We start from the raw sequence: 115343 nt of genomic DNA, 5'->3' as shown, positions 1-115343 counted from the left end.
TGTTTGCCAATGCCGGGGTATCGCAATTGCGCGGCGACGCGCGCCGCAGCCCGCTCACGCAGCGCGCCACCAACTACGGCGTCTTGGTCGGCGTGGCGTACCGCTGCTGCCGTTGAGAGCGGTTTTCTATGGCTCAGGCGGTTGTCGGCGCCAGCGTTGATAGATTGAGCAGCGCGGCCTCGATGGCCGCTGCCGTGGTCCGCGGCTGCTCCATCGGGAATAAATGCGTGCCGTCGAGCATCATGATCCGCCCGCCGGTCACGCGCTGCGTCAGCGCCATGCCCACCTGGCGCATCTCTACCGAAGCGCGTCCGCCAATAAAACTGGCTGGACAGCGCAGCGGGTGCTGGCGCAGCAGGGCGTCCAAGTTGTGCGGCAGCGTGTTGTAGATGGCGGTTTCGACGGCGCGGTCAAAGCGCAGTACGCGCCGTCCCTCTTCATCGTGCAGGCCGTGCGTCACGTAGTCGCGCAGCATCTGCGCATCCCAGCGGGCAAAAGCCTTCTTTTTGCGAAAATGTTCCAGCGCCTCTTCCGTGCTGGCCCAGCTGATGCGGCGCTGGCGGCTCACGCGTCCGGGTGAGACGGCACTGACGATGCGCGTGCTTTTGGCCATGCCCACCGTGGTGGCACGCCAGCCGCTGACCAGCGGCGAGTCCAGCATCAGCACGCCGCGTACCCCTTGTGGGTGCTGCGCCGCCGCCATCACGCTCAAAATACCGCCCAACGAATGGCCCACCAGAAACACTGGCTCCCCGGTCTCTTGCACCTGCTGGCGGGTGAAGTCAGCCAACTGCTGCACCAGATGCGGCCAGTTGCTGGTCACCGGGTACTGCGGATCGTGGCCAAAGCGATCGACCGCGCTGACCGTAAAGCCGCGCTGGTGCAAATGCTCAAACAACACGCTGTAGGTGGCGCCAGGAAAGCTGTTGCCATGTGCGAAAACAATTTTGGTCATGAAAAACGGGAGGCCTGCAGCTACCGGTCTGCTGGCGCGTGCCTTTTGCAAAGGCGCAAGTATGTACGCCCCGCCGGGTGCCGGCCTGCTCCTGCGCGACAGGCTGGCGCAGCCGCATATTCTTACTATCATTGCGCTTCTCATTGGAGGTACCTGTGGTGCGCAATTTTTCATCTCACTGTGCTCGTCTGACAGGCGTGGCGATACTGGTTTTTTCTTTGGCGGCCTGCGGCGGTGGCGATAAAGCGCAGGACAGCAGCGGTAATGCTGGCAACGATGGTGGTGGCAATACGCCCGTACAGCCGTCCGATCCAAATAGCCAGGGCACGCTGCAGGCGGCGACCCTGCTGGGCACCATTGCGCAAGCCGACATCAGTGCTGCCGTGGCAGATAAGGAGTCGCTCGTGCAAGGTCTGCAGCCGCGCTACGCCGTCACTTCGTACCGGCTGGAATACCTCACCATTGGTGCGCAGGGGCAAGCGGTGCGCGCCTCGGGGCTGGTTAGCGTGCCTGTGAAGCCCGCTGGCGCCAAAAGCCCGCTGCTGTCCTACCAGCACGGCACTATCTTTCGCGATGCCGAAACTCCCAGCAACAACGCTGTGGCCTCTGAAGTAGCCGTAGTGATGGCCTCGCTGGGCTACATCGTGCTGGCGCCCGATTACGTCGGTTATGGCGTCAGCAAGGGCACACCACATCCCTACCTGCAGTCAGCACCCATGGCGGCGTCGGTCGTAGACTTTCTGACGGCCGCCAAAACCTGGCGCAGCCAAGAGGGAGTGGTCGATAACCAGCAGCTGTTTCTGACCGGCTACTCCGAAGGCGGCTACGCCACCATGGCAGCGCACCGTGCCCTGCAGATGAACAACTCGGTGCACTTGCAGCAACTGCGTGCCGCAGTCCCCGGTGCTGGCCCCTATAACGTGCAAGTCACGCTCGACAGCCTGATTAATATTGTGCGCAAAGAAAATTCCTTGGTGGGAGCGCTCATCAACCCGGGTTTTCTGCGCTATCTGGGCGGCAGCGCACAACGCGAAGTGCGCCGTGCACTGCTCAGGGAGCTCCTGCCGGACGATGCCGATACCGTGATCGATCCGCTGTTTCTGGACAATTTTCTGGCGGATAACGTGGCCGCCACCGCCCGCATCAGCAATGTGCACGACTGGCGCCCGCAGGCGCCAGTGTACCTCTACCACGGCCGGGACGACCGCACCGTGCCCTACGCCAGTTCCACCAGTACCCTGGCTGCCATGCAGGCACAAGGCGCAGGAGAGCTGGTCAGCCTGACCGACTGCCCTGCCACGCCGTCAAGCCACATCGGCTGTGTGGCGCCGTTCATTGGTTTCATGCTGGGTAAGCTGGCGCCGATAGCGCAGGATTTGTAGTCTTTTTTGATAGCTGCTCGCGCTTGCTGGTACAGCGCTTGCGGCTTTTTAGGCATTCAAGGTCCGGTCAAAAAGCCGGCCAGTCGCGCACTGAGTACGTAAAAGGACGGCAAGGCATGGTGCTGGCGCGCCACGAAATCCTGGCGCAAGCCCACCGCCATCTCATAGGGTGGCGTGGGCTCAGGTAGCGCAGCTGTACCGCGCGCCAGCGCTGCCAGTGTGGCCTGCGCCAGCAACTCGCCTCGCTGCTCGGGAGCCTGTAGTAACACCAGGTCAGCGCCCAGTTCCAGGCTTTCAAGTCGGGAGGCCAGAATTGGGTTCGGTGTGGATCGCCGCAGTGCCTGCAACAGGCCTGTTTGGGGTTTGTCCTGTGTGTCCTTGTGTTGTGCCCCCAGTTGTGCCCCCAGCGTGCGGCCGACGAACACCATGTCCGGTGCAGCCAGGCGGACAGCATTCGCCAGTACACGGGGCTCTAAAACCACTGCCTGCCCCAAAGACTGGATGCGCAAACCCACTCTTCGGGCGGCATCCCCCAGTAAGCGGTATTCCAGCTGCCCTTCCTGGTCGTCCCCAGGCAGCGCCAGCAGCAGGCCGCCTGGGGGGGCGATGTCCGCCAAGACCTTGGCCCACGCGGCCACATAACTGCCCTGATCGATCCTCAAAGAGGGTGTCTCCGGCATCGACACCACGATGGGCTGTGCTTGCGCGGTTTGGCTATCAAGACATTGGCGCGCCTTCAGCCCTTCGGCGATCACTGCGTCAGGATCAAAAGCCCGTAGTTGATCCAGCACGCGGTGGCACACCCCAAGGTCAAAGCCCAGATATTGCTGGCGCAGTTTGAGGTGAGAGACTTGTCCCAACATGGAGCCCACCCCTTGGCCAAAGGCGCGCACTGCCGCACTGTCGGCTGCGCCCTCGTGCAAGACCAAAATCCGGCGGCTGTTCATATTGGTCACCACCGCCCCCATCGCCAGCAGCAAAAACAGCGCGACCCAGGCCCAACGCAGGGTGCGGCTCATTGCAAATACCCCAAGTGATACCAGTAGGGAATCGATACCACCAAGGCCAAAAGGCGACAGACTTGAATGCGGGCGTTGCTGCGCAGCATCCCAGCACTCTGGCTCTGCGGCATATTCAGGGATTCGCGAAACAGGATGTAGTCTGTACTCTGGTGCGGAAAAAACCATATTTCACTGGCGGTCAGCACTACAAATCCGACCACCAGCGGGTTCATGCCATGGGTATCCGCCAAAGGCAGCAACACCGCACACAGTGTGGTGATGCACACCAGCGCCGGCAACACCAGCCGCAACAGCACCACCGCGATAGCCAGCAGCAGTAGAAAGGCCACCTGCGCTTCACGCATCAGCTGCTCTAGCAGTCCCATATTTCCGGCGATCCATTCCTGTATGCCCATATGGGAAAAGCTGCGTGCAAAACCTACGGTACACAGCAAATAAATCAGAATCGGCCAATGGATATCCTTGTGCAACCGGTCGACAGAAAGCACACCTGTCGCCAGTAGCAACAGCAGCACGAAGAGCGCCAACCAAGCCGTTTCAATGTGGTGAACGTTGCCCAGCGCTACACCCAGCGTGAGGCAGGCCAATGCCACGGCCGTGATGGCTTCGGCGGAAGAGAAGCGTGGCAGGACGGTGGGCTTCCATGCGCCGGCACCGGTATCTTGGGGGCGTTGACCCGCTCGGCCCACCAGTCCCAACGCCAAACAAACCCCCATCACCAGCGTGTACACAGCGGCACACTGGAACCAAGTGAGCCAGTTGACATGCGGCTGCCAGTGCTCTGGCAGGATGCCCAGCACGATGAAATTGGCCGGATTGCCCAGCAAAAATGCGGTGGAAAACAAGGTGCTGCCCGACAAAGCGGCAAAGGCCAGCACCGCGCTGTTGCCGGGGTGCGCCAGCACCTTGACCATCGGCGCTACCAGTTGTAATCGCCCAGCAGTGCTCGGAATGAACAAGGTCATCACCGCGCCCACCAGCACCAGACATGCTTGCAACATCCGCGTAGTGTGCGAAAAACGCCGTAGCAGCACACTCAAAAGGCGCTCCATTAGTCCGCTGTGCTGCACCGCAGAACTGATACCAAACATGCCAAGCAGCAAGAAAAAGCTACCGCTGCCAAACCCTGCCAGCGCCTGCGCAGGCGGCAAGTGGCTGACCGCCATCATCAACAGCAGCGCCAGCAGGGCACCAACAAACGGCGGTGCCAAGCCCAGCACCCACACGCACAAGCCGGCGCTGATGGCCGACAAAAATAGCAACCACTGTGCCAGCGTGTCGCCGCGCCCGCCAAGTAGCAGCATGGCCAAGACCGGCAACCCCAAGGCCAGCAGCCAGCCCCAGACTTCGCGTGCCGACAGGGCAAGGGCGCTGGCGGTCATTTCAGCGGGTGCTGGCGCGCACTCTAGGTACGCACGGCAAGCCTCCTGATCCTGTAGCAGCACCCGCAGGGGATCGCTGGGAATCAGCCACCCTGAGCCGGCTCCGGCGGGCAGTAGCGGCGGCGCAGTCCACTCCAGTTGCAGCGCTGCCACCAAGGTGAGGGCTTGTCCGTCGCGCGTCCAGCCCAACACCACGCTGTCTTGCGCCATGCGTGCCAGCTCGGATGTGTCCTGCCAGACCACGGCCCGCGCCATCGTTTCCAGTAAATAACCGCTGGAGCGGTCGATGTGCCGCCATAAAGGATGCTCGCGCAGTGGCAGAGTCATGGCGTGCCGCTGCCGATCAAACGGCCAGAAATACGTGCGTAGTAGGTATCCATGGCACCCAAGGAGAGATGGCGCCGTTGCATTTGCTGCGGATTCAAAATCAGCGCGAAGTCTTGCGTCAGCAGGTGTTTCTGGTGCTCTGGCAGCGCCGCAGGAGAGGCACCTTCTCGGGAGATATGCAGCGCCATTTGGGCTGCTACCTCGCCTTGCTCGATGGGCGATGGCAGGATGCCCATCGGTATGCCGTCAGACACGGCATAGGCCGACAACGCCGTCATCGGCAGCTGTAGGCGCGCCAACACCGTGTTGGCCAACAGCTGTCTCCACGCAGCGCGGGACAAACCCTCGGGCCCGGCAAGGTTGCGATAGTCACCAATAACCACCACATCGGCCTGCTGGGCAATTTCATCCAGCGCTTGCTGCCATTGTTCTAAGGTGGTGCAGCGCCACGCTCCGACAGGTTGCGCCGCCTGCCAAACATGCGCGGCGAAGCCTCTGGCCTCTTCTTCTGCCGCTGAACCGGTGTCCGAGAGCAGCGCAATGCGTTGAGGCTTAAACGGGCCCGAACTGGCTGCCTGCACGCTGCTGAGTTCTGCGAGCTGCAACAGAGTGCGCTCAACAATCGGCCAAGGCGTGCGCTCGGCAATTCCTCGAACCTGGGGCATGGCACTGTGTGACAGTGTTCGCTCTTGGTCTTCGATACCGCTATAAACAATCTGCGGCGTGCCTTTGGCCAGATAAGCAGCGCCCACTTGCGCTTGCGCGAGATCATCTACCGCCAAGATCACATCGGGCCGCCAGCGGGCAATGAAGCGGCGGACTTCGGTCATCTGCGTGACCGCCTGCTCTTGGTTATGCGCAGAGAAATAAATGCGTTGCAGGCGGATGCCACTGTTTTGGTCAATGACACGGTCAATCCCGGCATCCACGCCCCGAGTCCACGGAATCCGCTCGCTCTGGCTGTGCAATACCAAAATCGCCGGACGTCGCATCCCCGTCCACGCCAGCGCCGCAACCATCGCCACGACCCCCATGGCCACCCAAAAACGGCGCTTGCGCTGCATCCCAAGGTGTACCGTCACCATCCATACCACCCTGCCCAAGCATAGTACGCAGCGCATGTTCCCCACGTCACAGGGCGGCGCAGAGTGTTCCAAGCCAGTTGCCAGCGTGTGACCGCCGAGCCAGCGGTGTTGCGACAGAACATGAAATCAACCAGATGGAACGCCACCAGCACCGACAGGGCGGTATTGAGCAGATCGTGTCCATGAGTGGACGACCAAGACACGGCCAGCACCAGCGCGGCCACGATCGTCACCCCTGGTGGCAGCACCATGCGCAGAAAAAATAAAAAAGGCAATGCTAAAAATGTACCGCCGGCATCCAGGCTCCAGGCTGGCAGGGCCGCCGCAAAACTAGCGATCAACCCCGGCAGCACTGTCGCGATAACGAACAGTTGCCAGTCCACCCCCCGGTGGTAGCTCTGAGGGGGCAGAATCTTCAAAGCAAACAGCGCCACCATGGCCAACAGCGATACGAGACCGGGCGCGAATCCATGAAATGGCTGCAGCGCCACCATCAGCACTAAAACCACGGCAATGGCACCGGTGCATTGCATGGCAAAGCGGTCTTCTTGCGGCACTGGCACAAGCTCTGGCACCGGGGGTGCAAAGTCTGGCGCAAGCGGTGCCCGCCACTGTGCATAGGTGGCATAGACCAGCGCCAGCAGTAGTAAAGGCCAAGTGCTCAACACCCAATGGGCTGGGACAAACCGGTCTAGTCCGCCCATCGGCAGCAGTGCCAAAAGCATTAGGTTGACCGGATGGGCGGGTAGCCATGCCAGCCGTGCCGCCAGCTGCGCCGCACTGACCACATCACGCGAGACAGCGGGTGATGCGCACCACGGCGCTAGACAAAAACTACGTGTCCAGCGGCTGGCCTGCATGGGCGATGGCAACAAAGAAAAAACCATTGTCAGCCACAGCACGGCGGGTGGGCGCAGCCCTTGAACACCCGGCGTCTGTAGGCTGCGCAGCGCGTAGGCCCACAAAACGCCCAGTAATCCACACTGCTGCGCCGCTACGCACACAGCAAAGGAACCCAGCCACCACAGCGCCACATCACTGACCGCGCCGGTCAGTAGCAGGGCAGTAGAAGCAAGGTCAAACAGGCGCATGGCCAGCAAGGCCAACAAGATCGAAAAAATCCGTGGTAAGGACGGAATCATCCACAGCCCCAGCAGCAGGGCCATGGTCAGCCAGATGCCAGCCTGCCGACTACTAGCACCCAGCAGCACGGGCAGGAGCGGCTCCCATTGATAAATGAGCGCGCCGAGCAAGGCAGCCGCAGCGCACAAAACCCAAGCGGCAGGATGTGAAAAACCATCAGGCCACCGGCCCTGCCGGGTGGTCTGGGGGCGCTGCTGCACCCGCACGCTCATACCACTTCGACGATCTGCATCATTCCCATATCTTCGTGCGCGAGGATGTGGCAGTGCATCACATAAGCCCCTGAAAAATCGGTAAAGCGGGTGCGAAATGTCACTGATGTTGGCGCCTCGGGCGTACCGTTGCGCGGCAGTCCGATGGTGTCTGACCAAAAAGGCTTGACCGGCAAGCCATTGATTTTCACCACCTCAAAGGGGTTGATGTGGATGTGAAACGGATGCTGCACCTGATTCATGTTGTAGACAGTCCACTCCTCCACGCTATTGAGCGCTACGGTTTGGCAGACAGCGCGGTGCGACTGGAACGGTGCCAAGCGTTGCGGCATGGGCGGATGGGTAGATGCCGACTTGCCACCCGCACCCATGGTGAAGGCGGTGTCGGACAGAAAAGTGGCATCGGTTTGATACTGCCACTGGCCCAGTTCACCGGGCGGCAAGTCGAGGGCATCGATCGCCGGTGCTTCTGTCAGCGGTGCGCCGCTATTGTTAAAGACCGAGCGCAATACGATGTTGCGGCGCAGCCCACCGTGGGCAGCCAGCTCTTCGTCACTGATCGATTTCAGCGCCGCCGGCACCGGCAAGGGGCTGGCGGGCAGCGCCATCATTAGCGGCACACCCTCGACAACGATATCGGCCAAGATGTCTTCGGCCAGCAGTGCGGGGAAACCCATGTCATAAGACTTGGTGGACAGCACATAGCGCCCCGGTGCACCGGCTTGGATCAGGATGTCGGCCCGGTTGCCGGGGGCCAGCACCAGTCCTTCAGCCGTATCGGGCGAAAAAACTTGAGGCTGCGCGCGCGGGCAAGAATCCAGCGCAATCAAGTGCAGAGAATGCTTCTCCAATGCCAGATTGAGGTAGTTGGCAATGCCGGCATTGATCAAGCGCCAGCGCTCGACCTGGCCCGGACGCAAAACCAAGGTGGGACGGCGCACGCCGTTGATCAGAAAGGCTGGCTCGGCATCCGGGTTAGCCACCTGCGAGAAGCTTTCCAGCTTACCTTGGGCGTCAAAGATGGGTGCTTGGAACATCATCACGCGATCGCGCGCAGCGGCGATTTCGGGCACGTCGTCCAGCGGGCCGGTGATCACAATGGCACCGGCCATGCCACTGCCCACTTGCACTGCGGTAGCGCCATGCAAATGCGGGTGGTACCAAGACGTACCGGCTGGATGGTCGGCCACGATGGCGTATTGATGCTGGCGTGACTGTCCGGGCTGTACCGCAGACTCGGAGCTATCCACTACGTAGTCGCCATACAGGTTCTCGCCGACCAAGCCAGGTGCCACATGCAGGCCATGGGTGTGCAAATTGGCGCTGTTCATGTAGCGCAAATGCTCTGCGGGCTCGGTGCTTTGCGGATTAGGCGGCAGGTCATTGACCACGCGGATGCGCAAGGTCTCACCGGCGCGCACCTGCAAGGTAGGCGCTGGCACCATGGCGTTGTAGGTGCGCAAGTGCACCGGCTTGCCATTGAGGTGCAGGTCTGCATAGACCATGCGCAAGGTGTAGTCGAGCACGCCATCGCGCGCCACTAAGCGCAGCGGCTCCACAAAAGTTTCGGGTGTTCCCGGCTCGCCCGAGGTATTGCTGCCGCCGCAAGCGACCAGTGCAGCGGGCAAAACAGCGCCGGCACCGAGCTTCCAAGAGACGTTCAAAAAATCACGGCGTGTGTAGGCTTGGCTCATGTGGTGCTTTCTTGTTTTGTTGTTACGGGAGAGGCTGTATCGTTAAGCTGGCCGGGCTTCGCCCGGTACGCTGCCATCTGGCCCAGTTGGCCGTTGCGGTTGTCTCCCCATGCCCATACCTGCCAGCCGTCGCTGACAAGCACATGGCCTTGGCCGGCGCTGATTTTTTTCAGCGCCGGCAAATGCTTCACGGTTTGCACGCCCGATAAAGCTTCGGTGTGGCCTTGTCCCAGCTGGCCCCGGGCGTTCCAGCCCCAAGCGTACAAACGGCCAGAGCGCCCCAGCGCATACGACACATACTGGCCTGCCGCCACGTGGGTCACCGCTTCAGGCAAGGACACTTGGTGCGGCGCAGTGCGGTAGGGCGCGCTGCCGTCGCCCAGCTGCCCGTGCTGGTTACTGCCCCACGCCCAAGCTTGGCCCCGGGCATCAATGGCCAGACTGTGGCTGGCCCCCGCTGCCAGCGCGACGATCTTGCGCGGCATAGGCACCAGCGCTGGCGCGCTGTAGTCCTGCAAGTGGCCCGCGCCCAATTGGCCGGCAGCATTGGCGCCCCAAGCCCATACGCGGTGCAGGCCGTCGAGCAACAACGCATGGCCGGCGCCGGCACAGCAGTCAGTGATGGCGGGCACAGCTGCAACCCGCACAGGCGCCACATTGCGCGCCTGCGCGGAACCCGGCGTCAGCCCCCAGTGGTACAGGCGGCCATCGCGGGCACGGGCGAGGGTAAAAAATTCGCTCCCACTGAGTTGCGCCAAGGCTGGCAGACCCAGCAACCGCCGGGGCTGCTGCGCCATGATGGAGGAAAGCCGGCCACCCAAACCCGCGCGGTTGGCTCCCCAAACATACGCGGCACCCTGCACATCGAGCGCCAGACTGATGCCGGCACTGGCCGTAATTTGCTGCAACTGCACGTCAGTCGGCACATACACGGCTCTATTGTCAGACGGTGGCGCAGAGCACACGCCCTCCGGCGCAGGAAAGCGCCCGGTGCCGTCACCGCCCCAGCCAACCAGCCGCTGACCGGCCCGCAGGACCAGGCTGTGGTCTCGACCCGCCGCCAGAGCAAGCACCTGCGCGGTCATGGTCTAACGCTTCTTGGTAACGACCAGCAAACCACGCGCCTTGCCGCTGACGCTGTCAGGGTCTTGGGCCGCCTGCAACAGGTCTGCCAGCGGCACCCACACCGGCGGGTATTTGTAGCGCGCCACGTCCATCAGCAGCACCGAATCGCTGGCCTCATGGTAGGCCGCCAACGGCGACCAGTGGCCACCACCGACCTCGCCAATAAAACGGCGGTTGAAGTTGAACAGCACAAAACGATCCTGCTCGCGTAAATGCTTCTTCAGCAGCTCGCGCAACTGGGGCGCATCCAGCGCGTCCCCAGAAATTTTCTCGACATCCACCGGAAACTGCACCAAGACCGTCGCCAATTGGTCTAGCGTCATGCCTTCCTTGGATACCACCTCCGGATTGGCGATGCGCCGATCGACATTGGCAAAGAAGTCTTGTTGTGTGAAAAAGGGGAAGTCTGGGTACAACGCTGTCACGGGACGGGGCAAGCCCAAGGCGTTGAGTGCAATCACCGAGGTAGCTACGGAGCAATAGGCTTGGTTGCGCTGGGTCTCAAAGTAAGTAGCCAGCGGCCAATAGGCTTGGCGGTAGTCGCTTTGCAACAAGCGCTGCTGCCCAATAGGGTGTGACAGCACAAACAGACTGTTGGGTATCTGCAGCGGCTGCGCGACGACTGTGGTCGCCGCAACCGGTGCGGCCACCTCGCGCGCCATGGACGCTGGGGGCAGGGCAAGCAGAGAGGCTGTGAACAGACCAGCGAGCAAGGTATGGGCGACCCACGAGCGCGGGCGCTGAAGCAGAGATGCAGAATTTTTCATACTTTTTTGCGTGCCTGCATCAATGCGGCCAAAGCGTTATCAATGGATTTGGGGTCGGTAAAAACCGACAGCGTAAAGAATTTAATGCCCACAATCGGCTCGCCATAGGTGGTGTCGCGGTAACGGTTGGTCTGCACAAAAACCGGACTTTCACCAGACTCAGCGGCTTCGCGCGTACTCATGTAGACCGCTTTGTTGAACTCATTGTGTTCAAGCAAGGTGGTGCGCTGGGCGGCGTTGCTTCTCTCAGCTTGGTAGGCGCTGTCGGCATCCACCCCGTCCGGATAGACGCGGATCACGACCACAGCACCATGGTTGTCTTCGTTCAGTACCGTCAACCATGGCAGGCCGCGCGCCTTATCACGCAGCAAGTGCGACATCTGCAAGCAATGGCTCAATAAACCCCGAAAACCATCTTTGCCCAGCAGCATCAGGTTCGACAGCGCCGCCAGCACCGGGCCGCCAGAACGCGAACACTCCAAGGTGTAGATACCGGGGTCGTATTCACCAAACTGGAACAAATACGGCATAGCCACTTTGTCGCGGCGCACCGGGTTGAGCAGCTGGGCATCGCCCGCCAAGAACAGACTCGATGCGTACGGGGTGTAGCCGCTCTTGTGGAAGTCAATGCCCAGCGAATCGGCCAGCGACAGGTGCTGGATACGCTCACGCACCGTCTTGAGCGAATGCAGGGCTTCGGCAGGAATACCCAGCGGATTGGCGTCGAACTCGTAGTCATTGAACACCGAATAGGCCCAGCCAATCACCGCATCGGCATGGAGGTAGGGCAGGTAATCAAGCCGATACTCTTTGGCCAGACGCTGGCGCAGCGCGTTGACGGCCACGATGTCATCGACACCAAACGCATCCGTGCTGCCCATCGTCACCACAATCGCCGCAATGCGTTCCCCTTTTTCAATGCACGCACGCAAGGCTTTTTCTAGCGCCACCACGTCCATGGCGTTGTCTTCACCGGTTGCCACTGAAATAGCCGCCTGACTGCCCAAGCCCAGCCACGCGCAGGCACTGAGCTTGGCGTAGTGCGCCATATCCGAGCCAAACACGCGCAGCGGCTGTCGTATGCCGTCGGTGAACAAGCCGGGCTGCGCCCGCTCCGCACCCAGTTTGATGCCGTAGAGCGTGGTGCCGGTGCCGCCAAAGGTGAACAACCCCAGCGCCTTTTCAGGGTCGTAGCCGACCAAGGCAGCGCACATGGCAGAGACACGCACCTCGGCTTCTGCGCCCTTGTGCGACAGGTCGTCCCACACCGTATTGGGGTCTGCCAGCGAGCCATACAACTGCCCAATGATGGACACCGAGGTGGACGAGCCATGCAGACGGTGCACATCCGGATGACTCCAAGTGAACTGGCCTTCTAGGTAGCGTGCCGTCTCGCGGATGGTGCTGCGCATCTCGCCCATGTCTTTGTTGACGCGCGCTTTACGGGCGCCGGCATAGTCCAATGCGTTGCGCTTACCCAAGAAAGTGCGGTGCGATTTCAGCTTTTCATACTCTAGCAAGGCATAGGCCATGAGTCGGGAAAAGCGGCTGTCAGCGGATGTCGAGTGCGTAGGCGAAGGAAAGGCATCACGAATGGAGCGAACGATGCGTTTGTAGCCTTCCGTTCCGACCGTGGCATCGGATTGGTGCGCCTTGACAGCGGCTTTAGCGCGCATAGGTAACGTGGCCACCATCGAGGCAAGGGCTGAGGCTTGGAGCCAAGAGCGTCTGAGCATGTGATATCTCCAGATAAATCAGGCAACAGGGTTGAAGCGGCCAGCAACAAGGTCTTTGTGCAGCAAGGGCAAGGCACGCAATCCCAGCGCGACAGCAGTCAAGGTTGGGGCGTTGATCGGCATCGTCGGAAAATTAGCCGTTCCGACGACGAACAGATTGGCGTGGTCATGGCTGCGGCACCACGGATCAACCACCGACTGCCCGGCATCCGTCCCCATGCGAGCGGTGCCGGCAATGATGGCCGTCGCCACCGAAGGCTCGTCGCTGATGATGTCGGTACACCCCAGTGCTTTGGTGATGTCATCATGGCGCTGGCGTGCTTTATCTATGGCGCGCAGACTGTAATCATCGACCGTGAAACTCACCCGAGGGCGCGGCATACCACTGCTATCGCGCAGTTCGGGATCGGGCTGGATGCGGTTACTGGCCACCGGCAGTATTTCGACCGAGCTGTTGATGGCTAACTCACGGGCGCATTGATCGTTCAGCGCCGCCGCCAATGCGCTGCCGCGCAGCCCCCCTTTGATCAGATGCGCCGAGCGCTGCATCGGCCCCAGCCCAGTGCGCCAGCCACGGTTCAGAAACGAGGTGCCGATGGCGGCGTGTTCTTTGCGCACCGGGCCGTCGCGCAGCTCCAGAATGCCGCCCGTGGTGGTGGGTGCCCGATAGGTATAGAGCAGATCGCGGGTCAGTGCGCGGGTGTCTAAATCGACTTGGCCCATCAAATAGCGCCCGACCGCATCGCTGCGGTTGGCCACACCCAAAGGCGCATTCGGTTGGGCCGAGCGCAGTAGCAGATTGGGCGTTTCGATGGCATGCGCCGCCAGCACATACAGCTTGGCACGGGCCATGGTGTGGCTGCCATCTGGGTGACGGATGCGAAGACCTTGGATCAGGGAATCGCTCCCTACCTCGATGTGTTCCACCAGCGCCTGCGGCAGCAGCTGTACGCCCGCCGCCTCGGCTTTGGCGACATGCACACTGGCATCGTACTTGGCGCCCACCGGGCAAATCGGCACGCAACTGGCACTGCCGCAGCAAGGCGGACGTCCGTCAAACGGCTCGGAGTTGCGTGCATGGCTGAAGGGGCCGACCGAATAGCCGAGTGGCGCCAAGGCGTCACGGATCAGCTTGTCGGCATAGGTCATGGGTACCGGCGGCAACGGAAATGATTTGCCGTGGCGTGGCCCACCCTGATCAAAGTCGTTGTCCCCTGCCGTACCCCATTCGCGCTCGATGAACAGGTAGTGGTCTAGCAAATCTTCGTAGGCCAGCGGCCAGTCCTCGCCGACGCCATACAAGGTTTTGGTCTTGAAGTCGTCGGGCCGAAAGCGTGTGGCAAACCCCGTCCAGTGCCAAGTGGTGCCACCCACCGCACGCAGAAAGCTGCCACCAAAGACTTGGGGCCCGGCCTGCACCATGTAGTCGTGCGCGTGCATGGGATGCGGCGCATAGACCTCGCTGGGGTAGGGCGAGTTGGGGCCCTTGACCGCAGAGTCGTAGAAATGGCCCACGGCGGTGGCACGGTCGATGCGCGGCCCGGCTTCGATCATCAATACCTTGGCGCCTTGGCTGGCCAATTGCCAAGCCATGAAGCTGCCGACAGCGCCAGCGCCGATTACGATCACATCGGCCGATAAAACTTCATTCTGGGGTTTCTGAGGGGTCATGGGTGTGGGTCTCACAGGAGAGCGCCTGCGGTCCGGGCATGCCCGGGTCGAAAACGAGATGAAATTGGGGGGCGTGCTTCAGATCGGCGCGTTAGCCCAATAGCCAAAGGCGCCGCCACACACGCCCGGGGGCTTGGTAAACGGGAGGGTTGACCACACCGGCGCTTCGACGTAGGCCAGCACACGATCGTTGCCGACCATGCCGCTCATCCACAGTTGCAGGGCAAACTCGACCACTTCCCGCAAAGGTTTGCGTAGCGAGGCGGCGCCTTCGGTGCCCGCAGGCAGCTTCGCCAATGCCAGCAAGGCATGGATCTGCGAGGGCTCCAGATGCTCGACCAGCACGGCCAGATATTGGCGTGCCAAGGGGGTATTGGAGATGGCGGTACCGGCCAGGGTATTGCACACCGCCATGAACGCCTGCACCTGGCTGGCGGGAAGGGTAGCGACGTCAGCGCTCGCAAAGGCGTGCGAATGGGCTGGCGAGACCATGCCTGCTACGCAGCCCGAGAGGGTCAGCAAAAATTGGCGACGTGAAGCCCGACCAAGCAAAGACATCCGGTATTCCTCGGGAAAATTGAATCGACAACCTCTTGGCGGTTTTGCAAAAAACAGACCGAATTACCATGAGAAATATCAATTCTTATTGTAATTTAAATACGGAATAAGTAACTATCGCAATTACTTATTGCTTTTTCATCAGAAAAAAATTTATTGGCGCTGCTGTGTCCCGCGTGGGCGCACAGCAAGATATGCGCGGGAGCAGGCATTGGAGCCCTTGGACGACAGGCTTTAGCAAACTATGGTGCGCACCAACGAGATCTCCAGCCCGTGTCATGGGTGCAAATGAGGGCGCCTCAACTCCTCGGCCATGCGCAAGACTTGGATTTGTCTGCGCCCAGTGGCTGGCCTCCTATGCAGGCCAGCGAAGCCAGGGCTTGAAGAGAGAATAAATTGAAAGGAAGGCGTTCTCAGTGCGGCAGCACCGAGCGGATGGTCTTGGCCAGGTCTTCAGCGACAAACTTGGCGACGTAGGCATCGGCACCAACGCTGCGCACATGGTCTTCATTGGCCGAGCCGGAGAGGGAGGAATGGATGACCACGGGCAGCTTGCTAAAGCGCGGGCTTTGCTTGATGTTGCGGGTCAGGGTGAAACCATCCATTTCGGGCATTTCCAGATCGGTCAGCACCAGACACACCTTGTCCAGGATGGTTTTGCCCTCGGCTTCGGCTTCGTCGGCGATGGCGTTGAGCCGATCCCAGGCTTCCTTGCCGGATTTGGTCATTTCAAACGGCGCATGCATGGCTTTGAGGCCGCGCTCGATCAGCGAGCGGGCGACAAAAGAATCATCCGCCGCCAAAATGAGGGTGCCGGGTTTGAGCTTGAGTTCGGGCCCTATTTTTCTCTCATCATCCATTTCCGGCGTAGCGGACGGCGATACCATTTGCAAAATCGCCTCGACGTCCAGCACCTGCGCCAGACGCGTGCCATCGGCATTGCCGTCCAGCCGGGCAATGCTGGTGACCATGTTGCGTCCGGCGCCGCTGCTGTCGGCCGACAGTACCTGCTTCCAGTCCAGCCGCACGATGTCTTCCACCGACTCGACCGCGAAGGCCTGCGTGGTGCGGGCGTACTCGGTGACCAGCATGATGTTCAGCCCCGTCTTGGGAGTGCAGCCGACGATGGCAGGCAGGTCAAACACCGGAATTACCTGGCCGCGCAAATTGACGATGCCCAGCGAATGCGGCGTGGCGCCGACGATGGGCGTGATGCTGGGCATGGCCACGATCTCGCGGATCTTGAACACGTTGATGCCAAACAGCTCTGACTGGCCCAGAGCGCTGTCAGCGCCCAGACGAAACAACAAGAGCTCGAACTTGTTCGAGTTGGTGAGGTTGGTGCGCTCGTCGATTTCGTGCTGGACATTGGTCATGCTGTTACTCTTTGACGCAGAAATTGCGTTCTTGGATTTTAGAAGCAGAAGGACTCTGCCGGCGAACTGTTTGCGGGTACGCGGCGTGCGGCTTCTGCCGGTGCCGCTTCAGAGGCCCCTCTGCGCCAATTTTTTCAGCTGATACAGCGCGTCCAGCGCCTCGCGCGGGCTCAGGGTGTCAGGCTGCAGGACGGCCAGCGCGGCTTGTAATGGGCTGGTGCCGGCAGACTCGGGCGCTGGCGGCTCGACAAACAAATCGATCTGCACGTCCCCGGCGCTGGCGCGTTCTTCCAGCGCCGCCAGCGCATGGCGGGCGTGGTGCAGCACGGCGGCCGGCACGCCGGCTAATTTCGCCACCTGAATGCCGTAACTGCGGCTGGCCGGGCCGGGCTGGATTTCGTGCAGAAACACAATGTCCGCGCCCGATTCTGCCGCCGCCACGTGCAGGTTGACGGCATGGCGCGCCGTGGCCGGCAACTCAGTCAGCTCAAAGTAGTGCGTGGCAAACAGCGTGAAGGCCTTGGTTTTGTCGTGCAGGTGCATGGCAATGCCGCTGGCCAGCGCCAGCCCGTCAAAGGTGCTGGTGCCGCGGCCAATCTCGTCCATCAGCACCAGGCTGTGCGCAGTGGCGGAATGCAAAATTTGCGCCGCTTCGGTCATCTCCAGCATGAAGGTCGATTGCGCATTGGCCAGGTCGTCCGCTGCGCCAATACGGGTGTGGATGGCGTCAATCGGCCCCAAGCGGCAGGCGCTGGCCGGCACATGGCTGCCAATGCTGGCCAGCAACACGATCAGCGCGACTTGGCGCATATAGGTCGATTTGCCGCCCATGTTCGGCCCGGTGATGATTTGCAACCGCGTGTTGGTGTTCAGCCGGGTGTGGTTGGCGATGAAGGCGCCACTCGATGTTTCGGCCAAGCGCGCCTCCACCACCGGGTGGCGACCGCCGTCGATGTCGATGCACGGCTCGGCTACAAACTGCGGCGCGCACCAGTTCAAGGTCAGCGAGCGCTCGGCAAAGCAGGCCAGCACGTCCAACGCCGCCAGCGCCTGCGCCAAGCGGGTCAACGCCGGAACGTGCGGTTGCAGCTCGTCCAGCACTTGTTCGTACAGCCACTTCTCCCGCGCCAGCGCGCGCTCGTTGGCCGACAGGGCTTGGTCTTCAAAGGCTTTCAGCTCGGGCGTGGTGAAGCGCTCGGCATTTTTCAGCGTCTGGCGGCGGCGGTAGTCGTCGGGCACCTTGCTGGCCTGGCCCTGCGTCACTTCAATATAGAAGCCGTGCACCTTGTTGAACTGCACGCGCAGGTTGCTGATACCGGTGCGGGCTTTTTCGCGCGTCTCTAAGTCGAGCAAAAAGCTATCGCAGTCGGTTTGGATGGCGCGCAGCGTATCCAGCTCGGCATCGAAGCCGGGCGCAATCACACCGCCGTCGCGCACCAAAGCCGCCGGTTCGGGGTCGATGGCGCCTTGCAGCAGCGCCGCGCACGCGGTCGGCGGCTGCAAATCGGTAAAAATTTGAGTCAAATAGGCCTCTAGCCCTTGTGGGGCGTGCGCTATTAGCTCTGTTTTTTGTAGTGTTTGCGCCAGCGCTACCAGCTCGCGCGGGCGCACCTGGCGCAGTGCGATACGGGCCGTGATGCGTTCCACATCGGCCACCCCCTTGAGCGCGCCGCGCAGCGCCTGCCACGGCCCGCCGCTGCCGGCGCCGCGCAGTGCGGTGGTGGCCGACAGGCGCGCGCGCGCGGCTGTGCGGTCGCGCTGCGGTGTCAGTAGCCAGCTTTTCAGCAGCCGGCTGCCCATGCCGGTCATGCAGGTGTCGAGCAGCGCAAACAGCGTCGGCGCCTCCTCGCCGCGCAGGGTTTTGATCAGCTCCAAGTTGCGCCGCGTGCTGGCCGGTAGATCAATCAAATCGCCCTCGCGCTGCACCTGCACGCTGGCGACGTGGTTCAGGGCGCGGCCTTGGGTGTGCTCGGCGTATTGCAGCAGCGCAGCGGCGGCGGCGTGCGCCTGCGGCATCTCTTGAGCGCCCCAAGCCAGCAGGCTGGCGGCACCCAAATGTTCCAGCAATTTGCGCGCGCCCAGCGGGCTGTCAAATTGCCAGTCGGGTCGCGGGCTGACCGGGCAGTTGAACGCACCGGCTTTGCGCAGTGCCAGCAGTTGCAGCTCAAAGCGCTCAGTGACGCCGGCGCTGTAAATCAGCTCGCTCGGGGCAATCCGCGCCAGCCAGGCACCCAAAGCATCGGGCGCGCATTCGGCCAGCTGCACCACGCCTTGCGTCACGCTCATCCACGCCAGACCGCAGCGGGCGCGCGGGCCCTGGTGCACGGCCAGCAGCAGCGCTTCGGTTTTGTCGGACAGCAGTTCCGCATCGGTCAGCGTGCCGGGCGTGACCACACGCACCACCTTGCGCTCCACCGGCCCTTTGCTGGCACCGACTTCGCCGACTTGCTCACAAATTGCCACCGATTCGCCCAGCTTGATGAGCCGCGCCAAGTACGTTTCCAGCGCATGGAATGGCACCCCGGCCATCGCCACCGGCTGCCCGGCCGACTGGCCGCGCTGCGTCAGCGTGATGTCCAGCAGCTGCGCGGCTTTTTCTGCATCGCCGTAGAACAGCTCGTAGAAATCGCCCATGCGGTAGAGCAGCAGGGTGTCCGGGTGGTCGGCTTTCAGACGCAAATATTGCTGCATCATGGGTGTGTGCTCAGGGGCGCTGGCGGCGGGCGGGGCTTTTTCCTTGGACATCAGGGGCTTGGCGCTATTGGGTTGGGCCCGGTGTCGGGCGGATTCATGCGGCCATCCCGCGCCTGCAGGGTTGCTGGCGGGCCAGCACAGGTTGGCCAGCCCTGCAGGATGCCTTGGATGGCGGGGCGCCGGTGCTTAGACCAGTGCGTCGCCAGGTGGCGTGGCGCTGGCGGCGCTGGTTGGGTCCCCAGCCAGGCTGGCGCGGAGTGCAGCTTCGGGTGTGAGAGCGGTGCTGTCTGCCAGATCAGCGCGCTCGGGTGCTGGGGTGGCGTTGCTGGTGGCCGCTTGGCGCAGGCCGGCTTTTTCGCCAGCGCTGGCAAATTGGCTGTATTTGCTCAGCAGCGGCACCAGTTGGGCGTACAGGCGCGGGCTGGCGGCTAGGCATTCGCGCTGCTCCAGAAAATCGGCTTCACCAGTGAAGTTGCCGACTAGGCCACCGGCTTCGGTGACCAGCAGCGAGCCCGCCGCCACGTCCCAGATTTGCAGGCCGCTGTGGAAGAAGCCATCGGTAAAGCCCGCCGCCGTATAGGCCAAATCCAGCGCTGCCGAGCCCGACTGGCGCACGCCAGCGGTGCGCTGCATCACGCTGCTCATGGTACTCAGGTAGGTCGGCATGTCGTCGCCTGGACGAAACGGGAAGCCGGTGGCGATCAGGCACTCTTGCAGGCGGGTGCGTTTGCTGACGCGGATGCGGCGCTCGTTCATGTAGGCGCCGCGGCCCTTGGTGGCGGTGAACAGGTCGTTGCGCGAGGGGTCGTAAACCACGGCCTGCTCGATCTTGCCGCGCACCGCCAGCGCAATGCTGACGCAGTAGGCCGGAAAGCCATGGATAAAGTTGGTCGTGCCATCCAACGGATCAATGATCCAGACAAATTCGGAGTCTTTGGCGCCGTACTCTTGGCCCGATTCTTCGGCCAGGATGCCGTGGCCGGGGTAGGCGGTGAGCAGGGTTTCGATGATGGCTTTTTCGCTGGCGTGATCGACTTCAGTGACAAAGTCGTTGATCTGCTTTTGCGAAATGCGCACGGCTTCCACGTCCAGGGCCGCGCGGTTGATAAGGGCGCCGGCGGCGCGTGCAGCCTTGGTGGCCACGTTGAGCATGGGGTGCAGGTTGGATGACATAAGTTGTAGACCTTGGTCGCGCCGGGCGGTGGCCGTGGCGCTGGGGCGTAAGAACAAAAAGAATCTGCCCGGCGATGCGGGCAGCGGCAATGGGGCGTGATTTTACCTGCGCCTCACCCCGCCACGGGGCAGCGACAATGGCGGGCTGTACTGTTTGACTGCTTTGCCCCGATGAAGACCCGTTTCATATTGATCCACACCAGCCACGCTGGCAACGTCGGCGCCTGCGCGCGCGCCATGAAAACCATGGGCTTTGACGACCTGGTGCTAGTCGCACCGCGCTGGCCGAATGTGCTGCGGCGCGAAGAAACCATCCAACGCGCCAGCGGTGCCCTGGACGTGCTGAAGAACGCCCGCATCGTCGAGACGCTGGACGAGGCGCTGGACGGCATCAGCCACCTGTGCGCCACCGCCATGACGCCGCGCGACTTTGGTCCACCGACGCGCGCGCCGCGCGAGCACTTTGATTTGCTCTTGAAAAATGAGCTATCAGCGCAGACACCCCAAGGGTTAGAGGCCGAAAATACTGAAAATTCTACCGAGGCCGGCATTGGCTTTCTGTTTGGCTGCGAGCGCTTTGGCATGTCGAACGAGGACGTTTACCGCTGCCACGTCGCGCTGCAAATCCCCACCGACCCCCACTTTGGCTCGCTGAACTTGGGCGCGGCGATTCAGGTGATTGCCTACGAATGGCGCCAAGCGCTGGGTGGTTTTGCCGTCCACAGCGCCACGCCCGAGCCGACGCTGGCCGACGCCGCGCAAGTCGCCGGCATGTTGACCCACTGGGAGCAGGCGCTGACGGCGATTGGTTTTCTCGACCCGGCAGCGCCGAAAAAGCTGATGCCGCGCCTGAACCAGTTGTTCAACCGCGCGCAGCTGTCGCCGGAAGAAATCCACATCCTGCGCGGTGTTGCCAAAGCCATGCTGCAGACGGCACAGTCAAAGCACTAAACTGCCTTTCTTCTTTTTGTTGCGCTGCACCGTTTGCAGATTTGCCCATGTTCTCTCGCCTGCGTTCCGACATCCAGTGCATTCTTGAGCGCGATCCGGCGGCGCGTACGCGCTGGGAAGTGCTGACCTGCTACCCCGGTCTGCACGCGCTGGTGCTGCACCGGCGCGCGCACTGGTGCTGGACGCATGGCCTGAAATGGCCCGGGCGCTTTATCTCGCATATGGCGCGCTGGCTCACTGGCATTGAAATTCACCCTGGCGCACAAATTGCCGGTTGCGTCTTCATCGACCATGGCATGGGCGTGGTGATTGGCGAAACCGCCGAAATCGGCTCCGGCTGCACCATCTACCACGGCGTCACGCTGGGCGGTACCTCGCTTTACAAGGGCGCCAAACGCCATCCGACGCTGGGCAAAAACGTCATCGTCGGCGCTGGTGCGCAGGTGCTGGGCGGCTTTGCCGTGGGCGACGGCGCCAAGATTGGCAGCAACGCTGTCGTCACCAAACCGGTGCCGGCTGGCGCCACGGCAGTCGGTAATCCGGCGCGCATCATCGAGGCCGATGGAGATGCGCGGCGTGAGGCGGCGGCCTCCAAGATGGGGTTTTCTGCCTACGGTGTGACGCAGAACGATGACCCCTTGAGCCAGGCACTGCGCGGCCTGATCGATAACGCCGGCGCACAGGAGCACCAGATCGCCCTGTTGTGGCAGGCGCTTGAGAAACTATCGGGCACGGCCCAGCCAGACGACGCGGCGCGCCAGGAAAACTTCGAGGCCGATAGGCTCAACGCGCTGATCGGCAAATAGCCTCCCGTGCACATTTGCAGTGTGCGCACAGCGGTACCCTACCATTTGGTCAAAAAAAAGCGCAGGCGGAAAACCGCCTGCGCCCGTCGGCTCATGCCGAGAAATTACTTGGCGGGAACGACGATCACGGTGTCGCCCTTTTTGCCATCAGCGCCCGTATCGCCCTTGGCACCGTCATAACCGGTTGCACCCGAATCACCGGTGGCGCCGGTGGAGCCCGTAGAGCCCTTGGCACCTTCATCGCCGGTTGCACCCGTGGCGCCGGTAGCGCCCGTGGGGCCGGGAATGGCCACCGTGGAGCCGGTCGATCCAGTAGCACCCGGGGCGCCAGCGGGGCCTGCAGGGCCTGGAACCACTACCACCGGTGCGGTAACCGGCGGGGTAACGACCGTTTTTTCGCAAGCGGCCAGACCGAGCGTGGCAATCAGGGCGGCGAGCAGGAATGAATATTTCATGGAAACCTTGTATGTAATGAGATAAAAACGCACGTGACGATGAAACTGTGCGTGTAGTTTCTTACTTGCCATGACCTTCAATAGTCATTGATAAGCTGCAGTGCAAATTTACAGACAAAGTTCAGGGGGTGGTGTAGGACGGCCCCACGACTGCTTGTCACTTTTGAGGCCGACGTGCGCGGGTCAGGGTGTCTTGATGGTGATCCTCAGCACGCTACCGCGCTGATGGCCAAGCCAGAGAGGGAACGCTGAGCAGGTCGATGCCGTATCTAAAAAGAGAGCTGCAAGCGCTTGTATTCAAATGCTTTCAGACTCTTTTGATATGCACATTCATTTGTAGCAAGGGGTTCTAGCTATCAAATTGGAAAGTGATTTTTTGCCTATAAAGGTGCCATGCGTGGAGCACGGACCGCGTTCTTGGGCCGAAACGCTTTGCAGACCGCGTCGTGCGTTTCCAGATACGGCCCACCGATCAGGTCGATGCAGTAGGGCACGGCGGCGAAGATGCCGGGCACCAGCTGTTTTCCGTCTGCGTCTTTCAAGCCGGTCAGCGTTTCGGCAATCGCCTTGGGTTGGCCGGGCAGGTTGATGATCAGACTCTGGCTGCGAATCACCGCCACCTGGCGCGAGAGGATGGCGGTGGGCACAAAGTGCAGGCTGATCTGGCGCATTTGCTCGCCAAAGCCAGGCATTTCTTTGTCGGCCACGGCCAGCGTGGCTTCGGGCGTGACGTCACGCAGGGCGGGGCCGGTGCCGCCGGTGGTCAGCACCAAGCTGCAACCAGCCTCCACTAACTCCACCAGCGCGGCGCTGATGCCGGCCTGCTCGTCGGGAATCAGCCGCGCTTCAAAGGCGATGGGGTTGCGCAGGGCGCGGGTCAGCCAGTCTTGCAGAGCCGGTAGGCCTTGGTCTTCATAGACGCCGTTGCTGGCGCGGTCGCTGATGGAGACGATACCTATCTTGACGGCGTCAGGGCGGTCAGTGGCCTGCAGGGTCGGCTCAGTGCTCATCGTCGCCTTCCGGTGCCTGGGCGGCCTCCTCTGCCGCCGCTGCATCGCCGCTCAACTGCGCGCGCACCAGGGCAAACAGCTCGCGGAAGGCGCGGCTTTTGCGCGGTGCCAGGCCTTGGGATTCGGCGACAGCGGCCTCGTGCGTGCTGGCCGCATCCTTGCGTGCCTGGCGGATCAGCGCGCGCAGCTGCTGGATGTCGCTGCCGGGGTGGTGGGCAATCCATTCGGCCTGGGCGGCGTCTTCGCCGATCAGCCGGTCGCGCCACTGCTCGGCCAGATGCAGAGCAAGTTTTTCGTGGGCCGAGCCGCTGCGCTGGGTCTCCAGCGCGGCGCGCGTGTCCAGCACTTGCTGCGGGGTGAGCTTGCGCATCAGCTTGCCGACAAACTGCATCTGGCGGCGTTTGCCTTCAAAGTTGCTGATGCGTTTGGCTTCGATCAAGGCGCCGAGCAGCTTGTCGGGTAGACCAATGCCGCTGAGCAGGTCAGCACGCAAGGTCAGCAAGGCTTTGCCCAGGTCTTGCAGCTCGTCGCTTTCGCGTTTCATATCGGTGCGGCTCGCGTCGTGCGTGCCTTTGAGTTCGGCTTTGAGGGCGATGTCCATTTCGCTGCCTTCGGCAACAAACTGGCCGCGCACAAAATAGCCTTTTTTGGGTTTGCGTGACATGGATAAATCCGGGGAAGAGAGGGGTGTGGTTGCCAAGCCGTGCCGGGCGGGAACCACTGCGGCAAGTATCATAGCCGTCGCCATGAATCAAATGCACACCACCGCCGATGCGGGCTTCAGCTACTCCCGCCCATTTTTTGAACAACTCGTGGACCACGCGCTGGCGCACGCCAAAAAGCTCGGCGCCACCGATGCCGGTGCCGAGGCCTCCGAGGGCTGCGGCCTGTCGGTCGGCGTGCGCAAGGGCGAGTTGGAAACCGTCGAGCGCAACCGCGACAAGTCGCTGGGCATCACCGTCTACCTCGGCCACCGCCGCGGCAATGCCAGCACGTCCGATTTTTCTGCCGCAGCGATCGAGCAGACTGTGCAAGCGGCCTACGACATTGCCCGCTTTACTGCCGCCGACCCGGTGGCGGGCCTGCCCGACGCGCAAGATATTGCACCGACTGACACGCACCGCGATCTGGACCTGTTTCACCCCTGGGCCTTGACCAGCGAAGAAGCGGCGCGCATGGCGCTGGAATGCGAAGCGGCGGCGTTTGCCACGCACAAGCGCATCACCAACAGCGAAGGCGCGGGCGTCTCGGCGCAGCAAAGCCATTTTTTCAGCGCCCACACGCACGGCTTTCGCGGTGGTTATGCCACCTCGCGCCACAGCCTGTCGGTGGCGCCGATTGCCAGCCTGCCCGGTAAGAACGGCGAGATGCAGCGCGACTCTTGGTACAGCTCGATGCGCGACGCGGGCCAGCTGGCGCCGCCGCAGGACGTCGGCCGCTACGCCGCGCAGCGCGCCTTGAGCCGCCTGAGCGCGCGCAAGGTGCCGACCACCGAATGCCCGGTGCTGTTCGAATCGCCCTTGGCCGCCGGCCTGCTGGGCGCGCTGGTGCAGGCCCTCAGCGGCGGTGCGCTGTACCGCAAGAGCACGTTTTTGCTCGACTCGCTCGGCAAGATGGTGTTGCCCAAACACATTGATGTGCTGGAAGACCCGTTCATCCTGCGCGGCAAGGGCAGCTCACCGTTTGACAGCGAAGGCGTGCGCGTGCAGGCGCGCAAGGTGATCGATGCCGGGCGTGTCGAAGGCTATTTCCTGTCCAGCTATTCAGCGCGCAAACTGGGGATGCAGACCACCGGCAACTCGGGCGGTTCGCACAATCTGGTGCTGACCTCGCGCCGCACCAAGTCCGGCGACGATCTGGAGGCGATGCTGAAAAAGCTCGGCACCGGCCTGTTTGTTGTCGAGTTGATGGGCCAGGGCGTCAACTACGTCACCGGCGACTATTCACGCGGCGCCAGCGGTTTTTGGGTGGAGAACGGCGCCATCGCCTTCCCGGTCGATGAGATCACCATTGCCGGCAACGTCAAAACCATGCTCAAGGGCATTGAAGCCGTCGGTGCTGACGCTTATAACTACGGCTCTAAAACGGTGGGCTCGGTGCTGATCAACCGCATGAAGGTGGCCGGCAGCTGAAAATGCAGCGCACGGCCATGAAAAAAGCCTCTGCCCTGCAGAGGCTTTTTTGTCGCTGGCTACGAACCGCTTCAGGGCGCCAGCGCCGCTTTCACCGCCGCCGACACCTGGCCCATGTCGGCCTTGCCAGCCAAACGGGTTTTGACCACGCCCATCACTTTGCCCATGTCGCCCGGGCCTTTGGCACCGAGTTCGGTGACGATGGCTTGCACGGCAGCGGTGGTTTCTTCGGCTGACATGCGCTGGGGCAAATAGCCCTGCAAGACCAGCATTTCAGCCTTTTCTTTGTCTGCCAAATCTTGGCGATTGCCGCTTTCAAAGGCGGCAATCGAGTCTTTGCGCTGCTTCACCAGCTTATCGACGATGGCGACGATGGCTACATCGTCCAACACCACACGTTCGTCCACTTCTTTTTGTTTCATAGCGGCCAGCAAGGTGCGCACCGTCAACAGGCGTTCGCTGTCTTTGGCGCGCATGGCGGTTTTCATGTCTTCGGTGATTTGGTCTTTGAGGGACATGGGGTTCTCCTGAAAAAAGTGGACGAAAGGGTAATGAGGGGCAAAAAATAAGGAATCGGAAAGCAAAAAACCCGCGCTTGGCGTCCCTAGCGCGGGTTTATCGGTTTCCAGTCAGGCTGGAAATCCGGCGATCAGTACATTTTCTTGGGCAGCTGCATACTGCGCACGCGCTTGTAGTGGCGCTTGACGGCGGCGGCCTTTTTGCGCTTGCGCTCGGCGGTGGGCTTCTCATAGAACTCGCGGGCGCGCAGGTCGGTCAGCAAGCCGAGCTTTTCAATGGTGCGCTTAAAGCGGCGCAGTGCAACGTCAAAGGGTTCGTTTTCTTTCAGGCGTACGGTGGTCATTAGCTAATGTTTTCCAAAAATGGTGCTGGTAGAGGGTCTTGGGGAGATCGGGCCTCAAGACCTTGCGCAGCGGTTTCCCCGTCTCTAACTAGTATTGGCCGACGGGGGTTGCCAGCGAAGCCCGCAATTATAACGGTTGCGCGGGACAAATCAAAAAATGTCAAGGCGCGATGGGCTGTCAGGCCAACGGCAGCGACTGCGCGCAGGCCGCCGCGCTGGCCCAGGCCCATTGAAAGTTGTAGCCGCCCAGCCAGCCGGTCACGTCTACCACTTCGCCAATAAAGTACAGGCCGGACTGGGTTTTGCTCTCCATGCTTTGCTGTGACAGCCCGCGCGTATCGACACCGCCCAAGGTGACTTCGGCCTTTTTGTAGCCTTCGGTGCCGGTCGGTGTCAGCTGCCAGCCGGCCAGTTGCTCGGCCAGTTTGGCCAGCGCTTTGTCGGAGACATCGGCCACCGGGCGCTGCCAGTCGCTGCTTTGCGCCACCCAGGCATCGGCCAAGCGGCTCGGCACGATGGTGGCCAACTCGTTCGCCAACAGCTTGCGCGAGCGCGCTTTGGCCTGTGCCAGCGCGGTGGGCAGATCCACGCCGGGGGCCAAGTGGACGGACAGCGGCGTGCCTTCATTCCAGTAGCTGGAGATTTGCAGCACCGCTGGCCCGGACAGGCCGCGGTGCGTGAACAGCAAATCCTCGTCAAACGCCATGCGGGACTTCTTGGCGCCGGTGCTGATCTGCACCGGCAGCGCCAGCCCGGACAGTTGCGCATACGGTGCCCAAGCCGCGCCGTCAAACGTCAGCGGCACCAAGCCGGGGCGTCGCTCAACCAGAGGAATGTCGAACTGCTGCGCCAGCCGGTAGCCCCAATCGGTCGCGCCGATTTTCGGGATCGACAAACCGCCCGTGGCCACGACCAAGCTGCGCGCCTGCACCGGGCCACGGCTGGTCTCAATTTGATAGCTGCTAGCGCCAGTATCTATTGGGCTAGAAGCAAAAAACACTACTTTTTTAACGCTACACGGCTGCCAGCGCTCAACCTTGCCCGCCGCGCATTCGGCCAGCAGTAAATTGATGATGTCTTCGGCTGAGCGCTCGGCAAACAGCTGGCCTTTGTGCTTTTCTTGGTACGGCACGCCGTGTTTATCGAGCAGGGCGATGAAGTCTTGTGGCGTGTAGCGCGATAGCGCCGAGCGGCAAAACTGCGGGTTATGGCTGACAAAGTGCTTGTGCGGCGCACGCGGGTCGAGGTCGCGGTTGGTGAAGTTGCAGCGCCCACCGCCGGAGATGCGGATTTTTTCGGCGACCTTGTCGGCGTGGTCGATCAGCAGCACCTTCAAGCCGCGTTGGCCGGCTTGGGCGGCGCAGAACAGCCCGGCCGCACCAGCACCAATCACCACTACATCAAATTTTTGGATCAAAACAGGCTCCAGCCCTTCAGATACGTGCGCTGGTAGCTATCAAAATAGTTATTTTTGGCGCACACGGGCTTATATTTTTTCGGCCAGTTGGCAGATGTGATCGACCTGCAACGCAATCGGCGTGGGCACCGGCAGCGTGCCGGCCATGACGGCGCGGATGTAGTCGGCGGTGCTGGCGGCGCTGATGTCGCTGGGCAGCTGCGGCAGGGCGGTGAGCGGGCCTTCTTGCGCTTCTTGCACGCGGTGGCCGCGCCCGGCTTGATAGCCGTCCATTTGTGGTGTGCGGCGCGGGTCGGCCACCGGCTCGCCCTCGGTGCCGCGCAGCAGCAGCGCGTCCAGTCCGGTCAGGGCGATGGTTTCGGCCATCGAAAGGGCGTATTCCGGGTGCGTGTAGCTGCTGACGATCAGGCTGTCGCCGGCCACCGGCGCCAGCGGGTCCATCAGCTTGACCAAACTGTGCGCGCTGTTGCGCAGGCCCAGCGTGCGGCGTACGTCCAACAGACGCGCCAGTCCCGGCAGCAGTAGCGCGGTGGGGGCGAAGGCGACTTGGCCGGATTCGATTTCTTCCAGCGTTGTCAGCGCGTTAATGTCCAGCGCTGCCAGTACGTCTTGGCTGCTGGCGCGGCGCTCTTCGGTGCTGTTGCCATGTACCAGTACTGGCCAGCCGCGCTGCGCCAGCAACAAGGCCAGCAGCGGCGTCAGCACCGGCAGCTTGCGTGCGCCGTTGTAACTGGGCAGCACGATCAGCGGGCGGGTGCTGGCGGGCAGCATCTCCAGGCGCGCGTGGACGGCGTCTAGAAAGCCGGCCATTTCTTGCGGTGTCTCGGCCTTGATGCGCATGGCGACGCAGAAAGCGCCCACTTCCAGGTCACTGGCTGTGCCGTCCAGCACTTGGCCCATCAGGTCGGCGGCCTGGTCACGCGTCAGGGCGCGGGCGCCGTCTTTGCCGCGTGCGATGTCTTTGAGGTAATGCCGAATGCCCATGGGTCTGAATGCCTGTAATGCTGTAAGGAGCGCATTGTCCTGCAAGTGCGGCAGGCGGGGGGTGTCAGCGCTTGGGGAGCAGCGCCAACTTGGGCAATTCGCTGCACTGGGCTCTCTGCACCGTGACCCCATTGCCCACTTGGCCTGTTGCGCTAAGCCGACTTGGTATGGCTGCATCGGTAGGCTGAATCACAGGAACTGCGCGCGCACACCCACCATCAGCCTGCGGCCAGCGGTGGGCTCAAAAAAGCGGCCGTTGCCGTCGTTGACGATCAGGGTGCTTGCATAGCGGCGGTTGAACAGGTTGTCCAGCCGCGCCCAGACTTGCCAGCGGGTGCTGCCGGGGGTTTCACTGCCCAGCTGGTAGCCGGTGTGCAAGCTCGCTGCAGCGTAGCCGGGGGCCGATGCCGTGTTGGTGTCGTTGGCAAACACTGCGCCCGCCAGCTGCAGCGTGCCGCCCACGCGCCACTGCGGCGTGGCGGCGTAGTCCAGTGCCAGCTGCGCCACATGCCGCGCCGTGCCGGGCAGGCGGTTGCCCGCTGCCACGGCAGTCCCGCCGGCCCCGGTGTAGGGGTTGCCAAAGTAGGCATCGAGGTAGGTGTAACTGGCCTTGGGCGCCCACGCACCCCTTTCGGCCCGCCATGCCAGCTCCAGGCCGCGGCGCCGGACGTTGTCCACGTTCTGGAATACCGACCGGCCATTCACCGCTTCCACCGGCACGATTTCACTGCGGCTGCGGGTGTCGAACCAGGCCAGCTCCAGCTGCTGGTGCTGGCTGCGCCACTTGGCGCCCACCTCCCACTGCCGACTGCGCGCGGCAGACAGCCCGAAGTTGGGTCCGGCATTGCCTGTGCTGTAGGCCATCTCGGAGAGCGTTGGGGTCTCAAAACCGCTGCCGGTGTTGGCATACAGGTTGAGCGCGTCGGTCGCACTCCACACCAAGCCTACCACAGGGCGGGTATGGCGCCAGGTGCGTGCACCGCTGTCGTCGGGGTTGGCCGGTGTGATGTAGTGATCGTCCACCTGTACGCGCACTTGGCTGGTGCGCAGTCCGGCCACAGCGCGCCAGCGCGTTGAGAGCCAGGCATCCAGTTGGGCGTACAAGTCGGTGTTGCTGGCGCGGTCCTGTTCATTGCGGCGCAAGTCTGCGCGGCTGCCTGCCTGATTCACGAACCCCTGTCGGTGCTCGGACATGCGGTTCGCCTCCAGGCCTGCGGTCCAGGTCAGCGGCAGGCCCGAGGCCAGCCGCAGGGCACGGGTCCAGGCCACGCCCACGCCTTGGTAGCCGCGGTCCAGGTCCACCACACCACCGGCGCTGTTGGCGACTGCGCCGCTGAACGACAGGGACTGCGTGAGCTGGCGTGTGCCGCCATAGGCCCGCAACTGCACGCTATCGAGCGCGTTGAGCTGGCGCTCCACGACCACGCCGAGCTGGTTTTGCCCGACCGACTTGCGCGTGTCAAACGCGCTGGCCACGCTGGTGGCTTGGCGCGGATCGCTTTGAAACTGCTGCCAGTTCAGGCCCAGCGGGTCTTGCGCCAGCGGCTGGTCGTACAAGTTGAGCAGCGCCGTAATGCGCGTGCTGCTATCCGGGCGAGCTACCAACTTGCCGTTGAAGTGCGTCCGGCGCGCTGCGCTGTGCGCGCGCCAGCCATCCGTCTCAAAATGCGAAATATCCACCAGTCCACCCAGGCGCTGGTCGCCAAAATCAAGCGACGCATCCACCAACCGTTGACCCTGCGATCCCATGGCGATGCCCGCCTGCGCCGCGCCGCCAAGCCGCGGGTCGCGCGTGGTGACCTGCACCACACCGCATGCCGCATTGCCATACAACTGTGCCAACGGGCCGCGCAGCACATCGACCTGTGCGGCTGACGACAGCTGCGCCGTGGCCGCCTGGCCTTGTCCGTCCGGCATACTGGCGGGAATGCCATCAACAAGGATGCGCACCCCGCGCACGCCAAAGGTCGAGCGGGCGCCAAAGCCGCGCACGGCGATCTGCAGATCCTGCGCGTAGTTGCCGCGGTCCTGCGCTACCACCCCGGCTTGCCCAGCCAGCAGTTCAGACAGATGGACCAGCGGGGTGGTGGCAGAAAAGCCTTCCACCACCACGCTGGTGTGGCTGGCCGCGCTATCGAAACGGCGCTGTGCCTGCACGCTGTCGATCACCTCCACCGTGGCCAGGGCAGACACCGCTGCAGCGGCTGTCTGGTCAACGTCTTCCTGCGCTGGGGCCTGCGCTTGCACCGCTGCGCAGGCACAACTGGCAACGAGTGGTGCGAGGCGGTGCCAGCGGGAAGGGGAAAACGTGGATTGCAAAAAAACGGTAGACCAGCCGCGCTGGCTGCGAGGGGCGTTACAGCCCACGCAAGCAAAGGACAGATACGGTGGTTTTTTCATGGGTGCAGTATCGGGTGGCCCTTTCCCTTGCCTGTGTAGGCTGAGGCCGCAACTCCACACTGCGGTTCTTATCGAAGAATGCCGACGCCGCTGCCCACCCCTGACAGCAGCCGCCGCACCAGGGTGGTGCCGACGCTGATAAGCCTTGTGCTCGCACCTCATCCCCGCGCGTGCAGCACTCCCAGCAGTGCCACCACGGTGATGGCCAGCACCAGCGCCGTGGCGCGCCAGAACAGCAGCGGGTTGCGCTGGGTCAGCGGTGGGCGCTGTCGGGCCAGCGTGGCGGCGCTGGGTTGGCGCAGGTCGTGCACGAATTCAGACAGCGCCTCCTGGCGTTTGAGCGGGTGCGGGTGGACGGCGCGCTCCAGCACGGCGTCTATCCAGGCGGGAATCGGACGGCGCTCATCGTGCAGCGCGCTGGCATAGCGCAACCGTGTCAGGGCCGCGCGGGTGCGCAGGCCCGCCACTTGGGTGCCGTAGGGCAGGCGACCGGTGAGCATCTGGTAGGTGATGACACCGAGCGAAAACAGGTCCGAGCGCGGTGTGGCCGGCTCACCCAAGAACAACTCGGGCGCGGTGTATTGCACCGTGCCCAGGAGGGCGTCGCTGTCCGGGTGCGCCGCAGCTTCGGCCAGTCCGGCGACGCGTACGGCGCCAAAGTCGATGATCTTCACGGTGCCAGTGGTGTCAATCATGATGTTTTCGGGGCGCAAGTCCTGGTGCAGCATCTCCCTTTGGTGAAAGGCCTGCAGCCCGCGCGCGATTTGCGCCACGATGTCGCGCACCTCGGCCAGCGCGGGGCGGGGGTGGTCCAGCATCCACTGCGCCAGTGTCTGGCCCTGCAAGTATTCCAGTACCACGAAGAGGTGTTCGCGCTTGTGGCTGTTGGCGACGGCCCGCAGCACATGCGGGCTGTGGATACGCCGGGCAATCCATTCTTCAAGCAAAAAGCGCTCAAGGTAGGCCGTATCGTCCTGCAAGGCAATCGAGGGGGTCTTGATCACCACCTGCGCGCCGCTGTCCGGGGCGATGGCCAAGTAGAGGTGGCTGCGGTGGCTGGCGTGCAACTCGCGCACGATGTGGTAGCCGTCCAGGGTGTCGCGCGGCGCTAGCAGCCCGGGCAGGCGCAGGGCCAAGCGCTGGCGCTGCAGCCCATCGGGGGGATGCAGGGGCAGCGCGTCAATACACACGATCTGCACCGTCAGGTTGTCAGGGCTGCCGCGCTGCAAGGCCGCAGCGACGATGGTGCGCGCGGCCTGGTCCAGGTCGTCGGCATGGTCTTGCAGTGCCTGGGTGATGCAGGGGGCGGGCACATGCTCGTGTACGCCGTCGGTGGTCAGCACGAAGGTGTCGCCGGGCTCGACGGCCAGGGTGCGGTAATCCATGTCCAGCTGGGGCTGAAAGCCCATGGCGCGGGCCAGATGGCTGTGCCCGCCGGGCAGGTGAACGCGGTGGTCTTGGGTGAGTTGCTCTAGCGCTTGGCCCTGCACCCGGTAGATGCGTGCATCGCCCACGTGGAACAGGTGCGCGGTGGCCGACTTGAGAACCAGGGCACTGAGCGTGCACACATGGCCCTGGTCGGCATCAAAACGGTGCGGGCCGCGTCGGCTTTGTGCGTGCAGCCAGGAGTTGGTGGCCGCCAGCACGCACTGCACCGAGCGGCGTACCGTCCAGGCGTCAGAGGTGCAGTAGTAATCCACCAGCAGGGCGTGTACCGCCGCTGCGCTGGCGATATGGCTGACCTGGCTGCTGCTGATGCCGTCGGCCAGCGCCACCGCCACGCCTTTGGTGGTCAGTGCCGAGCCGTGGGGAATGCAGGCGCCATGAAAATCCTGGTTGACCTCTTTGTGCCCCCGGTCGGTGTGTTGTCCGACGCGAACCCTCAGTGTGTCGTGCATGGGCTGACCTCGGTGACGGGGGCGTGCTCAGACGGGCGCGCGCTTGGGGGCGGTGCGGATGTGGGTGACGTAGAGCGTGAGGCCGGTAAAGGCCAAACCACCCACCAGATTGCCTAGCACCACCGGGATTTCATTCCAGATGAAGTAGTCAAGAAGCGAGAAGTTGCCGCCCATCATCAGGCCCGAGGGGAACAAAAACATGTTGACCACCGAGTGCTCGAAAGTCATGGCAAAGAACAGCATGATGGGCATCCACATCGCAATCACCTTGCCGCTGACGGTGGTCGAAATCATCGCCCCGACCACGCCGGTAGAGACCATCCAGTTGCACAGCATTCCACGGATAAAAATGGTGATCCAGCCCATCAGGCCGTATTGGGCATAGCCCAGGGTGCGCGCTTCGCCGATGTGGCCGATTTTCTGGCCGACATCGCTGGGCAGTACCGAAAAGCCGTAGGTGAAGATGAAAGCCATCATGAAGGCCACCGTCAGCGCTCCGAGAAAGTTGCCGGTAAACACCAGCCCCCAGTTGCGCAGAATGCCCTTGATGGTGACGCCCGGGCGCTTGTCGAGCCAGGCCAGTGGTGTGAGCACAAATACGCCGGTCAGCAAGTCAAAGCCCAGCAGGTAAAGCATGCAAAAGCCCACTGGAAACAAGATGGCGCCGACCAGCGGCGAGCCGGTCATGACCGAGGCGGTCACGGCAAAGACAGCCGCCAGCGAGAGGATGGCACCGGCCATGTAGGCGCGGATCAGGGTGTCGCGCGTGGACATGTAAATCTTGGATTCACCGGCGTCCACCATCTTGGTGACGAATTCAGCAGGGGCGAGGTAGGACATGGGGTGCTTTCGTGCAATGCAAGGGAAAGATGTCAGGCCGCAGCGGCGCTGCGCTGACACGGGCCGGCCAGCGGGCGCGTTGCGCTGGTGGCGTGGCTGGCCAGTTCGGCGGCGTCGAGAAACACGGCGCCGTTGTCCACCTTGACGGCAAATTTGGGCGTACAGCCCTCGTCGGGCGCGGCGGCCTGGCCGGTGCACAGGCCGATAGTCCAGTTATGCAACGGGCAGGCCACGCTGGTGCCAAAAACCAGGCCTTGCGACAGCGGCCCGCCTTTGTGCGGGCAGCGGTCGAGTAGGGCAAAAATTTGATCGTCGGCGCTGCGAAAAATGGCCACGTCCAGGCCGCTGGCCCGCGCCACGCGCCGTGCACCCAGGGGTGGAATGTCGTCCACACGGCAGATGAATGTCCAGGAGATCATTGCTATTCCTTTGGTAGCTGCTAACGTTTGCAAATAAAGGGCGGATTCAGGCGGCGCTGGCAATCGGGATGAACTGGCGCTCATCCACCCGGGCCTTCTCGAATTCGAACCACGGATCTGGCTCGCCCGCCAGCGTGTCCTGCAGCCGTGCCCACAGCACGGCGCGGCCAGCCGGGTCGCCGAGGATTTTTTTCTTCACATGCTCCAAGCCGACACGGGCGACGTAGTGCACGGTGCGCTCTAGGTACCAGCCCTCTTCGCGGTACAGCTGCATGAAGGCGCCGGTGTGCTCCATCACTTCTTCGGCGGTTTTGAGCTTGGCGAAGAACTGCGCCACTTCGGTTTTGATGCCGCCGTTGCCGGCCACATACATTTCCCAGCCGCTGTCCACGCCGATGATGCCGACGTCCTTGATGCCGCTTTCGGCGCAGTTGCGTGGGCAGCCGCTGACGGCAAACTTCACTTTGTGCGGTGCCTGCATCCCGACAAAAGCGCGCTCCAGGTCTTGCCCCATCTTGGTGCTGTCTTGCGTGCCCATGCGGCACCACTCACTGCCGACACAGGTCTTGACGGTGCGCAGCGCCTTGGCGTAGGCGTGGCCGCAGGGCATACCGATATCGCGCCAAACGCCTTGCAAGTCTTCTTTCTTCACGCCCAGCAGGTCGATGCGCTGGCCGCCAGTGACTTTGACCGTGGGAATCTGGTACTTGTCCACCACATCGGCAATGCGGCGCAGTTCAGCCGCCGTGGTTTCGCCGCCCCACATGCGCGGCACCACCGAATAGGTGCCGTCTTTTTGGATGTTGGCGTGGCTGCGCTCGTTGATGAGGCGGCTTTGCGGGTCGTCCTCGGCTTCATGCGGCCAGCTGCACAGGCGGTAGTAGTTGATGGCCGGGCGGCAGGTCGGGCAGCCGTCGGGTGTCTTCCATTCCAAGAAGCGCATCACCGCCGCGTTGGTCAGCAAATGGTGCTGGACGATGGTGTCGCGCACCGCTTGGTGGCCATGGTCGGTGCAGGCGCAGACGGGCTTGGTCTTGGGCGTGGCCGAGTAGTCGCCGCCCGCCGTAGCCATCAAAATCTGCTCCACCAAACCGGTGCATGAGCCGCAACTGGCGCTGGCCTTGGTGTGCTTGCGCACTTCGTCCAGGGTGAACAGGCCTTTGTCCTGGATGGCCTTGCAGATTTGGCCCTTGGTGACGCCGTTGCAGCCGCAGACCTCATCGCTGTCTTGCATGGCGGCAGCCTTGTTGTGGCCTTGGTGGCCGGCGTCGCCCATGTTGGATTCGCCAAACATCAGCCGCTCGCGCAGATCGCCGACAGCGCGGCCATCGCGCAGCAATTTGAAGTACCAGCTGCCATCGACCGTGTCGCCATATAGGCAAGCGCCGACCAGCTTGTCGTCTTTGATAACCAGCTTTTTGTAGACGCCCGAAGAGGGGTCGGAAAGCACGATTTCTTCGGTGCCTTCACCGCCTTGGAAATTGCCGGCCGAGAACAGGTCGATGCCGGTGACCTTGAGCTTGGTCGAGGTGAGCGAGCCCACATAACGGCCAATGCCGAATTCGGCCAAGTGGTTGGCCAACACCTTGCCCTGCTCAAACAGCGGAGCCACCAGCCCGTAGGCGATGCCTCGGTGCGCTGCGCACTCGCCCACGGCGTAGATGCGCGCGTCGGTGGTGGTCTGTAGCGTGTCGCTGACCACGATGCCGCGGTCCACATGCAGGCGCATCTGCTCGGCCAGCGCGGTGTTGGGACGAATGCCCACCGCCATCACCACCAGGTCGGCGGGCACTTCGGAGCCGTCCTTGAACTGCACGCGGGCCACCCGACCGTCGGCGTTGCCCAGCAACGCCTGCGTTTGCGCCTGCATCAGGAACTGCATGCCGCGCTCTGCCAGCGACTTTTGCAGCAGCGTGCCGGCCACGCGGTCGAGCTGGCGCTCCATCAGCCACTCGCCGGCGTGCACCACCGTGACTGCCATGCCGCGCTTCATCAGGCCGTTGGCGGCTTCCAGACCCAGCAAGCCGCCACCGATGACCACCGCATGGCGGTAGCGCGCGGCGGCGTCGATCATGGCCTGGGTGTCGGCAATGTCGCGGTAGGCCAGCACCCCCTGCAGGTCCTTGCCGGGCAGGGGCAAGATGAAAGGCGTGGAGCCCGTCGCCATGATGAGGCGGTCGTAGGGAGCGGTGAGTGTGGCGCCTGCACTGTCCGTCGCACTGACCAAGCGCCGCATCCGGTTGACCTCGGTGACCGTGAAGCCAGTGTGCAGCGTGATGCCGTGGTCGGCGTACCACTGCCGGTCGTTCAGGACGATGTCGTCCAGCGTCTGCTCGCCGGCCAGCACCGGCGAGAGCAGGATGCGGTTGTAGTTCGGGTGTGGCTCGGCGCCGAATACGGTGATGTCGTACAGATCAGGCGCGATCTTGAGCAATTCTTCCAGCGTGCGGACGCCCGCCATGCCATTGCCCACCATTACCAACCGGTGTTTGTTCATCGGGAGCCTCGCTTGCAGTTGAGAGAAACAAAAAAGTGGCGGAGCTAGCGGCAGCGCTACTGCACAATGGCCCACGTGCCATCCGCTTAGGGCGGTTTCCCTAAACATAAAGCAATGTTCATGCCATGTTTTGTCGGCTGTAAATTTGAATCAAATAGGGCGCTGGCGCTGGAGGGAAGTGACTCCCTTGCTATGGAAATCAAATAGATGAAAGCCGGCGCCCGCCCTTGTCTGTCCTTGCCAGGGCCCTGTCCGGTGCACTGCGCTGCACCAGCTTGGGTAGATGGTTGCGCTGGGCTGCACCAGATTGGGCATGCCAGAGCCTTCGTGCACGCTGGCATGGCACTGGCACGATCTGCATGGCCGCTTGGCTGTCTTGCCGCTACGATGGTCTTTCAACGCCACTCCTTTTGAAAGAAGCTTCCATGACTACCTCCTCGCCTTCCCTTGTTGAAGAACTGATGTCCCAATTGCAAGGCGCGCCGCTGCAACAAATGGCGCAGCAGCTGGGCACCGATACCGCCCAGATGCACAGTGCCGTGAGTGCTGCGCTGCCCTTGATGCTGGGTGCGCTGGGGCGCAATGCGGCACAACCGCAGGGCGCCATGGATTTGTTCGGCGCACTGCAGCAGTACCAGGACGGTGCGGCTGGCGGTTTGAGTGGCTTGGGCGGGCTCGGTGGTTTGCTGGGTGGCCTGCTCGGTGGCGGCCACTCTGGCGGCGCCAGTGCGGCACCCGATGGCGCCGCCATCCTGGGCCATATTTTTGGTGGCAATCAGCAGCGCGTTGAAGCGGGTCTGGGCCAGGCCACCGGTCTGGGTGCCCATGCCGGGCAATTGCTGCAGATGCTGGCGCCTATCGTGATGTCCTTCTTGGCGCAGCGCGCCAGCGCCGGCGGCCTGAGCGCCGATGGCCTGGGCCAGGTGCTGGGGCAGGAACATGCACGTGTGCAGCAGCAAGGCGGCCTGGGCGGTGGTTTGCTCGCTTCCCTGCTGGACCAGGACGGTGATGGCCAAGTGGGCCTGAGCGATCTGATGAAAATTGGTGGTAATTTTCTCGGCGGCCGCCGCTGACAGGCGTGCCGCGCCACAGTACTGAAATACTCTCGTATATCGCTATTTTTTAGGAGGATCCCATGACGGTTGTTGCTGAAATTCTCAAATCCAAACCCGATGGTCTGGTGCATTCCATTCGGCCGACGGCCTCGGTACTGGAGGCGCTGCAAAGCATGGCCGACCTGCACATTGGTGCCTTGCTGGTCATGGAAGGCAGCACCATTGTGGGTATCGTGACCGAGCGCGACTACGCTCGCAAAATCGCCCTGATGGGGCGAACTTCGGTGGCTACGTTGGTGCGTGATGTCATGACCACGGCGGTGATGTATGTGCAGCCGACACAGACCAGCGAAGAGTGCATGGCGCTGATGACGGAAAACCGTCTGCGCCACCTGCCGGTGGTCGAGGACGATGCGCTGGTGGGCATGATTTCTATTGGTGACCTGGTCAAGGACATCATCTCCGAGCAGAAATTCATCATCGAGCAGATGAAGCACTACATCACCGGCCGCAATAGCTGAGCCTGAGCACTGCGGGCGCTGGCGTTGTCACTAGGCCCGGTGGCGGGCCTTTTCACATGGCCCATGCGCGCGCCAGCATCAGCGGCCCGTCCCAGGCACGGATGCGCGGGCGGGTGTGCAGGCTGGCGCCGCGCAGGGCATCCACTTTGGCCAGAATGCGCAATCCGCCTTGCACCACCAGGCGCAACTCCCAGCCGGCGCGGCCCGGCAAGCGGTGGACCAAGGGAGAACCTTTTGTCATGCTAGACCTTGCCCAGTCTGCGCTATCAGCTATTAATTGTGTAGTGTGCAGCGTGTTGCGCCGGGCCAGCAGGTCAGTGCGTTGCACGCCATGGGCGGCGCAATCGGCTTCGGGCAGGTAAAAGCGTCCACGGGGCAGATCCACGCTCAGGTCTTGCCAGAAATTGATGAGTTGCAGCGCGGTGCAGATGGCATCGCTTTGCTCCAGCGCGGACGGCGCTTGCACGCCATACAAGTGCAGCAACAAACGCCCCACCGGGTTGGCCGAGCGGCGGCAATAGTCCAGCAGTTCGGCGCGGTCGGCGTAGCCAGCAGCGGCGTCGGTTTTAGCCACGTCTTGCGCAAAAGCACTCAGCAAATCGTCCAGCAGGGGTATCGGTAGCTGGTGGCTGCGCAAGATGCCGGCGAGCGGTAAAAACACGCTGGCCCAGCGCGGCGATGGTGCGGCGCCGGCGGCGATAGCTTGTAGGTCGGCGCGGTAGTCGGCCAGATCCTGCAAGCGCTCGGCAGCTGTTGCGTTGCCCTCGTCGGCGATGTCATCGGCGGTGCGGGCAAAGGTGTAGATAACGGCAATCGGCGCGCGCAACTGCGGCGGGCACAGCAGCGAGGCCACCGGAAAATTTTCATAGTGCGTCACCGGAAGCGGTGCGCTGGAGGGGGCAGGGTGGTTCACGGCGCGCATTGTCGCAGCAGCCTGTTCAGCCGGTTGTCTTCTTTCTTGACAGTGTCAGGGCTATCCCCTAAATTACTAACCAGCCAGTCATTAAGAGATGCATCATGGAATTTGTCGTGCGCACCCGCTCCACAGTTTTGCCCCGGGCAGAATTTTTATGGCCCCCATCGGGGCTTTTTTTCCGTCTGGACAGGCGGGGGCGGGCGCTGACCGGGGTGACGGTCACAGCGCTGGCCGTACTGGTGGCGGGCTGTTCGCGCCCCGAGCCGCCGCCCGAGCCGGTGCGCTCGGTCAAGCTGCTGACGGTGGGTGTGACCGCGCTGCAATCGCAGATTGAATATGCTGGGGAGGTGCGCGCACGTGTCGAGTCGCGCCTGGGCTTTCGTGTTGCCGGCAAGATCGTGCGGCGCCAGGCCGAACTGGGCCAGCGCGTGCGCGCCGGCCAAGTGTTGGCGCAGCTCGATCCGCAGGACTACCAGTTGGCCGCACAAGCTGCGCAGGCGCAAGTGAGCGCAGCGCAGACACAACGTGATTTGGCGGCAGCTGATTTCAAGCGCTATGCCGCGCTGAAAGCGCAGAACTTTATTAGCGGCGCCGAACTGGAGCGTCGCCAAGCAACGCTCCAGGCGGCGCAGGCGACGCTGGCGCAGGCGCGCGCGCAGTCGTCGTCGCAGGGCAACCAGACGGACTACACGCGCCTGCTGGCGGATATGGCCGGGGTGGTCACGGGGATTGACGCCGAGCCTGGCCAGGTGGTGGCGGCTGGCACGCCGGTGTTGCGCATTGCCCAGGATGGCGCGCGCGACGTGGTGTTTGCCGTGCCGGAAGACAAGGTGGCGCAGATGGCTCCGGGCCAGGCGGTGCGCGTGCGCGCCTGGTCGGGCGGCGAGACCCTGGTGGGCCGTGTGCGTGAGGTGGCGGCCAGCGCTGACCCGGTGACGCGCACCTATGCGGTCAAGGTCGGGTTAGACGGCGCCACGGCGCTGCCGCTGGGGGCCACGGTGTATGTGGCGCCGCAGGGCCTCGGTCACGCCGGCACCCAGGCCATCACGCTGCCGACGACGGCGCTGCGCCAGCAGGGCCAGGGCACGGCGGTGTGGGTGTACGAGCCGGCGACCAGCACGGTGCGCTCGCAGGAAGTGGAGATTGCCAGTGCCGATGGCAACGCCGCGGTGGTGGCCTCGGGCCTGACGCCGGGCATGCAGGTGGTGGCGACGGGCGTGCATGTGCTCTCGCCTGGGCAGAAAGTGGTGATTTATGAGTCAAAAGTGCCTGGAGCGCCCGCCAATCAAGCGCCGTTAGCTCCTGATAACGCAGCAGATAAGGCCGCTCCTGCGGTGCAACCGGCAGCCTCTGCTGCCAAGCCGTGAGCCTGTCATGACGCCAGTCGAACCAACCAAGGGTTTTAACCTCTCCAAATGGGCGCTCGATCATCCGGCGCTGACGCGCTACCTGATGGTGGTGCTGCTGCTGATGGGCGTGGGGGCTTATTTCCAACTCGGGCAGGACGAAGACCCGCCCTTCACTTTCCGCGCCATGGTGGTGCGCACCTATTGGCCCGGCGCGACGGCGCAGCAGGTGGCAGAGCAGGTCACCGACAAGATTGAGCGCACGCTGCAAGAGGTGCCTTACGCCGACAAGATTCGCAGCTATTCCAAGCCGGGCGAGTCGCAAATTATTTTTCAGATCAAGGATTCATCGCGCGCCTCCGAGGTGGCGGGCGTCTGGTATGCCGTGCGCAAGAAGATTGGCGACATGCGTTACACCTTGCCGCAGGGTGTGCAGGGGCCGTTTTTCAACGACGATTTTGGCGATGTCTATGGCGTCATTTATGCACTGGAAGGCGAGGGGTTCAGTAACGCCGAACTGAAGGTGTTTGCCGATGATCTGCGCCAGCAACTGCTGCGCGTACAGGACGTAGCCAAGGTCGAGTTGTTTGGGGTGCAGGACGAGAAAATCTTCATTGAGATTTCGCAAAAGCGCCTGTCGCAATTCGGTTTGGACATGAATCAGGTCTTGGCGCAGTTAGGCCAGCAAAATGCCGTTGAAAGTGCCGGCACGGTGCAAACCGCGCAAGACCAGGTGCAGGTGCGCGTGGCCGGCCAGTTCAATGCCATTGAAGACCTGCGCGCCATGCCGATCCGCGGGGCCTCAGGGCGGCAGCTGCGCTTGGGCGATATTGCCGAAGTCCAACGCGGTTATGTCGATCCGCCCAACGTCAAGGTGCGCTTTGAGGGCCAAGAGGTGATTGCGCTGGGGGTGTCGATGGCCAAGGGCGGCGACATCATTCGCCTGGGCAAGGCCTTGCACGCCACCACGCAGCGCATTGAAAAGCAGCTGCCGGCCGGCGTGCAGCTGGTGAATGTGCAAGACCAGCCCCAGGCCGTGGCCAGCTCGGTCAATGAGTTTGTCAAGGTGCTGATCGAGGCGGTGGTGATCGTGCTGGCGGTCAGTTTTGTCGCGCTGGGCCTGCACCAGCGCAGTGGGCCCCAACCGTGGTGGAAGCGCTGGTATATCGACCCACGCCCGGGTCTGGTGGTTGGGATCACCATTCCGCTGGTGCTGGCCGTTACTTTCCTGGCCATGTGGTACTGGGATATTGGCCTGCACAAAATTTCGCTCGGCTCGCTGATCATTGCGCTGGGCTTGCTGGTGGACGATGCCATCATTGCCGTCGAGATGATGGTGCGCAAAATGGAAGAGGGCTACGACAAGGTGCGCTCGGCCACTTTTGCCTACGAGATCACCGCTATCCCGATGCTGACCGGCACGCTAATCACGGCGGCGGGTTTTCTGCCGATTGGCATTGCCCGCTCCATGACCGGCGAATACACCTTTGCGATTTTTGCCGTGACGGTGATTGCGTTGGTGCTGTCGTGGATCGTCTCGGTGTATTTTGTGCCCTATCTAGGCACGCTGCTGCTGAAAACGCCGGCACACGTCGAACTGTTGCCGGCCATTCCAGGTGCTGCGCCGGGTATCACGGCGCATCCGCACGAGGTGTTTGATAGCGCGTTCTACAACACCTTTCGGCGCACGGTGAACTGGTGCGTCGAGTACCGCTGGCTGACCATTGGCGCCACCTTGCTGATTTTTGCGCTGGGTATTTTCGGCATGGGCCGGGTCCAGCAGCAGTTCTTCCCCGATTCAGCACGGCCCGAAATCATGGTCGATGTCTGGTTCCCGGAAGGTACCTCATTTGCCGGCAACGAGGCGGTGACGCGCCGCGTCGAAGCACGCCTGCGCGCCGAGCCGGGCGTGGCTAATGTGGCGACCTGGGTGGGCTCGGGCGTGCCGCGTTTTTACCTGCCGCTGGATCAGGTGTTTCCCCAAACCAACGTCTCGCAATTCATCGTCATGGCGCAGGACGTGAAGGTGCGCGAAACCTTGCGTGTCAAACTGCCTAGCCTGCTGGCCAGCGAATTCCCGGAGGTGCGCGGCCGCGTCAAGCTGCTGCCCAGCGGGCCGCCGGTGCCGTACCCAGTGCAGTTTCGCGTTGTCGGGCCTGATCCGGCGGCACTGCGCGTGCATGCCGATGAGGTCAAGGACGTGCTGCGTGCGGCAGAGCAGATGCGCGGCGTCAACGACAACTGGAACGAGTCGGTCAAGGTGCTGCGCCTGGAGGTCGATCAGGCCAAGGCGCGCGCCTTGGGCGTGACCAGCCAGTCGATTGCCCAGGCATCGCGGGTGATGCAGTCGGGCATGCAGGTCGGTCAGTACCGCGAGGGTGACAAGCTGATCGACATCGTGCTGCGCCAGCCCGAGGATGAGCACCGCTTCATCAGCGATATTGCCAACGCCTACCTGACCACGGCCTCGGGTCAGTCAATTCCGCTGACGCAGATCGCCAAGCCAGTGCTGGCCTGGGAGCCGGGCGTGATGTGGCGCGAAAACCGTGACTACGCCATCACCGTGCAGGGCGACGTGGTAGAGGGTCTGCAGGGCGCTACGGTGACGCAGGTGCTGTTGCCCGAGCTGCGCAAGATCGAGGCCGCCTGGCACGGCGCTGGCCAGAACGCCTACCGCATCGAGGTGGCAGGCGCAGTCGAAGAAAGCTCCAAGGGCGCGTCGTCGATTGCGGCCGGCATTCCGATCATGTTGTTCATCACCTTCACGCTGCTGATGCTGCAACTGCACAGCTTCAGCCGTGCCATGCTGGTGTTCCTGACCGGGCCGCTGGGCATTGCCGGGGTGGCGGCGGCATTGCTGTTGTTGGGACGGCCGTTTGGCTTCGTGGCGCTGCTCGGCGTGATCGCGCTGATGGGCATGATCCAGCGCAATTCAGTCATTCTGATCGACCAGATCGAGAGCGACCGGGCACGCGGCGTGCCGACGTGGACGGCGATTGTTGAATCGGCGGTGCGGCGTCTGCGGCCTATCGTGCTGACGGCTGCCGCGGCAGTGCTGGCCATGATTCCGCTGTCGCGCAGCATCTTCTGGGGACCGATGGCGGTGGCCATCATGGGCGGGCTGATCGTGGCCACGGTACTGACCTTGCTGGCGCTGCCAGCCATGTATGCCGCGTGGTTTCGAGTGCGTCGGCCCGAATCCGTGCCGATGGATGTGGATTGAGACCACGCCAACAGGTTAAAATCTAAAGTTGACCAATTTCACGCAGGCGACAAGACAATTTGCCGCCTGCTTGTTTGATAGATTGCGCGGGTGGCGAAATTGGTAGACGCACCAGGTTTAGGTCCTGACGGTAGCAATACTGTGGGGGTTCGAGTCCCCCCCCGCGCACCACCATGTAAAACTTTGCCAACACGGCGCCGCTGCACAGTTCAACGGCCCGTGTGACTAAACACTAGGAATAGCCATGGCCGTTACCGTTGAGACCCTTGAAAAGCTGGAGCGCAAGATCACCCTGAGCTTGCCCTTGGCCACCATCCAGACCGAGGTGGAGTCGCGCCTCAAGCGCCTGGCACGCACCGTAAAGATGGACGGTTTCCGTCCCGGTAAGGTGCCTATGAAGGTGGTATCCGAGCGCTATGGCTATTCTGTCCAGTACGAAGTGCTGAACGACAAAGTCGGCGAAGCTTTTGCCAGCGCTGCCAACGAAGCCAATCTGCGTGTCGCCGGCCAGCCCCGCATCACCGAAAAAGAAGGCGCCCCGGAAGGTCAGGCCACGTTTGATGCCGTCTTTGAAGTGTTCCCGGAAGTCAAGATCGGTGATTTGGCCGAGGCCGAAGTCGAGAAAATCTCGACCGACGTGACCGATGACGCCATTGAGAAAACCATCGACATTCTGCGCAAGCAGCGTCGCACCTTTGCGCAGCGCGCAGCAGACGCAGCCGCCCAGGACGGCGACCGCGTGACGGTGGACTTTGAAGGCAAGCTGGAAGGCGAGTCATTTGAGGGCGGCAAAGCCGAAGGCTTCCAGTTCCTGGTCGGCGAAGGCCAGATGCTGAAAGAGTTTGAAGACGCTGTGCGCGGCATGAAGATCGGCGAAAGCAAGACCTTCCCGCTGGCCTTCCCCGAGGAATACCACGGTAAGGATGTAGCCGGCAAGACCGCCGATTTTCTGGTGACGCTGAACAAGATCGAAGCTGCCAACTTGCCTGAAATTAACGATGCCTTGGCCAAGTCGCTGGGTATTGCCGACGGCACCGTCGATGGTCTGCGCGCTGACATCAAGAAAAACCTGGAGCGCGAAGTCAAATTCCGTTTGCTGGCACGCAACAAGGCCGCCGTGATGGATGCCCTGTTGACCAAGGCCGAACTGGATTTGCCCAACTCTAGCGTGCAGTCTGAAATCGAACGCTTGAAAACCAGCGCTCGCGCTGACCTCAAGCAGCGCGGTGTGAAGGATGCGGACAAGGCAGAAATCCCTGACGATATTTTCCGTCCCCAAGCCGAGCGCCGCGTGCGCTTGGGTCTGGTAGTGTCCGAGCTGGTGCGTGCCAATGAGCTGTATGCCAAGCCCGAGCAACTCAAGGCGCATATCGATGAGTTGGCTGCCAGCTACGAAAAGCCGGAAGATGTGGTGCGCTGGTACTTTGGCGACCGCCAGCGCCTCGGCGAAGTCGAGGCCGTGGTGATTGAAAACAATGTTGCCGACTTTGTCATGAGCAAAGCCAAGGTGACCGACAAAGCGTTGTCGTTTGACGAACTGATGGGCCAAGGCTGATCGCCCGCCCTTGAGCCGCGCGCCTGCATGGGCGTTACGCTGGCGTATGGCATCCGGGGGCTTGTGCTTTGGCGCACAAGCCCCAATTCGTTTCTGGGTACAGTACCCGCCTGACTGGAGAAATAATGAGCACACAGGAAATTCAAGGCTTGGGCATGGTTCCCATGGTCATCGAGCAGTCGGGCCGTGGCGAGCGGTCCTACGATATTTATTCGCGTTTGCTCAAGGAGCGCGTGATTTTTTTGGTCGGCGAGGTCAATGACCAGACCGCCAATCTGGTGGTGGCACAGTTGCTATTTCTGGAGAGCGAAAACCCTGAAAAGGACATTTCTTTCTACATCAACTCGCCTGGCGGCAGCGTCACGGCAGGCATGGCGATCTATGACACCATGAACTTTATCAAGCCCGACGTGTCTACGCTTTGCTGCGGTTTTGCGGCCAGCATGGGCGCTTTCCTGCTGGCTGCAGGTACCAAGGGCAAACGCTTTTCATTGCCCAACTCCAAGGTCATGATCCACCAAGTTTTGGGTGGTGCACGTGGTCAGGCGACCGACATTGAAATCCATGCCCGTGATATCTTGCGCACCAAGGACCAGATGAACCGTATCTTGGCTGAGCGCACTGGACAGCCATTGGAAAAAATCCAGCGCGATACCGAGCGTGATTACTTCCTGACGGCCGATGAGGCTAAGGACTACGGCCTGATCGACGAAGTGATCGCCAAGCGCTCTTGAGCGCTTCCATCGGGCGCGCACGGGGTTTTGCTCTAGGCAGGCATCGCTGCGTTCTGGCTATCCTCCACCATTTCTCTAGTAATACTAGTCATACAAGGCATTGTTCTCATGGCCGATAAAAAAGGCTCTTCCAGCGAAAAAACCCTTTACTGCTCTTTTTGCGGAAAGAGTCAGCACGAGGTCAAGAAGCTGATCGCCGGTCCTTCGGTTTTTATCTGCGACGAATGCATTGACCTGTGCAATGAAATCGTCCGGGACGAGCTTCCCGCCGAAGAAGCGAGCAAGGATGGGCGTGGCGATCTTCCGACACCGGCAGAAATCAAGGCTAATCTCGATAGTTACGTTATTGGTCAGGAGCCTGCCAAGCGCACGCTGGCGGTAGCGGTCTACAACCACTACAAACGGTTGCGTCATAAGGAAAAGGCTGGTAAGGACGATGTCGAATTGTCCAAAAGCAACATCTTGCTCATCGGCCCAACGGGTTCTGGCAAGACGCTGCTGGCGCAAACTCTGGCACGCATGTTGGACGTGCCGTTTGTCATGGCCGACGCCACCACCCTGACCGAGGCCGGTTATGTGGGCGAAGACGTTGAGAACATCGTGCAAAAGCTGCTGCAAAGCTGCAACTACGAAGTCGAACGTGCCCAACGTGGCATTGTGTACATCGACGAAATCGACAAGATCTCGCGCAAGTCAGATAACCCGTCGATCACCCGTGATGTCTCTGGTGAAGGCGTGCAACAAGCGCTGCTTAAACTGATTGAAGGCACCATGGCCAGCGTGCCGCCGCAGGGTGGACGCAAGCACCCAAACCAGGATTTTTTGCAGATCGACACGACCAACATCCTGTTCATTTGCGGCGGTGCTTTTGCCGGGCTGGAAAAAGTCATCGAAAACCGCACCGAAGCTTCGGGTATTGGTTTTGGCGCCACAGTCAAGAGCAAGAAGCAGCGTTCGCTGTCGGATGTATTCACCGAGATCGAGCCGGAAGACCTGATCAAATTTGGTCTGATCCCGGAGTTGGTTGGCCGTATGCCGGTGGTGACTGCCTTGACTGAACTGAGTGAAGACGCGCTGGTACGCATTTTGACAGAGCCGAAAAATGCCCTGATCAAGCAGTACGGCAAATTGCTGGCCATGGAAGGCGTTGAGCTGGAAATTCGTCCCGCTGCGCTGAAGGCCATTGCTCGCAAGGCGCTTGCGCGCAAAACCGGGGCGCGCGGCTTGCGCTCAATCCTGGAGCAGTCGCTCATTGGTACCATGTTTGATTTGCCCAATGCCACCAATGTCGAAAAAGTGGTGCTGGATGAATCGACTATCGATGAAGACAAGCCGCCGCTGTTGGTGTACCGCCGGGAAGCAGCCAAAAAGGCTTGAGAAAGGATGTCGGGGATGGTGTAGTGACTCCACGTTCCCCACCATTTCCTTCCATCTGCGTCAACCCCTGAGCCAGCGCAGGTGTGCTGGTGGGTTGCAAATGCCTGCAAGCGGACCATATTCAATCCAATTTCATGAGGATTCCCATGTCCGGACATTCCCCCCTGCTCGCTACCCCCATTGATTTGCCGCTGCTGCCTTTGCGCGATGTGGTGGTATTTCCCCATATGGTCATTCCACTGTTTGTTGGGCGGCCCAAGAGCATCAAAGCGCTTGAATTGGCGATGGAGACCGACCGCCGCATCATGCTGGTGGCCCAGAAGGCAGCGGCCAAAGACGAGCCCTCGGTTTCCGACATGTTTGCGGTCGGCTGTGTCTCGACCATCTTGCAGATGCTCAAGCTTCCCGATGGTACGGTCAAGGTGTTGGTCGAAGGCCAGCAGCGTGCCCAAGTCAATGCCATTGAAGATCTGCAAACCCACTTCACTACTACGGTGACGCCGGTGCAGGCCACTCAAGGTGACTACAAGCCCAGCGAAATCGAGGCGCTGCGCCGCGCAGTGATGCAGCAGTTTGATCTCTACGTCAAACTGAATAAAAAAATTCCGCCGGAGATTTTGACTTCCATTTCCAGCATTGACGACCCGGGCCGTCTGGCAGACACCATTGCCGCCCATTTACCGCTCAAGCTGGAAAACAAGCAGGCGGTGCTGGATTTATCTGACGTCAAGGCGCGCCTAGAAAATCTCTTCGAGCAACTTGACCGCGAAGTGGACATTTTGAACGTGGATAAAAAAATCCGCGGCCGTGTCAAGCGCCAGATGGAAAAGAACCAGCGCGACTTTTATCTGAACGAGCAAGTCAAGGCTATCCAGAAAGAATTGGGCGAGGGGGAAGAGGGCGCTGATCTGGAAGAGGTCGAGAAAAAAATCAAGCTGGCCAAGATGCCAACTGAGGCACGCAAAAAGGCCGAAAGTGAGCTGAAAAAGCTCAAACTGATGTCACCCATGTCGGCTGAAGCCACCGTAGTGCGCAATTACATCGACGTGCTGATCTCCTTGCCTTGGAGCAAAAAGACCAAGATAAAACACGATTTGGGCCATGCTGAAATTGTGCTGAACGAAGACCATTACGGCCTGGATAGGGTCAAGGACCGCATCCTGGAATACCTTGCGGTGCAGCAGCGTGTGACCAAGGTGAAGGCACCCATTCTTTGCTTGGTAGGGCCACCGGGCGTGGGTAAAACCTCCCTGGGCCAATCCATTGCCAAGGCCACCGGGCGCAAATATGTGCGCGTGGCGCTGGGCGGGATGCGCGATGAGGCGGAAATTCGCGGGCATCGGCGCACCTACATTGGCGCCATGCCGGGCAAAGTGCTGCAAAGCCTGGCCAAGGTCGAGACGCGCAATCCGCTGTTCCTGCTGGATGAGATCGATAAGCTGGGCACGGATTTTCGGGGTGATCCCTCCAGTGCCTTGCTAGAGGTGCTTGACCCTGAGCAGAACCACACCTTTGGCGATCATTATGTCGAGGTTGATTTTGACCTGAGTGATGTCATGTTTGTGGCTACCTCGAACTCGATGAACATCCCTTCGGCGTTGCTCGATCGCATGGAAATCATTCGTCTGTCGGGATACACCGAAGATGAAAAAACCAATATCGCCATGAAATATCTGCTGCCCAAGCAGATGGCCAACAACGGCGTCAAAGACGAGGAATTGCAGATCACGGAGGGTGCTGTGCGCGACATCGTGCGCTATTACACCCGTGAGGCAGGTGTGCGTTCGCTGGAACGCGAACTCTCCAAAATCTGCCGCAAGGTGGTGAAGGCGTTGCTTCTCAAGGAGCGCACGCCCCAGGTGGTGGTGACGGCCGACAATCTGCCCGATTTCCTCAGTGTGCGCAAATACACCTACGGCCTGGCGGAACAGCAAAACCAGGTGGGCCAAGTGGTGGGTCTGGCGTGGACCGAAGTGGGCGGTGACCTGCTGACCATTGAGGCTGTGACCATGCCCGGCAAAGGCGTGATCACGCGCACTGGTTCTCTGGGCGATGTGATGAAAGAATCGGTCGAGGCCGCGCGAACGGTGGTGCGCAGCCGGGCGCGGGCGCTGGGCATCAAAGACGAAGCGTTTGAGAAAAAAGACGTGCATGTACATGTGCCCGACGGAGCCACGCCCAAAGATGGCCCCAGCGCGGGTGCCGCCATGGCCACGGCGTTGGTGTCTGCGCTCACCGGTATCCCGGTACGTGGTGATGTGGCCATGACTGGCGAGATCACCTTGCGTGGCGAAATTACCGGTATTGGTGGCCTGAAAGAAAAACTGCTGGCGGCTTTGCGCGGTGGTATCAAGACGGTTCTGATCCCGGAAGAAAACGTCAAGGATCTGCAAGAGATTCCTGATAACGTCAAAAAAGGTCTTGAAATCGTTCCGGTGCGTTGGATCGACAAGGTGCTGGAATTGGCGCTGGAGCGCAAGCCCGAGCCTCTGCCCGACGAGGAAGCTGTTGTCGTACCAGCAGTGGTGGTTGCCGATAAGGCGGCAGCACTGCCAGCAGTGAAACATTGAGTTTTAATGGATATTTTTTTGGCGCACGATAAAAAGTGCGCTACAATACATCCACTGCACTAAGCGTTGTACAATGTAAGGCTGTAGTAAATGCGGGAATAGCTCAGTTGGTAGAGCGCAACCTTGCCAAGGTTGAGGTCGAGAGTTCGAGCCTCTTTTCCCGCTCCATATATAAAAAGGGAAGCTTCGGCTTCCCTTTTTGCTAAGAAAAATAAGACAGATGGTCTTCAGAGGTTTGGCGCGATAGCAAAGCGGTTATGCCCCGGATTGCAAATCCGGTTAGCCCGGTTCGACTCCGGGTCGCGCCTCCAAAATTAAATTGTTTTTTCTTGCTAACTTCTTTTAGTCACTAAAAAATGCAATATAATTTTATACTTGCTAAACAGCATCTTTGAGAAATCAAAGTTGCCAACAAGCAAATGCGGGAATAGCTCAGTTGGTAGAGCGCAACCTTGCCAAGGTTGAGGTCGAGAGTTCGAGCCTCTTTTCCCGCTCCATTTCTAAAGGGAAGCTTCGGCTTCCCTTTTTTATTGGGGGTTCGCAACCAGCGAACTGAGAAAAATATTGGGCATTGCACGCGTGTGCGGCCCGGGTTACGCTGCAGGCTTGTCGTCAAGCCACTGCAGGCCCCGATGGTGAAATTGGTAGACACTGCGGACTTAAAATCCGCCGCTTTCCTGAAAAGGGGCGTGCCGGTTCGACCCCGGCTCGGGGCACCATTACGATTCAATCATGTCAAATTACAACGCTCCCTTCGAAATTCATGTCCATGGCCTAGTGCCTTTGCGCCCTGAAGTGGGCTACGAGCAGTTGCAAGAGGCGCTCAAGCCGTTGTGGAAGTACGCGGGTGCCCGTTCTCTGGCGGACGGCGCAGTCAGTGCCTACGAAGAGGAGCCTGGAATCCAGTTCGATGCCAAGGCGCATTCTTTGCAGTTGTGTTGGACGGTGCGCGGCGACGAAGACTTTCGCCAGTCGCTCGACGAAATGTGCATGAGTCTGAACGAATTGGCCCAGGAGGGCGCTGCCATCGAGGTGACGTTCTATGACGCCGAGTTCGATGAGGACGAAGAAGAGGAAGAAGCTGAGTCGCGCGATGATTTCCTCATGCTGTTTGTCGGCCCGACGCCGGCCGCCATCATGCAGGTACAGCGCGATTTGCTGGTGCAGGACGTGGTCAACATGATGGAGCGCCATTTTGACGGTGCCGAACTCGGCGGTGTGGTGGCTGAGATCGACCGACTTTTCAGCCAGCGCTTTGACGCTCTGGTGAATTCACTCGAAATTGGCAAGCCACCCCGTGGCCCTGGCGGCTCCGGTGGCTCGGGCGGTAGCCATGGTGGCAGCGGCGGCCGCCGTCCACGCCATCTGCACTGAGGCTGATTTCCCCCTCTCCCATGCACCGCGATCTGCCTTACTTGCGCGCCTACCCAGAGGCGCTGCAAGAGCAGGTGCGTACTCTGCTGCGGGACGGCGCCAATGGTTTGGCGCCTATGCTGCAGCGCAAATACCCGCAAGCCCATGCCGTGCGCACCGACAAGGCGCTCTACCACTACACCACCGAGCTGAAAAACCGCCATCTGCGCAATGCCGATGCGGTCAACAAGGTCCTGTTTGACAGCAAGATCCACGTTGTGCGCAATGCCTTGGGGCTGCACACCAGCATCTCGCGCGTGCAGGGCGGCAAACTGGCGGCTAAGCACGAGATCCGTGTGGCGGCGATGTTCAAACAGGTGCCGGATGAGTTTTTGCGCATGATCGTGGTGCACGAATTGGCCCACCTGCGCGAACGTGAGCACAACAAAGCCTTCTACCAACTGTGCGCCTACATGGAGCCGAACTACCACCAGTATGAGTTCGACGTGCGCCTGTACCTTACCCACCTGGAAGGCGCCGGAGCGCGTTTATGGGCGGCAGCTTGATTCTCAAGCTCTTATTTTGATAGCTTATACCACTTGACGTATAAGGGCTGCAGCCTGATTTGATTGTGAATAGAGGTCAAGCAGCCACCAGCGCTGTGCTGCAGCATTCCTGGGGCAGTTGCAGCCAGCGCGCGGCGGCGGTTTGCAGTGGTGTCAGCAGGCCAGTGGTGAGTAGCAGCGGTAAGCGCTCGGCGCTGGCTGCAGTGCCATCGGGTTGATTGGCGGTCAGTGCAGCGGCGGTATGCAGTAGGCGCCGTGTTTGCCGCGCCACAGGTTCGCCGGTGGCGATCAGGCGGATGTCAGGGCCGAGCAAATCACGCAATTCGTTTTGTGCAAATACGTAATGGGTGCAGCCCAGCACCAAGGTGTCTATTTCCCCCGATTGAATACCAAAACGGCCCATAATGCTCGTGTATCCTGCGCAAATAGCTCTTATTTCTGTAGCAAATTCAGGGCGGGATAAGTCCAGTGCCGTGCTGCGCTCAATGGCGTGCGCCAAGCCGTCGCAGGGCTGGACAATGAATTGCGCCTGCCCCTGCAATGAAATCAGCAATTTGCCAAATTTGGCGCTGTTCAACGTGCCGCGTGTGCCGATGACGCCGATGCGTCCGGTACGGCTCAGGGCGACAGCGGGTTTGAGTGCCGGCTCGACGCCGACCAGCGGCAGCTGCGGGTAGCGCGCCCGAATCTCGTGGATGGCGGCGGCGGTAGCGGTGTTGCAGGCCACCACCAGCGCCTTGATGCCGTGTTGCGCCACTAAGTGCGCCGCAATGGCGTAGCTGCGCTCGGCAACAAACTCGGCGCTGCGCTCGCCATAGGGCGCGTGGGCCGTATCGGCCAGATAGACAAAGTGCTCGTGTGGCAGTTCGGCGCGCAACGCTTGCAGCACGCTCAGGCCGCCGATGCCGCTGTCAAAAACGCCGATGGGCTGCTGAACGATGGGCATGTGGGCAGGTGGGCAGGTGGCGGCGCCTTGCCAGCCGGTGTGGCTGGCAAGGAGACATGGGGCAGAGCGTCAGGCGGCTGCTACTTCAATGCCCTTGAACTCACCGGTAGCAATGCGCTCTTGCCACTCGGCGGGGCCGGTGTTGTGGACGCTGGTGCCGCCGGCATCGACCGCCACGGTGACGGGCATATCGACCACGTCAAACTCGTAAATGGCTTCCATGCCCAAGTCTGCAAAACCGACCACTTTGGCGTGCTTGATGGCTTTGGAGACCAAGTAAGCCGCACCGCCGACGGCCATCAGGTAGGCCGATTGGTGCTTTTGGATAGCGGCAATGGCGGTCGGACCGCGCTCGGCCTTGCCGACCATGGCGATCAGGCCGGTTTGCGCCAGCATCATTTCGGTGAAGCCGTCCATGCGCGTGGCCGTGGTCGGGCCAGCCGGGCCCACCGCTTCGCCGGCGACCGGATCGACCGGGCCGACGTAGTAAATGACGCGGTTGGTGAAATCGACCGGCAGCGGCTCGCCCTTGGCCAGCATGTCCTGGATGCGCTTGTGCGCGGCGTCGCGGCCGGTGAGCATTTTGCCGTTCAAGAGCAGTGTGTCGCCGGGCTTCCAGCTGGCCACTTCCGCTTTGGTCAGGGCGTTCAGATCGACCCTTTTGCTGGTGTTGTAGTCGGGCGCCCAGTCGATCTTGGGCCACAGGTCCAGGCTGGGCGGGTCGAGGTAGACCGGGCCCGAGCCGTCCATGACAAAGTGCGCGTGGCGCGTGGCAGCGCAGTTGGGGATCATCGCTACCGGCTTGCTGGCGGCGTGCGTCGGGTAGAGCTTGATTTTGACGTCCAGCACCGTGGTCAGGCCACCCAAGCCTTGGGCACCAATGCCCAGGGCGTTGACCTTGTCGAACAGCTCTAGGCGCAGCTCTTCGACTTGGTCGAGCTTGTCGCCGCGTGCCGACTTGGCTTGCAGCTCGTACATGTCCAAGTCGCCCATCAGGCTTTCTTTGGCCAGCAGCACGGCTTTTTCAGCGGTGCCGCCAATGCCGATGCCCAACATGCCGGGCGGGCACCAGCCGGCGCCCATGGTCGGCACCGTTTTCAGTACCCAATCGACCAGGTTGTCGCCGGGGTTCATCATGATCAGCTTGGACTTGTTCTCCGAGCCGCCGCCCTTGGCTGCCACGGTGATATCCACGGTATTGCCGGGCACGATCTCGGTAAAGATGACGGCGGGGGTGTTGTCTTTGGTGTTCTTGCGGGCAAACAGCGGGTCGGCCACCACGCTGGCGCGCAGGGTGTTGCCTTCGTGGTTGTAGCCGCGGCGCACGCCTTCGTTGATGGCATCTTCCAAGCTGCCGGTGAAGTCACCCCAGCGCACGTCCATACCGACTTTCAGGAACACGTTGACGATGCCGGTGTCCTGGCAAATCGGGCGGTGACCAGTAGCGCTGAGCTTGCTGTTGGTCAAAATTTGCGCCATCGCATCCTTGGCCGCCGGGCTTTGCTCACGCTCGTAGGCGCGTGCCAGGTGGGCAATGTAGTCGGTGGGGTGGTAGTAGCTGATGTATTGCAGCGCCGCAGCAATCGAGTCGATCAGGTCTTGTTGGCGGATGGTCGTGGTCATGGATGGGGGTTCCGGTCTGATGAAGTCGCGAACCTTCGATTATCCCCTGCACGCCTTGCGCAAGGCTGTCAGCAGGGTCTGGCCCAGGGCGGGCCAGCGGGGTATGCTGGCAGTTCATTTCCAAGGATGGCCATGCATACCGACCCCAGCAACAGCACTGTTTTTCGTATCGAGCGCGACAGCTTTGGCCCCATCCACGTGCCTGCCGATCGGCTGTGGGGCGCACAAACGCAGCGCTCGCTGCAGCACTTTGCCATTGCCGGCGACCGGATGCCGCCGGAACTGCTGCGCGCGCTGGCCCAGGTCAAGCGCGCCAGTGCCTATACCAACCATCGGCTGGGTTTGCTGGACGCGGTCAAAACCACCGCCATCGTGGCGGCGGCGGACGAGGTGATTGTGGGTGGCCATGTGGACGAGTTTCCGTTGGTGGTCTGGCAAACCGGCTCGGGCACGCAAACCAACATGAACATGAACGAGGTGCTGGCCAACCGTGCCAGCGAACTGCTGAGCGGCGAACGGGGCCAGGCGCGGCTGGTGCACCCCAATGACGAGGTGAACAAAAGCCAGTCCAGCAACGATGTGTTTCCGACCGCCATGCATGTGGCCGCCGTGGACGCGCTGGTGCGCCAGCTGCTGCCAGCGCTGAACACGCTGCGCAGCACGCTGGAGATGAAATCTGAGGCGTTTGCCGATATTGTCAAAATTGGCCGCACCCACCTGCAGGACGCCACGCCGATCACGCTGGGGCAGGAAATGTCCGGCTGGGTGGCGCAGCTGGGGTCTGGTGAGCAACGGGTGCGCGCGGTGCTGCCGCAGCTGTGCGAGCTGGCGCTGGGCGGCACGGCGGTGGGTACCGGTCTGAATGCGCCGCCGGGCTACGCCGTGGCGGTGGCCAAAGAACTGGCCGACCTGACCGGCCTGCCGTTTGTCACTGCCCCCAACAAATTTGAAGCTCTGGCCAGCTGCGACGCGCTGGTGTACGCCCACGGCGCCCTGAAAACCCTGGCGGCCAGCCTGACCAAAATCGCCAACGACGTGCGCTGGCTGGCCAGTGGCCCGCGCAGTGGGCTGGGTGAAATCACCATTCCGGAAAACGAGCCCGGCTCGTCGATCATGCCCGGCAAAGTCAACCCGACGCAGTGCGAGGCGCTGACCATGCTGTGCTGCCAGGTGATGGGCAACGACGTCGCCATCAACATGGGCGGTGCGGCGGGCAACTTTGAACTGAACGTATTCCGGCCGCTGATCATCCACAATTTTTTGCACAGCGTGCGCCTGTTGACCGATGGCATCAACAGTTTCAACCTGCACTGCGCCGTCGGCATTGAGCCCGACCGCGCGCGCATTGCCGAACTGGTGGGGCGTTCGCTGATGCTGGTAACGGCGTTGAATCCACATATCGGCTACGACAAATCGGCCGAGATTGCCAAACGCGCCCACCACGAAGGCCTCAGCCTGCGCGAAGCGGCCGTGGCATCGGGCTACCTGAGCGCGGAAGAATTTGACGCCTGGGTGCAGCCGGCGCAGATGGTGTAGCGCAGCCACGATAGCAACAAGGGTAATCGGCCACGACAGCCTGGGGCCGTCCTAAAATAAAGATTCATTTTGTTTGAATCTTTTAATTTTACGGAATTGACCATGACTGCCCACGTCCACACCTCGCCCGATGCCATCTACCCGTTTGACGCCCGGGGCGTGGCCAAACGTTTTCGCCATGCCGCCATCTTTGGCGCGCTGGATGCGCTCAACACCGGCGAGACCATGCGCTTTGTCAACGACCATGATCCGCTGCCGCTGCTACAGCAATTGGCGGCGCGTTACGGCGACTCCGTACAAATCCAATACCTCCAGCGCGAGCCCGGCGCGATCGTGATTGATTTCATCCGCCAATAAAACAATAGCTTACAGCGCTTGCTGTACAAGGGTTTCAGCTATAAAACAGCCTGAAACTGTTTGTTATCAAGCAGCTACAGCTATCATTTTATTTTCCATAATCTGCTCAGCCACAGCGCTGATGCCAGCCGACGACAGATCCTGTGCGCACACCGACTGTCGTTGCGCCCACTGAAACAGGTTTTTGCTTTGCGAGCGCGCATACAGCGGGTCGTAATGCAGCGCCATCAGCTCGGCAAACAACGGTGCCAAGTCGCGTGCGAGTGCCCAGTGCTGCCAGCGATCGATGACCTGATGGCCATGCAGTTCGCGCAGACTGCCTAACTGCTGTGCCAACAACGCGGGGTCATCGCCCAGATTGGCGTAGTCACGCAGCAAAAACTCCAGCCGCACGGCCGGGCTGGCCTGGATTTCAATGCACGGGCTGGCGCGCAGGTGTTGGATCAGCGGCGGCGGTACCGAGATGCGGCCAATCTTGCTGCTTTCCGCTTCGACATAGATTGGTCGCTGCAGATCCAGGGGCTCCAGCTGCTGCCCGAGCAGCGTCTCAAACGCCGTTTGCGACGGCTGCGGCACGCCCGGCCAGCCACCCAGTACCGAGCCGCGGTGGCGCGCGCAGGCTTCTAAATCCAGTACCTGCTCACCGCGCTCGGCCAGCGCTTGCAGAATGCGCGTTTTAGCGCTGCCGGTGGGGCCGCACAGCACGCGCAGCGGCAGTTGCGGCGCCAGGGCCTCAATCAGATCAATCACATGGCGGCGCCAGCTTTTGTAGCCGCCCGCCAGTTGCTGCGCGTCCCAGCCCACCATGCGCAACCAGGTCACCATCGAGCCGCTGCGCATCCCGCCGCGCCAGCAATAGATCAGCGGCTTCCAGCGCGCCGGGCGATCGGCCAGCGGCCCTTGCAAATGGCGCGCCAAGTTGGCGGCCACAAAAGCGCCGCCGATGCGCCGCGCTTCAAACGCACCCTGCTGCTTGTAGAGCGTGCCGACAATGCGGCGCTCCTCATCGTCGAGCACCGGGCAGTTGATGGCGCCGGGAATGTGGTCGAGCGCAAATTCGGCCGGTGAACGCGCGTCGATGACGGCGTCAAAAGCGTGGCGATCGGGGACGCGCACGGGGCTGCGGTGGCTCATGGGAAGAGTTCCAGTGGGTGGGAAGGGGCGAGGAAGGGCCAATGGGATAGCGAACGGGGCACAGCGTGGGTGGCTGGCACAATCGCCGCCACTATGACCGCTACTGTTCCTGCTACCACCCCCGTTGCTTCAGAGACCATTCGCCTCACCCAGTTCGCCCATGGCGGCGGGTGCGGTTGCAAAATTGCGCCCGGCCTGCTGCGCGAGATTTTGGCACGCGCGCCCCAAGGCATCGTGCCACCCGAGTTGTTGGTCGGCACCGAGACCGCTGACGATGCCGCCGTTTATCGCTTGAATGACAGCCAAGCGCTGGTGGCCACCACTGATTTTTTCACCCCCATCGTCGATGACGCGTATGACTTTGGCCGCATTGCCGCCACCAACGCGCTGTCCGACATCTATGCCATGGGCGGCACACCGATTTTGGCGCTGGCGCTGGTCGGTATGCCCATTGCCAAGCTGTCGCCTGAGGTGATTGGCCGCGTCCTCGAAGGCGGCGCCGCCGTGTGCCGCGAGGCGGGCATTCCGATTGCCGGTGGCCACAGCATTGATGTGGTCGAGCCGATTTACGGCCTGGTCGGCCTGGGCCTAGTGCACCCCGATCGGGTGCGCCGCAACGCCGATGCCCAAGCCGGTGACGTGCTGGTGCTGGGCAAGCCGCTGGGCGTGGGCGTGCTGTCGGCGGCGCTGAAACAAGGGGTGCTGGGTGCCGCAGGCTATGCAGAAATGCTGCGCCACACGACGCAGCTCAACCGCGTCGGCATCGCGCTGGCGCAATTGGACGGCGTGCGCGCCATGACCGATGTCACCGGCTTTGGCCTGGCCGGCCATTTGCTGGAAATGTGCCGAGGCTCGCAGTTGTCGGCGTACATCAACCTGGCACAAGTGCCGTTGATCGCCAGCGCAGTGGAATTTGCCCGCCAGGGCATGGCGACTGGCGCCTCGGCGCGCAACTGGGCGGCGTACGGCAGCGAAGTGCAGTGGCCGGAGGCCGCGCCCGAATGGCAGCGCGCCCTGTTGACCGACCCGCAAACCAGCGGTGGCCTGCTGGTCAGTTGCAGCCCGGATACCGCGGATGCGGTTTTGGAGGCTTTTCGCAGCGCTGGTTTTGACAGTGCGGCGGCTATCGGCCAGATGCAGGCGAATGCGAACACCGCAGAGGGCCGCAGTCGCTTGGTGTGTGTCTGACTGAATTGTGCAAACAGTCACTTCCAGACGCCACGCCAAGCATGAAACTCACTGGGGCGCAGGCGATAGCGGGCAATGTTGCCTTCGTGCAGACTGAGTAACTGCGTCTCGACCACTTCAATGAAGCGCCCTTGGTCAGATGCTTCGATCTGCTCGTGCGCAAAGCGCTGGATGTAGCTGACGGCTTGTGGCTTGCTCATTTTTCCGCACACTACATCGGCAACAGCTTGGGCAATGTGCTGGCGGTGCTGTAGACGAAATGGGTCGGGGTCGCCTAGCGACTGGCGCACTGCGGAATAGCGGGTGCAGGAGCGTTTGTATGCCCAGACAAATACATCGCGCAGCAATTCAACCCGATTGAGTTCGTAGACACCCAGCATGGCGCTGATGTAAGTTGACTGTGAAACATCCACGAAGGACAGCGGACACAAGTTGTGCTTGATCAGCGCAATGTTGGCCGCTAGGCGCGAGACACGCTTGTTGACATCCTCGAAGGGCTGCAAATAGGGCAAGTGCACCATTGCAAAAAAGGCCTGCTCAAACGGGTCGTGTATGGCGGCGGCGGTGTCGAGCACCTGCTCAAAACACTCCTCGATCCGCTGCGGCCCCTCCAGCGGCAGGAAGGTGTTCTGCCCGATGCCGACCGAGATATTGCGCAAGCGGCCACTGGCGGTGGGGTCGTCGAGCAAGTTGTCTGACAGCAGCGCGTGCAGATTCAGCAGGGTGTAGCGATTGAAGCCAATCTCATCGGCTGCATCGATCAAAAACTCAATCGCCCCCTTGTGATTCAGAATCATCTGCGCTTCAAACGCGTTTTTACCGGTGGCTGCCTCGCCAGCGGAAATTAGCCTTTCGGTCTCCAGCAGCGAATAGGTATTGCCTTCAAGACGGCTTGAGTTCCAGGACAGATCAATCAGCAAGCGGTTGGCCAGTTGCCGCGCGTAAGTGCCTGCCGGCTCGTTGGTGCTGACCGCCTGGCCCTGCGACAGCAGTTCATCGCGAATGTTTTGGGATAGGTAATAGCTTGCGTTAGGTCGGTACTTGTCCAAAAAAGCGCGGTCGTAGCCGACCGGTGTACGCAGCATCAAGGGCTGGCGAACCAGAGATTCCACTTGCTTGGCTTCGGGTGACAAAGGAATCAAGGTTTCAGCGTAAGCCGTGGCGATGGCTTTTGCGCCGATGTCTGCCGATGCGCTCACTATCTTCCTGTGTCGATACTTGGTGGCACGCCCTTGGCCTTCGCGCAGCACGCGCTCTTGCGCCATCAGGTCATTGAGCCAGCGCTGCAAAGTACGCCGATGGGGGGGCTCAGCAAGACTTTCTTCAATCTGCTCGATGCTGGCTGCGCTGGGAAGGCGGGCAAGTGCGTCAATCACCGCTTCATAAGGGTGTGTTGGTAGGGGCTTGGTCATGGATTTTCTGTCGCGCATTGCTGTTATCGCGATATTAAGCAAAGAAAAATGTCGGTAAAGAATTATCGCGACATATTCAATGTCGCGTAATATTTTTCCTGCATCTCAAATGGCTGAAAAAATGTGACCGCCACAGTTACCGCGCCGCAGCAGGAAAATTCAGCATCCGCTCGCAATAACGCGCGATCAAGTCCACCTCTAAATTGACGCTAGAACCCGCGCGCAAATGCCCTAGTGCGGTGTTTTGCACGGTGTGCGGAATCAGGTTGATGCTCATCTCGCAGCCTGAGCCGTCTGGCAGGTCGGCAATGCGGTTCACTGTCAGGCTGACGCCATTGACGACGATGGAGCCCTTGTAGGCCAAAAACCGCGCCAGCTCGGGCGGGGCCAGCACGCGCAGCTCCCAGCTCTCGCCGACCTGCGCAAAGTGCGTGACGCTGCCCAGCCCATCGACATGCCCCGACACCAAATGACCGCCCAAGCGGTCGTTGGCGCGCAGGGCTTTTTCTAAATTGATCGGGCCGATGGCGTCCAGACCCGCTGTTTTGGACAGCGACTCGGCAGAGATGTCGATGGTGAACTGCTGCTGCGCCGGTGACAGCGTGGTCACGGTCATGCAGGCGCCGTTGAGCGCAATGCTGTCGCCCAAGCTGACATCGTCCAAATACGCAGGCGGCGCTTGAATGGTCAGGCGCTTGCCATGGCCGGGCGCGTCGCCCAAAGAGTGCACGGCGGCGATGCGCCCCATGCCGGTGATGATTCCTGTAAACATGGGGGACGATTGTGGCTTAAAAATCGCCTCTGCCCGGTGGCCGCGCCAGTACGCGTAAGTCCGGCCCGACGCGCTGCACGTCGGTGAACTCCAGCGCCAGCGCCTCGGCCAGCGACGGCAACGGGCCAATATTCGCCATGCCCAGCCCCGCGCCCAGCAGCTTGGGCGCCAGATACAGCAGCAGCTCGTCCACCAGCCCGGCGCGCAGCAGGGCGCCATTTAACTGCTGCCCGGCTTCGATATGCAGCTCGTTGATACCGCGCTGGCCCAAGTCGCGCAGCACGGCAGCCAAATCCACCCGGCCCTCGGCACCCGGTAACTGCACTACCGCAGCGCCGCACGCCTGCAAAGCCGCTTGCCTCGCGTCAAAATCAGCATCCAAACTGCCTGCAGCGTATATAGAGCAAGCGCGAACAGCTACTAATAGATGAGCATCAGGCGGCGTCTGCAAACGGCTGTCCAGCACCACCACTTGTGGCTGGCGCGGCGTGCTGACCTCGCGCACGTTCAGGCGCGGGTTGTCGTGCAACACGGTGCCAATGCCGGTCAGCACAGCGCAGGCCCGCGCGCGCCAAGCGTGGCCATCGGCGCGCGCTGCGGGTGAGGTGATCCACTGGCTGGCACCGTTGTGCAGTGCAGTGGTGCCGTCCAGCGATGCGGCCACCTTCAGCCGTACCCACGGTGTGCCGCGGACCATGCGGCTGAAAAAACCAATATTCAAAGCGCGCGACTCGGCTGCGCCCGGCCCGACTTCCACCTCCACGCCTGCTGCCCGCAGTCGCGCAAAACCGCGCCCGCCGACCAGCGGATTGGGGTCTTCGAGCGACGCCACCACCCGCGCCACGCCCGCGGCCACCAACGCATCGCAACACGGCCCCGTGCGCCCTTGGTGCGAACACGGCTCCAGCGTGACATAGGCCGTGGCCCCGCGCGTGGATTCGCCGGCGGCGGCAGCATCGCGCAGCGCCATCACCTCGGCGTGCGCGCCACCGGCTTGCTGGGTAAAGCCTTGGCCAATCACCCGGCCATCGGCAGCGACCAGTACGCAGCCGACACGTGGATTGGGGCTGGAAAGAAAAAGCGCTTGGGCGGCGAGCCCAAGCGCTTGGTGCATGAAAGTGAGCGCAGGTGTGGTCATTGCGCCCGGATGGTAGCGCAGTGGCTACTGGCTTTTTCTGGCCACCTATTTACTCCAGCATTCGGCAGCTGTCGTGCCGCTAGCGTAATTGAGTGCACTGCGCGCTCCTGTGTTATCTACAGTGAAATTGCCACATTTGTCAGTGGCTTGTGGGCCTGGTGTTTTGCGCGTAGCCACCAGCGTGTAGGCCGCATTGGTGTTTCCTGCTTGGAAACCAATGGTGTAGCGCTTGGAGGCATCACCAGACCAAGTTAACGCAGTGGGCAAAGTTGTTGGATAGACACCCGTGGCCGTTGCAGCCCGCTCCAGCCATTGTTGCGCTTGGAGCAGCCCCGCGCGTGCGTCTGCTCGGTGCCCGCGTTGAATGTATTCAGTGTAGCTGGGCATAGCGATGGCTGTGAGGATGCCAATGATGGCCACCACGATCATCAGCTCGATGAGTGTGAAGCCTTTTTGTCGCATGGTGATGGTTTTATTCATGGTTGGTGTCATAGAGCCTCCTGTCATTGGATCTGGCGCCAGCTGGGACGCAAAGACTCTTCAGGCATGGTGGCAAGTTTTTCCTTGTTGTTCTTCGCATCAATATCGATGTTTTCGTACTTGCCGGTGCTGATGATGCTGTGCGGGCCCTTGGTGACTTTTTTGCGGGAAATGCTGAGGTATCCCCCTATGTTTCCACTTCCGCTGAATGCAACGCCGTCGCCAGTGGCCATGTTGAATTTGCCATCGCCATTTTTATCGACAATCTGCACCGTAGGGGCCTTGCCGTCCATGATGTTGACAAAGGTTCGGTACTGGCGCTCGGCGTCCACCGAGGAGGAGTCGCAGCTCTCTACGTTGGGGTCAACGTCCGAGCCTTTGGCGGGCACTTGAGACCACACCGTTAGCAGGTTGCTGGCATCGTAGAACTCGAAAGGCTTGAGCAGGCGCTCGCCGACAGAGGGCTGGTCGAGGTACCAACCGTTGTAGTTGGCCCAGGTTGCGGCTTTCAATTCGTCCACCGGTTTGATGGCACCAAAGTCACCACCATCGACTTCAATGAACTCTTGCTTGGCCAATTTGGCCGTGACCACACCCGCGCCCAAGGCGGCAGGTGTGGGTACGCAGTCGTCGCCATTGGGGCAGGTGCCGCTGCCGGGGTGTACCTCTAGGCGCTTGCCTAAGGTAGTGCTGATTGGCCGATAGCGCGTGTTGTCCAGCACGGAGTAGACGGTTTGTACGTCTACGCTGGAGGGGTCATCCTTGCTTACATTGCGGCCCGTACCAAAAGCCACCATCATGCCGCCCACGCGCTCGGTTTTGGCACTGGATCCACTGCCTATTATCTTGGTGCGGTCGTTGGCGCGTGTGGTAGGTGGAGTTGTGATTGGCTGAATTTTGGGGCGCGTGGAACCATTCAGCGCTGTCGGGCCACTGGCGGTGAACAATGGGTCGCCGCCAAAGGCGACTTTCCAGTTGCTAGGGTTGTGGCTGGTAAGGTCAAACTTCCACAAATTGCCCAAGTTATCGCCAGCATAAACCACGTCGGCCAGACCGTCGCCATTGAGGTCAACCAAGCGTGGCGATGCTAGGCCGTTGTCTTTAGCCAGCCCGGTGCCAGGGGTAGGTGGCGTATTTGCGGTGCCTACTGTAGGAATGCGTACCAGTGCTTTGTCACCGTCGAGGTATTGCAGCAGCAGCACCGGGCGCTGGTTGGTGCTGTTGTAGCCATTGCCCAGCACTGCTGCCCAGCGGTTGTTGTTTAAGCGTGTGATTTGTGCGCTGCGCATAGGGTCGTTGTCGTCGCGCATGGGCTTGGCTGTGATGTAGCCAATGTCTTTGTCTTCGTCCACGGCCTTTTCGCAAGCGGTTTTCTCGGCTCCGGCAGCGATAGCACCGCAGTTGATCACGGGCTCTATGGGGCCACGGGTGCGGTCTAGTTTTACCAATTGTGGTGCATTGCCCTCAGTAAAGCCAGGCGTTCCATTGGGTAGTGGGGTGGCGGTGGGGTTGGTCACGTCCAGTACAAAATAGCCTTTGCCGCCCAATCCCAGCGATCCCACTAAAAGAGTTCGCCAATCGGGTACATAAGCACCATAGTCAGAGCTTTCTGGGTTTTGCATGCCGCCGTTCATGTCCACGTCGCCGGTCATGGGTGAGCCATCGACAAAGTATTTGTGCTTGCTGTTGTACTGCGGGTCGGTTAGCAGCGTTAGGCTGGGGATCACGCCACGGGGGACATAGGCGATTTTTTCTTGGCCATCGGCAGCCGCAAAGCCGTGCAGCATACCGTCGTTGCCGCCCACGTAGAGTATTCCTGGGCGTGAGCTGTTGCTCCGCACGAAAGTCGAATAGCCTTTGAGCAGCGTTTCGCCAGCGGGCGCGCCCGTATACCACACGTCGGAGTTGATGATGTCGCCCTGGCGGCTGTAGCGTTGACGGTATGGATTGGAGGTGGGGTAGCCAGTGGCCTCAGAGCCTTCTAGGCCGCGCTCGCCACGGATGAAATCAAGCCGCTGCTGGCCTTTGGCGGCAGTCTCGACGGTGCCACCTACATTGGTTTGCAGCCAGAGTTTTTGCGCTGTGCTGAGGTTGCTGTCGTCCGTTGCCCACTTAAATGGCACGCCACCCTTGCTCTTGGTGCTGTCCCACTTGTCGCTCCAGCTCAATACCAAGCGGCTGCTGGTGGTGATGGCGTCGAGCTTGTCGGCGGTGTTCTTGCCTTCCCACCCAAGGTCTGGTGTGGTGGTTCCGTCAGTTTTTACTTTATCAGCCGTTAAAAAACCCTTCCAAGATTTGGTGGGCTCATAGGCGGCGGTGTATTTTCCGACTTCGCTGCGCGATACGTTCGATCCACTGGTTGCGCTGGCACTCAGGTCTGGGTCGGTGGCAGTGTTGATTTGGCCTACGATTTCTCGGAAGGCTTTTTCCAGATCTGCGCCCTCATCGACTGCGTAAAAACGCCCGCGTCCGTTGATGGCTGCATGCCAGAGGTCGAGGGCGCGGACATTTTCACCCGTGCCCATATCCGGCCATTTTTTATCCCCGGTCACGAGATCGATAAAACCCTTGTCATACCCGAACGGAACTTGCTGAGTGGGAGCCACGATGGTGGATCCTGGCCATGTGATAGCGTCAGTGCTGAAGCCAATGGTGTATGTCACCATGTGCGCCCAAGTAGCGGGGTTGTAGCGCGGGTTCCAATACCGATCAAGGATGGCTGGTTTGGCTGGATTGGGGCTGAAATTCTCATTCGCTGGTGCTTTGCGGTAATCGGCAGCAGCCTGCATGGCACCAGTTAGATCGATACGTAGCGGTTTGGCCCAGCTGTAGAAGGCCCAGTCGGCTAAGGTGTTGCTGTAGGTGTCGTGATAGATGTTGTTGTATGGCCTAGTTGCGGCGTTGGTGCTGCCATAGACCATTCCGTCTGGCAGCGTCTGAGCCTTCGTATTGTCGTCGCGCGTACTACCGGAAACACTGCCGTTCCAGCGTCCGTCAGACATGAAGATGTGGTAAGTGCGCCTGCAGCCCAAATAGGGTGCCCCGGTGGTTCCTGGGTCAGTTGCCCAAGCGCTGCTAGTCCCTAGGGGTTGACGCATATAGGCGTCAGCTTGGCTGAACATCAGGTGTGAGGGCGTGCCACCGCTGGCGCTCAGGTTATTAACAAAGCTAAGAAAGTTCGTGCGGTGGGTGTTGTCTAGCACACGCATCGAGTTCTGCTTCATGCTGGTTTCGTTCACGCTTTTGGCATTGGGCGAGTTGCCGTTGTTCCACATGGCTTGCCAAGAGAGACGAATTTTTTTGTCCGGCAGCAGGTTCTGGTCGTTGAATACCTGCTTGAGAGAGTACTTAAGAATATTGATGCGCTTGGCGTTGGTACTCCAGCTGCCGTCAGGGTTGGGAGAGGTAATAGACGCTGACCCGGCACTGCCACTTGTAACCTTCCAGTCCATACTGCCCGAATCGTCGATTGAGATGATGACGTTGGGTCGCACATACGGCTCCACTGTGCCCGGTGGGGCCTCTGCCAGATCTATTGCCCAAGCGCTCCATGGCGCCAGCGCTGCGCCAACGGCCATGGCGAGCAAAGTTTTGCGAAAACGGGGTGGGGTGTGGCGGGGCATAGCTGCTCCTTAGGTCAGAATGGTTATAGAGTAAAAATGGCTATAAGGCTTACCAATAAAGCGCTACTAGCTATTATTTTGATAGTTAATCAGTTTTTGCGCACTTGGCGGGCGTAGGTTTGCTGCAGTACGGCCATGGTGCCCGTCTTGCGGCCATAGGCCAAAGCGGTAATGCGGTACACCACATTGGGCTTGAGGTTCAGGCTCAGCAGGTTTGGAGGGGGGGTGTTTGGAGGGGGGGTGCTCTCAATGATCAGGCCTGAGTTTTTGCTGCTTTCGTCATAGCGCATCACTTCAATCCAGTACCAACCGCCACGATCATTGGCGCTACGGTCGGCCAAAATGGGGTTGGCAGGGTTTGCGGCGTCACCTAAGGTGGCTCCGGTGTATTCACCGTAGCGTGCCCCGATGCCAGGTTTGGTCATGTCTGCGAGTTTGACTTCCCCGGTCAATAGGCCTGTGCTGTCTTTTTTATTCCAGAAATCTTGCCGTCCTGTGCGTTTAATACACAGGCCACTATGGCATTTGGTTGTTGCTGTGTCGAGATCGGCCAGCAGGGGCGTAACTTCTTGGGCATCGAGCGGGATTTTTTTGGCTGTGCTGATGTTGTTGCGACACTTGTTGCCAATACAGAAGGAACCGTCGGGATTTTCGTTACGGATGTCCAGTTCTGCGTCTTGCAGCAGAGCTTGGGTGGCTTCAAAGGCACGCTGGTAGTCAGCATCGTTGCCGACGAGCATTTCGTTGAACAACGAGGTGCGTGATGCCCACAGCGCTAGCAGCATGGACAGCATGACAAACACAATGACGACAAACAGCGCCACGCCACGCTGGCGCGGGTGCCGGGTGATGGGCTTCCTTGGCATGGTAATTTTTCTCATTCAGGTTTAAAGCACCGAGCCGACCAAGCCTTGGCTGCGCAGCTGGAAAATGTTGCGGAATGGAACATGCAGGCGTTTATTACGCTCACCGGTGACGGTAGCCATGTCCACTTTGGTGACGCCATCGCAATCGGTATAGGTAGCTGTTCCGTCTGTGGGCATCCCAATAGATTCGTTGCCATAGAGGACTAGGCATACTTCTACGGCTTGCACTTGGGCCCAATTGGTCACGCCGGCTGCATCGGTGGATTTGATGGTGCTGGTGCCTGGTGTGGTGGTGGTGTCTTGCAGTAAATAGCGCACTTGAAAGTTGGCGACGTTTTGCAGGATTGGCTGCCCCTCAGTGTCGAGCGGTGGAGCTGAGATATTTTGATTTCCTGCGCATCGCAATTCGTTTTTACTGCTAAGCCAAAATGCGCTTTGCAACCGCTGGTGGGTGCTGGTATCTGCTGGGCCGCCCAAGCAGTTGCGGGAGAAAGCTTGTTCTGTGGCGCTGGCAAAAGTAGGCTCTGTATAGCGGCGGTAGCCTAGCGTTAAGGACGCAGGGGAAGCGGTGCCGCTGAGGGTGGCTTTTGCCGGGTCAAAACTATCTAAAGCAGGGTGTGTATCAGTGGATACGGCTGCCTCAAATGCCACCGGTGTCAAGTAAGGTTCCGCAGTTGTGGCGGTGCCTGGATCGAGGTTAAGCCGCAGCGAGCCGGCTTGGCGCAGTTGTAGACCGATGACGCGCATGGCATACGCAGCTTGCTGCTGGATGCCACTAGCGTCGCTTATCGTGCCCGAGATGCCGCGCGAGACCATGAGCGCGCCCATGGCCACGGCGATGGTGAGCAGACCGATGGTGATGCCCACCATTAACTCGATTAGCGTGACGCCGCGCTGAGCGTGTCGGTGTTTTGGCAGTTCTATTGGCCATACTTGGCTTGAAACCCTTGCAGATGAAGCGCTGCCAGCTATGTTTTTTGATTTCATTTTAAGGCCCTGGGCAGTAGTACGACGTGACGCCACCAGGAGAGTAAGGCGCACAGCGCGATGCGACGGGGAGGTATTGCAGGTGGCAGGTGTGCTTGTCTGGACAAGCCGTATCGCCTGCGCCCGCTTTCCACTCGCCGTTGTCAAGAATCTTGGTGGTGTCGGTGTTGTCTTTGAATGTGCTATCGGCATCGTGGCGTTCGTTTTCGCGCCAAGCAATCATTACGCCCAGTTGGCGCTGTCCAGTTGTTAATGCACTCTCTGCCGGTGGGATAAAGATGGCCGCTTGACCCAGCGGAAGGTTTTCTTTGATGGTTTTTTTCCAAACGGCTACGTCATAGGCAGCCAATTGCGCTGGGCCGCAACCACTAGAGCAGTCAGGCACTGAGGGGGCATCGCCAAATCCGGTGAGGTAAGCATTGATGTTGGCTAGAGCATTGGGGTTGGCCTTGGCGCGTTCGCCGATGTCTTCAATCAGCCGGATGGCCTGCGCCCGGCGCACGCTGGTTTGGGTATCTGCCAGGGTACGCATTTGCACACCCACTATCCCGAGGATGCCCAGCGCCATAACGACGATGGCCACTAGGGATTCGATCAGCGAGACGCCGCGCAGGCGTTTTCGGGAAAATGATGGTGTAGTCATAAGTGTCAGCCGGTGCATGGAATGTCCTCGGGAGGAATAACGCGAATACGGCCGCCTGAGCTCATGCACAGGCCGCGCGCGCCGGGATGATTGGTGGATTTGTCGAGTGGCACTAGGTTGAATCCCAGATAAGTTCCATCGACTAAACCCCAGCGGTTGATCTTGATGCTCACACCGCCGCCAGTACGGCTGACCTGCACTTTGGCTGGGGTATCTATGCGCTGCAATACCGGCTCGTTTGGATTGCATACGCCGTTGCTGTTGGTGTCATGGCAAACGATCCAGCCGCAGCCCCAATCGCGGGTGTCTGTGGCGCTGGTGCAACCGTTGGTGTTGTTGGGCAGCTTGTGTATAGCCACTTGGCCGCCGCGTTTGATGGCTTCGGAGCGGGCGTAATTCAGGGTGGATTGCAATTGCTCTGTGGCTTGGCGCACGCGCCAGCTTTCGATCAAGGGAATAAAGCTGGGTGCGGCCAGCGCCATGAGCACGGCCAAGATGGATACCGTCACCATCAACTCGATGGTGGTGAAGCCAGCGACAAGATGCCAAGCCTGCGATGGAGGGTGGTGGTGGGTATGCATAAAGGCTTTGATCAGGAGGGATTAGGTGGGGCAGGCAGCCCCTTTGTTTATTTGCGTGATACGCCCGCCAAGGGCAATACAGAGCCTGATCGCGCTGTTGTCGGTCGCGGTTTTTCCTGTGGGGTAAAGCGCAATATTCATGGCTGCCGGTACGCCGCCATCGGTTTCAGTAAGCATTCCCCAACGGTCAACGTACAAAACGACTTTGCTATTGCTGTGTGCCATAGCGATGTTGCTGGGCGCAGTAATTTCCCTCAGCGGGTCAGTTGCGCCAGTCTGTTTGACCTTCCAGCCCGTGTTCCAGCCACCAGTGGCGTCAATAGTGATGCCGCCACCGCGCTTGATGGCCTCGGAGCGGGCGTAATACAAGGTCGATGTAAGACTTTCTGCCGCGTCACGCACGCGCCAGCGCTCGATGGTTGGGGTGAAGCTGGGGGCGGCAATAGCGGCGAGGATGCCCAAAATGGCCACCACGACCATGACTTCAAGAAGGCTAAAGCCGTGCATGGTTTGGCGCTGGCTCCGCGAGTGGAGCGAAGGATGAGAGGCACGAATATCGGAAAAATAAAAATACATGTCTCCGATAGTGCGGCCATTGCCTTGCGCTGGCTAGTGTGCGCAGACCAGTGGCGCTAAATGCTTGATCAGCGGCCGCTTTATCGCCGGGTGTATCCCGAGCAAGCGCCGGCATTGGGTCGGCCCCAGCATTCGCGGTACAGGCGCCGATCGCGCTCTGCCGTGCTTTCTTCTGAGGAGCTGCTGTAATGCTTGGTTTTGCCACCGCCTTTTTTTTGCGCAGACTTGTTGGAGTCTGTGGTGTTGGTGGTTTGGCTGGTTTTTTTGCGCGCGGCATGGGCTTCAGGTGCTGTGCTGAACAGGCACAGGGCGATGCAGGCGCACAGCAGTGTGGTGGGTAGCGTGCGGCGATTGGCTGATGGGGCGGTGTGGCGCATGGCGGGGCGATCTGTGGTGTGTGCTTTGGTGGAGGTGCGATCTGGGGGGGCGTTGGCATCCTGCCATGCCTGCTGCGCACCCGGTTTGCGCGCATACCCTATGTGCGTTGCCTTGGCATCAGCTACAAAACAGCCCGCGTTATAATCGGCGGGTTTTGCATGGTGCAAGACGCACGCCGGTGGCCCTTCCAGCTTCTGGCGCAAGTAAAACCAGTGTCTGTAGCTCTTTATTGCTGACTACAGGCCTATATTTTCGGAAAAAATCCAAATGATCGCATCCTCTATCAAGGCCGAAGTTGTTAAGGCCAATGCCCGTGCTGCCAACGACACCGGTAGCCCAGAAGTCCAAGTGGCCCTGCTGACGGCCCGCATCAACGAGCTGATGCCCCACTTCAAGACCCACGCTAAAGACCACCACGGTCGCCGTGGCCTGCTGCGCATGGTCAGCCGTCGCCGCAAGCTTTTGGACTACCTCAAGTCCAAAGACGGCCAGCGTTATTTGTCGCTGATCGCCAAGCTGGGTCTGCGTAAGTAATCGCAGTCACATGACAAAAACGCCTGGGTTAGTGCGCTAGCTCAGGCGTTTTTTACTTTGCCGGTGTGCACAACAAGGCGCGAAGCTGTGTCATTCCACTGAAGTTCTGCGCGCAGATTCACTGGAATGCCATCGTGTGCTGAATTGGCCTCTGGCGCTTGCTGGTAGTGCGCTACCAGCTATTCAAACAGGAGCAAAAATGAGCATTTTTAACAAAGTAAGCAAGTCTTTCCAATGGGGTGACAAGACCGTCATCATGGAAACCGGCGAAGTCGCGCGCCAAGCCTCCGGCGCGGTGCTGGTGAACATTGACGACACCGTGGTGCTGGCTACCGTGGTGGCTTCTAAGGGCTCCAAGCCCGGCCAAGATTTCTTTCCGCTGACGGTGGATTACATCGAGAAAACTTACGCTGCGGGCAAAATTCCCGGCAGCTTCTTCAAGCGCGAAGCCAAGCCCAGCGAGCACGAAACCCTGACCAGTCGCCTGATCGATCGCCCGATTCGCCCGCTGTTTCCCGAAGGTTTCTTCAACGAAGTGCATGTGGTTATCCACACGCTGTCGCTGAACCCTGAAGTCGATGCCGACATCGCTGCGCTGATCGCGTCGAGCGCCGCATTGGCTATCTCTGGCATTCCGTTCAGCGGTCCAGTGGGCGCGGCCCGCGTGGGTTACGTCAACGGCGAATACGTGCTCAACCCCGGTCAAACACTGCGCAAGAGCAGCCAGATGGACCTGATCGTGGCTGGCACCGAAGCTGCCGTGTTGATGGTCGAGTCAGAAGCGCAGCAACTGTCTGAAGAAATCATGCTGGGCGCGGTGGTGTTTGGCCATGAGCAGAGCAAGCTGGCCATCAACGCTATCCACGAGCTGGTGCGTGACGCTGGCAAGCCGATGTGGGATTGGATCGCTCCTGTCAAGGACGAGCCGCTGATTGCCAAGGTCGGTGCTCTGGCCGAAGAAAAGCTGCGCGCTGCCTACCAAATCCGCAACAAGCAGGCGCGTACGCACGCTTGCCGTGAAGCCTATGCCGTGGTCAAGGCCGATCTGAAAGAAGCCGGTGTCGAGTTCGACGGCGTCAAGGTCGATGGCATGTTGTTTGACATCGAAGCCAAAATTGTGCGCAGCCAGATTCTGGCCGGTGAGCCGCGTATCGACGGCCGCGACACGCGCACCGTGCGCGCTATCGAAATCCGCAGCAGCGTGCTGCCCCGCGCACACGGCTCGTCGCTGTTTACGCGTGGTGAAACCCAAGCGCTGGTCGTGACCACGCTGGGCACCGAGCGCGATGCGCAGCGCATTGATGCGCTGGCTGGCGAGTACGAAGACCGTTTCATGATGCACTACAACATGCCTCCCTTTGCCACCGGCGAAGTGGGCCGCATGGGCTCGACCAAGCGCCGCGAAATCGGCCACGGTCGTCTGGCCAAGCGTGCACTGGTCGCCGTGCTGCCAAGCAAAGAAGAATTCCCCTACACCATGCGTGTGGTGTCTGAAATCACCGAGTCCAACGGTTCCTCGTCGATGGCTTCGGTCTGCGGCGGCTGCCTGTCGATGATGGATGCCGGCGTGCCGATGAAGGCGCACGTGGCCGGTATCGCCATGGGCCTGATCAAGGAAGACAACCGCTTTGCCGTGTTGACCGACATCTTGGGCGACGAAGATCACTTGGGTGACATGGACTTCAAGGTTGCCGGCACCACCGCGGGTATCACCGCGCTGCAGATGGACATCAAAATCCAAGGCATCACCAAAGAAATCATGCAAGTGGCTTTGGCCCAGGCCAAAGAAGCGCGCATCCACATCTTGGGCAAGATGCAAGAAGCGATGGGCGAGGCCAACACCGAGGTGTCCAGCTTCGCGCCTAAGCTCTACACCATGAAGATCAACCCCGAGAAGATCCGTGACGTGATCGGTAAGGGCGGCTCGGTAATTCGTGCTTTGACCGAAGAGACCGGTTGCCAGATCAATATCGACGAAAGCGGCGTGATCACCATCGCTTCGACCGATACCGCTAAGGCCGATGAAGCCAAGCGCCGCATTGAGCAGATCACGGCTGAAGTTGAAATCGGCAAAATTTACGAAGGCCCCGTCACCAAGATTTTGGATTTTGGCGCGCTGATCAATCTGCTGCCGGGTAAAGATGGTCTGCTGCACATCAGCCAGATCGCCCACGAGCGCGTCGAGCGCGTGAGCGATTACCTGACCGAAGGCCAGATCGTCAAGGTCAAGGTCATGGAAACCGATGAAAAGGGCCGCATCAAGCTGTCCATGAAGGTTTTGTCGGAGCGTCCTGCGGGCACCAACGACCGTCCGCCAGCAGACCGGGGTGACCGCAACGACCGAGGCGATCGTCCAGACCGTGGCGGCGAACGCCATGGCCGTAGCGAACGTCCAGAGCGCCAAGAGCGCAACGACTACCGCGACGAGCCACGCCGCGAGGCGCCAGCGCGTGAGCAAGATTCACAGCCGCAGCAAGACTTGCCGCTGGATCAGCAAGCCCCGCGCAACAGCTAACCCTTAATTTGCTATTGATATAAGAGCTGCTAGCGCATGTAAACAGTGCGCTAGAGGCTTAAATCATTCAAATGAACCAAGGGGTATCGACCATGCGTGCAGTAGAAATTACCTCGTTCGGCCCACCGGACGTTCTGCGTCTGGGGGAGCGTCCCATGCCGGTGGCGGGGGCGGGAGAGTTACTGATCCGCGTGGCGGCCAGTGGCATCAACCGCCCCGACGTGTTGCAGCGCAAAGGCCACTATGCACCGCCGCCTGGCGCTTCTGACCTGCCCGGTCTGGAAGTGGCGGGCGTTATTGAGAGCGGTGACGCTGCAGCCATGGCGCAAGCCGGCTTGCGTGTCGGCGATCGGGTGTGTGCGCTGGTCGGCGGCGGTGGTTATGCGCAGTGGTGCGTGGCGCCGGTGGAGCAATGTCTGCCGGTACCGGCTGGTCTGACGGACGTAGAGGCCGCTGCGCTGCCCGAGACGTTCTTCACCGTGTGGAGCAATGTGTTTGACCGGGGGCGCTTGCAGCCCGGCGAAACCTTGTTGGTGCAGGGCGGTAGCAGCGGCATTGGTGTGACTGCCATCCAGCTGGCTCGGGCGTGGGGCGCCACAGTCATTGTGACGGCTGGCAGCGATGACAAATGCGCCGCCTGCCTGGCACTCGGTGCACACCACGCCATCAATTACCAGACACAAGATTTTGTCGCCGAAGTGCAGCGCATCACCGATGGCAAAGGCGTTGATGTGGTGCTGGACATGGTGTCCGGCAGCTATGTGGCGCGTGAGGTGCAATGTCTGGCGGAGGATGGTCGCTTGGTCATCATTGCGCTACAGGGCGGCACGCAGGGTGAATTCAATGCGGGTCTGGTGCTGCGCCGGCGCCTGACGATCACGGGCTCGACACTGCGCCCGCGTCCGGTGGTCTTCAAAGGCGCCATTGCACGCGCACTGCGTGCGCAGGTTTGGCCTTGGCTGGCATCTGGTGCGGTGCGACCGGTGATTTACACCACCTTTATGGCGCAGGACGCCGCCAAGGCACATGCCTTGATGGAGTCCAGCCAACACATTGGCAAGATTGTTTTGACGTGGTAATTCCCTAGTAATCGCATGAAGAAAAAACTCATTGCAGGCAATTGGAAAATGAACGGCAGCCTGGCCGATAACGAAGCGCTGGTGCGTGCGCTGGTCGCTGGTTTGGCATCTGCGGGCGGCTGTGATGTGGCTGTCGCCGTGCCTGCGCCTTATCTGGCGCAGGTGCAAGCGCTGGCGCAAGGCTCGGCCCTGGCGCTGGCGGCACAAGATGTATCGCAACATGCAGCGGGCGCCTATACCGGTGAGGTGTCGGCGGCCATGCTGCGCGATTTTGGCGTGCGCTATGTGTTGGTCGGGCACTCTGAGCGCCGCCAGTTCCATGATGAAACCGATGCCGATGTGGCCACCAAGGCACAGCGTGCATTGGCTGCTGGCATCACGCCCATCGTGTGTGTGGGTGAAACCTTGGCTGAGCGCGAGGCCGGTCAGACCGAAGCCGTGGTGAAGCGGCAGCTGGCAGCAGTCATCCATTTGAATGGCCATTGCATCAGCGAGGTGGTGGTGGCCTATGAGCCGGTGTGGGCGATTGGCACGGGTAAAACCGCTTCGCCTGAGCAGGCCCAGCAGGTGCACGCCGTGCTGCGTGCCCAATTGGCAGCTGCCAGCGATCAGGCACCACGCATTCGTCTGCTTTATGGCGGCAGCATGAATGCAGGCAATGCGGCGCAGTTGCTGAGTCAGGCCGATATTGATGGTGGTTTGGTTGGAGGAGCGTCGCTCAAAGCGGCTGATTTTCAGGCAATTATTGCTGCAGCCCAGTAAATATAAGCGGTGAATGCTATTAAATTAGGAGTTATTGAAGAATGAATGCGCTTGTGAATGTAATTTTGGCGGTGCAAATGCTGGCCGCCCTGGGCATGATTGGCCTGATTTTGATCCAGCATGGCAAGGGAGCGGACATGGGTGCAGCCTTTGGCAGTGGCAGCTCGGGCAGCCTGTTTGGCGCCAGCGGCAGTGCCAACTTCCTGTCGCGTACTACAGCAGTGCTGGCAGGTGTGTTTTTTGTCGCCACGCTGGCATTGGCTTACTTTGGCAATCCACGTCCCACCAGCACGGGTAGTGTGTTGGAAGGTGCAGCGCCTGCACTGGTCGTGCCGGCAGCGGAGTCTGGCCCTGCAGCCGCCATTCCAGGTAATGCACCGCCAGTGACGGTTGTGCAACAACCTGATCCTGCACCAGCTCCGGCGGTTACAGGAGCGGGCCAGATTCCGGCTAAATAAACTGCCGCAAAAAAGCGGGTTGCGTTGAAAGCAGCTTTTTTCCGAGTTAGAATATAAGGCAGTCTGGAGAGCAACAAAGCCGAAAGGTTCCTCAAGCCATCCAGATAAAAAATGGCCGTCGTGGTGAAATTGGTAGACACGCTATCTTGAGGGGGTAGTAGCGAAAGCTGTGCGAGTTCGAGTCTCGCCGACGGCACCAAATAAAAATTTGGCTTCATGACCCAGTCAGTGGGCATGAAGGATCAAATTACAGCGGTGAGCACATCCAAAAGATGAACCTCGATCAATATCTCCCCGTTCTTCTGTTTATTTTGGTCGGCTTTGCCGTTGGTGTCATACCTTTGGTATTGGGCTATATCCTCGGTCCAAATCGTCCTGACGCTGAGAAAAACTCCCCCTACGAATGTGGATTTAATGCGTTTGAAGATGCGCGTATGAAATTCGATGTGCGCTACTATTTAGTCGCCATTTTGTTCATTCTTTTCGATCTTGAAATTGCTTTCCTCTTTCCTTGGGCTGTTGCGCTCCACGATGTAGGATTGGTGGGTTTCATCGGGGTTATTGTTTTCTTGGCCATCCTTGTTGTAGGCTTTGTCTACGAATGGAAAAAAGGCGCCCTGGATTGGGAATGACCTGGCATAAGCGAGGATAAGCATAATGATTGAAGGCGTGATGAAAGAAGGCTTCATCACCACGAGTTACGACTCTGTGGTGAACTGGGCCAAGACAGGTTCTATCTGGCCCATGACCTTTGGTCTGGCCTGTTGCGCCGTCGAAATGATGCATGCAGCCGCTGCGCGTTACGATATTGGTCGTTTTGGTGCAGAAGTATTTCGCGCCAGTCCACGTCAATCCGATTTAATGATTGTGGCAGGTACGCTCTGTAATAAAATGGCGCCAGCCCTGCGCAAGGTATATGACCAGATGAGTGAGCCGCGTTGGGTTCTTTCCATGGGTTCATGTGCCAATGGGGGGGGTTATTATCACTACAGTTATTCGGTCGTGCGCGGCTGCGATCGCATCGTGCCTGTGGATGTGTATGTGCCGGGTTGTCCTCCCACAGCCGAGGCATTGATTTACGGCATTATCCAGTTGCAGCAAAAAATTCGCCGCACCAACACCATCGCGCGCGTTTAAAAGGGTTTTCATGACAACTGTTGCCATTCACACCAATAAAATCAAGGACACGATTGCTGCAGTATTGGGCGATAAGGTGCGCCAGGTAGCGGTTGTTCTTGAGGAAGTCACGGTAGAAATAGCTGCTGCACATTATTTGGAAGCCATGCAGATGCTGCGTGATGCCCCTGGCTGCCAGTTCGAGCAGTTGGTTGATTTGTGTGGCATGGACTATTCCACCTATGGTGATCGTGAGCAGGAAGGCTTGCGCTATTGTGTGGTTTCCCATCTTTTGTCTATCAGCTTGAACCAGCGTCTGCGTGTGAAAGTTTTTTGTGCGGACGACAATTTTCCTGTCGTTGCGTCAGTCATGCATCTCTGGAATTCGGCCAACTGGTACGAGCGTGAAGCATTTGACCTGTTTGGTATCGTATTCGATGGTCATAACGATTTGCGCCGTATCTTGACCGATTATGGTTTCATCGGCCATCCTTTCCGTAAGGATTTTCCGCTGTCAGGTCACGTAGAAATGCGCTATGACAACGATCAGCGTCGCGTTATTTATGAAACCGTCAGTATTGAGCCGCGCGAAATCACTCCCCGCATCATCCGCGAAGATAACTACGGAGGCCTGCACTGAAGCGCTTGGCGTTTTTGTGATCTACCATGGCTGAAATAAAGAACTATTCCCTGAATCTCGGGCCGCAGCACCCAGCCGCGCACGGTGTGTTGCGCTTGGTGCTGGAACTTGACGGCGAGGTAGTGCAGCGCGCCGACCCGCATATTGGTCTGTTGCATCGTGCTACTGAAAAATTGGCAGAGCACAAGACCTATATCCAGTCCTTGCCTTACATGGATCGGCTCGATTACGTGTCCATGATGTGCAATGAGCACGCGTACTGCTTGGCCATCGAAAAATTGATGCACATTGATGTGCCGATACGTGCGCAATATATCCGTGTGATGTTTGCTGAAATTACCCGTCTGTTGAATCACCTGATGTGGTTGGGCTCACACGGCAACGATTGCGGCAGTTCTACCATTCTGGTGTACACCTTCCGCGAGCGTGAAGATCTGTTTGACATGTACGAGGCCGTTTCTGGTGCACGTATGCATGCGGCGTATTTCCGTCCGGGCGGTGTCTACCGTGACCTGCCTGACACCATGCCGCAGTATAAGGCGAGCAAGGTGCGCAATGCCAAGTCGCTTGAAGCGCGCAATCAAAACCGCAAGGGCTCGTTGCTTGATTTTATTGAGAATTTCACACAACGCTTTCCTACCTGCGTCGATGAATATGAGTTGTTATTGACAGAGAATCGTATCTGGAAACAGCGTACTGTTGGAGTTGGCGTGGTATCTGCCGAGCGCGCCCTGAATATGGGTATGACCGGGCCGATGCTGCGTGGTTCAGACATCGGTTGGGATTTGCGCAAGATGCAGCCATACGATGTGTATAACTGTATGGATTTTGATGTGCCTGTTGGCAAGACTGGTGATTGCTATGACCGCTATCTTGTGCGTGTACAGGAAATGCGCCAGTCCAATCGCATCATCAAGCAGTGTGTTGATTGGTTGCGTGCCAATTCTGGCCCTGTAATTACCAGCAACCACAAAGTAGCCCCGCCATCGCGCGAAATGATGAAAACTGGAATGGAAGATTTGATTCACCATTTCAAACTTTTCAGTGAAGGTTTTCACGTTCCCGAAGGTGAGGCCTATGCAGCCGTAGAGCATCCCAAGGGGGAGTTTGGTGTTTATCTGGTCAGTGATGGAGCCAATAAGCCCTATCGCTTGAAGATCCGTGCGCCGGGTTTTCCGCATCTTGCTGCCATGGACGAGATGTCACGTGGTCACATGTTGACCGACGTAGTGGCGATTATTGGCACTATGGATATCGTGTTCGGAGAGATTGACCGATGATTTCTGAAGCGACTCAAGAGCGCTTTGCGCGCGAAGTGGCCAAATACCCTGCAGGCCACCAGCAGTCTGCCGTGATGGCTTGTCTGGCCATCATGCAGCAAGAGCAAGGTTTTGTCAGTAAGGACAGCGAAGCATTCATCGCCCAATATTTGGATATGCCTGAAATCGCTGTACACGAAGTCACCACCTTCTACAACATGTACAACCAGCAGCCTGTAGGCAAATACAAGCTGGCAGTTTGTACCAATTTGCCCTGTTTGCTGCGTGATGGTGGCAAGGCGCTTGAGTATTTAGAGCGTAAATTGGGCATTTTAATGGGGCAGACCACAGCCGATGGTCTGTTTACCTTGCAGCAATGCGAGTGTCTCGGCGCTTGTGCCGATGCTCCCGCCATGTTAGTCAATGACCGCAATATGTGCAGCTTTATGAGTGACGAGAAACTCGATCAACTCGTGGACAGTCTGCGTGCCGGGGAGTCGCAAAAATGACCACAGCAGCCCATATTCTTTCGCAGTTTCAGGCAGCAGGCGTAGAAACCTGTTTCCACGGTCGCCACATTGAGCCGCAAATCTACGCTGGTCTCAATGGCTCCAATTGGGGCATTAGCGACTATGAAGCGCGCGGCGGCTATCAGGCCTTGCGCAAAATCCTGGGTAAGGTAGCGAGTGCTGAAGGCGCTGAAGGCCTGACACAAGACCAAGTGATTGCCACGGTAAAAGAATCCGGCTTGCGTGGGCGGGGCGGTGCAGGCTTCCCGACGGGTCTGAAGTGGAGCTTCATGCCACGCCAGTTTCCGGGACAGAAATACCTTGTATGCAACTCGGACGAGGGCGAGCCAGGTACCTGTAAAGACCGTGACATCCTGATGTACAACCCGCACAGCGTAATCGAAGGCATGATCATTGCGGCTTATGCCATGGGTATCACTGTAGGCTACAACTACATCCACGGCGAAATTTTCCAAGTTTACGACCGCTTTGAGGAAGCCTTGGAAGAGGCTCGTGCCGCAGGTTATCTGGGCAACAATATTCTAGGCAGCAATTTCAGCTTCCAACTGCATGCCCACCACGGATTTGGCGCCTACATCTGCGGCGAAGAGACTGCCTTGCTGGAATCGCTTGAAGGCAAAAAAGGTCAGCCGCGCTTCAAGCCGCCTTTTCCTGCTAGTTTTGGTCTGTATGGCAAGCCCACCACGATCAACAACACTGAAACATTCGCGGCAGTGCCGTGGATCATCCGCCATGGTGGCGCTGCCTATCTGGCTTGCGGCAAGCCAAACAATGGCGGCACCAAAATTTATTCGGTCAGTGGTGATGTTGAAAAACCAGGCAACTATGAAGTGCTCATGGGGACGCCATTTGCCAAATTGCTTGAACTTGCTGGTGGCGTTCGCCAGGGTCGCCAGCTCAAGGCCGTCATTCCAGGGGGGTCTTCCTCGCCGGTATTGCCTGCAGACATCATCATGGAATGCACCATGGACTACGACTCTATAGCCAAGGCGGGCTCCATGCTGGGTTCAGGTGCAGTGATCGTCATGGATGACAGCCGGTGCATGGTCGAGTCCTTGAAGCGCTTGTCGTATTTTTATATGCATGAGTCCTGTGGCCAGTGCACGCCATGCCGCGAAGGCACCGGATGGCTGTGGCGTCTGGTCGACCGCATCCATCGTGGTGAAGGTCGTTCTGCAGACTTGGACGTGCTTGATTCTGTTGCTGGCGACATCATGGGGCGCACCATTTGTGCTCTGGGAGATGCTGCAGCCATGCCCGTGCGAGCCATGATTAAACATTTTCGGCCTGAGTTTGAAGCGCTGATCCCGAAAAAGAATTCTCAGGCCGCAACTTCTGCCTGATCGCGAGTAAAGCATATGGTTGAAATTGAACTTGACGGTAAAAAAGTAGAAATCGCTGAAGGCAGCATGGTCATGCACGCTGCCGAAAAAGCGGGTACCTATATTCCGCATTTCTGTTATCACAAGAAACTCTCTATTGCAGCGAGTTGCCGGATGTGTCTGGTCGAGGTGGAGAAGGCGCCAAAGCCGATGCCTGCCTGCGCTACCCCGGTCACGCAAGGTATGGTGGTGCGCACCAAAAGTGATAAGGCCATTCGAGCGCAGAAATCCGTGATGGAATTTTTGCTCATCAACCATCCTTTGGATTGCCCTATCTGTGATCAGGCTGGTGAATGCCAGTTGCAAGACCTTGCCGTCGGTTATGGTGCATCGACGACCCGCTATGAAGAAGAAAAGCGTGTGGTTTTGCACAAGGAGGTGGGGCCACTCATTTCGACCGAAGAAATGACGCGTTGCATCCACTGCACCCGTTGCGTCCGTTTTGGTCAAGAAATTGGTGGCGTGATGGAACTGGGCATGATCCATCGAGGCGAGCATTCAGAAATTACCACCGTGGCCGGCGATACGATCGACTCCGAATTGTCCGGTAACATGATTGATATCTGTCCCGTCGGCGCGCTCACCAGCAAGCCATTTCGTTATAGCGCTCGTACTTGGGAGTTGTCGCGTCGCAAATCTGTCAGTCCACATGACTCCACAGGTGCGAACTTGGTGGTGCAAGTCAAGAATAACAAGGTGATGCGCGTTCTTCCGCTGGAGAACGAGGATGTCAATGAGTGCTGGATCGCAGACCGCGATCGTTTTTCTTATGAGGCGCTCAACAGCGATGAGCGCTTGACCCGACCTATGCTCAAACAAGGTGGGGCGTGGAGCGAAGTTGATTGGCAAACGGCACTCGAATATGTAGCCAACGGTTTGCAGCAGATCAAGGGTGAGCACGGTGGCCAGAGCATAGGCGCACTGGTCAGTCCACACAGCACCTTGGAAGAGTTGTTCCTTGCCCGTAGTCTGATGCAGGGTCTGGGCAGCGATAACATTGATTACCGTTTGCGCAATGCCGAATTCACTGTTTCTCAGGGTGTCCGCTGGCTGGGATGTTCCATTGCATCTTTGACTTCTTTACAGGTGGCTTTGGTAGTGGGTTCCAATCTGCGCAAAGACCATCCGCTTTTTGCCCAGCGTGTGCGTCAAGCAACGCGCAAGGGGGCAGTGGTGTCGTCTATTGATTCTGCTGTGCGCGATTGGGCCATGCCCGTTGCCAATACCTTGCTGGCATCCCCTGCTGGCTGGGTTCAGGCACTGGCGGATGTCGCTGCTGCCATTGCACAAGAAAAAGGCATTTCTGCTCCTGAATATCCGGGAAAGACGGGCGAAGTGGCGCTGGCCATTGCGCGTTCTTTGCTGCGTGGTGAGCGCAAAGCAGTATTGCTCGGCAATGCGGCCGCACACCATGCGCAGGCTTCCGCATTACTGGCATTAGCACAGTGGATTGCTGAAAACACTGGTGCAACGGTAGGTTATTTGACTGAAGCGGCCAACACGGTAGGTGCACAGTGGATGGGCGCCATGCCAGCCAAGGGTGGCAAAAATGCCGAACAAATGCTGGGTGGAGGCTTGAAAGGCGTGCTGCTGCTGAATGCTGAGCCGGAATGGGACAGCGCTGCAGGTGCAGGCGTGGCTCAAACATTGGCGCAGTCTGATATGGTCATCACTCTGAGCCCATTCAAGGCCAATATGGAGTTCAGCGATGTGCTGTTACCTGTTGCACCATTCACTGAAACCTCTGGCAGTTTTGTCAATGCCGAAGGACGTTTGCAGAGCTTTCATGCGGTGGTCAAACCGTTAGGCGAAACACGGCCAGGCTGGAAGGTACTGCGCGTACTGGCTAATTTGCTGGATATTCCTGGTTTTGAATTTCAGACAGCGCAAGACGTATTGGCACAAGCCACGAACGCACCAGTCGGAGAAGTCATCAGCGTGCCTGCTAACTTGCTGAACAACACAACGCCTGTCATGCCTGTTGCCACCATCGCTGGCATGTCCATAGAAGTGCCTGATCCTGTGGTTGCATCGATCTACCAGCTCGATGGCCTCGTCCGCCGCGCAAGTTCGCTGCAACTCACAGCGGATGCACGATTGGCACGTGAAGGAGCTGGGGCATGATCGATACGCTCTACACCGGTGGCTTGGGTCTCTTGAATCAGACATGGTGGACTGCCGTCGCGTGGCCTGTCATCTGGGTTTTGCTCAAGATTGTCGTGCTGGTGGCTCCCCTGATGGGAGCCGTGGCTTATCTGACGCTTTGGGAGCGCAAACTGCTAGGATTTATGCAGGTGCGCCATGGCCCTAATCGGGTAGGTCCCTTTGGTTTGTTGCAGCCAATTGCCGATGCACTTAAGCTTTTGACCAAGGAAATCATTCAGCCTACGGCAGCCAATAAAGGGTTATTTTTTATTGGCCCGGCCATGGCCATCATGCCTGCACTAGCTGCATGGGTCGTCATTCCGTTTGGCCCTGAGGTGGTATTGACCAATGTCAGTGCAGGTCTGTTGCTGATGCTGGCTATTACGTCCATTGAGGTCTATGGCGTGATTATTGCGGGTTGGGCATCTAACTCAAAATATCCCTTTCTGGGGGCCATGCGTGCATCTGCCCAAATGGTCAGCTATGAAATCGCCATGGGATTTTGCTTCCTGGTGGTGGTTATGGTGTCGGGCAGCATGAATCTGAGCGAGATCGTGATGGGACAGGGTAAGGGATCGGCCGCCGCTATGGGTCTAAATTTCTTGTCTTGGAACTGGCTGCCTCTGCTGCCGATCTTCATCGTCTACCTGATTTCGGGTGTGGCTGAGGTTAATCGGCATCCCTTTGACGTGGTCGAAGGTGAGGCTGAAATTGTGGCCGGCCATATGGTTGAGTATTCGGGTATGGGGTTTGCCATTTTCTTCTTGGCTGAATATGCCAGCATGTGGCTGGTTTCCATTCTTGCCGTACTGATGTTCTTGGGCGGCTGGATGTCTCCCATTGATCATGCGCTTTTCAATTGGGTTCCAGGCTGGATTTGGCTGGGTGTCAAAACCTTTGTTGTGGTATCCATGTTTATCTGGATTCGTGCAACGTTCCCTCGGTTTCGTTATGACCAGATCATGCGTTTGGGCTGGAAGATTTTTATTCCGGTGACGCTGGTGTGGTTGCTCATTATTGGCGTGTGGTTGCACTCGCCATGGAATATTTGGAAATAAGCGGGGGACACACACATGGCTGCCGTTGCTGCTGCATCTTTTTCCATCAAGGATTTCTTCAAGAGTTTTTTGCTCGTTGAACTTGTCAAGGGCATGGCCCTGACCGGACGCTATGCGTTTCGAAGCAAGGTCACGGTGCAATTTCCAGAAGAAAAAACACCACTTTCGCCTCGTTTTAGAGGTCTGCATGCATTGCGACGCTATGAAAATGGCGAAGAGAGATGCATTGCCTGTAAGCTGTGCGAGGCAGTATGTCCCGCTACGGCGATTACAATTGAATCAGCCGTGCGCGATGATGGATCTCGCCGTACTACGCGCTACGATATTGATTTGACAAAGTGTATTTTTTGCGGTTTCTGTGAAGAAAGTTGCCCAGTCGATTCGATTGTCGAAACCCATATCTTCGAATACCACGGCGAAAAACGCGGTGATTTGTATTTCACCAAAGATATGTTGCTTGCGGTCGGAGACCGCTACGAAGGCGAAATCGCTGCTGCTCGGGCAGCTGACGCCAAATATCGCTAAGCCACAGCGTCTAATTCAAGCCAGAACTCTACAAAGAACCGATTCATGGACGCCAAGACTGGGTTTTTCTATCTGTTCTCGGTTGTGTTGCTATATGCAACCTTCCGGGTCATTACCGCGCGCAACCCGGTTCATGCCGTGTTGCACCTCATGTTGGCCTTCTCACAGGCAGCCGGTGTGTGGTTGCTCCTGAAAGCCGAGTTTCTGGCCATTGTGCTGGTGCTCGTTTATTTAGGGGCGGTCATGGTGTTATTCATGTTCGTCGTGATGATGCTTGATATCAACGTCAGCACGGTACGCCAAGGTTTCTGGAAGCACTTCCCTTTGGCTGCCGCCATGGGCGCTCTGATCGCTTTTGAAATGGCTGCTGTGTTGATGGGTGGATTTCGTGGTATGGACGAGCCTAAAGCAGTCGCTGAAATGCTGAATGCTGCGGGCGATGTGATTCCATATTCGAATACGTTGGCCTTGGGCCGGTTGATGTATACGCAGTACCTTTATCCGGTTGAAATCGCTGCTGTCATCTTGTTGGTAGCCATGGTTTCTGCCATTGCCCTGACGTTGCGTAAACGCACGGATAGCAAGGCTATCAGTCCGTCCATCCAGTTGCGCGTGCGCTCTCAAGACCGTGTGCGATTATTGAAAATGGGTGCAATACAAAAGCCATTGGCAGAAGTGGTCGCTGAGCCAAGGGCCGAGGAGAAAAAATCATGAGCTTGACTCTTGGGCATTTTCTATCACTGGGCGCCATGCTGTTTTCGATGGCGGTCATTGGTATCTTCTTGAATCGCAAAAACATCATTGTCTTATTGATGTCGATTGAGTTGATGCTGCTGGCTGTCAACATGAATTTCGTCGCGTTTTCTCACTATCTCGGTGATATGCACGGCCAGGTTTTTGTCTTTTTCATCATGACGGTGGCTGCCGCTGAATCAGCCATTGGACTGGCTATTTTGGTGCTGCTGTTCCGCAATAAGTCGAACATCAATGCGGACACCCTCGACACCCTCCGCGGCTAAACCGCCGGACACGCAAGGTTCTCCCCAATGAGTCAAACCCTTTCTGCTTCAACCCTGCTGGCCGTTCCGCTGGCACCGCTGGTGGGCGCTTTGTTGGCCGGTATTTTTGGCACGGCGCTCGGCGGTAACCTGATTGGCCGCCGCCTTTCTCATACGGTGACCATTCTTGGTGTGTTTATCGCGTTTGTACTCTCTGCACTCACGCTCAAAAGTGTGGTGCTGGATGGTGCGCGTTTTAGCGAGACGCTCTACACCTGGATGGTGGTGGGCGATCTCAAGATGGAAGTTGGTTTTCTTATCGATAGCCTGACGGCCATGATGATGTGCGTGGTCACCTTTGTCTCTTTGATGGTGCATATCTACACCATTGGCTACATGCAAGAGGATGAGGGCTATAACCGCTTCTTCTCTTACATCTCGCTGTTTACTTTCTCCATGCTAATGCTGGTGATGAGCAACAACCTGCTGCAGCTGTTCTTCGGCTGGGAAGGTGTGGGCCTGGTGTCCTATTTGTTGATCGGTTTTTGGTACAACAAGCCGACGGCCACTTTTGCCAATATGAAGGCATTTTTAGTCAACCGTATCGGCGACTTTGGCTTCATTCTCGGTATTGGTTTGGTCGCCGCTTATACCGGAACCCTCAATTACGCCGAGATTTTTGCCAAATCTGGTCAATTGAGCGCTTTGACATTGCCCGGTACCGACTGGATGCTGATTACCGTGATCTGCATCTGCTTTTTCATTGGTGCCATGGCAAAAAGTGCACAGTTTCCGCTGCATGTGTGGCTGCCTGATTCGATGGAAGGTCCTACCCCCATTTCGGCACTGATCCATGCGGCTACCATGGTCACGGCAGGTATTTTCTTGGTGGCGCGCATGTCGCCATTATTTGAACTGAGCGACACCGCCCTGAATTTTATTCTGATCATTGGCACCATCACTGCCTTGTTCATGGGTTTCTTGGGCATTATTCAGAACGATATCAAGCGTGTGATTGCTTATTCCACGCTGTCGCAGCTGGGTTACATGACGGTGGCCCTGGGGGCTTCGGCTTACTCGGTCGCGGTGTTCCATTTGATGACGCATGCTTTCTTCAAGGCGCTGCTGTTTTTGGCAGCGGGCTCAGTCATCATTGGAATGCATCACAACCAGGATATTCGCTGGATGGGTCGAGTTCGCAAGTACATGCCGATTACCTGGATTACCTTTTTGCTTGGTTCATTGGCATTGATTGCAACTCCTCTGTTCTCAGGTTTCTACTCGAAGGACAGCATCATTCTGGCGGTCGAGGCCAGCAATCTTCCGGCTGCCAAGCTGGCTTATTTCGCGGTACTGGCTGGGGTCTTTGTTACGGCGTTCTATTCCTTCCGTTTGTACTTTCTGGTGTTCCATGGCAAGGAGCGCTATGACCAGAATCCTGAGCCGCACCACCATGCTGCGGATGAAGAGGTCGATTCGCACCATGACGACAGCGATCATTCGAAGCCCCACGAATCTCCTTGGGTAGTGACGCTTCCCTTGGTACTGTTAGCCATTCCTTCCGTGGTGATTGGTTATTTCACTGTCCAGCCGATGCTGTTTGGTGATTTCTTCAAAGATGTGATTTTTGTGGACGCCGCCAAGCACCCTGCAATGGCAGAGTTGGCACACCATTTCCATGGCCCTGTAGCGATGGCTTTGCACGCGTTCTCGTCGGTGCCCTTTTGGTTGGCAGTGGCGGGCGTGGCGATGTCTTACTACATGTATATGGTAAATCCGGCGTTGCCTACAGCCATCAAGCGCAATTTTTCACCGATTTTCACCTTGCTTGAAAACAAGTACTACCTCGACTGGTTCAATGAGAATGTCCTCGCACGTGGTGCTCGGGGCCTCGGTATAGGCTTATGGAAGGTTGGAGATCAGACCGTTATTGACGGGCTGTTTGTGAATGGCTCATGGAAGTTGGTGGGCTGGGTGGCTGGCGTGATGCGCCGCCTTCAGACCGGCTACATCTACCACTATGCGCTGGCCATGATTTTGGGCATCTTTGTGCTGATGACGTATTTCGTCTGGCTCAACAAGTAGGAGAAGAACAAAAATGGGTTTGTTGAGTCTTGCCATTTGGGTGCCTATCGCCTTTGGCGCATTGCTGCTGTTATTTGGCCGCGCCAACCATGCACGCATGGTTCGGTGGCTGGCATTGATCGGTGCGCTGATCAGCTTTATCGTCACACTGCCGCTGTACAACGGTTTCAAGCTGGGCACTGCAGCGATGCAGTTTGTCGAGAAATCTCCGTGGATCAAAGGTTTGAATATCTATTACCACTTGGGAGTGGATGGAATATCGCTGTGGTTCGTGCCGCTGACGGCCTTCATTACGGTAATTGTGGTCATTGCTTCCTGGGAAGCCATTACTGAGCGCGTGAACCAGTACATGAGCGCTTTCCTGATTCTCTCGGGACTCATGATCGGTGTCTTCAGTGCCCTGGATGGCATGTTGTTTTATGTTTTCTTTGAAGCCACATTGATTCCGATGTACCTCATCATCGGTATCTGGGGTGGACCAAGAAAAATTTACGCAGCGTTCAAATTTTTTCTGTACACCTTGTTTGGCTCGCTGCTGATGCTGATCGCGCTGATTTTCCTGTACCACAAATCGGGCGGCAGCTTTGATATTGCTGCTTGGCACCAGCTGCCGCTGGATGGGCGCACACAGACCTTCCTGTTCTTTGCCTTCTTTGCGGCGTTTGCTGTCAAGGTGCCCATGTGGCCAGTGCACACTTGGTTGCCTGACGTGCACGTGGAGGCGCCTACCGGTGGCTCGGCGGTGCTGGCGGCCATCATGCTGAAACTTGGTGCTTATGGTTTCCTGCGTTTTTCGCTACCGATTGCTCCTGATGCTGCGCACGAATGGGCCTGGTTGATGATTGCGCTGTCGCTGATTGCCGTGATCTATGTAGGCTTGGTGGCGATGGTGCAGAAGGATATGAAAAAACTCGTCGCTTACTCTTCTGTAGCGCACATGGGTTTTGTCACGCTGGGTTTTTTCATCTTCAATGATTTGGGTATGTCCGGCGGTCTGGTGCAGATGATTGCGCACGGCTTTGTGTCTGCCGCCATGTTCTTGTCGATTGGCGTGCTGTATGACCGTATGCATTCGCGTGAAATCGCCGACTACGGTGGTGTCGTGAACGTGATGCCAAAATTTGCTGCTTTTGTGCTGTTGTTCACCATGGCTAATCTGGCCTTGCCAGGCACGGCTGGTTTCGTCGGCGAGTGGATGGTGATTTTGGCGACCGTAAAGGCCAATTTCTGGCTGGGCATCGGTGCTGCGACAGCGGTGATTTGGGGCGCGGCTTACAGCCTGTGGTTCTACAAGCGCGTTTACCTGGGTGCGCCGGGCAACGACAAGGTCAGGGCATTGCAAGACATTGGTGCACGCGAATTCCTCGTGTTGGCCGTGTTGACTGTCGCGATTTTGTACATGGGCGTTTTCCCGCGACCCTTCACTGACGTGATGGATACCTCCGTGGCCGAGCTTTTGAAGCACGTGGCACTTTCCAAGCTGAATTGACCAGACTGAACTGAGAGACCCGAGATGATTGACAACATCAGTTGGCTTGCGATTTACCCGGAGATTCTGCTTCTGGTGATGGCCTGCGTGATTGCGCTGGTAGACCTTGGCGTCTCCAGTTCACGCCGCACCGGTACCTATGTACTGACTATGCTTACGCTGGCGGTGGTGGCAGTGCTGCAAGGCATGTATGCCAGCAGCGGCAATACTTTCTATGCTTTCAGCAACATGGTGGTCAGCGACAGCATGGGCAACTGGCTTAAGTGCTTTTCCACGATTGCCTTGATGGTGACACTGGTTTATGGTCGTCCTTATGCGGCCGATCGGGCCATGCTGCGTGGTGGCGAACTGTTTACCCTGTCCTTGTTCTCACTGCTGGGCATGTTCATCATGATCGGCGCCAACAACTTCCTCATGATTTATCTGGGGCTGGAGTTGATGGCACTGTCGAGCTATGCACTGGTGGCGCTGCGCCGCGATGACGCAACGGCCTCCGAGGCTGCCATGAAGTATTTCGTGCTCAGCGCCATGGCCAGTGGTTTTCTGCTCTATGGCCTGTCGATGATGTACGGCGCCACCGGTTCGCTAGACATTGGTGAAGTATTCAAAGCGATCAACTCAGGGCAAATTCGCCACCAAGTGCTGGTGTTCGGTCTGGTGTTCATCGTTTCCGGCTTAGCGTTCAAGCTCGGGGCCGTGCCGTTCCACATGTGGATTCCCGACGTCTATCAAGGTGCGCCAACGGTGGTGACACTGCTGATTGGTGGCGCCCCCAAGTTGGCCGGTTTTGCTATGACCATGCGCTTGCTGGTGGATGGTTTGTTGCCATTGGCGATTGACTGGCAGCAGATGCTGGCGGTGTTGGCGATTGGTTCGCTGTTGGTGGGTAATGTCGCGGCGATTGCCCAGACCAACCTTAAGCGCATGTTGGCCTATTCGACGATTTCACAGATGGCCTTTGTGCTGCTGGGCCTGATGTCGGGCGTGATCAACGGCAACGTGGACCCGACGACGGTCTCGGGCGCTTACAGCTCGGCCATGTTCTATGTCATCACTTATGTGCTGACGACTTTGGCGGCGTTTGGTGTCATCTTGCTGTTGGCCCGCGAAGGTTTCGAGAGTGAAGAAATCTCCGACATGGCCGGCTTGAATCAGCGCAGCCCGCTGTACGCCGGTGTACTTGCCGTATGCCTCTTTTCGATGGCTGGCATTCCGCCACTGGTGGGTTTCTACGCCAAATTGTCGGTGCTGCAGGCCTTGATGGCCTCGGGCCAGGCGGCCTATATCGGACTTGCCGTGTTTGCCGTGGTCATGTCGTTGATTGGCGCTTTCTACTACCTGCGTGTGGTCAAGGTCATGTATTTTGATGCGCCGACGACGACCATCAAGGTCTCTGCCCCGCTGGAAGTGCGCGTGGTGCTCACCATCAACGGCGCGCTGGTGTTGGGGCTGGGCCTTTTGCCCGGTGGCCTGATGGCTTTGTGCGCTGACGCCATCGTGCGCTCGCTGGCTTCCTGAAGCGCGGGGTTCTTCACTGGTGTCTACCACTGGGGCCATCTGGCTGGTCATTTTTCTCGCCTGCATAGCAGCCAATGCACCATTTTTAAATCACCGCGTTTTAGCGGTGGGGCCTGTTCTGCGGCCGCGCAAAGCGTTGATCGTCCGCTTGGCCGAGATGGTGGTGCTGTATTTTGTGGTGGGCGGTTTGGGACTTTTGCTCGAAAAGCGTGCCGGGCAAATCGCACCCCAGGGCTGGGAGTTCTACGCGATCACCGGTACGCTATTCATCACCTTGGCATTTCCCGGCTTTATCTATCGCTACTTGGTACGCCGTCGCCATTGATGCGCGACGCCCAGGGCAGGCACCTAGACTTTTCACTTGCTGCATTGGCAGCAGCAGTGATTAAAAAAGTGAGCATATACCGCACGTATTTATTGGTTTTCAGATGCAAAACAGTCTCGAATTACCTTTCTGCAAGCGGTTATAGCTCATTTTTTAATAGTGTCGATCGAGCTGATTTGCTGCTCAGGCACTGAACTGCAGAGCAGCCAGCTGCGCATACACGCCGTTCAATGCCAGCAATTCCTCATGTCGCCCTTGCTCGACGATGCGGCCATGTTCCAGCACGACGATGCGGTCGGCGTTTTTTACTGTTGCCAGACGGTGTGCGATGACCAGCGTAGTGCGCTGGCCGGTGCTGCGTTGCAGGGCCGAATCCAGCGCGGCCTGCACCATGCGCTCGCTTTCGGCGTCGAGGGCGCTGGTGGCTTCGTCCAGTAACAACAGGGCTGGATTCTTCAGGAGGGCGCGCGCGATGGCGATGCGCTGGCGTTGGCCGCCGGACAAGCGCACTCCGCGTTCACCCAGAAAGGTGGCATAGCCTTCTGGCAAGGCCTGCAAAAAATCGTGTGCAAAGGCTGCTTGTGCGGCGACCTTGACCTCTGCGTCGCTGGCCTGCGGATTGCCATAGCGGATGTTGTCCAGCGCGCTGGCAGAAAAAATCACGGCATCTTGTGGCACGGTGCCGATGTGGCTGCGGAGCGTCTGCAGGGCTAGTGCGCGGAGGTCGATGCCATTGAGGTAGATACGGCCCTGCGGGGCGCTGCCTGCGCCGTCTGCGTTGTCCACGTCATAGAAGCGTTGCAGCAACTGAAAAACGGTGGTCTTGCCGGCGCCGCTGGCCCCGACCAGTGCCACGGTTTCGCCGGGCGACAGGGTGAGCGAGAAATCCTGCAGCGCCGCCACGCCCGGGCGCGAGGGATAGTGAAAATTGACCTGCTCAAACGCCACCGCCAGACCGTGGCCGGTGACGGGCAGGGCGGTCGGGTGCGCGGGCGAGGAGACGGGCGATTCGCTGGCCAGCAACTCCATCAGGCGCTCGGTGGCACCGGCGGCGCGCAGCAGATCCCCATAGACTTCGCCCAGTACCGCCACGGCGCCCGCCAGCAGCGCCACATAGACGACGGTTTGCCCCAGGTGGCCGGCGCTCATCTGGCCAGCCAGCACGGCTTCGGTGCCCCGGTACAAGCCCCACAGCAGTAGGCCAGCATTGGCAATGATGATGAACGCCACTAACAGTGCGCGTGCACTGGTGCGGCGCACGGCGGCAGCAAAGGCGCTTTCGGTGGCCCGGGCAAAACGCGCTGCTTCCTGGGGTTCGGCAGTGTAGCTTTGCACCACCGGGACGGCATTCAAAATTTCAGCAGCGATGGCGCTGGAGTCGGCAATGCAATCCTGGCTGGTACGCGACAGGCGGCGCACGCGCCGGCCAATCCACATACCAGGCAGCACCACCACCACCATCATCAGCAGCACCACGCCCATGGTGTAGGGGTTGGTCCACACCAGCATCACCAGGGCGCCCAGGCCAATGACAGCGTTGCGCAGCCCCATCGATAGCGATGAGCCGACGACGGTTTGCACCAGCGTGGTGTCGGTGGTCAGGCGCGACAGCACTTCGCCGCTTTGCGTAGTCTCGAAAAATTGGGGGCTTTGGCGCAGTACATGGGTGTAGACGGCGTTGCGCAGGTCGGCGGTGATGCGCTCGCCGAGCCAACTGACCATGTAAAAACGTGCTGCTGAAAAAATGCCCAGCGCCACAGCCACGCCAAACAGCGTTGAAAAACGACCGCGCAGTGCCAGGGCCTGGGCGTTGCGCTCGGCACTCGTGCCCATGCCAGCGTCAATCAGGGTGCGCAGTGCCAAGGGAAAGGCCAGTGTCGCCAAGGCAGCCAGGATTAAAAACAGCAATGCTGCGGCAATGCGCCCGCGGTAGGGATGCAAAAAAGGCAGGAGCCCACTGAGCGAGCGTGCCGGCGCGGTCGGTGCGGCAGAAGGGTGGGAAGAAGCCATGCTTGCAGTGTAGAGGGCGGCTTGGTGAGGCTGTGCTTTGGTGTGTCGGTGACTTGCAAGCTGGAGCAGGCCAGCGTTGAGGTAAGGGTCAAACTTGAGAGCAATAGGCATTTATACATAGGCGTAAGCCCCAGGTTTTGATCGGCAAAATGCGCTTTAACATACAAAGCAGCCAAGATATCTGCGCGGCGTCTCTTTGGAGTCGCTTTGTTTTCATTCCTACGGAGCAGCCCAGGCGCAATGAGCGACTTCATACTCGAAACCACCCACCTGACCAAAGAGTTCAAGGGTTTTACCGCTGTCAGTGATGTAACGCTGTCGGTGCGCCGTGGCTCCATCCATGCACTGATTGGTCCCAATGGCGCCGGCAAAACGACGTGCTTTAACCTGCTGACCAAATTTCTCGAGCCGACGTCGGGCACGATCCGTTTCAATGGCACCGACATCACCCGTGAGTCGCCAGCAGCCATTGCACGCCGGGGCGTGATCCGCTCGTTTCAGATCTCTGCGGTGTTTCCACACCTGACCTTGATAGAAAACGTGCGCGTCGGACTGCAGCGCAAATTGGGCACGGCGTTTCATTTTTGGCAAAGTGATGCCAGCTTGCACCAGCTTGACGCACGTGCCATGGAGTTGCTGACCGAGGTGGGCTTGGCCGACATGGCGGGCGAACTCACCGTCAACCTGCCGTATGGCCGCAAGCGCGCGTTGGAGATTGCCACTACCCTGGCCATGGAACCTGAGTTGATGCTGCTGGACGAACCCACCCAGGGCATGGGCCATGAAGACGTGGACCGGGTCACGCAGCTGATCAAGAAAGTGTCGGTTGGTCGCACCATCTTGATGGTCGAGCACAACATGAAGGTGGTGTCCACCATTGCCGATCGCATTACCGTGCTGCAGCGCGGCGCCGTGCTGGCCGAAGGCCCGTACGCCGAAGTCTCCAGCAACCCCCAGGTCATGGAAGCGTATATGGGTACCACAGACGGTCAACTTCAGGGAGCCCACTGATATGGCCACGGCATCCTCCAACACCCCCGCACTTGAAATCCGCAACCTCGAAGCCTGGTATGGCGAATCGCACGTTTTGCATGGCGTTGACATGGTCGTGCAGCCCGGGGAGGTGGTCACGCTGCTCGGGCGCAACGGCGCTGGGCGCACCACCACCATGCGCGCCATCATGGGCCTGACCGGCGCGCGCCGTGGCTCCGTGCAGATCAATGGGGTAGAGACCATTGCGATGGCCACGCACCGCATTGCGCACCTGGGCGTCGGTTATTGCCCCGAAGAGCGCGGCATTTTCTCCAGCCTGTCATGTGAAGAAAACCTGCTGTTGCCGCCGGTGTTGAATACCGGCAGAAAGGGCATGAGCGTGGAAGAAATCTATGCCATGTTCCCCAATCTGGCCGAGCGCCGCCACAGCCAAGGAACGCGCCTGTCCGGCGGTGAGCAGCAAATGCTGGCAGTAGCACGCATCCTGCGCACTGGCGCGCAGTTGCTGCTACTCGATGAAATTTCCGAAGGCTTGGCACCGGTCATCGTGCAGGCACTGGCCCGGATGATCACCATGCTGCGCGAGCGCGGCTACACGGTGGTCATGGTCGAGCAGAACTTCCGCTTTGCTGCGCCGCTGGCCGACCGCTTTTATGTGATGGAGCACGGCCGCATCGTTGAGCGCTTTGGTGCCAGTGAGTTGCAAGAAAAAATGCCCGTGTTGAATCAATTGCTCGGCGTCTGATGCGCTGTACCTCTATCGCAGTGGCCTATGTACCCGTTGTTCCCTCGTCTACTAAAAACACCCCAAGGAGACTCCATGAAAAACAAACTTACCGCACTCGCCCTGATGCTCAGCGCAGCAGGCCTGATGGCCACAGCGGCCCAGGCGCAAGAAAAGGTCAAGATCGGTTTCATCACCGACATGTCGAGCCTGTACGCTGACATCGAAGGCAAAAACGGCGCCGTGGCGATCCAGATGGCCATCGACGACTTCGGCGGCAAGGTCATGGGCATGCCGGTCGAACTGCTGACCGCCGACCACCAGAACAAGGCCGATATCGCCGCCTCCAAGGCGCGTGAGTGGATTGATACCCAAGGCCTGACGGTGCTGTTTGGCGGCACCAACTCGGGTACCGCTCTGGCATCGGCCAAGATTGCCGCTGAGAAAAAACGCGTTTATATCAACAATGGCGCCGGTTCGTCGGTACTGACCAACGAACAGTGCTCACCTTACACTGTGCACTACGCCTACGACACCGTGGCCCTGGCACGCGGCACGGGCTCGGCGATTGTCGAAAACGGCGGCAAGAGCTGGTTCTTTCTGACAGCCGACTACGCCTTCGGCCACGCGCTGGAAGCCGACACGGCGGCTGCCGTCAAGGCCAAGGGCGGTACGGTGGTGGGTTCGGTGCGCCATCCACTCAATGCCTCGGACTTCTCCTCGTTCCTGTTGCAGGCACAAAATTCCAAGGCGCAAATTCTGGGCCTGGCGAATGCGGGTGGCGACACCATCAACTCCATCAAGGCGGCCAAGGAGTTCGGTATTGACAAGACCATGAAGATGGCCGGTCTGCTGATGTTCATCACCGACATCCACAGCCTGGGCCTGAAGAACACTGCCGGCCTGCAGCTGACTACCAGCTGGTACTGGGATCTGAACGACGATTCGCGCAAGTTTGCCAATCGATTCTTCGCCAAGACCAAGCGGATGCCGACGTCCATTCAAGCCGCCGACTATTCGGCCACGATGAATTACCTCAAGGCCGTGGAAGCCGCTAAGAGCATTGATGCCGATAAGGTCATGACCGCTTGGCGCGGCATGAAGATGAACGACTTCTACGCGACGGGCGTCCTGCGTCCGGATGGTCGCTACGTCCACGACATGTACCTGATGGAAGTGAAGAAGCCGGCCGAATCGACCAAGCCTTGGGACTACTACAAGGTAGTCAAGAAAATTCCTGGCGAACAGATCTTCACCACCAAAGCTGAGAGCAAGTGCGCTCTCTGGAAGTAATTCAGATTTCAGTACCAGCGGGCGCCTGCAGTGGCGCTGCTGGGCTGGAAATCAACCTTCCTCCCGTCTGATGACCTGATCCCCTTACTCTTTGCTGCCGCCCATGGAAATCTTTGGTGTCTCTCTACCGGCCATGCTGAGCCAACTCCTGCTCGGGTTGGTCAATGGTTCGTTTTACGCCATCCTCAGCCTGGGGCTGGCGGTCATTTTTGGCCTGCTCAACGTCATTAACTTCGCCCATGGGGCGCTGTTCATGATGGGTGCGGTAGTGACCTGGATGGCCATGAATTACCTGGGCATCGGCTACTGGTGGATGCTGATTCTGGCGCCGCTGGTGGTGGGCTTGTTCGGGGTGCTGATCGAGCGCCTGCTGCTGCGCTGGATCTACAAACTAGATCATCTGTATGGTCTGCTGCTGACGCTGGGTCTGGCGATGCTGATCGAGGGGCTGTTTCGCTCCATGTACGGCGTCTCGGGGCTGGGTTACGACACGCCCGAGCTGCTCGAAGGTGCGACCAACATGGGCTTCATGATGCTGCCCAACTACCGCATGTGGGTGGTGGTGGCGTCGGTGGTAGTGTGTCTGGCGACCTGGTACGTGATTGAGAAAACCAAGCTGGGCGCTTACTTGCGCGCCGGTACCGAAAATCCCCGCCTGGTTGAAGCTTTCGGCATCAACGTGCCGGTAATGATCACGCTGACTTACGCCTTCGGTGTCGCACTGGCCGCCTTTGCCGGCGTGCTGGCGGCGCCGGTGTACCAGGTGTCGCCCTTGATGGGACAAAACCTGATCATCGTGGTGTTTGCCGTGGTGGTGATTGGCGGCATGGGCTCCATCATGGGCTCCATCCTGACCGGGCTGGGCCTGGGGATTGTGGAAGGGTTTACCAAAGTGTTTTATCCAGAAGCCTCGTCCACGGTGGTGTTCGCTGTCATGGTCATCGTTCTTCTGATCCGCCCCGCCGGCCTGTTCGGCAAAGAGAAATAAGGGGCCACATATATGACACGCATGAATTCTCAAAGGTTGACGGCGATCGGCTACAGCCTGCTGTTCATCGGCTTGCTGCTGGCGCCCGCGCTGGGTGCCTACCCAGTTTTTGTCATGAAGCTGATGTGCTTTGCACTGTTTGCTTCGGCCTTCAATCTGCTGCTCGGCTACACCGGCATGCTGTCGTTTGGCCACGCTGCCTTTCTCGGCGGCGCCGCTTACGCTGCTGGCCACTCCATGAAAGTGTGGGGCTTCACGCCCGAAGTGGGCCTGCTGATGGGTACGGCCAGTGGTGCGTTGCTGGGCCTGGTGGTCGGATTCTTTGCCATCCGCCGTGAGGGCATTTATTCGACCATGATCACGCTGGCGCTGGCACAGATGCTGTTTTTCGTATTCTTGCAGACACCCTTTACCGGCGGTGAAGATGGCTTGCAAGGGGTGCCACGCGGCAAGCTGTTTGGTGTGCTGGATCTGCAAAGCGATCTGGTCATGTACTACGTTGTGCTGGCAGTCGTCGTCGCCGCCTTCTTGCTGATTGTGCGCACCATCCACTCGCCCTACGGCCAGGTGCTCAAGGCCATCAAGGAGAACGAAGCGCGCGCCATCTCGCTGGGGTACGACACCAACCGCTTCAAGCTGCTGGCCTTTGTGTTGTCGGCCGCGCTGTCGGGCTTGGCCGGTTCGCTGAAAACGCTGGTGCTCGGTTTTGCCACCCTGAGTGATGCGCACTGGTCGGCTTCTGGCCACGTGGTGCTGATGACCTTGGTCGGCGGACTGGGTACCTTGTCGGGGCCGCTGGTGGGTTCGGCGGTGGTGGTGCTACTGGAAAACAAGATTGGCGACTTGGGTGAGTTGCTGGCCAGCATCTCGGGTATCGAGTGGTTTCACTCGTTGGGCGAATCGGTCACCATCGTGACCGGTCTGATTTTTGTCATCTGTGTGCTGGCCTTCCGCCGCGGCATCATGGGCGAAATCATTGCTTGGCTGGCACGTTTGCGGGCCGGACATAAAACCTGAGAACGTCCGGGGTCTGACGGTCGGAGATTTTTCACGCCCCGCTGGTTTACAGGCCAGCGGGGCGTTTTACGGTCTGTCCCATCAGCTTTACAGGCGCAGCGCTTGCGTGTAGCCGGTCATCTCCAGATAACCGTGGCCGCGCAGGGCACCGGCGCTGTCACGCAGTTCGCACACCCCTTCCCAGTACACCGCACCGGTCGAAGCGCGACTGTCCAGCTCCTGGTTGTCCAGCAGCGCGCGCACTTCAAACGTGCCCGATGGCGTCGCCACGCGCCACTGCACCGGGTAGCGCGTGCCTTCCAGCGGGCTGACCCAATGGCGCAGCGGCGTAAAAATGACTTCCTCCACGCCAAAAATGCGTGCTGCCTGGCCGGGTGGCCGCATGGAGCCGCCGGCCCACAGGGTTGAGCCATCGGCGCGGCGGAGCCGAAACGCAGTCAGCGCGCTGCCATTGTGCAGATTCATGCCAATCCAGTCCCAGCCGACAGCCTGCGGATTCATCAGCACATCGCTGGCTTCATGGTCTAGCCAAGCGCGGTTGTCGCCGGGTGCGCTGGCCGGTTCGACAACAAAGCGCTCGCTGCCGCGCTGCAGGCGGCCTGAGACCTGCATCTGCGGCTGGCTGTAGTAGTAGCTGGCCTGCTCAGCCTGCGGCCCTTTGCGCGACAGGCCGTTGTTGCCTTGCAGCAGCACTGGCTGGGTGGTGTCGAATTGCAGCGCAAAAGCAAAATCATTGGCCTGCACTTGCGCCGTGTAGCGGCTGCCAGTGCCCTGCGTGCTGCGCACCAGGGACCAGTCTTGTAGCTGCACGGCCGTGTCGGTGTCACTGGCCTGTGCTAGGCCAAAGCCGGCGCGGGCAATGCGCTGGTCATGGGCAATGCGCCCGGCCTGCAGGTCGGTCAGCGCGGCGTGGGCAAAGATCAGCTGGCGCGCGGCAAAGGCTGAGCGCAGCCCTTGCGTGGCCGGCACGCGTGAGCGAAAAAATGTCACCTGGAACCCCCAGCGCCGACCGCCAGCCAGCGCCAGTCCGGTGATGTACCACCATTCGGTGCGCAAATCGGGGTGGCTACCAAAGTCGCGTGGAAACTGCAACTGGCGCGGCGGCAAGGCCTGCGCTGTCAGCGGCAAACCGCTCAGCAGCGCCGTACCCACGGCGGCGCTGCCCAACAGCCATTGACGGCGCAGCGGAGAGGACAGATTCAATGGGGTGCGGTGCATGGTTTACCAATCTTCCTTCACGGCCAGCACTGCCTGCTGCCCCGCTGCGGCGCGCCCGGCCAGCCAAGCCGTGGCGGTGCCGGCCACCACCACGGCCAGCGCCAGCGCCAGCAGACGCTCCCAAGGTACGCGCAAATCCATCGTCCAGTGAAAGCTCTGTGGATTCACCACATGCACCAGCACCACCGATACCGCCAAGCCGAGCAGCACGCCAGCCAGCGCGCCCACCGTTGTCCAAGCTACGCCTTCGCCAGCGACCACCGTCAAAATCTGCCGCCGCGTCAGACCCAGGTGGGCCAGTAGGCCAAACTCCTTGCGCCGCGCCAGCACCTGCGCGCTGAAGCTGGCGGCGACGCCAAACAGGCCAATGCCGATGGCGACCGCCTGCAGCCAGTAGGTGACGGCAAAGCTGCGGTCAAAAATCTGCAGTGAGCGCGTGCGGATGGTTTGGGCGGCGGTAAATTCCAGCAAGCCTTGCGCTGAAGTCTCTGAAACCCCCGGCGCAACCAGCGTGCTGATGGCGTGCTCCAGCGCCGCCAGATCCGTGCCCTGGCGTGGCCACAGCGACAAGTCATTGGCGCGGTCGTCGCCCGTCAGGCGCGTGTAGTCAGCCGCATCCATCACCACTGTACCGCTCTGGCGGGCATAGTCGCGCCACACCCCTGCTATAAAAAAAGAAGCTACTAGCGCATGATTTGTATGGGCTAGAGGCCTAAAAGACTCAGAAAACGCTGCAAAATTCTCCCCTGGCGCCACTTTCCATAAGTCCACCACAGCCTCGCTGACATAAATGCCGATACGGCCTGCCGGCACTGGCAGGGCGGGTGCCACCAGCGGCAGGGTGCGCGCTGGGTCGTTGGTGAGTAACCGCGCGATCAGCACGAGGGACGGCCGTGTCGGTGCCAGCAGTAGCGGCACATAGCGCGCGCCTTGCACGCGCTCGACACCGTCCAGTTGCGCAATGCGCTGCACCAGCGCCGCGCTGAAGGCCGGCGTGTCGCCGCTGCGCGCGCCGGCGCTGCGCACGTACAGTGGTGCTGGTAATACCGCGTCCAGCCAGTCCATCACCGAGCCGCGAAAGCTGCCCACCATCACCGTCAGTGCCACCGCCAGACTCAGACTGGCCACGACCCCGCCGACCGCCACCGCCGCCGTGCCGCGTGCACGCCGGGCGCGTTCCAGGGCCAGCAGGGGCAGCAAGCGCTGCTGCACCAGCGGCCGCAGGGCGCGCAGCAGCAGTGCCACACCCCAGGGCAGCAGCGCAATGCCGCCGACCAGCCCCAGGCCAATCGCCACATACGCTGCCAGAGGAATGCTAAAAATGGGTGGAACGTAGACCAGGCCAGCGCTGATAGCTATCAAAATCATGCCCCAGCGGCCCGACGGCTGGCGCGTGTCGCTCAGCCCCAGGCTTTTCAGGGTTTGCGCCGCCGGCAGCGCCTGCGCTGTGCGCGCCGGCCACCAGCCGCCCAGCAGTGCCGCACCGGTGCCCAGTGCGCCATAGATCAGCGCCGCCGTTGTGCTGAACTGCAACGCCGGTTGCGTACCCGAAAAATAGCCGCCGCCCAAATCACCGCCCAGCAGTTGAAGCGCGCCCGCTGCCAGCGCCGTGCCCAGTGCAATACCGCTGGCGCTGCCGACCAGCCCTAACACCAGCGACTCGGTCAGCACCAACAACAGGCGCTGGCGCGGCGTGGCGCCCAGCACCGCCAGTAGTGCAAACTGCGGCGCGCGCTGCGTCACGCTCAGCGCCAGCACCGAAAACACCAGATAGGCCCCAGTGAACAGCGCCACCAGCGCCAGCACCGTCAAGTTGACGCGGTAAGCGCGTGATAGTTGGTGCACGCTCTGCGCTGCGTCGCCCGGCTCAGACCAGATCAGTCCGGCAGGCCAGTCGGGTGCGTCCTGCAAGGACTGGCGGAAGGGGCTGGGCACGGTGCCGGGGCGCAGCTGCACGTCAATGCGGCTGAGTTCACCGATGCGCCCGAGCAGGTCTTGTGCGGCGCCAATGTCCATCACCGCCAGTGGTGCGCCGCTTGCCGCCACGCTACCGGCCACGCGCACTTGCAGGCGTTGCAAGCCGACTTGCAGCAGCAGTTGTGGCGCCTGCGACGGCGTATCGCCCAGGCCCAGCGCCTGCTGCGCGGCAGCGTTGAGAAATACTGTGGCAGGAGCGAACAGCACCAAACGATCCGGCTCCAAGGAGGCAAACGGGCGTGGCATCAGGTCGGGCGCCATGCGCGGCAGCAGCAACGCATCGGCGCCGATCAGGCGCAGTGCGATGGGTATTGCGGGAGTGCCAGCCGTATCGGACGTTGTGGCGTCGTTGCCGGCAGCCGGGGCCGGCAGTGCCAGCACCGATATATCGAGTATCGGACTGGCGTGCGCCACCTGCGGGTGGGTGGCCAGGCGAGCGAACAGCGCTTCATCCAGACTGCCCTGGGCGGCGCGCAATTGCAAGTCCGGCTGGCCGCTGACGCTGCGCAGCGCCTGGGCAAACTCCCCCAGCGCCGAGGCATTGATGGTGTGCACGGCAAACGCCAGCGCCACGCCCAACACCACCGCAAACACGGCTGCTGTGCTGCGCCAAGGGTGGTGGCGCAGTTCCTGTACAGACCAAAGGCGAAGCAAATCCCACATGGCGCCTATTGTGGCGCGCCGCCCCGGCTTCGATCTCACCTCGGGTGAGACAAAGTTACACCGAGCTACACTTGCTCAGCGCAGCGCTTTATGCCATGAGAAGCACTGATCACACCGCATTTTTTCGAATACACACAAAGGAACGGCCCATGAAAAATTCATGGAGAATTTTGAACACTCTGCGGTGCACCATCGTGGTGGCGATAGTGGGTTTGGCCTTGTCAGCCGCCAGCGCCGCTGTCATAGACAGAGAAGTGCTGGGCGAAACTGTAGGTATAGGTCAAGCGGCGGTATCGTCGCCAGCGTTGCGCGCAACTTTGCAAGACTTGGCAAGCACTGCGCAAACAAATGGCTCAGTCCGCGTAATTGTTGGTGTCCGTGTCGCGTTTGCGCCTGAGGGGAAGCTGCCTGCAACTGCTGTGGTTCAGCAGCGCAATGAAATCGCCGGCGCGCAATCGGCAGTGCTGGCGCGCCTGCCCCAATTAGTACAGCAAAACAGCACCGTGCGGCGCTTTTCCAGTATTCCGTACTTGGCCATGTCGGTGACTGCACAGGATTTGAAAACTTTGCAGCAAATGCCTGAGATCACTTCGATCCAGAAAGACAAGGCACTACCCGTCACTCTTTTCAACAGCGTGCCACATATTGGCGGCAACACGGCGTCGAGCGGTGGCTATAGCGGTGCTGGGCAAGCAGTGGCTGTACTAGATACCGGGGTAGAAAAAATCCACCCATTTCTGAGAAATAAAGTGATTGCAGAAGCCTGCTTTTCCACCACAGATGTACGCGAAGGTGCTGCCTCCGTTTGCCCTGGTGGGGTGGCGGTCTCTACGGCTGTGGGCTCTGGTGCGCCTTGCGTCGGCATCGATAGTTGTTCGCATGGTACCCATGTGGCAGGCATCGTAGCGGGCAACGGCGGACCCAGCAATGCGCCTGTGGGTGTTGCCAAAGATGCCAGCATCATTGCGATGCAGGTATTCTCCAAGTTCAGCACGGAAGATGCCTGTGGGGTTGGTCAAGCCCCCTGCGTGTCTAGCTATGACTCTGACATCATCATGGCTTTAGAGCGGGTTTATGCGTTGCGTAATACCTACTCAATTGCTGCCGTTAACATGAGTTTGGGGGGCGGGAAATATACCAGCCAGCCAACTTGCGATAGTGAGAATGCGGCGACCAAAGTTGCGATTGACAACCTGCGTGCTGCCAATATTGCCACCATCATTGCTTCAGGTAATGGTGGTTACATCAATGCCATGGCTGCACCGGGCTGTATCTCCACTGCCATTAGTGTGGGTTCGACTTGGGCTAAAGCAGGATTGGACAATTCTTGCCTCGGTAACAACTTAGGTATCTCTGCTACAGACGATATTTCATGCTTCTCCAATTCGGTATCGTTCCTGAACCTCTTGGCGCCAGGATCCGAGATTAACTCTTCTATTGTGGGTAACGCGTACGATAGTTATTCTGGTACCTCCATGGCTACGCCTCATGTCGCAGGAGCATGGGCTGTCTTGAAACAGAAAAAACCGTCTGCTACGGTCGATGAGGTGCTCAATGCCTTCGTCGTTACAGGCAAGTCAGTGGCTGATCTGAGAAGTGGCATGACCAAGCCACGTATCCAAGTGTCGCAGGCTCTGGATGTTATTAACGTCGGTGGCTATACCTTGTCCGTGACCAAGTCTGGCGATGGCACCGTGACCAGTGCTCCTGCCGGTATGAATTGCGGCACCAACTGCTCTTCGACTTTCAGTACCAATAGCAGTGTGACTTTGACCGCTGTTGCTTCTGGCGGTGGCTCTTTTCTGGGCTGGACTGGTGCCTGCACCGGCACAACCAGCACTTGTACTGTCACTATGAGCGCTGCACGCAGCGTGACGGCCAGCTTTGCTATTACAGGAGGTATGCGACTGGTCGCATTGAGCAAATCGGGCAAGGGAACTGTAGCTAGCGCTCCTGCCGGCCTCTACTGTGACGTATCTTGCGGTAGCATCTCCTCGAACTTTCCATCCGCCAGTCCCCTTGTTTTGACAGCCACCCCGGCAGCGGGTAGCACCTTTGCGGGCTGGAGTGGCGCTTGCAGCGGTACCAGTCAATGCAATATCGCCGCAGGCACCGGCACCGCTAATGTCACGGCCCTCTTCAACAGCAGCAGCGCAATTGAGGCGGTCACACTCCTCCACCTGTCCAACCTTTCAGATGCAGCTAGCGGCTCTGCTAATTTTGTGGTGCAGCTGCCTCCTGGCGCCACTAATCTGGCCGTGACCACTTCAGGCGGACTGGGTGATGCGGACTTGTACGTCAAATTTGGTGCACCACCTACCCTGAAAGCGTATGACTGCAAATCCAACAACTCAGGCAATGCAGAAAGCTGTGGTCTGACAACACCCCGTTCGGGCGACTATTACATCCTGCTCAACGGGTATGAGGCCTACAGAGGTATCACGCTGCGCGTAACTTACCGGATGCCCAGTTCCAAGGCTACGCTGAACGTGACCAAAACAGGCGCAGGCCAGGGTACAGTGCAGTCCTCCTCATCGACCATGGCAGCAAAAATGCCTTCACCTGCCGGTTTGTCTGGTCCCACTATCGTCGGTGGCGGGCCAGCACAGCTTGGCGCATGGCCCTGGCAAGTACGTCTGAACATTACTACCCAGCAAGGCAGCTTCTTGTGCGGCGGCACCCTGGTGTCTGATCAATGGGTGCTCACAGCCGCACATTGCATCGAAGATGACGCAAATAGCACCATCAGTCCTGCCAACGTCACGGTGCGCGCCGGTTCACTGCAAAAGGACAGTGGCGGTGTGGTAGTCGGCGTGAGTCGCGTGATCAAACACTATGCCTATGAGACGGCTACTACCGACAACGACATTGCTTTGCTGCGCCTGTCTAGCCCGCTGCCACTATCAAGCACTATCCGCCCGATAGCGCCCCTGTCAGCATCCCAAGAGCAGCAACTGGCTGCTACCACCACATTGGCTACTGTCACCGGTTGGGGCACTACCAGCCCAGGCGGTAGCGTATCGACGGTGTTGATGCAGGCGCAAGTCCCACTGATCAGCAGCAGTGATTGTGCTAACCAATCTGCCTACCCCAGCAGTCAATTGTCGAGCAACATGATCTGCGCCGGCTACAAGCAAGGCGGCAAAGATTCCTGCCAAGGTGACAGCGGTGGTCCTCTGGTGGTGTCCAATGGCCAAGGTGGTCATGTACTGGCAGGCATCGTCAGTTGGGGGGAGGGCTGTGCTTCACCTGACTACCCTGGTGTTTACACGCGGGTTGCCAACTATCAGCCTTGGCTGCAAACGCAGACCCAACTGGCCCTGGGCGCTCCGCTGCTGAATTGCGGCGATTCCTGCCTGGCCACAGTGGACACCAACACCACCATCACGTTACGTGCCCAAGCCAGTAACGGCAGCAACTTTGCTGGCTGGGGTGGTGCTTGCAGCGGTACTGACGACAGTTGTACCGTGACTTTGGACAGCGCGCTTAGCGTGACAGCGAATTTCAGTACCAACGGCTTTGATCCCCTGTCTGACCCAGCGAATTTCGTCACACAGCAGTATCGAGACTTCTTGGGTCTTACGCCGGATGCTGTCAGCTTGGATGATTGGGTCAATCGGCTCAAATTCGGTACTACCACGCGTGCACAGGTCGTGGAGTCACTCATGAAGTCGGATGCATTCCGAGGCCGCCTTGATCCCATCGTGCGGTTGTACACCGCCTACTTCAAACGCCTGCCTGATTACGAGGGGTTGATGTATTGGTTTAACAGCATGTACCCCCGCAGCAGCACCGGCTTGAATTTAGTGAAGGTATCTGACGCCTTCGCTCAATCGAGTGAATTTATTGCGACCTATGGACAGCTGAGCAATACCGGTTTTATTACCCGCGTGTACCAAAATGTGTTGGGTCGTGACCCAGAGCCTGAAGGCTACGCTTACTGGGTGGGGCGCTTGGCTGATGGCATGCCGCGTGGCGAGGTGATGTTGGGCTTTTCCGAATCCACCGAAAACCAGCAAGCCAGTGCCAACTCGCAGCTTGTCACCATCACATACGTGGGTATGTTGCGACGGGTGCCCCATAGCATGGAGCACTCCCAGTGGCTTGTGGACATCCAGGCTGAACCTTCTAGGGTCTTGGAGCTGATTGACAGTCTGCTGCGCTCCTCAGAGTACGCCGCCCGCTTTTAAAAAAGCAGCGCCATAGCGGATGGTGCTATGGTTTAAATAGCCCTCAGCGCTTGTATTACAAGCTGTGGGGGCTTTTTTCTAGTCCGCATCAGGCCGGGCCCATGCCCTGCGCTGTCAGGCGCAGTACCCGGTCGGCGCGTGCGGCTGCACTGGCCGAGTGCGTGACCAGCACCAGCGCGGCGCCTTGTTCGCGCGTTTGTGCCAGCAGCAAGTCCATGGTGCGCGCTGCGGTGCCAGGGTCGAGGTTGCCGGTCGGCTCGTCGGCCAGCAGCAGGGCTGGGCGGTGTACCAGCGCCCGCGCCAGCGCCACGCGTTGCAATTGGCCACCGCTCAATTGCTGCGGTAGGCGCGCACCCAGATCGCCCAGGCCGACTGCGTCCAGCATGTGCTGCACCCGTGCGGCATCGGGGCGGCCTAGCAGCAACAGTGGCAGGGCGACGTTTTGCGCTACATCGAGGTGCGGCAAGACGTGGAAGGCCTGGAACACAAAGCCGACCTGCACGCGCCGCCACAGGGCGCGCTGGGTTTCGTCCAGCGTTCCCAGATCGGTATCGCCCTGCACGATGCGGCCGCTGTCCCACTCGTCCAATCCGGCTAGGCAGTTGAGCAGGGTGGATTTGCCCACCCCGGAATCGCCGACGATGGCAACAAATTCACCCGGCTGCACGCTGAAATCGACGTTGGTAAACACTGGGGTGCTACCGTAGTGCTTGCCCAGCGCGGTAACGTGCAGCGTGTTCGTTTGCATCTTTATGCCTTTGCGACCAAGCCTGTCTCCAGCCGTTGCAGCACGGCCTGCACCAGCTGCACCGTGGCGTCGGGCGCGTCACAAGCAATCACTTGGCGCCCCTCCATACTGCGCAGCCAAGTGACTTGGCGCTTGGCCAGCTGGCGCGTGGCGATGGTGCCGCGCTCCCGCAGTTCTGCCACATCCAGTGGCGCGCCCGGCCCGGCGGCTGCTTGGGTGTCTAGCGCCTGCCACGCCTGGCGGTAACCGACGCAGCGCATCGATGGCAAGTCAGGGTGCAGGTCGCCGCGCGCGCGCAGGTGGCGTACTTCGTCGATAAAACCTTGGTCCAGCATGGTGTCAAAGCGCAGTGCGATGCGTTCGTGCAGCCAGCTGCGGTTTTGTGGTTCTAAGCAAAATAGGTCTCTAACGCATATGGGGCGTGCGCTATTAGCTATTTTTTTTGTAGTGTGAAAGCTGGATAAGGGGCGTCCTGAGACTTGCCACACTTCCAGTGCGCGCTGAATGCGCTGGCTGTCAGCGGGCGCCAGCCGTGCTGCGGTGGTTGGGTCTATCTGCGCCAGCTCGGCGTGCAAGGCCGGCCAGCCGCGCTGTTGCGCCTGTGCCTCAATCTGTGCGCGCACGCCGGGGTCGGCGGCGGGCATGTCGTCGATGCCATCCATTAGCGCCTTGAAATACAGCATGGTGCCGCCCACCAGCAGCGGCAGTGCGCCACGGGCGCGGATCTCAGTGATCAGTTGTGTGGCGTCGCGTACAAACTCGGCCGCGCTGTAGGCGTGCAGCGGGTCGCGGAGGTCGATCAGGTGGTGCGGCACGGCGGCGCGTTCCAGCGGCGTCGGTTTGGCGCTGCCGATGTCCATGCTGCGGTACACCAGAGCTGAATCAACGCTGATGATTTCCACCGGCAGGCGCCGCGCGAGCACGGCGGCGACGGCCAGCGCTCCAGCCGTTTTGCCCGAGGCGGTAGGGCCGGCAATCGCCAGGCAGGGCAGGGCGTGGGCTTGTTCTTCAGTCGTTTTCACGGGGTTCTCCAAACCGGGGCACCAAAATCCAGGCGACAGCGCCCAGCACCAGCGACCAGAACCACACGCCGTAGACCAGCGGCCACACCGTCCCGTCCAGGTGCCGCCCGACCCAGCCACCCATGGCAAAAGCGGCCAGCATCATCATGAAACCGTTCAGTGCCGAGGCTACGCCGGCCGCTTGCGGAAATGGCCCGACCGCGCCGGTTTGTCCGCACGGCTGGTGGATGCCGTGGCCGAGCATGAACAGATAAAACGGCAGCAACAGCGCCCACGGCTGGTGCCAGCCCAGGGCGGCGACCACGGTCAGTAGCGTGCCGCCGGCCACGCTCAATCCGCCCGCCAGCGCTACCGTGTGGCGCAGGCCGTGGCGTGTCAGCAGGAAGCGGCAGACAAAGGTGCCGACAAAGTAGGCCAGCGCGCTCGACAGCAGTACCCAGCCGTACTGTGTGCGCGTCAGCCCGAGCACTTCGATAAAGACAAACGACGAGGCTGCCAGAAACGTGAACAGCCCGCCGTAACTGGCCGTGGTCAACAGCGAAAACGCCCAGAACGTCGGGTGGCGCAGCACGGTGATCCAGGTGCGCACCAGCGTGGCTGGTTGCAGGGCGCGGGGGTTCTTTTGTGGATGCGTTTCTGGCAGACGCAAGGCGACCAGCGTCAGGGTGATCAGCGCATAGGCGGTGAGTGCCAGCAGGGCAGCACGCCAGCCCAGCCACTCGGTCAGCAGCCCGCCCAGCGGGGCGCACAGGCAGGCGACGATGCCCAACCCGGTGAGCGCTTTCGACATGGCGCGTGCGCCGGTCAGTGGTGTGTAGAGATCGCGGACGATGGCGCGGGCGCACATCACCACCGCGCCCATCGCGGCGCCTTGGGCAATGCGCCAGGCAATCAGCAGCGCCATGGTGGGCGCCCAGGCACTGCCGAGGGAGGCCAAGGTGTAGAGGCACAGGCCAGTCAACATCACCGGGCGGCGGCCAAAGCGGTCGGCCAGCGGACCCCACACCAATTGCGAGCTACCAAAAGCCAGCAGCAACGCGCTCAGGGTGAGTTGTCCGGCAGCCACCGGTGCGCCCAGGCTGCGTGTCAGTGCTGGCAGGGCGGGCAGGTACAGGTCGGTAGTGACCGGCTGGATGCTTAGCAGCAGCGTGAGCACCAGAATGGCCATGCCGGGCGCGATGCTGCTGGGACCATCGGCGCCCGCAGCGGTGGGTGAAAGTGGAGTGGCAGACGCAGAAGGAGTGGAAGGGACAGACATCGGATTGAGCGTACCAGAGGCCGGTGCGTCCTACGGCCGCGTCGCACGGCCACTGTGGGGTGCGGCCGCGCCTGTCAGCCGAGTTTTTTCAGCAGCGCCTGGGCCGCTGGTTCAGATGAAGCCGGGTTTTGGCCGGTGATCAGCAGACCGTCGGTCAGCACATGCGGCTGCCAATCGCCCGCCTTGGAGTACTGGCCGCCGTTCTTCTTGAGCATGTCCTCGACCAGAAACGGCACCACATCGGTCAGGCCAGAAGCCTCTTCCTCGGTATTGGTGAAGCCGGTGACTTGCTTGCCGCGCACCACCGATGTGCCATCGGCGGTCTTGGCGTGGCGCAGCACGCCGGGCGCGTGGCACACCGCAGCCACCGGCTTGCCGGCGGCCAGCAGTTGCTCGATCAGTGCAAGCGAGCTTTTATCCTCGGCCAGGTCCCACAAGGGGCCGTGGCCGCCAGGGTAGAACACCGCGTCAAAGTCGCCTGCCGCCACCGCAGCCAGTGTGTGTGTGTGCGCCAATGCTTTTTGGGCTGCGGCGTCCGATTTGAAGCGGCGGGTGGCGTCGGTCTGTGCGTCGGGTGCGTCGCTCTTGGGGTCGAGCGGTGGCTGACCGCCCTGGGGCGAAGCCAGCGTGATGGCGGCGCCGGCATCGAGGAATACGTAGTACGGCGCAGCAAATTCTTCCAGCCAGAAGCCGGTTTTTTTGCCCGTGTTACCCAGGTCGCTGTGCGAGGTCAGCACCATCAAGATTTTTTTGGTCATGGGATGTGTCTTTCTATCAGAGGTGGGAAGATCGTTCAGTCATTGGCCACGCGCACCACCAGCTTGCCGAAGTTCTTGCCTTCGAGCAGACCGATGAAGGCTTGCGGCGCGTTTTCCAGGCTGTCCACAATATCTTCGCGGAATTGGATCTTTCCTTGTGTCAGCCATTCACCCATGTCTTTGACGAACTCGGGGTAGCGGTGGCCGTAGTCGTCAAAGATGATGAAGCCCTGCATGTGAATGCGCTTGCTCAGCAGGGTGCGCATCAGCAGCGGAGTACGGTCAGGGCCGTCCGGCAGGGCGGTGGCGTTGTACTGGGAGATCAGGCCGCACACCGGCACGCGCGCGCTGGTGTTGAGCAGCGGCAGTACGGCATCGAACACCTTGCCACCGACGTTTTCAAAATACACGTCAATGCCCTGTGGGCAGGCTGCTTCCAGCTGGGCTGCTAGGTCGGGGCTGTGGTGGTCAATGCAGGCGTCAAAGCCCAACTCCTCCACCGCTGAGCGGCATTTGTCCGCGCTGCCGGCAATGCCGACCACGCGGCAGCCCTTGAGCTTGGCGATTTGCCCCACCACCGAGCCGACGGCGCCGGTGGCAGCGGCCACCACCACCGTTTCACCCGCCTTGGGCGCACCGCTGTCGAGCAGGCCCATGTAAGCCGTAAACCCGGGCATACCCAGCACACCGAGCGCATAGGATGGGTGCGCTAGGTTGGCGTCCAGCTTGGTCAGACCCGTGCCGTCCGACAGGGCGTAATCCTGCCAGCCGGTGTAGGCTAGCACCCAGTCGCCCTCGGCATAGTCGGGATGCTGGCTGGCGGCCACACGGCACACGGTGGCGCCGACCATGGGCTCATTCAGCGCGGCGGGGGCGGCGTAGCTGGCGGCGTCGCTCATGCGGCCACGCATGTAGGGGTCCAGCGACAGATACACGGTGCGCAGCAGCACCTGGCCAGCCCTGGCCACCGGGATGGCGGGTTGTGCCAGCGCAAAGTTTTGGGCTGTGGGCGCGCCCACGGGGCGCGAAGCCAGCAGGATCTGGCGGTTGGTGGTGGAGTTTTGTGCCATGGGGATGCCTTGGTTCGGTGAGGGTGGGCTGCGCAAGGGCGTTGCTTACAGCGCGCCTTCGAGCACCTTGCGGCTGATGGCCGGGGTCAGGTCGCGGTGTTCGCTCAGTTGGGTCATGCCATGGGCTTGCAACTGGTGGATGACGCTGTCGATGGCGTCAGCGCCCAAGCCATAGTCGCTCAGGCGGGTGGGAATCCCCATGGCTTCAAAGAAACTACGCGTGTGCGCAATAGCGGCATCCATGCGTTCTTCGTTGCTGCCGCTGGTGATGCCCCAGACACGCTCGCCGTATTGCAGCAGCTTGGCCTGCTTTTGTGCACGGCGCTCGTGCAGCAGGGCTGGCAGCACGAGGGCCAGGGTGCGGGCGTGATCAATGCCATACAGGGCAGTGAGTTCGTGGCCAATCATGTGCGTGGACCAGTCTTGCGGCACGCCGGCGCCAATCAGGCCGTTGAGCGCCATGGTAGCGGCCCACACCAAGTTGGCACGGTCGTCGTAGTCGGGCTCGGTAGCGGTCAGCAGGCGCGGGCCAATTTCGACCAGGGTTTGCAAAATGCCCTCGGCAAAACGGTCTTGTACGCGGCCATCGACCGGGTAGGTCAGGTACTGCTCGACGGTGTGGACAAAGGCATCGACTACGCCATTAGCCAACTGCTGGGGCGGCAGGGTGTAGGTCTTGGTTGGGTCGAGCACTGAAAACAGCGGATAGCAGTAACGGCTGCTGAAGGGCAGTTTGGCGCCGATATCGCGGCGTGTGATGACGCCGCCGTTGTTCATCTCCGAGCCGGTGGCTGGCAGCGTCAGCACCGTGCCAAATGGCAGCGCTTGGGTGATGTTGCGCCCGCCTTTTTCCATGATGTGCCAAGCATCATCGCCCTCGAACAGTGCAGCGGCGGCAATAAATTTGACTGCATCGATCACCGAGCCGCCGCCCACGGCTAGCAAAAAATCGTGGCCGCCGTCGCGTACCTGTTGCACTGCTTGCATCGCCGTCTCGTAACTGGGGTTGGGTTCGATGCCGCTGAAAGTGGCGTGCGTGCGTCCTCCCAGTGCTTGGCGCACTTCGGCCAGCGTGCCGGTTTTCTCGGCGCTGCTGCCACCGACCAAGATCAGTACCTTGGCATCAGCAGGCACCAGCTTGTTCAGATCTGCAATGCGGTTCTTGCCAAAAACGATGCGGGTGGGGTTGTGAAAGTCAAAATTTTGCATAGTAGTTGCTGGGGGAGTGAAAGGGAAAGTAAAAATAGACCGGTCGGCTAGTCAATAGACAAATGCAGATACTAAGAGCAGGCAGCAGGTCTTAGGGGTTGGGCGGCGCGCCGAGCAGCAACTCGGTGCTGCGCAGGGCATGGTCGAATGCGCTGCCATCGCGGCGCAGCTTGGCCAGCAGGCTGGCGCCCAACCACAGTTCGTACAGTGTCAGGGCCATATCCTGGGCGACCAGAGCGGCAGGCACGGAGCCGTCGGTGCGGGCTTCTTCCAGGCATTGGGCCAGGCGCTGTACCACCTGTTCGGTGCCATCCCGCAGTGCCAGGCGCATACCCTCGGAGATGTCGGCCACTTCGGCGCTGAGCTTGACGATCAGGCATTTGTTGCCGCTGTCCTGTGCGCCGCAGTCCGGCGTGCTGGTGCTGCACTGCGAGAGGTTCCAGTAAGACCAATAGCGCATCAGACGGCTGCGGGCCGGGCTGCCGTCAGCACGCAGCAGGTGCTCCAGGCGGTCCAGGTAGGTGGCGATGTAACGCGTCAGCAACTCTTTGCCAAAGCGTTCTTTGGAGCTGAAGTAATGGTAGAAAGAGCCTTTGGGCACGCCCGCCACGGCGAGGATTTCCGCCAGGCCGACGCTGACAAACCCCTTGTGCGCAATCAGGCGCTCGCCGCAGTCGAGGATGTGGTGTCTGGCGGTGGGTTGTGCAGTCAGCATGGAGGTGATTATGATTTAAATAGACCGGTCGTCTAGTGGCGGATTGGCCAAAGCCCCGGCGATGCAAGGGACATGGCTTGGTGCTTGCCGCGTGCGGAATGAAAAACGAAAAGGAGCCGAAGCTCCTTTTTTTGGGGTGGTAGCAGTGACCAAAGGACAGAGTTAAAAACTCTCCCAATCGTCCATGTTGTCCGCTTTGGCACTGGACGTGCTGGAGGCGTTGTGCGGCAGGGCTTTATGGGGTGCGGCCTTGGGTGCGGGCGAGGTGCTGCGCGGCGCGGCCTTGGCGGTACGGGCCTGGGCGCCAGGGGCTGCGAGCCCCGCTGGTGCGGCTGCAGGCAGGGTGTGTGCACTGTGCCGGATGGGGGCAGGCTTTGTGCGTGAGGGAGCAGGTGGGGTGATGTGAGGACTGGTGCGCGGCGCGCGTACGGTGCTGACGGCGTAGTCGGCACCCAGCTTGAACACCGCGACCGTCTGCACCAGATCCCGTGCCTGGCTGCTCAGGCTGGACGCGGCAGCGGCCATTTCTTCCACTAGGGCGGCGTTTTGCTGCGTGGTTTGGTCCATTTGCGTCACGGCTTCGCCCACCTGCGAGACGCCAGCGCTTTGCTCGGAGCTGGCGGCGCTGATCTCGCCCATGATGTCGGTGACGCGGCGGATGCTGCTGACCACCTCACTCATCGTCACGCCCGCCTGGCCGACCAGGGTGGAGCCTTGTTCCACGCGATCGACGCTGTCGGTGATCAATTGCTTGATCTCTTTGGCTGCGTCCGCTGAGCGTCCGGCCAGACTGCGCACCTCGCTGGCGACGACGGCAAAGCCGCGCCCCTGCTCACCCGCACGGGCGGCTTCCACGGCAGCGTTGAGTGCCAAGATGTTGGTCTGGAAGGCAATGCCATCGATCACGCTGATGATGTCAGCGATTTTCTTGCTCGAATCATTGATGCCCTTCATGGTGTCCACCACCTGGGCTACCACGTCGCCGCCTTGCAGAGCCACGGTGCTGGCGCTTTGGGCCAGCTGATTGGCTTGGCGCGCGTTGTCGGCGTTTTGCTTGACAGTGGAGCTGAGCTGCTCCATGGAGGCCGCCGTCTGCTGCAGGGCGCTGGCCTGCTCTTCGGTGCGGCCCGACAGGTCGTTGTTGCCCTCGGAAATCTGCGTACTGGCCGAGGCCACGGCTTCCGAACTTTCACGCACATGGGCGACTACTTTGGCCAAGCTGTCGCGCATGCCCTTGATCTGGGCCAGCAAGCTGGTGGTGTCGCCGGAGCGGGTGTGGATGTCAACCGCCAGGTTGCCAGCGGCAATCTCATGCACCACCTGGGTGGTGTAGTCGGGCTCGCCACCGAGTTGGCGCGTGATGGAGCGCGTCAGCGTCCACGCAATGATTGCACCTATCAGCGCAGCAGCGCTGGCAATGGCCAACAGCAACTTGCCGGTCCAGCTGGTGCTGGCTTGCACGTCCTGGGCAGCGTCGTTCATCAATTTTTCTTGCAGCTTGATGGTGTCGTCCAGGGCTTGCAAATAATTGCCCAGTATCGGCTGGGTTTCTTTCCTCAAAACGATGCTGGCCTCCTCGTTGGAGTGCGCCAAGGCAAAAGCTATAGTTTTGTCGGTGCTGGTGTTGTAAGAAGGGCGAATCTGCATTACTTTTTGCAGCAGCTGGCGGCCTTCAGCGGTCTGGATGGTGGTGTTGAGTTGCTCCAGCAGCGTGGTGTTTTGGGCTCGCGTGGTCTCGATGCGTTGCTTTTCGGTTTGCATATCCTGGTCGTCGTTCGACAGGATCATGTTGCGTATGGAGCGTGCGACCTGGTTGAGATTATTTTTTACCTGATTCAGCTGCCCCACCTTGACCATGCGGTCCGAGACCAGCAGGTGCATCTCATCATCAATCGAGCCCAGCGCAATGCGACCCAAAATGGCCACGGCCAGACCGGCCAGAATCATCAACATAAACCCCAGCCCCAGGCGAACGCCTACCTTCATATTTGAAAACGCCATGTGTGTATGTCTCTTGGTCAGTGATGAAAAACTTGGCGCCAGAGCCTCATCTGGCTGTTGCTGGCGAAAATCAGAAAAATGGAGGATTGTGCTTGACAATTTGTATCCATTGAAGCCAATGGAACTGGCGAGTTGCTTGCGCCTGCCAGGCGGCCAGCGTCTGGAAACTGAAAGGCCTTGGGTGCGCCGCCGCCTGTGCCTAGGCAAAAAAAGAGGGCCGAAGTCTCATGCCAGTCAGTTAAGAGCTGACTGGCATTTTTGTTGGATATTTCATAGGCCGACGTTTGACGACCCGAGGGTAGGAGCGTTCGCTGAGCCGCTCAGGAATCACGAATAAGTGTGCTTGATCAAACTGTGCTGGTCAAGTTTTTTCGGACACAACGATAGGTTGTTTGATTGCCGATTGCTGCTCGAAGGCATTGGGTGGCAAGTTGCCCAGTTTGGAGTGCAGCCGCACGCTGTTGTAGAAACCTATGATGCAGTCGGCGATGTCCATCATGGCCTCGGCGTGGTTGGCGTAGTCGCGCTGCCAGACCCGCTCCGTCTTGAGGCTCAGGAAGAAGCGCTCCATCACCGCGTTGTCCCAGCAGTTGCCCTTACGGCTCATGCTGCCGACCAAGCTGTGGCGGGCCAGCAGCGCCT

General features: G+C 59.9%; 97 protein-coding genes and 6 tRNA genes (1 of these 103 running past the window's edge). 50 read left to right on the top strand and 53 right to left on the bottom strand.

Annotation, left to right across the window (positions count from 1 at the left end; genetic code table 11):
- Positions 1-116 carry the end of a MipA/OmpV family protein gene (locus Q390_RS0109260; RefSeq protein WP_245606889.1) on the top strand. The gene continues 847 nt to the left of window position 1, outside the view, so only the last 116 of its 963 coding nucleotides appear in the window; its start codon lies off the left edge, out of view; it ends in the stop codon at positions 114-116.
- Positions 117-133: 17 nt separating this feature from the next.
- Here the strand turns inward: Q390_RS0109260 and Q390_RS0109255 are convergent, their stop codons facing one another.
- Positions 134-955 carry an alpha/beta fold hydrolase gene (locus Q390_RS0109255; protein ID WP_027995810.1) on the bottom strand — a complete coding sequence of 274 codons (822 nt, stop codon included), beginning with the start codon at positions 953-955 and terminating at the stop codon, positions 134-136.
- 197 nt (positions 956-1152) lie between these two features.
- On the opposite strand from Q390_RS0109255, the gene Q390_RS0109250 reads away from it, so the two are divergent.
- Positions 1153-2337 (top strand): alpha/beta hydrolase family protein, encoded by a 1185-nt coding sequence (locus Q390_RS0109250; RefSeq protein WP_245606888.1) that lies wholly within the window; start codon positions 1153-1155, stop codon positions 2335-2337.
- 56 nt (positions 2338-2393) lie between these two features.
- Here Q390_RS0109250 and Q390_RS0109245 read toward each other — a convergent pair whose 3' ends face one another.
- The 13 genes from Q390_RS0109245 to Q390_RS18055 all read right to left on the bottom strand — a co-directional run bounded on the left by Q390_RS0109245 (position 2394) and on the right by Q390_RS18055 (position 20302).
- The gene (locus Q390_RS0109245; RefSeq protein WP_027995808.1) at positions 2394-3356 is read right to left on the bottom strand and encodes a hypothetical protein; all 963 of its coding nucleotides are present in this window, start codon (positions 3354-3356) and stop codon (positions 2394-2396) included.
- Positions 3353-5068 carry an SLC13 family permease gene (locus Q390_RS0109240; protein ID WP_027995807.1) on the bottom strand — a complete coding sequence of 572 codons (1716 nt, stop codon included), beginning with the start codon at positions 5066-5068 and terminating at the stop codon, positions 3353-3355. The genes Q390_RS0109245 and Q390_RS0109240 overlap by 4 nt, the downstream gene beginning before the upstream one ends.
- Entirely contained in the window at positions 5065-6150 is a 1086-nt protein-coding gene (locus Q390_RS0109235; protein ID WP_169737271.1) for a hypothetical protein, read from the bottom strand. Before Q390_RS0109235 ends, Q390_RS0109240 begins: the two co-directional genes overlap by 4 nt.
- Entirely contained in the window at positions 6147-7319 is a 1173-nt protein-coding gene (locus Q390_RS0109230) for a hypothetical protein (protein ID WP_156949868.1), read from the bottom strand. Before Q390_RS0109230 ends, Q390_RS0109235 begins: the two co-directional genes overlap by 4 nt.
- A gap of 185 nt (positions 7320-7504) precedes the next feature.
- Positions 7505-9202: a multicopper oxidase family protein gene (locus Q390_RS0109225; protein ID WP_027995804.1), complete on the bottom strand. Its 1698-nt coding sequence runs from the start codon at positions 9200-9202 to the stop codon at positions 7505-7507.
- Positions 9199-10287: an RCC1 domain-containing protein gene (locus Q390_RS0109220; protein WP_027995803.1), complete on the bottom strand. Its 1089-nt coding sequence runs from the start codon at positions 10285-10287 to the stop codon at positions 9199-9201. The genes Q390_RS0109225 and Q390_RS0109220 overlap by 4 nt, the downstream gene beginning before the upstream one ends.
- Positions 10288-10290: 3 nt before the next feature.
- Complete coding sequence (locus tag Q390_RS0109215) at positions 10291-11094, bottom strand: phytochelatin synthase family protein (protein WP_245606887.1); 804 nt, start codon at positions 11092-11094, stop codon at positions 10291-10293.
- Complete coding sequence (locus tag Q390_RS0109210) at positions 11091-12830, bottom strand: pyridoxal phosphate-dependent decarboxylase family protein (protein ID WP_084153847.1); 1740 nt, start codon at positions 12828-12830, stop codon at positions 11091-11093. The genes Q390_RS0109215 and Q390_RS0109210 overlap by 4 nt, the downstream gene beginning before the upstream one ends.
- Positions 12831-12848: 18 nt before the next feature.
- On the bottom strand, positions 12849-14501 hold the full coding sequence (locus Q390_RS0109205; protein ID WP_037472608.1) for a GMC family oxidoreductase: 1653 nt from the start codon (positions 14499-14501) through the stop codon (positions 12849-12851).
- A gap of 78 nt (positions 14502-14579) precedes the next feature.
- On the bottom strand, positions 14580-15059 hold the full coding sequence (locus Q390_RS0109200) for a sugar dehydrogenase complex small subunit (RefSeq protein WP_084153846.1): 480 nt from the start codon (positions 15057-15059) through the stop codon (positions 14580-14582).
- Between the two features lie 413 nt (positions 15060-15472).
- Complete coding sequence (locus Q390_RS0109195; protein WP_027995798.1) at positions 15473-16435, bottom strand: chemotaxis protein; 963 nt, start codon at positions 16433-16435, stop codon at positions 15473-15475.
- Between the two features lie 108 nt (positions 16436-16543).
- Positions 16544-19180, bottom strand: a complete 2637-nt coding sequence (mutS, locus tag Q390_RS0109190) for a DNA mismatch repair protein MutS (RefSeq protein ID WP_051603146.1) — start codon at positions 19178-19180, stop codon at positions 16544-16546.
- A gap of 135 nt (positions 19181-19315) precedes the next feature.
- Entirely contained in the window at positions 19316-20302 is a 987-nt protein-coding gene (locus tag Q390_RS18055) for an inositol monophosphatase family protein (RefSeq protein WP_084153854.1), read from the bottom strand.
- Between the two features lie 171 nt (positions 20303-20473).
- Between Q390_RS18055 and Q390_RS0109180 the strand changes: the two genes are divergently transcribed.
- Positions 20474-21253, top strand: coding sequence for an RNA methyltransferase (locus Q390_RS0109180; RefSeq protein WP_027995796.1), 780 nt, complete (start codon positions 20474-20476; stop codon positions 21251-21253).
- Positions 21254-21300: 47 nt separating this feature from the next.
- Positions 21301-22059, top strand: a complete 759-nt coding sequence (gene cysE, locus Q390_RS0109175) for a serine O-acetyltransferase (RefSeq protein WP_027995795.1) — start codon at positions 21301-21303, stop codon at positions 22057-22059.
- A gap of 104 nt (positions 22060-22163) precedes the next feature.
- On the opposite strand, the gene Q390_RS20520 is transcribed toward cysE, so the two are convergent.
- From Q390_RS20520 to yjgA, 3 genes are all read right to left on the bottom strand, one after another.
- Positions 22164-22514, bottom strand: coding sequence for a hypothetical protein (locus Q390_RS20520; protein WP_027995794.1), 351 nt, complete (start codon positions 22512-22514; stop codon positions 22164-22166).
- 380 nt (positions 22515-22894) lie between these two features.
- The gene (gene mog / locus Q390_RS0109165; RefSeq protein WP_051603145.1) at positions 22895-23524 is read right to left on the bottom strand and encodes a molybdopterin adenylyltransferase; all 630 of its coding nucleotides are present in this window, start codon (positions 23522-23524) and stop codon (positions 22895-22897) included.
- On the bottom strand, positions 23514-24188 hold the full coding sequence (gene yjgA, locus Q390_RS0109160) for a ribosome biogenesis factor YjgA (RefSeq protein ID WP_027995792.1): 675 nt from the start codon (positions 24186-24188) through the stop codon (positions 23514-23516). The genes mog and yjgA overlap by 11 nt, the downstream gene beginning before the upstream one ends.
- A gap of 82 nt (positions 24189-24270) precedes the next feature.
- On the opposite strand from yjgA, the gene pmbA reads away from it, so the two are divergent.
- Positions 24271-25656, top strand: coding sequence for a metalloprotease PmbA (pmbA, locus tag Q390_RS0109155; protein WP_027995791.1), 1386 nt, complete (start codon positions 24271-24273; stop codon positions 25654-25656).
- A gap of 71 nt (positions 25657-25727) precedes the next feature.
- On the opposite strand, the gene Q390_RS0109150 is transcribed toward pmbA, so the two are convergent.
- The 9 genes from Q390_RS0109150 to nirB form a co-directional block, all read right to left on the bottom strand.
- Positions 25728-26174, bottom strand: a complete 447-nt coding sequence (locus Q390_RS0109150) for a GatB/YqeY domain-containing protein (RefSeq protein ID WP_027995790.1) — start codon at positions 26172-26174, stop codon at positions 25728-25730.
- A gap of 131 nt (positions 26175-26305) precedes the next feature.
- Positions 26306-26518 carry a 30S ribosomal protein S21 gene (rpsU, locus tag Q390_RS0109145; protein ID WP_027995789.1) on the bottom strand — a complete coding sequence of 71 codons (213 nt, stop codon included), beginning with the start codon at positions 26516-26518 and terminating at the stop codon, positions 26306-26308.
- A gap of 178 nt (positions 26519-26696) precedes the next feature.
- Positions 26697-27935, bottom strand: a complete 1239-nt coding sequence (locus Q390_RS0109140) for a BaiN/RdsA family NAD(P)/FAD-dependent oxidoreductase (protein WP_037472603.1) — start codon at positions 27933-27935, stop codon at positions 26697-26699.
- Between the two features lie 69 nt (positions 27936-28004).
- The gene (gene ybiB, locus Q390_RS0109135; protein ID WP_027995787.1) at positions 28005-28919 is read right to left on the bottom strand and encodes a DNA-binding protein YbiB; all 915 of its coding nucleotides are present in this window, start codon (positions 28917-28919) and stop codon (positions 28005-28007) included.
- Between the two features lie 189 nt (positions 28920-29108).
- Positions 29109-31319 carry a TonB-dependent receptor family protein gene (locus tag Q390_RS0109130; RefSeq protein WP_084153845.1) on the bottom strand — a complete coding sequence of 737 codons (2211 nt, stop codon included), beginning with the start codon at positions 31317-31319 and terminating at the stop codon, positions 29109-29111.
- 158 nt (positions 31320-31477) lie between these two features.
- Positions 31478-33217: a bifunctional protein-serine/threonine kinase/phosphatase gene (locus Q390_RS0109125; protein WP_027995785.1), complete on the bottom strand. Its 1740-nt coding sequence runs from the start codon at positions 33215-33217 to the stop codon at positions 31478-31480.
- A 27-nt stretch (positions 33218-33244) separates the two neighbouring features.
- Positions 33245-34057, bottom strand: coding sequence for a formate/nitrite transporter family protein (locus tag Q390_RS0109120; protein ID WP_027995784.1), 813 nt, complete (start codon positions 34055-34057; stop codon positions 33245-33247).
- A 32-nt stretch (positions 34058-34089) separates the two neighbouring features.
- Entirely contained in the window at positions 34090-34476 is a 387-nt protein-coding gene (nirD, locus tag Q390_RS0109115; RefSeq protein ID WP_027995783.1) for a nitrite reductase small subunit NirD, read from the bottom strand.
- Between the two features lie 46 nt (positions 34477-34522).
- Complete coding sequence (nirB, locus tag Q390_RS0109110; protein WP_027995782.1) at positions 34523-36973, bottom strand: nitrite reductase large subunit NirB; 2451 nt, start codon at positions 36971-36973, stop codon at positions 34523-34525.
- Positions 36974-37398: 425 nt separating this feature from the next.
- Between nirB and Q390_RS0109105 the strand changes: the two genes are divergently transcribed.
- On the top strand, positions 37399-38046 hold the full coding sequence (locus Q390_RS0109105) for a DUF937 domain-containing protein (RefSeq protein WP_027995781.1): 648 nt from the start codon (positions 37399-37401) through the stop codon (positions 38044-38046).
- A gap of 62 nt (positions 38047-38108) precedes the next feature.
- Complete coding sequence (locus Q390_RS0109100; protein WP_027995780.1) at positions 38109-38549, top strand: CBS domain-containing protein; 441 nt, start codon at positions 38109-38111, stop codon at positions 38547-38549.
- A gap of 52 nt (positions 38550-38601) precedes the next feature.
- Here Q390_RS0109100 and hpnC read toward each other — a convergent pair whose 3' ends face one another.
- Positions 38602-39471, bottom strand: a complete 870-nt coding sequence (gene hpnC / locus Q390_RS0109095) for a squalene synthase HpnC (protein WP_027995779.1) — start codon at positions 39469-39471, stop codon at positions 38602-38604.
- A gap of 95 nt (positions 39472-39566) precedes the next feature.
- On the opposite strand from hpnC, the gene Q390_RS0109090 reads away from it, so the two are divergent.
- The 13 genes from Q390_RS0109090 (at position 39567) to Q390_RS0109030 (ending at position 52189) form a co-directional block, all read left to right on the top strand.
- Complete coding sequence (locus Q390_RS0109090; protein ID WP_051603144.1) at positions 39567-40832, top strand: efflux RND transporter periplasmic adaptor subunit; 1266 nt, start codon at positions 39567-39569, stop codon at positions 40830-40832.
- Between the two features lie 7 nt (positions 40833-40839).
- Complete coding sequence (locus tag Q390_RS0109085; protein ID WP_027995777.1) at positions 40840-44034, top strand: efflux RND transporter permease subunit; 3195 nt, start codon at positions 40840-40842, stop codon at positions 44032-44034.
- An 84-nt stretch (positions 44035-44118) separates the two neighbouring features.
- Positions 44119-44205, top strand: a tRNA-Leu gene (locus tag Q390_RS0109080).
- A gap of 73 nt (positions 44206-44278) precedes the next feature.
- Positions 44279-45589, top strand: a complete 1311-nt coding sequence (tig, locus tag Q390_RS0109075; protein WP_027995776.1) for a trigger factor — start codon at positions 44279-44281, stop codon at positions 45587-45589.
- 125 nt (positions 45590-45714) lie between these two features.
- A complete protein-coding gene (gene clpP / locus Q390_RS0109070; RefSeq protein WP_027995775.1) occupies positions 45715-46323 on the top strand; it encodes an ATP-dependent Clp endopeptidase proteolytic subunit ClpP in 609 nt (202 codons plus the stop codon).
- A gap of 108 nt (positions 46324-46431) precedes the next feature.
- The gene (gene clpX / locus Q390_RS0109065) at positions 46432-47700 is read left to right on the top strand and encodes an ATP-dependent Clp protease ATP-binding subunit ClpX (protein ID WP_027995774.1); all 1269 of its coding nucleotides are present in this window, start codon (positions 46432-46434) and stop codon (positions 47698-47700) included.
- A 146-nt stretch (positions 47701-47846) separates the two neighbouring features.
- Positions 47847-50270, top strand: coding sequence for an endopeptidase La (gene lon / locus Q390_RS0109060; RefSeq protein WP_027995773.1), 2424 nt, complete (start codon positions 47847-47849; stop codon positions 50268-50270).
- Positions 50271-50362: 92 nt separating this feature from the next.
- Positions 50363-50438 (top strand) — tRNA-Gly (locus Q390_RS0109055).
- Between the two features lie 69 nt (positions 50439-50507).
- Positions 50508-50581: transfer RNA gene (locus tag Q390_RS0109050), tRNA-Cys, on the top strand.
- A gap of 110 nt (positions 50582-50691) precedes the next feature.
- Positions 50692-50767: transfer RNA gene (locus tag Q390_RS0109045), tRNA-Gly, on the top strand.
- A 129-nt stretch (positions 50768-50896) separates the two neighbouring features.
- Positions 50897-50989, top strand: a tRNA-Leu gene (locus Q390_RS0109040).
- Positions 50990-51002: 13 nt separating this feature from the next.
- Entirely contained in the window at positions 51003-51644 is a 642-nt protein-coding gene (locus Q390_RS0109035; protein ID WP_027995772.1) for a DUF6806 family protein, read from the top strand.
- Between the two features lie 20 nt (positions 51645-51664).
- Complete coding sequence (locus Q390_RS0109030) at positions 51665-52189, top strand: M48 metallopeptidase family protein (protein ID WP_027995771.1); 525 nt, start codon at positions 51665-51667, stop codon at positions 52187-52189.
- 76 nt (positions 52190-52265) lie between these two features.
- Here the strand turns inward: Q390_RS0109030 and murI are convergent, their stop codons facing one another.
- Together murI and Q390_RS0109020 are read right to left on the bottom strand one after the other, a co-directional pair.
- Complete coding sequence (murI, locus tag Q390_RS0109025) at positions 52266-53135, bottom strand: glutamate racemase (RefSeq protein WP_027995770.1); 870 nt, start codon at positions 53133-53135, stop codon at positions 52266-52268.
- A gap of 69 nt (positions 53136-53204) precedes the next feature.
- Entirely contained in the window at positions 53205-54758 is a 1554-nt protein-coding gene (locus Q390_RS0109020; protein WP_027995769.1) for a fumarate hydratase, read from the bottom strand.
- A 132-nt stretch (positions 54759-54890) separates the two neighbouring features.
- Here Q390_RS0109020 and fumC point away from each other — a divergent pair, with 132 nt between their 5' ends.
- Positions 54891-56294 (top strand): class II fumarate hydratase, encoded by a 1404-nt coding sequence (gene fumC / locus Q390_RS0109015; RefSeq protein WP_027995768.1) that lies wholly within the window; start codon positions 54891-54893, stop codon positions 56292-56294.
- A gap of 102 nt (positions 56295-56396) precedes the next feature.
- A complete protein-coding gene (locus Q390_RS0109010; protein ID WP_027995767.1) occupies positions 56397-56651 on the top strand; it encodes a DUF2249 domain-containing protein in 255 nt (84 codons plus the stop codon).
- Positions 56652-56717: 66 nt separating this feature from the next.
- Here Q390_RS0109010 and mnmH read toward each other — a convergent pair whose 3' ends face one another.
- The gene (gene mnmH, locus Q390_RS0109005; protein ID WP_027995766.1) at positions 56718-57785 is read right to left on the bottom strand and encodes a tRNA 2-selenouridine(34) synthase MnmH; all 1068 of its coding nucleotides are present in this window, start codon (positions 57783-57785) and stop codon (positions 56718-56720) included.
- 93 nt (positions 57786-57878) lie between these two features.
- Between mnmH and selD the strand changes: the two genes are divergently transcribed.
- The gene (gene selD / locus Q390_RS18045) at positions 57879-58973 is read left to right on the top strand and encodes a selenide, water dikinase SelD (protein ID WP_051603143.1); all 1095 of its coding nucleotides are present in this window, start codon (positions 57879-57881) and stop codon (positions 58971-58973) included.
- 17 nt (positions 58974-58990) lie between these two features.
- Here the strand turns inward: selD and Q390_RS0108995 are convergent, their stop codons facing one another.
- The 11 genes from Q390_RS0108995 to Q390_RS0108945 all read right to left on the bottom strand — a co-directional run bounded on the left by Q390_RS0108995 (position 58991) and on the right by Q390_RS0108945 (position 70428).
- Positions 58991-60385 (bottom strand): Fic family protein, encoded by a 1395-nt coding sequence (locus Q390_RS0108995; RefSeq protein WP_027995765.1) that lies wholly within the window; start codon positions 60383-60385, stop codon positions 58991-58993.
- 136 nt (positions 60386-60521) lie between these two features.
- Positions 60522-61157, bottom strand: a complete 636-nt coding sequence (locus Q390_RS0108990; RefSeq protein WP_037472599.1) for a riboflavin synthase — start codon at positions 61155-61157, stop codon at positions 60522-60524.
- Positions 61158-61173: 16 nt separating this feature from the next.
- Entirely contained in the window at positions 61174-62271 is a 1098-nt protein-coding gene (gene ribD, locus Q390_RS0108985; RefSeq protein ID WP_156949867.1) for a bifunctional diaminohydroxyphosphoribosylaminopyrimidine deaminase/5-amino-6-(5-phosphoribosylamino)uracil reductase RibD, read from the bottom strand.
- Between the two features lie 69 nt (positions 62272-62340).
- Positions 62341-62787, bottom strand: a complete 447-nt coding sequence (locus Q390_RS0108980) for a type IV pilin protein (protein WP_281174780.1) — start codon at positions 62785-62787, stop codon at positions 62341-62343.
- 11 nt (positions 62788-62798) lie between these two features.
- Entirely contained in the window at positions 62799-66398 is a 3600-nt protein-coding gene (locus tag Q390_RS0108975) for a pilus assembly protein (RefSeq protein ID WP_027995761.1), read from the bottom strand.
- 89 nt (positions 66399-66487) lie between these two features.
- Positions 66488-67264 carry a pilus assembly PilX family protein gene (locus Q390_RS0108970; protein ID WP_027995760.1) on the bottom strand — a complete coding sequence of 259 codons (777 nt, stop codon included), beginning with the start codon at positions 67262-67264 and terminating at the stop codon, positions 66488-66490.
- A 21-nt stretch (positions 67265-67285) separates the two neighbouring features.
- Positions 67286-68251 (bottom strand): PilW family protein, encoded by a 966-nt coding sequence (locus Q390_RS0108965; protein ID WP_084153844.1) that lies wholly within the window; start codon positions 68249-68251, stop codon positions 67286-67288.
- 1 nt (position 68252) lies between these two features.
- Entirely contained in the window at positions 68253-68894 is a 642-nt protein-coding gene (gene pilV / locus Q390_RS0108960; protein ID WP_027995758.1) for a type IV pilus modification protein PilV, read from the bottom strand.
- A gap of 5 nt (positions 68895-68899) precedes the next feature.
- The gene (locus tag Q390_RS0108955; RefSeq protein ID WP_156949865.1) at positions 68900-69475 is read right to left on the bottom strand and encodes a GspH/FimT family pseudopilin; all 576 of its coding nucleotides are present in this window, start codon (positions 69473-69475) and stop codon (positions 68900-68902) included.
- A 21-nt stretch (positions 69476-69496) separates the two neighbouring features.
- Positions 69497-70051, bottom strand: a complete 555-nt coding sequence (locus Q390_RS0108950; protein WP_211250435.1) for a GspH/FimT family pseudopilin — start codon at positions 70049-70051, stop codon at positions 69497-69499.
- 80 nt (positions 70052-70131) lie between these two features.
- Positions 70132-70428: a hypothetical protein gene (locus tag Q390_RS0108945; RefSeq protein WP_037472628.1), complete on the bottom strand. Its 297-nt coding sequence runs from the start codon at positions 70426-70428 to the stop codon at positions 70132-70134.
- A 268-nt stretch (positions 70429-70696) separates the two neighbouring features.
- On the opposite strand from Q390_RS0108945, the gene rpsO reads away from it, so the two are divergent.
- The 21 genes from rpsO to Q390_RS0108840 all read left to right on the top strand — a co-directional run bounded on the left by rpsO (position 70697) and on the right by Q390_RS0108840 (position 90847).
- Positions 70697-70963 carry a 30S ribosomal protein S15 gene (gene rpsO / locus Q390_RS0108940; RefSeq protein WP_037472597.1) on the top strand — a complete coding sequence of 89 codons (267 nt, stop codon included), beginning with the start codon at positions 70697-70699 and terminating at the stop codon, positions 70961-70963.
- 199 nt (positions 70964-71162) lie between these two features.
- Positions 71163-73478: a polyribonucleotide nucleotidyltransferase gene (gene pnp / locus Q390_RS0108935; RefSeq protein ID WP_027995753.1), complete on the top strand. Its 2316-nt coding sequence runs from the start codon at positions 71163-71165 to the stop codon at positions 73476-73478.
- A 92-nt stretch (positions 73479-73570) separates the two neighbouring features.
- Positions 73571-74557, top strand: coding sequence for an NAD(P)H-quinone oxidoreductase (locus tag Q390_RS0108930; protein WP_027995752.1), 987 nt, complete (start codon positions 73571-73573; stop codon positions 74555-74557).
- A gap of 15 nt (positions 74558-74572) precedes the next feature.
- Positions 74573-75319, top strand: coding sequence for a triose-phosphate isomerase (gene tpiA / locus Q390_RS0108925; RefSeq protein ID WP_027995751.1), 747 nt, complete (start codon positions 74573-74575; stop codon positions 75317-75319).
- Positions 75320-75360: 41 nt separating this feature from the next.
- Positions 75361-75777, top strand: a complete 417-nt coding sequence (gene secG / locus Q390_RS0108920; protein WP_027995750.1) for a preprotein translocase subunit SecG — start codon at positions 75361-75363, stop codon at positions 75775-75777.
- 114 nt (positions 75778-75891) lie between these two features.
- A tRNA-Leu gene (locus Q390_RS0108915) sits at positions 75892-75976 on the top strand.
- 73 nt (positions 75977-76049) lie between these two features.
- Complete coding sequence (locus Q390_RS0108910; protein ID WP_027995749.1) at positions 76050-76409, top strand: NADH-quinone oxidoreductase subunit A; 360 nt, start codon at positions 76050-76052, stop codon at positions 76407-76409.
- A gap of 22 nt (positions 76410-76431) precedes the next feature.
- Positions 76432-76914: a NuoB/complex I 20 kDa subunit family protein gene (locus Q390_RS0108905; RefSeq protein WP_211250442.1), complete on the top strand. Its 483-nt coding sequence runs from the start codon at positions 76432-76434 to the stop codon at positions 76912-76914.
- A gap of 10 nt (positions 76915-76924) precedes the next feature.
- Positions 76925-77533, top strand: coding sequence for an NADH-quinone oxidoreductase subunit C (locus Q390_RS0108900; RefSeq protein WP_027995747.1), 609 nt, complete (start codon positions 76925-76927; stop codon positions 77531-77533).
- Positions 77534-77559: 26 nt separating this feature from the next.
- Positions 77560-78813: an NADH-quinone oxidoreductase subunit D gene (locus tag Q390_RS0108895; RefSeq protein ID WP_027995746.1), complete on the top strand. Its 1254-nt coding sequence runs from the start codon at positions 77560-77562 to the stop codon at positions 78811-78813.
- Entirely contained in the window at positions 78810-79301 is a 492-nt protein-coding gene (gene nuoE, locus Q390_RS0108890) for an NADH-quinone oxidoreductase subunit NuoE (RefSeq protein ID WP_027995745.1), read from the top strand. The genes Q390_RS0108895 and nuoE overlap by 4 nt, the downstream gene beginning before the upstream one ends.
- Positions 79298-80665: an NADH-quinone oxidoreductase subunit NuoF gene (gene nuoF, locus Q390_RS0108885; RefSeq protein WP_027995744.1), complete on the top strand. Its 1368-nt coding sequence runs from the start codon at positions 79298-79300 to the stop codon at positions 80663-80665. Before nuoE ends, nuoF begins: the two co-directional genes overlap by 4 nt.
- 15 nt (positions 80666-80680) lie before the next feature.
- Positions 80681-82828: an NADH-quinone oxidoreductase subunit NuoG gene (gene nuoG, locus Q390_RS0108880; RefSeq protein WP_027995743.1), complete on the top strand. Its 2148-nt coding sequence runs from the start codon at positions 80681-80683 to the stop codon at positions 82826-82828.
- The gene (gene nuoH / locus Q390_RS0108875) at positions 82825-83907 is read left to right on the top strand and encodes an NADH-quinone oxidoreductase subunit NuoH (RefSeq protein ID WP_027995742.1); all 1083 of its coding nucleotides are present in this window, start codon (positions 82825-82827) and stop codon (positions 83905-83907) included. Before nuoG ends, nuoH begins: the two co-directional genes overlap by 4 nt.
- 15 nt (positions 83908-83922) lie before the next feature.
- A complete protein-coding gene (nuoI, locus tag Q390_RS0108870; RefSeq protein ID WP_027995741.1) occupies positions 83923-84432 on the top strand; it encodes an NADH-quinone oxidoreductase subunit NuoI in 510 nt (169 codons plus the stop codon).
- 45 nt (positions 84433-84477) lie between these two features.
- Positions 84478-85146, top strand: coding sequence for an NADH-quinone oxidoreductase subunit J (locus tag Q390_RS0108865; RefSeq protein ID WP_027995740.1), 669 nt, complete (start codon positions 84478-84480; stop codon positions 85144-85146).
- Positions 85143-85451 carry an NADH-quinone oxidoreductase subunit NuoK gene (gene nuoK / locus Q390_RS0108860; RefSeq protein ID WP_027995739.1) on the top strand — a complete coding sequence of 103 codons (309 nt, stop codon included), beginning with the start codon at positions 85143-85145 and terminating at the stop codon, positions 85449-85451. The genes Q390_RS0108865 and nuoK overlap by 4 nt, the downstream gene beginning before the upstream one ends.
- 27 nt (positions 85452-85478) lie before the next feature.
- Positions 85479-87515, top strand: coding sequence for an NADH-quinone oxidoreductase subunit L (gene nuoL, locus Q390_RS0108855; RefSeq protein ID WP_027995738.1), 2037 nt, complete (start codon positions 85479-85481; stop codon positions 87513-87515).
- A 13-nt stretch (positions 87516-87528) separates the two neighbouring features.
- Positions 87529-89004 (top strand): NADH-quinone oxidoreductase subunit M, encoded by a 1476-nt coding sequence (locus Q390_RS0108850; protein ID WP_027995737.1) that lies wholly within the window; start codon positions 87529-87531, stop codon positions 89002-89004.
- Between the two features lie 24 nt (positions 89005-89028).
- A complete protein-coding gene (nuoN, locus tag Q390_RS0108845; RefSeq protein ID WP_027995736.1) occupies positions 89029-90522 on the top strand; it encodes an NADH-quinone oxidoreductase subunit NuoN in 1494 nt (497 codons plus the stop codon).
- 19 nt (positions 90523-90541) lie between these two features.
- Positions 90542-90847 carry a DUF2818 family protein gene (locus Q390_RS0108840; RefSeq protein ID WP_027995735.1) on the top strand — a complete coding sequence of 102 codons (306 nt, stop codon included), beginning with the start codon at positions 90542-90544 and terminating at the stop codon, positions 90845-90847.
- A gap of 183 nt (positions 90848-91030) precedes the next feature.
- Here the strand turns inward: Q390_RS0108840 and Q390_RS0108835 are convergent, their stop codons facing one another.
- Positions 91031-92857, bottom strand: a complete 1827-nt coding sequence (locus Q390_RS0108835) for an ABC transporter transmembrane domain-containing protein (RefSeq protein WP_027995734.1) — start codon at positions 92855-92857, stop codon at positions 91031-91033.
- A 240-nt stretch (positions 92858-93097) separates the two neighbouring features.
- Between Q390_RS0108835 and Q390_RS0108830 the strand changes: the two genes are divergently transcribed.
- From Q390_RS0108830 to Q390_RS0108810, 5 genes are all read left to right on the top strand, one after another.
- Positions 93098-93868, top strand: coding sequence for an ABC transporter ATP-binding protein (locus Q390_RS0108830; RefSeq protein ID WP_027995733.1), 771 nt, complete (start codon positions 93098-93100; stop codon positions 93866-93868).
- 1 nt (position 93869) lies between these two features.
- Positions 93870-94595: an ABC transporter ATP-binding protein gene (locus Q390_RS0108825; protein ID WP_027995732.1), complete on the top strand. Its 726-nt coding sequence runs from the start codon at positions 93870-93872 to the stop codon at positions 94593-94595.
- Between the two features lie 75 nt (positions 94596-94670).
- On the top strand, positions 94671-95867 hold the full coding sequence (locus tag Q390_RS0108820) for an ABC transporter substrate-binding protein (protein WP_027995731.1): 1197 nt from the start codon (positions 94671-94673) through the stop codon (positions 95865-95867).
- 103 nt (positions 95868-95970) lie between these two features.
- Positions 95971-96855: a branched-chain amino acid ABC transporter permease gene (locus tag Q390_RS0108815; RefSeq protein WP_027995730.1), complete on the top strand. Its 885-nt coding sequence runs from the start codon at positions 95971-95973 to the stop codon at positions 96853-96855.
- Between the two features lie 21 nt (positions 96856-96876).
- The gene (locus Q390_RS0108810; RefSeq protein WP_027995729.1) at positions 96877-97872 is read left to right on the top strand and encodes a branched-chain amino acid ABC transporter permease; all 996 of its coding nucleotides are present in this window, start codon (positions 96877-96879) and stop codon (positions 97870-97872) included.
- 87 nt (positions 97873-97959) lie between these two features.
- Here the strand turns inward: Q390_RS0108810 and Q390_RS0108805 are convergent, their stop codons facing one another.
- Together Q390_RS0108805 and Q390_RS0108800 are read right to left on the bottom strand one after the other, a co-directional pair.
- On the bottom strand, positions 97960-99090 hold the full coding sequence (locus tag Q390_RS0108805; RefSeq protein ID WP_037472594.1) for a lipocalin-like domain-containing protein: 1131 nt from the start codon (positions 99088-99090) through the stop codon (positions 97960-97962).
- 3 nt (positions 99091-99093) lie between these two features.
- Positions 99094-101730, bottom strand: coding sequence for an ABC transporter permease (locus Q390_RS0108800; protein WP_027995727.1), 2637 nt, complete (start codon positions 101728-101730; stop codon positions 99094-99096).
- Between the two features lie 149 nt (positions 101731-101879).
- Between Q390_RS0108800 and Q390_RS19500 the strand changes: the two genes are divergently transcribed.
- Complete coding sequence (locus tag Q390_RS19500) at positions 101880-105920, top strand: trypsin-like serine protease (protein ID WP_169737270.1); 4041 nt, start codon at positions 101880-101882, stop codon at positions 105918-105920.
- An 88-nt stretch (positions 105921-106008) separates the two neighbouring features.
- Here the strand turns inward: Q390_RS19500 and Q390_RS0108785 are convergent, their stop codons facing one another.
- The 9 genes from Q390_RS0108785 to Q390_RS0108745 form a co-directional block, all read right to left on the bottom strand.
- The gene (locus tag Q390_RS0108785; protein ID WP_027995726.1) at positions 106009-106668 is read right to left on the bottom strand and encodes an ABC transporter ATP-binding protein; all 660 of its coding nucleotides are present in this window, start codon (positions 106666-106668) and stop codon (positions 106009-106011) included.
- Positions 106669-106670: 2 nt separating this feature from the next.
- On the bottom strand, positions 106671-107690 hold the full coding sequence (gene miaA, locus Q390_RS0108780; protein WP_051603141.1) for a tRNA (adenosine(37)-N6)-dimethylallyltransferase MiaA: 1020 nt from the start codon (positions 107688-107690) through the stop codon (positions 106671-106673).
- Positions 107677-108948: a multidrug effflux MFS transporter gene (locus Q390_RS0108775; RefSeq protein WP_027995724.1), complete on the bottom strand. Its 1272-nt coding sequence runs from the start codon at positions 108946-108948 to the stop codon at positions 107677-107679. The genes miaA and Q390_RS0108775 overlap by 14 nt, the downstream gene beginning before the upstream one ends.
- A 74-nt stretch (positions 108949-109022) precedes the next feature.
- Positions 109023-109706 (bottom strand): type 1 glutamine amidotransferase domain-containing protein, encoded by a 684-nt coding sequence (locus Q390_RS0108770; RefSeq protein ID WP_027995723.1) that lies wholly within the window; start codon positions 109704-109706, stop codon positions 109023-109025.
- A 35-nt stretch (positions 109707-109741) separates the two neighbouring features.
- Positions 109742-110776, bottom strand: a complete 1035-nt coding sequence (locus tag Q390_RS0108765; RefSeq protein WP_027995722.1) for an NADP-dependent oxidoreductase — start codon at positions 110774-110776, stop codon at positions 109742-109744.
- A 45-nt stretch (positions 110777-110821) separates the two neighbouring features.
- Positions 110822-111985, bottom strand: coding sequence for an iron-containing alcohol dehydrogenase (locus tag Q390_RS0108760; RefSeq protein WP_027995721.1), 1164 nt, complete (start codon positions 111983-111985; stop codon positions 110822-110824).
- A 91-nt stretch (positions 111986-112076) separates the two neighbouring features.
- Positions 112077-112700 (bottom strand): TetR/AcrR family transcriptional regulator, encoded by a 624-nt coding sequence (locus tag Q390_RS0108755; protein ID WP_027995720.1) that lies wholly within the window; start codon positions 112698-112700, stop codon positions 112077-112079.
- A 162-nt stretch (positions 112701-112862) separates the two neighbouring features.
- Positions 112863-114686 (bottom strand): methyl-accepting chemotaxis protein, encoded by a 1824-nt coding sequence (locus tag Q390_RS20515; protein ID WP_281174779.1) that lies wholly within the window; start codon positions 114684-114686, stop codon positions 112863-112865.
- A gap of 376 nt (positions 114687-115062) precedes the next feature.
- On the bottom strand, positions 115063-115343 hold a 281-nt coding region (locus tag Q390_RS0108745), incomplete at its 5' end, for an integrase core domain-containing protein (protein WP_027995718.1).

The sequence above is a fragment of the Simplicispira psychrophila DSM 11588 genome (genome assembly GCF_000688255.1).
In the GTDB taxonomy this organism is placed as follows: Bacteria; Pseudomonadota; Gammaproteobacteria; order Burkholderiales; family Burkholderiaceae_C; genus Simplicispira; species Simplicispira psychrophila.
Note: the sequence above shows the minus strand (reverse complement) of the source record. Positions and strands in the feature narration are given on the sequence as shown.

Excerpts from the sequence above, each read along its gene's own strand:
- Q390_RS19500 (WP_169737270.1), top strand. The coding sequence starts at position 101,880 with ATGAAAAATTCATGGAGAATTTTGAACACTCTGCGGTGCACCATCGTG.
- Q390_RS0108900 (WP_027995747.1), top strand. The coding sequence starts at position 76,925 with ATGACAACTGTTGCCATTCACACCAATAAAATCAAGGACACGATTGCT.
- Q390_RS0109215 (WP_245606887.1), bottom strand. The coding sequence starts at position 11,094 with ATGAAAAATTCTGCATCTCTGCTTCAGCGCCCGCGCTCGTGGGTCGCC.
- Q390_RS0108825 (WP_027995732.1), top strand. The coding sequence starts at position 93,870 with ATGGCCACGGCATCCTCCAACACCCCCGCACTTGAAATCCGCAACCTC.
- Q390_RS0108930 (WP_027995752.1), top strand. The coding sequence starts at position 73,571 with ATGCGTGCAGTAGAAATTACCTCGTTCGGCCCACCGGACGTTCTGCGT.
- ribD (WP_156949867.1), bottom strand. The coding sequence starts at position 62,271 with ATGCACCAAGCGCTTGGGCTCGCCGCCCAAGCGCTTTTTCTTTCCAGC.
- Q390_RS0109210 (WP_084153847.1), bottom strand. The coding sequence starts at position 12,830 with ATGCTCAGACGCTCTTGGCTCCAAGCCTCAGCCCTTGCCTCGATGGTG.
- Q390_RS0108965 (WP_084153844.1), bottom strand. The coding sequence starts at position 68,251 with ATGAAATCAAAAAACATAGCTGGCAGCGCTTCATCTGCAAGGGTTTCA.
- Q390_RS0109255 (WP_027995810.1), bottom strand. The coding sequence starts at position 955 with ATGACCAAAATTGTTTTCGCACATGGCAACAGCTTTCCTGGCGCCACC.
- lon (WP_027995773.1), top strand. The coding sequence starts at position 47,847 with ATGTCCGGACATTCCCCCCTGCTCGCTACCCCCATTGATTTGCCGCTG.
- Q390_RS0108755 (WP_027995720.1), bottom strand. The coding sequence starts at position 112,700 with ATGCTGACTGCACAACCCACCGCCAGACACCACATCCTCGACTGCGGC.
- Q390_RS0108895 (WP_027995746.1), top strand. The coding sequence starts at position 77,560 with ATGGCTGAAATAAAGAACTATTCCCTGAATCTCGGGCCGCAGCACCCA.
- Q390_RS0109195 (WP_027995798.1), bottom strand. The coding sequence starts at position 16,435 with ATGACCAATGTCCAGCACGAAATCGACGAGCGCACCAACCTCACCAAC.
- murI (WP_027995770.1), bottom strand. The coding sequence starts at position 53,135 with ATGCCCATCGTTCAGCAGCCCATCGGCGTTTTTGACAGCGGCATCGGC.
- Q390_RS0109245 (WP_027995808.1), bottom strand. The coding sequence starts at position 3,356 with ATGAGCCGCACCCTGCGTTGGGCCTGGGTCGCGCTGTTTTTGCTGCTG.
- Q390_RS0108765 (WP_027995722.1), bottom strand. The coding sequence starts at position 110,776 with ATGGCACAAAACTCCACCACCAACCGCCAGATCCTGCTGGCTTCGCGC.
- Q390_RS0108775 (WP_027995724.1), bottom strand. The coding sequence starts at position 108,948 with ATGTCTGTCCCTTCCACTCCTTCTGCGTCTGCCACTCCACTTTCACCC.
- Q390_RS0109130 (WP_084153845.1), bottom strand. The coding sequence starts at position 31,319 with ATGAAAAAACCACCGTATCTGTCCTTTGCTTGCGTGGGCTGTAACGCC.
- selD (WP_051603143.1), top strand. The coding sequence starts at position 57,879 with ATGACCGCTACTGTTCCTGCTACCACCCCCGTTGCTTCAGAGACCATT.
- Q390_RS0108785 (WP_027995726.1), bottom strand. The coding sequence starts at position 106,668 with ATGCAAACGAACACGCTGCACGTTACCGCGCTGGGCAAGCACTACGGT.
- Q390_RS0109230 (WP_156949868.1), bottom strand. The coding sequence starts at position 7,319 with ATGGCCCTGCTGCTGGGGCTGTGGATGATTCCGTCCTTACCACGGATT.
- pmbA (WP_027995791.1), top strand. The coding sequence starts at position 24,271 with ATGAATCAAATGCACACCACCGCCGATGCGGGCTTCAGCTACTCCCGC.
- clpX (WP_027995774.1), top strand. The coding sequence starts at position 46,432 with ATGGCCGATAAAAAAGGCTCTTCCAGCGAAAAAACCCTTTACTGCTCT.
- Q390_RS0109205 (WP_037472608.1), bottom strand. The coding sequence starts at position 14,501 with ATGACCCCTCAGAAACCCCAGAATGAAGTTTTATCGGCCGATGTGATC.
- Q390_RS0109030 (WP_027995771.1), top strand. The coding sequence starts at position 51,665 with ATGCACCGCGATCTGCCTTACTTGCGCGCCTACCCAGAGGCGCTGCAA.
- Q390_RS0109010 (WP_027995767.1), top strand. The coding sequence starts at position 56,397 with ATGACTGCCCACGTCCACACCTCGCCCGATGCCATCTACCCGTTTGAC.
- Q390_RS0108955 (WP_156949865.1), bottom strand. The coding sequence starts at position 69,475 with ATGCATACCCACCACCACCCTCCATCGCAGGCTTGGCATCTTGTCGCT.
- Q390_RS0109150 (WP_027995790.1), bottom strand. The coding sequence starts at position 26,174 with ATGTCCCTCAAAGACCAAATCACCGAAGACATGAAAACCGCCATGCGC.
- Q390_RS0108810 (WP_027995729.1), top strand. The coding sequence starts at position 96,877 with ATGAATTCTCAAAGGTTGACGGCGATCGGCTACAGCCTGCTGTTCATC.
- Q390_RS0108980 (WP_281174780.1), bottom strand. The coding sequence starts at position 62,787 with ATGACACCAACCATGAATAAAACCATCACCATGCGACAAAAAGGCTTC.
- Q390_RS0109220 (WP_027995803.1), bottom strand. The coding sequence starts at position 10,287 with ATGACCGCGCAGGTGCTTGCTCTGGCGGCGGGTCGAGACCACAGCCTG.
- clpP (WP_027995775.1), top strand. The coding sequence starts at position 45,715 with ATGAGCACACAGGAAATTCAAGGCTTGGGCATGGTTCCCATGGTCATC.
- fumC (WP_027995768.1), top strand. The coding sequence starts at position 54,891 with ATGCATACCGACCCCAGCAACAGCACTGTTTTTCGTATCGAGCGCGAC.
- Q390_RS0108760 (WP_027995721.1), bottom strand. The coding sequence starts at position 111,985 with ATGCAAAATTTTGACTTTCACAACCCCACCCGCATCGTTTTTGGCAAG.
- cysE (WP_027995795.1), top strand. The coding sequence starts at position 21,301 with ATGTTCTCTCGCCTGCGTTCCGACATCCAGTGCATTCTTGAGCGCGAT.
- Q390_RS0109020 (WP_027995769.1), bottom strand. The coding sequence starts at position 54,758 with ATGACCACGACCATCCGCCAACAAGACCTGATCGACTCGATTGCTGCG.
- Q390_RS0108850 (WP_027995737.1), top strand. The coding sequence starts at position 87,529 with ATGGGTTTGTTGAGTCTTGCCATTTGGGTGCCTATCGCCTTTGGCGCA.
- rpsO (WP_037472597.1), top strand. The coding sequence starts at position 70,697 with ATGATCGCATCCTCTATCAAGGCCGAAGTTGTTAAGGCCAATGCCCGT.
- Q390_RS0108815 (WP_027995730.1), top strand. The coding sequence starts at position 95,971 with ATGGAAATCTTTGGTGTCTCTCTACCGGCCATGCTGAGCCAACTCCTG.
- Q390_RS0109120 (WP_027995784.1), bottom strand. The coding sequence starts at position 34,057 with ATGTCCTACCTCGCCCCTGCTGAATTCGTCACCAAGATGGTGGACGCC.
- tpiA (WP_027995751.1), top strand. The coding sequence starts at position 74,573 with ATGAAGAAAAAACTCATTGCAGGCAATTGGAAAATGAACGGCAGCCTG.
- nuoH (WP_027995742.1), top strand. The coding sequence starts at position 82,825 with ATGATCGATACGCTCTACACCGGTGGCTTGGGTCTCTTGAATCAGACA.
- Q390_RS0108945 (WP_037472628.1), bottom strand. The coding sequence starts at position 70,428 with ATGCGCCACACCGCCCCATCAGCCAATCGCCGCACGCTACCCACCACA.
- pnp (WP_027995753.1), top strand. The coding sequence starts at position 71,163 with ATGAGCATTTTTAACAAAGTAAGCAAGTCTTTCCAATGGGGTGACAAG.
- Q390_RS0109035 (WP_027995772.1), top strand. The coding sequence starts at position 51,003 with ATGTCAAATTACAACGCTCCCTTCGAAATTCATGTCCATGGCCTAGTG.
- Q390_RS0108995 (WP_027995765.1), bottom strand. The coding sequence starts at position 60,385 with ATGACCAAGCCCCTACCAACACACCCTTATGAAGCGGTGATTGACGCA.
- Q390_RS0109180 (WP_027995796.1), top strand. The coding sequence starts at position 20,474 with ATGAAGACCCGTTTCATATTGATCCACACCAGCCACGCTGGCAACGTC.
- Q390_RS0108970 (WP_027995760.1), bottom strand. The coding sequence starts at position 67,264 with ATGCCAAGGAAGCCCATCACCCGGCACCCGCGCCAGCGTGGCGTGGCG.
- Q390_RS0109100 (WP_027995780.1), top strand. The coding sequence starts at position 38,109 with ATGACGGTTGTTGCTGAAATTCTCAAATCCAAACCCGATGGTCTGGTG.
- secG (WP_027995750.1), top strand. The coding sequence starts at position 75,361 with ATGAATGCGCTTGTGAATGTAATTTTGGCGGTGCAAATGCTGGCCGCC.
- Q390_RS0109240 (WP_027995807.1), bottom strand. The coding sequence starts at position 5,068 with ATGACTCTGCCACTGCGCGAGCATCCTTTATGGCGGCACATCGACCGC.
- Q390_RS0108820 (WP_027995731.1), top strand. The coding sequence starts at position 94,671 with ATGAAAAACAAACTTACCGCACTCGCCCTGATGCTCAGCGCAGCAGGC.
- nuoL (WP_027995738.1), top strand. The coding sequence starts at position 85,479 with ATGAGTCAAACCCTTTCTGCTTCAACCCTGCTGGCCGTTCCGCTGGCA.
- Q390_RS0109125 (WP_027995785.1), bottom strand. The coding sequence starts at position 33,217 with ATGCACGACACACTGAGGGTTCGCGTCGGACAACACACCGACCGGGGG.
- Q390_RS0109105 (WP_027995781.1), top strand. The coding sequence starts at position 37,399 with ATGACTACCTCCTCGCCTTCCCTTGTTGAAGAACTGATGTCCCAATTG.
- Q390_RS0108835 (WP_027995734.1), bottom strand. The coding sequence starts at position 92,857 with ATGGCTTCTTCCCACCCTTCTGCCGCACCGACCGCGCCGGCACGCTCG.
- Q390_RS0108990 (WP_037472599.1), bottom strand. The coding sequence starts at position 61,157 with ATGTTTACAGGAATCATCACCGGCATGGGGCGCATCGCCGCCGTGCAC.
- Q390_RS0108865 (WP_027995740.1), top strand. The coding sequence starts at position 84,478 with ATGGACGCCAAGACTGGGTTTTTCTATCTGTTCTCGGTTGTGTTGCTA.
- Q390_RS20520 (WP_027995794.1), bottom strand. The coding sequence starts at position 22,514 with ATGAAATATTCATTCCTGCTCGCCGCCCTGATTGCCACGCTCGGTCTG.
- nirB (WP_027995782.1), bottom strand. The coding sequence starts at position 36,973 with ATGAACAAACACCGGTTGGTAATGGTGGGCAATGGCATGGCGGGCGTC.
- nuoN (WP_027995736.1), top strand. The coding sequence starts at position 89,029 with ATGATTGACAACATCAGTTGGCTTGCGATTTACCCGGAGATTCTGCTT.
- Q390_RS18055 (WP_084153854.1), bottom strand. The coding sequence starts at position 20,302 with ATGTCATCCAACCTGCACCCCATGCTCAACGTGGCCACCAAGGCTGCA.
- Q390_RS0108830 (WP_027995733.1), top strand. The coding sequence starts at position 93,098 with ATGAGCGACTTCATACTCGAAACCACCCACCTGACCAAAGAGTTCAAG.
- rpsU (WP_027995789.1), bottom strand. The coding sequence starts at position 26,518 with ATGACCACCGTACGCCTGAAAGAAAACGAACCCTTTGACGTTGCACTG.
- nuoK (WP_027995739.1), top strand. The coding sequence starts at position 85,143 with ATGAGCTTGACTCTTGGGCATTTTCTATCACTGGGCGCCATGCTGTTT.
- nuoE (WP_027995745.1), top strand. The coding sequence starts at position 78,810 with ATGATTTCTGAAGCGACTCAAGAGCGCTTTGCGCGCGAAGTGGCCAAA.
- hpnC (WP_027995779.1), bottom strand. The coding sequence starts at position 39,471 with ATGCGCGCCGTGAACCACCCTGCCCCCTCCAGCGCACCGCTTCCGGTG.
- Q390_RS0109200 (WP_084153846.1), bottom strand. The coding sequence starts at position 15,059 with ATGTCTTTGCTTGGTCGGGCTTCACGTCGCCAATTTTTGCTGACCCTC.
- Q390_RS0109090 (WP_051603144.1), top strand. The coding sequence starts at position 39,567 with ATGGAATTTGTCGTGCGCACCCGCTCCACAGTTTTGCCCCGGGCAGAA.
- Q390_RS0108910 (WP_027995749.1), top strand. The coding sequence starts at position 76,050 with ATGAACCTCGATCAATATCTCCCCGTTCTTCTGTTTATTTTGGTCGGC.
- Q390_RS0109225 (WP_027995804.1), bottom strand. The coding sequence starts at position 9,202 with ATGAGCCAAGCCTACACACGCCGTGATTTTTTGAACGTCTCTTGGAAG.
- mutS (WP_051603146.1), bottom strand. The coding sequence starts at position 19,180 with ATGTCCAAGGAAAAAGCCCCGCCCGCCGCCAGCGCCCCTGAGCACACA.
- mog (WP_051603145.1), bottom strand. The coding sequence starts at position 23,524 with ATGAGCACTGAGCCGACCCTGCAGGCCACTGACCGCCCTGACGCCGTC.
- Q390_RS0108805 (WP_037472594.1), bottom strand. The coding sequence starts at position 99,090 with ATGCACCGCACCCCATTGAATCTGTCCTCTCCGCTGCGCCGTCAATGG.
- pilV (WP_027995758.1), bottom strand. The coding sequence starts at position 68,894 with ATGACTACACCATCATTTTCCCGAAAACGCCTGCGCGGCGTCTCGCTG.
- mnmH (WP_027995766.1), bottom strand. The coding sequence starts at position 57,785 with ATGAGCCACCGCAGCCCCGTGCGCGTCCCCGATCGCCACGCTTTTGAC.
- Q390_RS0109085 (WP_027995777.1), top strand. The coding sequence starts at position 40,840 with ATGACGCCAGTCGAACCAACCAAGGGTTTTAACCTCTCCAAATGGGCG.
- Q390_RS0108950 (WP_211250435.1), bottom strand. The coding sequence starts at position 70,051 with ATGTATTTTTATTTTTCCGATATTCGTGCCTCTCATCCTTCGCTCCAC.
- ybiB (WP_027995787.1), bottom strand. The coding sequence starts at position 28,919 with ATGGGCATTCGGCATTACCTCAAAGACATCGCACGCGGCAAAGACGGC.
- yjgA (WP_027995792.1), bottom strand. The coding sequence starts at position 24,188 with ATGTCACGCAAACCCAAAAAAGGCTATTTTGTGCGCGGCCAGTTTGTT.
- Q390_RS0108975 (WP_027995761.1), bottom strand. The coding sequence starts at position 66,398 with ATGCCCCGCCACACCCCACCCCGTTTTCGCAAAACTTTGCTCGCCATG.
- nuoI (WP_027995741.1), top strand. The coding sequence starts at position 83,923 with ATGGCTGCCGTTGCTGCTGCATCTTTTTCCATCAAGGATTTCTTCAAG.
- nuoG (WP_027995743.1), top strand. The coding sequence starts at position 80,681 with ATGGTTGAAATTGAACTTGACGGTAAAAAAGTAGAAATCGCTGAAGGC.
- nirD (WP_027995783.1), bottom strand. The coding sequence starts at position 34,476 with ATGATCTCCTGGACATTCATCTGCCGTGTGGACGACATTCCACCCCTG.
- Q390_RS20515 (WP_281174779.1), bottom strand. The coding sequence starts at position 114,686 with ATGAAGGTAGGCGTTCGCCTGGGGCTGGGGTTTATGTTGATGATTCTG.
- nuoF (WP_027995744.1), top strand. The coding sequence starts at position 79,298 with ATGACCACAGCAGCCCATATTCTTTCGCAGTTTCAGGCAGCAGGCGTA.
- Q390_RS0108770 (WP_027995723.1), bottom strand. The coding sequence starts at position 109,706 with ATGACCAAAAAAATCTTGATGGTGCTGACCTCGCACAGCGACCTGGGT.
- tig (WP_027995776.1), top strand. The coding sequence starts at position 44,279 with ATGGCCGTTACCGTTGAGACCCTTGAAAAGCTGGAGCGCAAGATCACC.
- Q390_RS0108800 (WP_027995727.1), bottom strand. The coding sequence starts at position 101,730 with ATGTGGGATTTGCTTCGCCTTTGGTCTGTACAGGAACTGCGCCACCAC.